Below are 115,343 nucleotides of genomic sequence, written 5' to 3' on the forward strand. Positions count from 1 at the left end.
CGGCGCCAGGTTCGCATGCGCACCGAGGCCTTGCATGCCGAAATTGCCCGCCGCGAGCAAACCGAAGCCTATCTCAAAATATCCAGCCGCATGGCGCGCGTTGGCAGCTGGGTGCTGAGCCTGCCGGAAAAAACCCTGTACTGGTCTGAAGAGGTGCTCGACATACACGAGTGTCCACCCGAGTTTGCCCCGACATTGGATAGCGCGCTGGCGTTTTATCCCGAAGAATGGCGCAGCCGGATTGTGCAGGCGCTGGAAGAATGCCTGCAAAAAGGCGACAGCTTTGATGAAGAGTTGCCCATTCTCACCTGCAAGGACAAGCTGCTGTGGATACGCATCATTGGCCAGGCCGTGTATGACCTGCATGGCAACATCACCCGCATCGAGGGCGCGATTCAGGACATCAGCGCCCAGAAGGTGGCAGAAAGCCGCATTCAGCATCTGGCGTTTTATGATTCCCTGACCAGCCTGCCCAATCGCCAGCTGTTCATAGACCGGCTGGAACATACCCTCGCCTATTCTGCACGTACCAGCAAATCCGGCGCCGTATTGTTCATTGACCTGGACAACTTCAAAACCCTGAACGACACCATGGGCCATGACCTGGGTGACATGCTGCTGCAACAGGTAGCCATGCGCATTGCCGGTTGCCTGCGCGAAAGCGATACCGTGGCGCGCTTTGGCGGTGACGAGTTTGTCGTGCTGCTGCATGAGCTCAGCGGCAATCATCAGGAAGCCGCCGCCCAGGCGCGTCTGGTCAGCGAAAAAATACTGATCAGCTTTGCCCACCCATTCCAGTTCAGCGGCTATGAGCATCACACCAGCGCCAGCATAGGGGTCACCCTGTTTGACCAGCAGCCGACCACGGTAGATGAAATCCTCAAGCGCGCTGATCTGGCGATGTACCAGTCCAAGGCGGCGGGGCGCAATGTCATCCGCTTTTTTGATCCGGAAATGCAGGCGCTGATTGCAGACCGCGTCGAGATGGAAGAAGACTTGCGCAATGGCCTGCGCAATGACGAGTTCTTCTTGTGCTATCAACCCCAGGTGGATAACCAGGGCCGCCTGCTGGGCGCTGAAGCGCTACTGCGCTGGCGCAACCCCAAGCGCGGCATGATCCCGCCCAGCACCTTTATTCCGCTGGCAGAAGATAGCGGGCTGATTGTGAGCGTGGGCAACTGGGTGATGTATGCCGCGTGCAAGCAGCTGGTACTGTGGGCACAACAACCGCTCACCTCCAGCCTGACCCTGGCGGTGAATGTCAGCGCCAAACAGCTGCGCCAGATGGATTTTGTCGACCAGATTGTGGAAGTGCTGAATGTCACCGGCGCCAACCCCAAACGCCTCAAGCTGGAACTGACTGAAAGCCTGATGGTGAACAATATTGAAGACGTGATCGCCAAGATGACCGAGCTTAAAAACATCGGCGTCGGCTTCTCGATTGACGACTTCGGCATTGGCTATTCATCGCTGTCCTACCTCAAGCTGCTGCCGCTGGATCAGCTGAAGATTGACCAGTCTTTTGTACGCGATGTGCTGACTGACCCCAACGATGCCGTAATTGCGCGCACGATTATTGCGCTGGGCAAGAGCCTGAATCTGCAGGTGATTGCGGAAGGCGTGGAAACGCTGAGCCAGCGCGAGTTTCTGGATAATTACGGCTGCGATGCCTATCAGGGGTATCTGTTCAGCAAGCCTGTTCCCGCCGATGAGTTTGAGCGGGATGTGGTGCAAACCTTCGAGCACTTTTAGCCAGCGCCTGCTTGCCCTAGGCCAATGCCCGGCACCAGCATTGCCGGGCTAACCTGATGCCTGTATCAGCTTGCCGCTACCGGCGCTTCTGCGCTGCGATCCGCAAAGCGCAACGAGATACGCAAGCCGCCTTCCGGCGTCGCATCCTGCATCTGAATCGTGGCCCCATGCACCTGGGCAATTTCCAGCACAATCGCCAAGCCCAGGCCACTGCCTGGCTGCTCGGTGCCTATCACCCGGTGAAAGCGTTCGAATACCTTTTCGCGCTCATCCTCCGGAATCCCCGGTCCATCGTCTTCCACGCTGAGCACAAAGCCCTGGTCATCGCGCGTCAGACTGACCGTGACCCGGCCGCCTTCATCGCTATAGCGGATGGCATTGTCCACCAGATTGGAGAGCATTTCTTCCAGGCTGGTCGCATCCCCCAGCACCCAGGCATGGGTCAGTTCGCTTTCAAAGCCCAGATCAATATTGCGAGGCAAGGCCAGTGATATCAGGTCGCCCGTCACATGCTGAGCCAGGGCGCGCAGATCCAGCACATGCATCTGGATGGCACGCATCACCTCGGGCTCGGCACGCGCCAGAATCAGCAACTGATTGACCATGTGCACCAGACGCTCGGTGCTCATGGCGATATTGGCCAGACTTTTTTGCAAAGCCTCCGGATTGGTTTCATATTGCGCGAGCTCCGTCTGCGCCATCACGCCTGCCAGCGGTGTGCGCAGCTGATGGGCGGCATCGGCAATAAAGCGGTTTTGCGATTCCAGCAAGCGTTGTACCTGTTGCATGAGCTGATTGATGGACTCAACCAGCATGCTGACTTCTTCTGGCACCTGCGTAAGCTGCACCGGACTGAGGTCGCGCGGGGTGCGCTGGGCGAGGGCCGCATGCAGATCCCAAAGCGGGCGCAAGCCGCGGCCAATGCCAAACCACATCAGCACCACGGCAACCAGTAACAGCAGCAATTGCGGGATCAGGATGCCCAGCAAAATCTGGCTGGCCAGGTGCTGGCGCCGGTTACGGGTTTCGGCGACCTGTATGCGTACGGACTCATCGCCCTGATCACCCGGAATCACCGCCGGCATCGAGACCACACGCACATCGTGCCCAGCCACATGCCCGCCAACAAAATACATGACTTTGCGCTGCCAGCTCTGCGGCGCCTGATACGCCAGCGCCTTGTCGCCGCCCAGAAAGCGTCCCTGCGGGTCATACACGCTGTAATACATCTCGTCATCCTGGCTGGAGAGCAGCATGCTGCGGACTTCCGGCTTCAGCTCCAGCTGGGCGTTATTCAGGCGATTCTGGGTAATAATCTGCGAAACATCATAGGCCGTGTCGTACAGCGCATGGTCGAACGCCTTGCGCAGGAAATGCAGCGAAATGCGATAAAGAATGGTGGAATCCACCGCAATCAATATCAGCAATGGCACCAACAACCATTTGAGCAGCTGACGACGTACCGAAAAGCGCGACTTCATGCCGACTGCTTTTCCAGGAGATAGCCCAGACCACGCACCGTGCGGATCAGGATGCCGTAGGGCTCCAGCTTTTTACGCAGGCGGTGGACATACACCTCGATGGCATTGTTGCCGACGTCGACATCCCAGTTGCACAGATTTTCCACCAGCGACTCCTTGCTCACCACGCGCCCGCTGCGCAAGATCAGCGCTTCCAGCACGCTCAACTCCCGCTGCGAAAACTCCACCAGCGCACCATTGACCGTCACTGTGCGGTCAGTGCTATCGAAACGCATGGGGCCAAAATCTATATACGACGTCACCACCTGATGACTGCGACGTATCTGCGCCCGCAACCGCGCTTCCAGCTCTGGCAGCTTGAAAGGCTTGGTCAGATAATCATCCGCACCCAGATCCAGTCCGTGTACCCGGTCATCCAGCCCCTCGCGCGCCGAGAGTATCACTACCGGCACCAGCTGTTTGCGCTGACGCAGGCGCCGCAACACCTCGAGGCCATCCATGCGCGGCAGACCCAGGTCCAACACCACCGCATCGTAGACTTGCTCATGCAGCGCCACATCCGCCTGCTGCCCGTCCTGCGTCCAGTCCACCGCATAGCCGGATTTGATCAGCGAGCGATGAATGGCATCACCGAGTACGGCGTCGTCTTCCACTAGCAAAACCCGCATGACGATCCCCTTGCCAAAATAAACCAAAAGCGTATTTCCGCCGACTTACAGTCGGCTTACATTAACCTATCTTAACACCCGGCCTTATGAACACAGCCTCAGCAGCGCGGCAAAAGCCTGCATTTCCTCGCATGTACAGCCTGCGCTAAACTGCCTGTTCTTTCATATCCATGCAATGAAAGGAGTATGTCTCATGACAACCGGTACCGTGAATTTGCATCGTGTATTTCGGGCGCCACCGCAGCGGGTATATCAAGCCTTTCTCAATGCAGACGCCCTGGCGAAGTGGCTGCCTCCTTACGGCTTCACTTGCAATGTTCATCATCTGGAAGCCAAAACCGGTGGCACATTTCGCATGTCCTTCACCAACTTCAGCTCGGGAGACCAACATGCCTTCAGTGGCGAATACCTGGAGCTGATTCCTGATGCAAAACTGCGCTACACCGACCGCTTTGATGATCCCAACCTGCCTGGCGTGCTGGAAGTCACCGTCACCCTGACCGAAGTCTCCTGTGGTACCGACATCGCCATCCAGCAAACGGGCATTCCCGCCGCGATCCCGGTCGAGAGTTGCTATCTGGGTTGGCAGCAATCGCTGGCGCAACTCTCCACGCTGGTAGAGCCTGATATTCCGGGATAGCCAGCAAGACCAACTCGCGGATAATACGCAATATTCCGTCCGGCATAAGGCCCTTTACATGAAGCACATACGATTATTTGTCATCAGCTTGTTACTTGCATCCTCACCCTTGTACGCACAGGCATCAGAAGCTTATATGGGCCAGTTCCTTTATCAATATGAAGGCGGCAATGTTTACCGGGTGACGGTGAACGATGCCAAGTTCATGTCATGGAAATGCATCGCTGGCTCGGAAAAAGGCGCGCATGGAATGGAAACACCTGAGCGCATCAAGGTGGATGAAAACATCTACTTTGCCACATGGCGCGAGAAGACAGGCATCAACGTCACTCAAGTCATCGACCTGAAAAATATGAAGGTGTACTCCACCATTATTGATGGCAAAGAACGTTATGTTCTCTCGGGCAAGATTGTTCGGGAAAAGTGATGTTGGCCCATACGGTGTGAGCGTCTGATAGACATGAAAAAAGCCCGTTGACATGACATGAATCAACGGGCTTTATGGTATTGGCGGATAATTGTATGAGACTTCAAATACACTAAAAAAAGAGCCGACATTTATCGACTCTTTTAATTAGTAGCTGTTCAAGCTACTTTAGAAAGAGTAACCAACCCCGATCTTGAACGTTGTATTTTCAGTTTTACTATTAGGCTCGTAGTAAAGATATCCAGGATCTGCAGCAACTTCATTGTAACCACTTTTCCCATATTTATAGTTGACATAATCAACCCCAACATTTGCGTGAATATGCTCTGTGATTGCATAATCTCCAGAGATTCCAACCCTATAAATATCCGACTTACCTAAAGAATCATTAAAGCCGTAGGAACCTTTAACATCAATTTTTGAATCAAAAGTACGACCCAACATTGCGTCAACACCTACTACAAATTTTTGAATTGGCGAGTATTGCGCAAGGACCCCAAGCCCCCACCATTTGTTTTTATAAGTCTCGCCGTCATTGACCCCACGCTCCCATTCATGTTGCCCTATTTCAGCATATGGGGTAAGCATGAAAGACTCGCCTAACTCAAAACCTTTGCCATAGCGAAAACTGTAATCCGTCAGTTTTGCTTTTGAGCTATCTTTCAGAGATCCATAACCTCCTCCACTGATGTACTGACCAACGTAATCGGTATGGCCTTTATTCCGGCTATACTCAACATGGAAGTAGTCATTAGTAAAGAGAACATCTTTCATTAAAGACAATGACAGGCTGAAACCGGGAACATGTCCACCTTCAGAATCCAGCTTCTCACCGCTTTCTTTTTCGAGATAATCAACATCAATAGTTGTAAGCTGCAAACCAACTTGATTGTTGACCGACTTGATATCCTGAGTGGCCGCATATGCGGGGATGACCAGTAAAGTCCCAACGACAGACAATAAAACATTCTTGATTTTCAAATTATTACTCCCAATGGTAGTGTATGAATATGTACCTGAAACTTGGCATCTCAAAGTTCATATTTACCAGAGTAAATAATCGTAAAAAAAAGGAATATCACCCTTAAGGGCATTGTTAACTTTATGCAACAGTGCGAAGTGAAAAATTAAAAATACTGTCTAAGCTGTCACTTAGTATGTGATTAGTTGTTTACTCAAAGAAATTTTCTCAACCTATCAAGAAAACGAATTGAACAGTTAAAATCCGACAAATGCGTAGAATGAAAAAAGCCCGTTGAACTGAATCAACGGGCTTTTTGGTATTGGCGGAGTGGACGGGGCTCGAACCCGCGACCCCCGGCGTGACAGGCCGGTATTCTAACCAACTGAACTACCACTCCATTCGTTAAGGATTTGGTGGGTGCTGACGGGGTCGAACCGCCGACATTCGCCTTGTAAGGGCGACGCTCTACCAACTGAGCTAAGCACCCGTTTCCTCACGAAGGCCCGCATATTACACAAGGCCGGGCCGTTTGCCAAGTACAACGTGCAAGCTTTATCTGGAAGCGCCATTGGGCAAGGTGGTGCGTGTTTGCACCAGGTCGCTGGTTTCGAACAAGGCGGCGGTCCAATCAATAAACGCGCGCACCTTGGATGAGAGGTGGCGGTTTTGCGGATAGAGCACATACAGGGGCAGGTTTTCCGATAAATGGGTGCCCAGCACGACTTGCAGTTCGCCACTGGCAATGTGCTCCTGCACCATGAAGGTCGCCGCCTGAAAAACGCCCAACCCGGCCAGACAGGCGGCCAGGCAGGCATCGCCATCGTTGAAGATCATTTTTCGATGGCTGGACACTTCATAGCGCTCGCCGTCGCGCTCAAAATCAAATTCGTACACCTTGCCGGTTTTGGATGAAAAATAATGGATGCCGGTGTGGCGCTCCAGATCGCGCGGCTGCAGGGGGATGCCATGCTTGCGCAGATAGCCCGGCGTAGCACAGGTAACAAAGCGCAATGAGGCAACGCGCCGCGCTACCAGCGATTGATCCAGCGGATCGCCACCGCGAATCACGCAATCCACCCCTTCTTCCAGCAGATCCACCGGGCGGTCATTGCAGCCCATTTCAAGGATGATGTCGGGGTATTTTTCCGTAAAGTCCGCCAGTGCCGGGATCAGGATGCGCCGCCCGATGGAGCCCGGCACATCTACCCGCAGCCGCCCGCTGGGTCGCGATGTGGCCTGCCGCAGGGCGGCCTCGGTTTCTTCCAGTTCATTCAATAGTGCCACGGCCCGCTCGTAATAGGCGGCGCCGTCCGTCGTCACACTCACATGCCGTGTGGTGCGGTTGAGCAATTTCACCCCCAGCCGGTTTTCAAGTGCCTGCACCTGGGCAGAAATCGTGGTTTTGGGGAGATTCAGCGACAAAGCCGCCTTGGTAAAACTCGCCAGCTCCACCACGCGGGTAAAGGCCTGCATTGCCTCAAACCTGTCCATTGCCATGTTCAAACCCCCTATTGTCCTGTTTTATTGCACAGTGATTCTGATTTTAGCCTATTTATCTGTATTTATGCTCAATATAAAGTGCGACTAACACTTTTGCAGTCTTCATTTTTAAAACTTCAAGGAGCTTCATCATGGCAAACAAACTGATCAACAAGGTGGCAGTAATTACAGGTGCATCCAAAGGCATAGGCGCTGGCATTGCCAAGCTCTATGCTGCAGAAGGCGCCGCTGTGGTTGTTAACTACGCCTCCAGCAAGGCTGGTGCCGAACAGGTGGTCGCAGACATCACCGCCGCAGGTGGCAAGGCGATTGCGGTGCAAGCCGATGTGGCCAAGCAGGCCGATATCCAGCGCCTGTTTGCTGAAGCGATCAAGGCTTACGGCAAGGTCGACATTCTGGTCAACAATGCCGGCGTTTACGAATTCTCCCCGCTGGAAGCCATCACCGAAGAACACTTCCACAAGCAGTTCAACCTGAATGTGCTGGGCCTCATCCTCACCACCCAGGAAGCCGTCAAGCACTTCCCCGAAGCAGGCGGCAGCATCATCAACATCAGCTCAGTGGTATCCAGCACCTTTGCACCGGCACAAGGGTCGGTTTACAGCGCCACCAAGGGCGCGGTGGATGCCGTGACGCGCTCGCTCTCCAAGGAACTGGGCCCTCGCAAGATCCGTGTCAATGCCATCAACCCTGGCATGGTGGAAACCGAAGGCCTGCATAGCGTGGGCTTTGCTGAAGGCGAATTCCGCAGCCATATCGAAAGCCAGACACCGCTGGGCCGTATTGGTCAGGTGCAGGATATCGCGCCTGCTGCCCTGTTCCTGGCATCCGACGATGCTGCCTGGATCACTGGCGAACCACTGTTTATCTCTGGCGGCTTGCGTTAAACCCGCCGGAAAGCCCCTATCGTCAACATTCAGGAACAGCCGCAAATGAAACCCGTACCCGATCATCAACCAAGCCAGCCGTGGAGCACCAGTTTTATCTCTGCGCATACCGACCGCCTGGTCGGTATCCAGGTCTTTGGCCATGGCAAGCATGAAATCGCTAAACCGGTGATCGTGTACTTTCACGGCGGGCTGTTCAACTGCGGTTCGGTGGAAGATGCCGCCGGACTCGCGCGCATGCTGGCCGACGACTGCGTTGTGGTGTGCGTGGATTATCCGCTGGCGCCGCAGCTGCATTTCCCCGATACCGTGGAAGTGGTATTTGATGCCACGCAATGGGTACACAAGCAGGCAAAAAAACTGGGCGCTGACCCCAAACAGTTGTTTGTCGCAGGGGATCAGGCCGGTGGCAATCTGGCAGCCGTGGTGGCCATGATGGCACGCGACCGTGGCCTTGGCCGCGGTAGCTACCTCAAGGGACAAATACTGATCAACCCCATGCTGGATCCGGGGCAGTCCACCCTATCCATGCGCGCCGCTGAAGACTGCCCTTGCCGCAAGGCCTGGGCCGATTACCTGCCGGTGGCGAGCGATGCCTTGCACCCGTATGCCGCGCCTTTGCATTCCAAACGCCTGGCCGAGCTGGCACCAGCCTTGATCCTGACTTCCGACAACGACCCCTTGCGCGATGAGGCCGAGCTTTATGCCTCGCGCCTTATCGCGGCAGGTGTCTCGGTCAGGGTGCGCCGCATGTCATGCAACAAAGAGAAAGACAGCCTCGCCAGCCCTCGCTGTCAGGGGTTTCACGAGGTAACGCAACTGCTGACTCAGTTTATTACCGAGATGGCATAGCCAGCGCACGCCAGCCAGGCGCCACCTCAAGTTTCACGAATTCACCATTTTTAAAAATAGGGAGTTACACATGAACGCAGCATCCCCCCGCTTTAACCGCAAACTGATATGGCTCGCCCTGGGCGTGGCGCTCATCGGCACGGCAGGCATAGTCTCGCACAACAGCCAGGCCGCCCGACCTGCAGCCACCGCTGCTGCCCCCGCCCCGGTGACAGTCGCCACTGTCATTGAAAAATCCGTCATCGAATGGGATGAATTCTCTGGCCGTGTAGAAGCCGTGGAATACGTGGAGATACGCCCGCGCGTGACTGGCACCATTGATGTCATTCACTTCCGCGATGGCCAACTGGTGAAAAAGGGCGATCTGCTGTTCACCATAGACCCACGTCCTTTTCAGGCTGAACTCGCCCGCGCCGAAGCCGACAAAGCCAGCGCTGAAGCCGCCCTTGAGCTGGCCCGTACCGAGCAGGAGCGTACCCGCCGCCTGATCGAAGACCGCGCCGTGGCTCAACGCGAGCTGGATGAACGCAACAACACCTATCTGGTGGCCAATGCGCGTCTGAAAGCGGCCGAAGCCGCCGTGATGACCGCCCGCCTCAATCTGCAGTACACCGCCATCACCGCGCCGGTGAGTGGTCGCGTATCGCGCGCTGAAATCACCGTGGGTAACCTGGTCGGCCCTACTGGCAACTCCCCTGCGTTGACCACGCTGGTGTCCGTATCGCCCATGTATGTGAATTTTGAAGTGGATGAGCAAACCTACGGCCGTTACCTGGCCCATGGCGCTGGCAACAATTCGCATAGCGATCGCATTCCCGTCGCCATTGGTCTCGCCAGCGAAACCGGCTATCCGCATCAAGGCCAGATCCGCTCGTTCGATAACCGCCTGGATACTGCCTCGGGCACCATCCGCGTGCGTGCCGTGCTGGATAACCAGGATGGCGCGCTGACACCCGGCATGTATGCCCGCGTGCGCACCGGCGGCGGTGGCGAGAAGCCCGCGCTGCTGATTGACGACAAAGCCATAGGCACCGATCAGGACAAGAAATTCGTGATGGTGGTGGATGCCGACAACAAGGCCAACTATCGCCCGATCAAGATCGGCCCCATGGTGGAAGGCATGCGCATCGTGCGTGAAGGCCTGAGCGCCGGTGAACGCATCATCGTCAACGGCTTGCAGCGCGTACGCCCGAATGATGTCGTGGCGCCCACACCTGTCGCCGAATCGCCTGCTGCGCCAGCGGCCAAGTCGGCCAGTCTCGTACCCGCGCCCACTAGCGCGGCTGCCAAGAAAATCCGCATCTGAGTCAGCGCCACTGACCAGTACAGGGAGAATGTAACGTGAATATATCCAGATTTTTCGTGGACAGGCCGATCTTTGCCGGCGTGCTGTCCGTTCTTATTTTTATCGGCGGCTTGATCTCCATGTTCAACCTGCCGATTTCGGAATACCCCGAAGTCGTGCCGCCATCCGTCATCGTCAAGGCGCAGTTCCCCGGAGCCAATCCGCAAACCATCGCGGAAACCGTGGCAGCGCCGATTGAAGAGCAGATCAACGGCGTGGAGGGCATGCTGTACATGGCATCGCAAGCCACCTCTGATGGCTTGATGACGCTGACCATCACCTTCAAGCTCGGCACCTCGCCCGACTTGGCACAGCAACTGGTGCAAAACCGCGTCAACCAGGCCTTGCCCCGCTTGCCGGAAGAAGTGCAACGGCTGGGTGTGACCACGGTGAAAAGCTCGCCGGACCTCACCATGGTCGTGCATTTGCTGTCGCCGAATGGTCGCTACGACATGACCTACCTGCGCAATTACGCCCTGCTGAACGTGAAAGACCGGCTGGCGCGTATTGAAGGCGTAGGCCAGGTGCAACTGTTTGGCGCTGGCGATTACTCCATGCGTATCTGGCTGGACCCGCGCAAGGTAGCCGAGCGCAAGCTCACCGCCAATGATGTGGTCACCGCCATCCGCCAGCAGAATGTGGACGTGGCTGCCGGTGTGATCGGCGCATCGCCGTCTCTGCCTGGCACCGATTACCAGATTTCGGTGAATGCGCGCGGCCGCCTCAATACCGAAGAAGAGTTTGAGAATATCGTCATCCGCACCTCGCCCGATGGCGTGGTCACGCGCCTGAGCGATGTGGCGCGCGTTGAGCTGGGCGCCAGTGAGTATGCCCTGCGCTCGCTGCTGGATAACAAATCCGCCGTCGCCATTCCGATCTTCCAGGCACCGGGTTCCAACGCCCTGCAGATTTCGGAAAACGTGCGCAAGACCATGGCCGAGCTGCAGGAAGACATGCCCGAAGGTCTGGAATACCACATCGTGTATGACCCCACGCAGTTCGTCCGCGCATCCATTCATGCCGTGACCGAAACGCTGTTGATCGCCGTGGGTCTGGTGGTGCTGGTGGTGATTATCTTCCTGCAAACCTGGCGCGCTTCCATCATCCCGCTGCTCGCGGTGCCGGTGTCGGTCATCGGTACCTTTGCCGTGATGATGGGCCTGGGCTTCTCCATCAATACGCTCAGCCTGTTCGGGTTGGTGCTGGCGATTGGTATCGTGGTGGATGATGCCATCGTGGTAGTGGAAAACGTGGAGCGCAATATCGAGCGCGGCCTCTCAGCCAAGGAAGCCACCTATCGCGCCATGCGCGAAGTATCCGGCCCGATTGTCGCCATTGCGCTCACCCTGTCAGCCGTGTTTGTACCACTGGCGTTTGTGAGCGGCCTGACTGGCCAGTTCTTCAAGCAGTTTGCGCTGACCATCGCCATCTCCACCGTGATTTCGGCGTTCAACTCGCTGACGCTGTCGCCTGCCTTGGCCTCCTTGCTGCTCAAGCGCCATGACGAAAAGAAAGATGCCTTCCAGCGCACGATTGACCGTCTGTTCGGCTGGTTCTTTGTGCGCTTCAACCGCGTGTTCCATCGTGGCTCGGAAAAATACGGCAATGGCGTCACCGGCGTGTTGCGCCACAAGAGCGTCATGCTGGTGCTGTATGGCGCGCTGATCGGCTCCACCATGCTGCTGATTCACCTGGTGCCTACCGGCTTTATTCCGGCACAGGACAAGCAATACCTGGTGAGCTTTGCGCAACTGCCGGATGCTGCCTCGCTGGATCGCACCGAAGACGTGATTCGCCAGATGAGCGAGATTGCGCTCAAGCATCCCGGCGTGGAATCGGCCGTGGCCTTCCCAGGCTTGTCGATCAACGGCTTCACCAACAGCCCCAACTCCGGCATTGTGTTTGCCACGCTGAAACCGTTTGATGAGCGCAAGGGCGCGGACCAGTCCGGCTTTGCCATTGCGCAGCAGCTGAACCAGCAATATGCCAGCATTCAGGGCGCGTTTATTGCCGTGTTCCCGCCACCTCCGGTACAAGGTCTGGGCACCATAGGCGGCTTCAAGTTCCAGATTCAGGATAGAGGTGCGCTGGGTAACGTAGCGCTCAACGATGCCCTGCAGGCCTTTATGGAAAAAGCCCGCAAGGCGCCTGAACTGGCCGGCATGTTCTCCAGCTTCCAGATCAATGTGCCGCAGCTGTATGCCGATGTAGACCGCACGCATGCGCAGCAGCTGGGCGTTTCCATCCCGGAAGTGTTCGACACGCTGCAGATTTACCTGGGCTCGCTGTACGTCAATGACTTCAACAAGTTTGGCCGTACCTATCAGGTGCGTGTGCAAGCAGATGCGCCTTTCCGGGCGCATGCGGAAGACATAGGCCTGCTCAAGACACGCAATGCGCAGGGCGACATGGTGCCACTGGCTTCGGTGCTGAAGATGACGCAAAGCTACGGCCCAGACCGCGCCATGCGTTACAACGGCTTCCCGTCGGCTGACGTCAATGGCGGTGCTGCGCCGGGCTACAGCACAGGCGAAGCACAGGCCGCGGTGGAACGCATTGCCGCTGAAACCCTGCCACGCGGCATCGGCTTTGAGTGGACCGAGCTGACCTATCAGGAAAAGATTGCCGGCAACACGCTGTTCGTGATCCTGCCGCTGTCCATCCTGCTGGTGTTCCTGGTGCTGTCTGCGCAGTATGAAAGCCTGACCTTGCCGCTGGCGGTGCTGCTGATTGTGCCCATGGGCCTGCTGTCCGCCATCTTTGGCGTGTGGCTGACCAATGGCGATAACAATATCTTCACCCAGGTAAGTCTGGTGGTGCTGGTCGGCCTTGCGTGCAAGAACGCCATCCTGATTGTGGAGTTTGCCCGTGAGCTGGAGCTGGAAGGCCGCAAGATTTATGCAGCCGCCATTGAAGCCGCCCGTCTGCGCTTGCGCCCTATCCTGATGACGTCGATTGCCTTTATTGCAGGCGTGGTGCCTCTGGTGGTATCGACTGGCGCGGGCTCCGAAATGCGCCATGCCATGGGGATAGCCGTGTTTGCCGGGATGATAGGTGTGACCGTATTCGGCCTCTTCCTCACCCCTGTGTTTTACGTACTGATTCGTACCATGGTGACCAAATGCCAGGACTTCGGCCATGCGCATCACGCTGCCGCACCTGCCATTGAACCAGCACCTGCCTTAGAGAAAGGAACCCAAGAATGAACAAGCACAGCCTGAAACTCAGCTTGCTGGCAACAGCGCTGGTGCTGGCCGGATGCTCCACCGCCAAGCCGCCGGAGCAGATCAACCTGCAACTGCCAAACCAGTATCGCGAAACCGCGCAGCTGGATGGTGCCTGGCAAGCAGGCAACCCGGCCGACCACATTGACCGTGGCGCCTGGTGGACGGTGTTTAACGATACCGAGCTGAATAACCTGATTGAAGCGGCTACCGAAAGCAGCCCGACACTGGCCATCGCGCTGGCGCGGGTAAAAGAAGCCCGCGCCAATGCTGGCGTGGTAGATGCTGACCGCAAGTTCCAGCTGAATGGCGGCGTGGGCCCCACCCGCCAGCGCGATCCGGATACATCGGCCAATACCGAGTGGCGCGCCCAGGTAAATGCCTCATATGAGGTGGACCTGATCGGCCGCCTGTCTGACCAGAGCCGCGCCGCCCGTCTGGATGCGCAAGGCCAGGAGGCCGCCTATCGCTCGGTATTGCTGGCGCTGCAGGCCGACATCGCCCAGCAATATTTCACGCTGCGCGCACTGGATTCGGAGCTGGAGATTCTGCGCAAGACCATAGATCTGCGTCAGGAAGAGCTGCGCATGGTGCAGCGGCGTTATGACCTCGGCGATATCGGCGAGCTTGACCTTGCCAAGGCCAAAACTGAGCTCGCCACCGTGCAGGCCGAGCAGGAATCGGTTGTACGCAACCGCGCCCAGCAAGACCACGCGCTCGCCATTCTGCTGGGCAAAACCCCGGCTGAATTCACCCTGGCCGCAGCGCCCTTGCAACTCAGCGTAGTGCAGGTGCCGGTTGGCCTGCCTTCACAATTGCTGGAGCGTCGCCCGGACATTGCCCAGGCGCAACGGGCACTCGCCGCCGCCAGTGCCCGCGTGGGTGCAGCCAAGGCCGCGTTCTTCCCACGGCTGGTGCTCACCGGCACCGGTGGTTACGAGTCGAACGAACTGCATGAGCTGTTCAAATGGTCCAGCCGCAGCTGGCTGCTCGGCCCGCTGGTCGGCACCGCGCTCACGCTGCCCATCCTCGATGGCGGCCGCAACAAAGCCAACCTGTCGCGCGCCGATGCCGTCTATGAACGCGAAGTCGCCAACTACCGGCAACAAGTGCTGGTCGGCTTTCAGGAAGTGGAAAACAACCTGAGCGGCCTGCGCACGCTGGACCGGCAGATCGACTACCAGCGCCAGGCCATCGCCTCCGCCAGCGTCGCCGAGCGCCTCGCCAACACCCGCTACAAAAATGGCTCTGCCAGCTACTTTGAGGTCATCGACGCGCAACGCACCAGCTTATCCGTGCAGCGCGCCGAAGTGCAAACCGCCGGGCTCAGAATGCTGACTTCGGTGGGCTTGATACGGGCACTGGGTGGGGGATGGTCGGAAACGACAGAAAAGCCCTCATGATGTAAAACGGACTGATGCAAAAACAAAGGTGCAAGAGACTCTCATCTCTTGCACCTTTGTTCTTTTCCAGACGACCTTATTTCAGTGGCAAATAGATGTCTGTTATCAACTCGGCTTCAGGCGTATCCGGCAACAGATTCACGTAATGAAAATAAAGCGGAAAATCACGCAGCTCCTCACCACTCTCCGGCAACCATTCCCGGTACAAGGGATAAATACTTTCCCCAATCCGCGTATGCGAGCCATGATGCCGGACTCTTGCACAACGTCCACCCGGAATAGACTTCACCACAATACCTTGCTCATTCACTGCGATATCGGTTTTGATTTCCCCGGCAATATCAAAGCGAAATGCTGAAGGCTCCGTCGTATCGGGGTTGTCATATGCAATACCAAATGTCCTGGAGCTGTTTTTAGGGGAAGACCCCGTCTGTTTGCGCCACGCAATGAAATCCCCAACAGAATGATTCAGTTTATCGGGTGCGCCGCGATGCTCCTTTACGGCAATCATCGTCGCTTCCACATTCACAATCTCGACCTGCATTATTTTATTTCCTTCTGGTAATCGGAACCCATACACCACATGCCAAGCCTCCCAATCAGGATTTTTCCTGAACGCGGACGGGGATTGCCCAAAAATATTTCCGAAGGCACGGGTAAACGATTCCGGAGTTTCAAACCCGGCATTCAAGGCGATGTCGATAACTTTCACTTTGGGATCGAAGGCGAGCTGATAAGACGCTTGTCGCAGACGAAGCAGCAAAATATACCGAGCAACCGTAATGCCGATGTAATCGGCAAATTGCCGGTGGAAATGGAATCTGGAAAACCCCGCGATATCGCATAAAGCATCCATGCTCAAAGATTGATCCAGGTGCTGCTCAATGTGATCAAGCACCTTTTGAAATCTCATTGCATACACTTCTGCCCTGCGTTGACTCATGTTGGCTCCGTTCTCCACAAACCGAACTATGCCTAAGATGTTGGGCGAAAACCTGACCGAAATTGCTAACTTGGATTTAATCGCGAGTTACAGAAGTCATGAGCATGTGCTCGCAGAAAGATTGATTGAAGGCAAATCAAGAACACCCTCAAAAAAATTGCCCTCAACGCCGGATAACGTTGAGGGCAATTTGATATGCAGCTTTCAAGAAGCTGAGTAGTACAAAGTTAGAACGGAATATCGTCATCAAAATCATCAAAGCCGGAACCACCCGCTGGCTTGGATGTAGCCGCAGCTGGGGCCGGACGGGCTTGGGCTGGGGCGGCGGATTGACGTGGCTGGTACGACGCAGACTGATCTTCGTCCATGACTTCGTAGGCATTGCCGCCGCCGCTGCGGGCGCCGAGCATCTGCATGCGGTCGGCAACCACTTCGGTGGTCTGGCGTTCGTTGCCTTCTTTATCTTGCCATTTGCGGGTTTGCAGGCGGCCTTCGATGTAGACGCTGGAGCCTTTTTTCAGGTACTCCCCGGCGATTTCGGCTTGCTTGCCAAACATGGAGATGCGATGCCACTCGGTGCGCTCCTGTTTCTGGCCGTTTTTATCTTTCCAGGTGTCGGTGGTGGCGATGCTGAAGGATGCCAGCGCGTCGCCGGATGGCATGTAGCGCATTTCGGGGTCACGCCCCAGATTGCCGACCAGAATAACTTTGTTCACAGATGCCATGGTTAATCCTCTATTAATCTCAAAACTTCAGCTTCATCGAATGCGTGTTGCAGATCGACCTTGAGCATGAGCATGCTTTCGTCCGGCAGCACTACCACTTCGCGCACGCCACTGACGGCGGCCAGGCGGGTGGAAAGCTGCTGCGCATCCGCTGAACTCATATCGCGTAAATGATACATTTTACTCTTAACTGCGGGCGGGCTTGTCATACTCAAGGCAAAAATTAACCAAAGGCCCATCAGCACACTACAGAAAATGAAGACTGCGGCAAAGCCATGGTAGTGCGATAAATAACCGCCCATCACACCGCCGAGGAACACCCCGAAAGATTGCGAGGTGTTGTAAACACCGATGGCTGTGCCTTTGGAGGCGGCAGGTGCAATCTTGGAAATGATCGATGGCAGCGTGGCTTCCAGCACATTGAAGGCAATGAAATAAAGCGCCAGTGAAGCGACGATGCCCCAGAAGTGGCTGATGGAGTTGGCCAGCATGAGCTGGGCAACCAGCATGAGGCCAATCGCAGAAACAAACACCTGCTTGAGCTTGGCGCGTTTCTCGCCATAAATAATGGCGGGTACCATGAGGATAAAGCCCACCAGCACCACCGGCAGATAAATCTGCCAATGGTCGTTTTCGCCCATGCCGCTGCTTTGCTTGATAGCAAAGGGGACGACGACAAACATGGCCATCTGCGCCGCATGCAGGGCAAAAATGCCGTAATTAAGGCGCAGGAGCTGGGTGTTCTTGAGCACATCGCGCAGCTTGGAGGTCGATGCTTCGGCATCGGAGTGAAAGCGGCTGACAATGGGGTCAGGCACCATGAATTTCACATCCAGAATCGCCAGGGCGGCAAGCGCACCGGTGAGCAGGAATATGCCTGGCACGCCTATCCATTGATTCAGCGCGGGCCCCAGCACCAGCGAGGCGGCAAATGTCACGCCTATGGTGCCGCCTATCATCGCCATAGCCTTGGTGCGGTGCTCTTCACGCGTGAGATCGGCCACCAGCGCCGTCACTGCGGCAGACACCGCCCCGGCGCCCTGAATGGCGCGGCCAATGATGACGGTAGTGAGGTCATGGGCAAAGCCTGCCACCAGACTGCCAATGACAAACAGAACAAGCCCGGCATAAATGACTTTTTTGCGGCCGAAGTGGTCAGAGGCCATGCCAAACGGCAGCTGGAAGATCGCTTGCGTCAAACCATAGGCGCCCAGTGCCAGACCGATCATCAGATGGCTATCGCCCCCGGGCAGGGTTTCGGCATAAATGGCAAAAATCGGCAGGATCAAAAACATGCCCAGCATGCGCAATCCATAGATGGATGCCAGGCTCATGCTGGCGCGCAACTCCTGGGCGGACATACGTTCATTAGATGACATGGAAATAGATTGGGTTGGGACCGAAAATTGCGTATATTAACAGGTTGCCTCCACTCAGCCCTAGATTCACTCGGGCTATTTTGGTTGCCGCCGAATATAAGCGCCTGGGGGCAGACCAGCCAGGCCGAATACATCAACAGCAATGGCCTGCACAAACATTAGTCCACAATTAGGGAAGCCTCTTCGGCTGCGGATTTTCACGGATTTGATTAGGTGATTGGATTTGCATGGAATACATACGGATACGCGGCGCTCGCACGCATAACCTGAAAAACGTTTCACTCGACCTGCCACGCAACAAGATGATCGTCATCACCGGGCTTTCCGGTTCCGGCAAATCCTCGCTGGCATTCGACACGCTGTATGCCGAAGGGCAACGCCGGTATGTGGAGTCACTTTCTGCCTACGCCCGCCAGTTTCTGGCCCGTATGGATAAACCGGATGTTGACCTGATTGAAGGCTTGTCACCCGCGATTTCGATTGAACAGAAATCCACTTCGCACAACCCGCGCTCCACCGTGGGCACGGTGACGGAAATTCATGATTACCTGCGGCTGCTGTATGCACGCGCGGGCGACCCGGAATGCCCGGATCATGGCATCAAGCTGGAAGCACAAACCGTCTCACAAATGGTGGATAGTGTGCTGGCCTTGCCGGAAGAAACCAAGCTGATGATTCTGGCGCCCGTGGTCAGCAACCGCAAGGGCGAACAGGTGGACCTGTTTGAAGAACTCAAGGCCCAGGGCTTTGTGCGCGTGCGGGTAGATGGCGAGACCTATGAGCTTGACGCCGTGCCCAAGCTGGCAAAAACCACCAAGCATAATGTGGATGTGGTGGTGGACCGCCTGAAGGTACGCGCCGATATGAAGCAGCGCATTGCCGAATCGTTTGAAACCGCGTTGCGGCTGGCAGAGGGCAAGGCGATTGCGGTGGAAATGGATACCGCCAAGGAACATCTGTTCTCGGCCAAATTCTCCTGCCCGGTGTGCGATTACTCGCTGGCCGAGCTGGAGCCACGCCTGTTCTCGTTCAACAACCCCATGGGTGCCTGCCCCAAGTGCGATGGTCTGGGCCAGATCAGCTTTTTTGATCCCAAGCGCGTAGTCGCCTTCCCGCATCTTTCGCTGGCGAGTGGTGCCATCAAGGGTTGGGACAGACGCAACCAGTTTTACTTCCAGTTGCTGTCGTCCCTGAGCCAGCACTATGGCTTTGACCTGGAAACCGCCTTTGAAGAGCTGCCAGCCCATGTGCAGCATATTTTGCTGCATGGTAGCGGCAAGGAAGAAATCAGCTTCAGATACCTGAACGAGCGCGGCAATTTCTATCAGAAAACCCATACCTTCGAAGGCATCCTGAATAATCTGCAACGTCGCTATCACGAGACCGATTCGGTGACCGTGCGCGAAGAGCTGGCGAAATACCTCAACTCGCAGGCTTGCCCGGAATGCGGCGGCACCCGCCTGCGCCGCGAGGCCCGCCATGTCAAAGTCGGCGGTCGCAACATTCACGAAGTCTGCGAAATCGCGCTCAAGCATGCGCTGGTGTTCTTTGACTCATTGGAGCTTACCGGCCAGAAACTGGCGATTGCCGACAAGATCGTCAAAGAGATCAGCAGCCGTCTCAAATTCCTGACCAACGTCGGGCTGGAGTACCTGTCGCTATCGCGCTCGGCAGAAACCTTGTCCGGTGGCGAGGCGCAACGTATTCGCCTGGCGTCGCAGATAGGCTCCGGCCTCACCGGCGTGATGTATGTATTGGATGAACCTTCCATCGGCCTGCATCAGCGTGATAATGACCGCCTGCTGGAAACGCTGATGCGCCTGCGCGACATCGGCAATAGCGTGATCGTGGTTGAGCATGATGAAGATGCGATCATGGCTGCGGATTATGTGGTCGATATCGGTCCGGGTGCGGGTGAGCATGGCGGCCATATTGTGGCGGCGGGCACTCCGAAAGAAATCCAGGACAATGCCAACTCGCTGACTGGCCAATACCTCAGCGGCAAAAAAGCCATCGCCATTCCCAAGAAGCGCCACCAGCCTGACCCGGAGCGCTGGCTCAAGCTGACCCATGCCACGGGCAACAACCTTAAAGACGTCGATCTGGCGATCCCAGTCGGCCTGCTGACCTGCGTCACTGGCGTCTCCGGCTCCGGCAAATCCACGCTGGTGAATGACACTCTGTATCGCGTGGTGGCCAAGCATCTGTATGGCAGCTCCACCGAGCCGGCTGAATTTGCCGAGATTGATGGGCTGGCATTTTTTGACAAGGTGGTCGATGTAGACCAAAGCCCGATTGGCCGTACACCACGCTCCAACCCGGCGACCTACACCGGCCTGTTTACGCCCATACGCGATCTGTTTGCCGGCGTACCGGAAAGCCGTGCGCGCGGGTATGGCCCGGGCCGTTATTCGTTCAACGTCAAAGGCGGCCGCTGCGAAGCCTGCCAGGGCGATGGCGTGCTGCGCGTGGAAATGCACTTCCTGCCGGATGTGTATGTGCCTTGTGATGTCTGCAAGGGCCAGCGCTATAACCGCGAAACCCTGGAAATCCAGTACAAGGGCAAGAACATCCACGAAGTGCTGGGCATGACGGTAGAGCAGGCACGCGCCTTCTTTGACGCCGTTCCCGTCGTGGCGCGCAAGTTGCAAACCCTGCTGGATGTGGGCCTAGGCTACATTACACTGGGGCAATCGGCCACCACACTTTCCGGCGGCGAAGCCCAGCGCGTCAAGCTGGCGCTAGAGTTATCCAAACGCGATACCGGCCGCACGCTGTACATTCTGGATGAGCCGACCACGGGGCTGCACTTTGCTGATATTCAGTTGCTGCTGGACGTGATTCATCGCCTGCGCGATGCGGGTAACACCATCGTCATTATCGAGCACAACCTGGATGTGATTAAAACCGCGGACTGGCTGATCGACATGGGCCCTGAAGGTGGCGATGGCGGCGGCATGGTCGTGGCAGAGGGCACGCCCGAGCATGTGGCGACCATTGCCAAGAGCTATACCGGTAAATACCTCAAGGATTACCTCTAGCCATCAACAAAAAAGCCCCATGCGGCTCGCGCTGCATGGGGCTTTTTATAAACAGTAACGTCAGGTCTTAAAGAAAGCTTTCTGCTTCCGGGATCAGCGGACGATAACTGTCGATGCGCTCTATCCATTCAATACGGTCCACGCCCAGCGCTTTTGCCACCTCAGGCTTCAGCGTTTCGGCAATGTGGGCTGACTCTTCCAGATTTTCCAGACCAAACGCGATGTGCGCTGCCATGAACACTACAGGCGCCAGATCGCACGCCATTTTATCCAGCGGGTCAGCGTAGTAGCGAATCACGCGCTGAATATCCTCAGGGAAATTCCAGCGACGTGCCAGCTCGGCACCAACCTGGCAATGATCCAGCCCCAGCGTGGCATTTTCCAGGGCCTTGCGCTCAATCACACTCAGGCCTTTGCACTCTTCATCAATCTCGGCTGCCTGGATAGGGAACACGATATGAATGAGCAATTGCCCGATGCTGTGCATGAGGGCTGCCAGATAGGCCGTCTCGGTGGGCTTTTTCAGCTCCTGACTGATTTTGCCGGCAACAGCTGCGGTCACCAGACTGTGACGCCAGAAGCGATTGATATCGAGCCCGGGCAAGGTGGTAAAGGTACCGGTTACCCCAGAGGCAATCACCAGTGTGCGCAGCTTGCTGACCCCAATCACCGAAATGGCATCAGGGATCGTCTTGATGGTGCGGCTGACACCGTAATAGGAAGAGTTGGCCATGCGCAGCACTTTGGCCGAGAGCACCTGATCGTGCGCAATTCGCGCGCCCAGCTGGCTGAGGTCCACGTCTTCATTGTCCAGCATCAGAATGACTTCCTGCACGACCTTGGGCAAGGTTGGCAGGTTGAGTATTGAATGGAAAAACTTGTCTACCACGTCCATCTTGAGATCACCCCCACTAATTGTTGTTGCCGGGATTGCTTCCGGTCTTCTGATTACGGCTGGCGCTCAAGGAACACTAACAGCATTCATCCGCGCCTGGATGATGCCCGTTTTTTTCAGCAAGCCGCGTGCATTTCGATGGCTGTCATAATAGCGCGGATTTGGCACCATGGCAGCGAGTTTGGCGGCTTGCGGTGCTGTCAGGCCCTTTGCATTAGTATGAAAGTAATACCTTGCAGCGGCTTCGGCACCAAATACGCCATTCCCCCACTCAATCACATTCAGGTAAATCTCATAAATACGCCGCTTGCTCATCATTTTTTCCAGCATGAGCGTGATCATGGCCTCTTCCAGTTTGCGCCAGGGTGTGCGGCGCGTCGACAGAAACAGATTTTTGGAAAGCTGCTGGCTGATGGTAGAGCCACCCGCCACGATACGGCCTTTTTTCAGGTTTTTCTCATAGGCTTTCTGGATACCATCCCAATCAAAGCCTTCATGCTCGACAAACCGGGAATCCTCGGCGGCGATCACTGCGCGTTTCAGATGTATGGATATCTGGCTGTAAGGCACCCACTGATGCCGCAGCTCTGCACCGGGTTTATCTTCCTGCAGCAATTCCAGGCGATCGCGCATGAAAGCACTGCTATCCGGATTGTGCTGCACCCACCAGCAGATATGCAGGAATATCCAGAGCTGATACAACACAATCAGCAGAAGCAAGGCCAAGAGGCCGCGCCATATCCATTGGCGCCATGTCATGATTTGAAATGTGCAATCACGGGGGCGGTATCAGGCCGCACCTGGCGCCACAGATAAAACGATTCGGCGGCCTGCTCAATCAGCATGCCGAGGCCATCCACCACATGCTCAGCGCCATGCGCGCGGGCAAAGGCCATGAAGGGGGTCTCCCGACCATACATCATGTCGTAAGCTAGGGATCCTGCCGCAAACATGCTGGGCGGCAAGGGTAACTGAGAGTCGGTCAATCCGGCAGAAGTGGCATTCACCACCACATCAAACGCCTGGCCCGGCAGATCTTCAAAGGCCAGCGCCTGTACCGAGACATACAGCAGCTCGCCCTGCGCTTCCACTTTGCGCACCATGGCAAGCGCCTTGTCCAGCGTACGATTGGCCACGACCAGCAGAGCAGGCTGCTGGGCCAGAATGGGATGCAACACGCCTTCGGCAGCACCGCCAGCCCCGATCAACAGCACGCGCTTGCCGTGCAAGGGAATCGCCAGATTATCCTGAATATCCCGTACCAGGCCAGCGCCATCGGTGTTATCGCCAATGATGTGCTCGCCCTGAAACATCAGGGTATTAACGGCACCGGCATCGTGGGCACGCTCGGTCAGCTGCGTTGCCAGGGCATATGCCTGCAGCTTGAACGGCACCGTAACGTTGGCGCCTTTATAGCCTTGCGCCCGCATGGCCTGCACGGTCTCAACGAACGCATCAAGGGGAGCCAGCACACGGCCGTACTCGAGCTGCTGCGAGGTTTGCTCGGCAAACATGTGGTGTATCAGCGGCGACTTGCTGTGCTCGACCGGGTTGCCGATCACGGCATAACGATCCATCATCACGACCCTGTCTGTATTTAGCTATTCGTCCAGGGCAGGCCAGCCGCTTTCCAGCCATTAATCTTGCCACGCTGACCCGTTTGCGGATCGGTAGCGCCTTCAAAACCTTCCAGTATGTTGTAAGCCTCGGTGTATCCCATGGAGTTAGCCAGCACTGCCGCATTGTGCGAACGGCCACCCGTGCGGCACAAAAACATCACCAGCGCTTCGCGATCCACCTGCTTGTCCAGATGCGCAGCAAAATCAGGGTTGGCGACCATGCCGGGATAAAATGCCCACTCAATGCTCAATGCCTGAGGAACGCGCCCCACTAGCTCAAGCTCTGCGCGGCTTCTTACATCCACCAGACAGGCGCCCGGAGCGGATGCCATCAGCTGCTGCGCTTCCTCTGGCGTCAGAGCGCCTGCATAAGGCAAATTGTTTACCTGAGCGCGCTGCTTGGCTTTTTGTAATATTTGATTGATAGTTTCCATGGTGCACTCGATTATTTTGTAGATTTACCCCGAAGTATAGCGAGAATTTTGCGACCTGAGCCAAAGGCACCAATTTGGTGCATTTGCCCCGATGATCGCCCGAATTCGGTGCCCCGCTTTTTTATTCTCTTTTCTAAGTGATTATGTGAAAATGAGAATCTCGGGGTTTCCGATGGCACGTTTCCTGCTAGATACATTCAGCAGTTTTTCTATCAAACCATGGGGTTTGATTACTTAATTTACGCTTTTACGTTTTAGGAGAATGAAATGGCGGTAGCCGACGTAATGAAAATGGTGAAGGAAAATGACATCAAGTTTGTTGATTTCCGTTTCACCGATACCAGAGGTAAAGAACAGCACGTAACTGTACCCATCTCAGCGTTCGATGAAAGCAAATTTACCGAAGGCCACGCATTCGACGGTTCATCTATCGCTGGCTGGAAAGGTATTCAAGCTTCCGACATGCAACTGATGCCTGATCCTGAGACTGCCAATATCGATCCATTCATGGACGAACCTACACTGATTCTGAGCTGTGACGTGGTAGATCCTACCGACGGCAAGGGCTACGACCGTTGCCCACGCAGCTTGGCAAAACGCGCTGAGGCTTACCTGAAGTCCAGCGGTCTGGGCGACACCGCCTACTTCGGTCCAGAACCCGAATTCTTCATTTTCGACTCCATCCAGTGGAATGCTGGCATGGAAGGCTGTTCCGTCAAGATCAACTCCGAAGAAGGTGCATGGGCATCTGGCGAGAAGTTCGAAAGCGGCAACACCGGTCACCGTCCTGGCGTAAAGGGCGGCTACTTCCCAGTACCTCCAGTCGATTCCTTCCAGGATCTGCGCTCAGCCATGGTCATCGCCCTTGAAAACATGGGCGTGCCTGTTGAAGTGCACCACCACGAAGTGGCAACGGCTGGTCAATGTGAAATCGGCACCAAGTTCAGCACCCTGGTACAACGTGCCGACTGGACCCAATTGCTGAAGTACGTTGTGCTGAACACCGCTCACGCTTACGGCAAAACCGCCACCTTCATGCCTAAGCCTATCGTTGGCGACAACGGTTCCGGCATGCACGTGCACCAATCCGTATGGAAAGATGGCAAGAACCTGTTCGCAGGCAACGGCTACGCTGGCCTGTCCGAGTTCGCCCTGTACTACATCGGCGGCATCATCAAGCACGCTCGCGCGCTGAATGCGATCACCAATCCAGGCACCAACTCCTACAAGCGTCTGGTTCCAGGCTTTGAAGCTCCAGTTAAGCTGGCTTACTCTGCCAAGAACCGTTCAGCTTCGATCCGTATTCCTTTCGTGCATTCCGACAAGGCTCGCCGCGTTGAAGCTCGCTTCCCTGATCCTACTGCCAACCCATACCTGGCATTCAGCGCCCTGCTGATGGCTGGTCTGGACGGCGTACAGAACAAGATTCACCCAGGTGAGCCAGCAACCAAGGATCTCTACCATCTGCCTCCTGAGGAAGATGCAGCGATCCCAACCGTTTGCTCCTCCCTGGAACAAGCACTGGAATATCTGGACAAGGATCGCGAGTTCCTCACCCGTGGTGGTGTGTTCTCCGATGACTGGATCGACAGCTACATCGCATTGAAGATGGAAGAAGTCACCAGAATGCGCATGACACCGCATCCTATCGAGTTCGCCATGTACTACAGCTGCTAATCACAGCATGTTAAAAAAGGCGGGGCAACCCGCCTTTTTTATTGCCTGCCACTCTTGCGCACCTGTTAACTGGCGCGCGTTGCCACCCGATGGCTTCTCATCTAAACTCAATGCATGAAATTTCTATTGCTGTGTTGCGGCTTGCTAGCTGGATTGACGGTGCAAGCGGCCGATATCTATAAATGCGTTGATGAGTCAGGCCAACCGACATTCACGGACGCCAAAACGCGGACCCTCTACAAGAATTGCCAGCTTTTCCTGAAAGGCGACAATGCCTTGCCCGTGCCCTCAGGCAAAAAAGAGCGGGCAAGAACGCCTACGCCTTCGGACTTTCCCAAGGTAGACAGGAGCACGCAAACCCGCCGGGATGATACCCGCCGGCAGATTTTGCAGGATGAACTCGCCACAGAGAAAAAAGCGCTGGAAGAAGCAAGACAAGCTTATAACGAAGGCAGCGCTAACCCCGAGGTGTATCGCACTGCCGATGGCAAGACCTTGAGAAACGTCACAAAATTTGAAGAAAAAATGCGCCGGCTGAAAGCCGATGTCGACACGCACGAAAACAATGTAAAGCTGCTGCAAAAAGAGCTCAATGGCATGAAATAAGCTGAATTTTCATGGTGTTGCGTGTTAAAGATGCAGATTCAACATCCTTAAGGTCAATCTTATGCAACGCTTTTTCACCGCTTTGACGCCATGCTCTGGCCTGGCTTTTGCTTAACCACTGCCATGGTACATATTATTCCTCCCACATTCGCTGGTCTCGAACATCTCGCCACTGCCGTCATCCTGCTGGATGATTCCCGCAAGGTCATATATGCCAATCCGGGGGCTGAAATCCTGTTTGCATTAAGCGCCAAACAGATTACCGGGCTGGATATTTTTCAGGTATTTCCTGAATGCGAAATCCTGCACTCGGCCGTGGAAAATGCGATCAGCAATCGCAGTCCATTTCGCGAACATGAGTTTCTCATCACCACCATGCGCCAAAGTTCAGTCGCCGTCACTTGCACGGTGACCCCGGTGGATGTGAATCCGGCCTGCCTGGTACTTGAGTTCCAGCAGATGGATCAGCAACTGCGCATTGCGCGCGAGGAACGCATGCTCATCCAGCAGCAAGCGAACGCTGAGTTGTTACGCAATCTCGCCCACGAGATCCGTAATCCGCTGGGCGGGCTGCGCGGGGCGGCACAATTGCTGGAGCATGAACTGCCACAGGTCAATTTGCGCGAATACACCCAGGTCATCATCAAAGAGGCGGATCGCCTGCAGTCACTGATGGATCGCTTGCTGGTGCCGCACCGCGTGCCCAAGTACGAACCCACGAATATTCATGAGGTGCTGGAACGCGTGCGCAGCCTGTTGCTGGCGGAGTCACCCAAAGCCATTATGGTCAAGCGCGATTACGACACCAGCCTGCCCGAGCTGATTGGCGATCGTGAGAAACTGATACAAGCCGTGCTCAATATCGCCCGCAATGCTGCACAGGCCATGCAGGGGACGGGGCAGATCACCCTACGCACCCGCGCCGAACGGCAGGTAACGCTAGCCAAGAAACGCTACCGGGTGGCGATACGCCTGCAGATTATCGACAACGGCCCTGGGATTCCTCCTGATATCCGCGACCGCATTTTTTACCCACTGGTCTCCGGCCGCGAAGGTGGCTCCGGCCTCGGGCTGACGCTGGCACAGACATTCATCACCCAGCATCACGGCATGATTGAATGCGAGAGCGAACCAGGCAAAACCTGTTTCACCATTCTGCTACCCATCGAAACGACCGCCATGAAAGGCTTTATTGCCAAGCAGTAAACTCACGTAGAACACATGAACGATTTTAAACACACAGGCAAGCTATGAAACCTATCTGGATTATTGACGACGACAAATCGATACGCTGGGTCTTTGAAAAAGCGCTGGCGCGCACCGACATGGATTTCAAGACCTTTGCCTCCGTGCCCGAGGCACTCAATGCGCTCACCCGGGAAGAACCACAAGTGATTGTCAGCGACATTCGCATGCCCAACGGTTCTGGCCTCGACTTCCTCGATGAGGTAAAAAAACGCCTGCCTGAGATTCCTGTCATCATCATGACGGCATACTCCGATCTCGAAAGTGCCGTTGCGGCATTTCAGGGTGGCGCTTTTGAATATCTGGCCAAGCCTTTTGATGTAGACCAGGCGATTGAGATCATCCGGCGCGCCGTTGAAGAAAGCATGCGTCAGGCCACGGAAGCCGTTACACCAGAAGCGACACCCGAAATCATTGGCCAGGCCCCTGCCATGCAGGAGGTATTCCGTGCCATTGGCCGCTTGAGCCGCTCGCATGCCACCGTACTCATTAATGGCGAATCAGGCACCGGCAAAGAGCTGGTTGCCAGCGCCCTGCATCGGCATAGTCCGCGCGCAGACAAACCCTTTATCGCGATCAACACGGCAGCCATCCCCAAGGATCTGCTGGAGTCCGAGCTGTTCGGCCATGAACGCGGCGCCTTCACCGGCGCGCAGGCAGCACGACGCGGCCGCTTTGAACAAGCCGATGGCGGCACCCTGTTTCTGGATGAAATTGGCGACATGCCTTCTGATCTGCAAACGCGCTTGCTGCGCGTGTTGTGCGATGGCCAGTTTTATCGCGTCGGCGGGCATCAACCCGTCAAGGTTAATGTGCGCATCATTGCCGCCACTCACCAGGATCTGGAGGAGCGCGTGAAGCTCGGCCTGTTCCGTGAAGACTTGTTCCACCGGCTGAATGTGATACGCCTGCGTCTGCCGCCCTTGCGCGAGCGTCGTGAGGATGTGCCTCTGCTGGTCAAGCACTTCCTGCAACAAAGCGCGCAAGAGCTCGGCGTAGAAGCCAAACAACCGTCTGCAAGTGCGCTACGTTACCTTGCCACCATGAGCTGGAGCGGCAATGTGCGGCAGCTTGAGAATGTCTGCCACTGGCTGACCGTGATGGCGCCAGGCCAGAATATTGATGTGGCAGATTTGCCGCCAGAATTGAAGGAGGATAGCAGCAAGCCAACTACCGCCACCTCCTGGCAAGAAGCGCTGGCAGCGGAAGTCATGGATGCGCTCAATCGCGGGGAGCAGGAAATTCTGGAAACACGCACCAAGGAATTCGAGAAAATCCTGATTAGCCGTGCGCTGAGCCATACCGGGGGCCGTCGCATCGAAGCAGCGACACAACTCGGTATGGGCCGCAACACCCTGACCCGCAAGATTCAGGAGTTAGGGATAGAGGAATAATAAAACGAAACGATAAGCATACGAGGACACCGGGCCAGTGATCAGTGCTGGCCCACCTCGGTAATCTTCACCACCACCTGCTTGGTAAAGAAACTCACGGCCAGATATTCGTAGCGCCAACCATAAGCAACGACCGCCTCCTGGAAAGCCTTGTATTCATCCTCGCGCCAATGCTCGTTACCGATGTATTCATCGAACACGATCACCGTGCCTGGAACAATACGCTCTGCCAGCGTGTCCAGCACAGTCTTGGTTGAGCTGTAGATATCACAGTCGATGTTGATGAGACGAACAGGGCCTTCGTGTTTTGCCACGAATAAAGGCAAGGTTTCATCAAACCACCCGGCGTGCAGTTTAACCATAGGCGGCACTTTGGGTATCACGCCCTTGGTCGAGTAACTGCCTCGAGATTCGGCATGCCAATCCTCAGGCAAACCCTGAAAGCTGTCAAAACCATGCGCTTCTTGCCCGACCAGCTGTACCAGCTGCCGGATGCTGTTGCCATGTCGCACCCCAAACTCCATTACCAGGCCCTTGATATTGGCTTGAGCAACGGCACGTTTGAACGTCGCAAGGTTGCTCCCCGTAATCAGCGGCTTCTCTGACAACGCACGGAAATAATGCCAGGCATCCAGACGCGCTTTCATCAGCGGGCTGGTAACATCCAGCATCTGTTCCATCCGCAGGCTTTGATTCGGCTTGCCTGCATACTCCAGCAGAATCGCCAGCATCAAGCGCGCCTCCTGATCATGTGGATTCAACGCCAACACGTTGCTTAAAGCCTCGCAGGCCGGCAGATAATCTCCCGACCGAATCAACAAAGCATGCAGGTTATACCAGGCATCCAGATAGCGGGCATCCAGCGCAATCGCCGCCTTATAGCACTGCTCAGCCTCTTTGAGCTTACCCTGCTCGTGCCAGGCCAAGCCTAAATTGCTATGGAATTGCGGATTTTTGCTATTGATCTTGATGGCTTTTTGAAAATGCTGTGTCGCCTTTTCCATATTGCCATCCTGCAGGGCGATCACCCCAAGCAAATGAATCGCATCTGGCTGTCGGGCATCAGCGGCGAGTATTTGCTGGCAAATAAGCTCTGCTTGTTTTTGATCGCCCGCGGCATGCAATTGATGTGCCGTACGCAATGCCTGTAATAGACTTACCGGAGCTTGTTGATTGAATGCCATATCTGTCTGTCACTTAGCGCTTGGTGATCATGAGACCACGCGACCAATCAAGTCGCGCAACCCCATGCTATTTCTGAATTAAAGCCAACTTAACGCACGCATTGGAACGTCAACTCACGTCGACCGCCCACTGCACTTTCATTCTTCTTGATCGTTTCATATTCGCCAGCGCAAGCCTTAAGGGCTTTTACGTGACAGGAATTCCAGTCCTCGACCGCACCACTGCATGAGGTGTAATACTCGCCATTGCCCTTGGGCACCACAGGCTGTTGCTCACCATGCATCAACTGTGCACATCCGGGTAAAGCCAATACAAACAAACCAATAAATACTAATTTCATTTTATCTTCCTAAATAAAAACGGCACCCGAAGGTGCCGTTTAAGCTTCAATTCAACTAAGAATAAATCTTAGAAGAACAGGATCGCGCCCAGAGACACGGTCTTAGCCTTGCCGTCTTGACCAGCGCTGTAACCGATGTTTTCCAGCTTGTTGTCGGTGTATTCAGCAACCAGATTCAGGCTCTTGGTCAGAGGGTGGTAAGCACCAACGATCCAAGACTTGTTCTCAAACTTAACGTTGGTAGCATCAGCTTCGGACTTGCTTACACCGTAAGACAGACCCAGCTTGGTGCCAACGCCTGGCAGAGCGTAAGTAGCTTGTACATAGCCACCCTTGTCGTCAGACTTCTGACCATTCAGGAACAGCAGACCGTTAGCTGCAGTGCTCAGGCTAGCAGCGGTAGAACCGGACAAGCCCTTACCATCGTAGTAGTAACCAACCAGGCCTACACCAGCCAGGTTAACCTTACCACCCAGATCCCAACCGCGGGAAGTGTAGTTGTCTACAGAACCAGTGTTTACGTCATGCTTCTGGCTGATCGCGCCCAACCAAACCTTACCAGCATAGTCGCCAGTCCATTCGTAGCTGACCTTACCTTCATAACCCATGTCGTTACGGATATCGCTGTTACTACCATTGGCACTGCCACTAGCATCAGCAGAGTTAGACCAAGGCTCACGAACGCCTACAGCGAAGCTGAAACCATTCCAGTTTGGAGAAATGTAGGAAATTTGACCAACCCAGTCAGCGTACATATAACCAGAACCAATACGGCCCAGAGTGGAAGAACCACCGCTACCAGCGCCAATACCAACGCCCAGCAGAGTCATGTCAGACAGGATAGCGTCAGAACCGAAGATGCCCAGATCACGACCAGCCTTGATAGTACCCCAGCTCTTGTCACCGAAAGTCAAGTAAGCTTGACGAATGTTCAGGCTGTTGTTACCACCAGCTGCGCCACCATTACCAGAATCAACACCGGTGAAGAATGTGAATTGGAATGCGATATCCAGATCGTTTTGACGAGTCTTACCACCGATACCCAGAGCGGAAGGCAGCAGACCGGTTTGCACGGTGTTAGCTACGTCTTCGGTACCTGCAGTCTTCAGGTCGCCAGAGAACTTGGTGTGAGTGTAGTAAGCGTTAACGTTACCACCGATGTCGATTGTCCAATCACCAGCAGGGATGGTGATTGCAGCGTTAGCAGCAGATGCGCCAAATGCCATTACAGCACCAGCTACTGCCAGGCCCAGTTTCTTGTTCATATAAATCTCCTAATGCGTTTTATATTAACTTTCGTACACTTTTTGCATGTGCATCGAAAGAGTTCGCGAACTCCCCTTGCGAGAAGGTAGATGCAGTATGCCAAAGTCGAAAGTTGCGCCGCAAGACAAATATACGATTTCGTTACAATTTATTAACAAATGTTGTTTTCATGCAACACGATGTAGCTTTGTGTAAATTTGCACTGAAAATAAGGGCTGAGTGTTGGAAGAAATTAATAATGTCATCAGCCCCTTAGGAGATTCTTCTAAGAGATTAAAAGAGATGGCGCGCACCATCGAGATGACAATGCAGAATTCAGCAAAGAACCCCAACCCCACTGGCATGAGGCCCTCAACCCGCTATTTAAAGCTCGCGTTCTGAGATCGAAAACATGCGCTGGTATTCACGCATGGCATATCGATCGGTCATGCCTGCTATATAGTCAGCCACCGCGCGGGGCTTGTCTTGTTCAGCACGTTGCTGAAACTCGTCAGGCATGATGGTGCTGTCCAGCATGAACTCGCGAAACAGCTCGGTAATGATGCGATGCGCCTTATTGCTCATGCGATTAACGCGGTAATGGCGGTAAAGCTTGGTGCGCAGAAACTTTTTGAGCTCGGCCTGCTGTTTGGCCATGCCTGCACTGAAACTGATCAGCGCTGGCGTTTGACGGACTTCTTCAATGGAAGAAGGTGCATGTTCGGCAATGTGACGGCTACTTTCACTGCACAAATCGACGATCTGGGTATTGATCATCCGACGTATGGTTTCATGGATCAGACGACGATCCGCCAGATTGGGGTATTTGTCTTTGACCTGTTGCAGGTGCTCGGCAAAAATGGCGACTTCAGCGAGCTGGTCTAGCGATATCAGGCCGGAGCGCAAGCCGTCATCCACATCGTGATTATTGTAGGCAATCTCATCTGCCAGATTCGCCACCTGCGCCTCGAGTGAAGGTTGCGTCTTGTTGATGAAGCGTTCGCCCACATCGCCCAGCTTTCTGGCGTTTTTCAGCGAGCAATGCTTGAGTATGCCTTCGCGCATTTCAAAGGTCAGGTTCAGGCCATCAAACTCGGCGTAGCGCTGCTCAAGGTGATCAACCACGCGCAGGGATTGCAGGTTATGTTCAAACCCACCGTAATCGCGCATGCATTCATTCAAGGCATCCTGCCCGGCATGGCCAAATGGCGTATGCCCCAGGTCGTGGGCCAGGGCAATCCCTTCGATCAGGTCTTCATGCAGGTTTAAATTACGCGCAATGGCCCGACCAATCTGCGCCACTTCCAGGCTGTGCGTCAGGCGGGTACGAAACAAATCGCCCTCGTGATTCACGAACACCTGAGTTTTATATTCCAGCCGACGAAAGGCGCTGGAGTGAATGATGCGATCGCGGTCGCGTTGAAACTGGTTGCGACCCTGCGGGTCTGGCTCGGCATGCCGCCGCCCCAGGCTGCGCTCGGGATGGGCTGCGTAGTTCGCCAGGCGGCTCATGCTGCCAACGCCAGCGTTGCTTGCAAGGCGGCTTTATCATAATCGCTGGTCACCAGAGATTTGCCTATGCCTTGCTGCAGGACAAAACGAATCTTGCCGTCTACCACCTTTTTATCCAGCCCCATCAGGTCCAAATAACGCTCCACACCCAGCGCTGGCGCTTCCACCGGCAATCCAGCCGCTACAAAAATAGCACGCATGCGGGCAATATCCGCATCGGACAACCAGCCCATGCGCCGCGACAAATCAGCCGCCAGCATGGTGCCAGCCGCCACTGCCTCACCATGCAACCATACGCCATAACCCATGGCATTCTCCACGGCATGCCCGAAGGTATGGCCAAGATTCAGCAGGGCACGCTCACCAGACTCACGCTCATCTTTGGCAACCACTTCGGCCTTGTTTTCGCATGAGCGATAGATCGCGTAACGCAAGGCATCTTCATCCAAGGCCACCAGCTCGGTCATATGGGCCTCTAGCCATTCAAAAAACGGCAAGTCGCGAATCAGGCCGTATTTGATAACCTCGGCAAGGCCCGCAGATAACTCACGCGCTGGCAGGGTATGCAAGGTGGCAATATCAGCGAGCACCAGCTGCGGCTGATAAAACGCGCCTATCATGTTTTTGCCCAGGGGATGGTTGATCCCGGTTTTGCCACCCACAGAGGAATCCACCTGCGATAACAAGGTAGTGGGAATCTGAATGAAAGGCACACCACGCAAATAGGTGGCCGCAGCATAGCCCGTCAGGTCGCCAATCACTCCGCCACCCAGCGCGATCAGCGTAGTGCTGCGCTCGCACCGGTGCTGCAGCAAGGCATCGTAGATCAGGTTCAGGGTATCGCTGTTTTTGTACTGCTCACCATCGGGCAGGATGATGGGGATAACAGCAACACCCGCGGCCTGCAATGTTTGCGACAGCTGATCCAGATACAGCGGCGCGACCGTGGTATTGGTCACAATAGCCACCTGCTTGCGCTTGAGATGCGGCAGGATCAAATCCGCCCGCGCCAGCAAATGACTGCCTATGTGGATAGGATAGGCGCGCTCGCCCAACTCAACCTGTAATGTCTGCATATTCCTTAACCAATCAATGATTCAATCTGGTGAACAATGGTGTTAACCGACTGGCCGCCTGTATCCACCACATGATGCGCCACTTCGCGATACAAAGGGTCGCGCTGCTCGAATAATTGCTCCAGTCGCTTGCGCGGGTCTGCCGTTTGCAGCAAGGGGCGATTTTTATCGTTGCGCGTCCGGATCCACAGCTCGTTCACATGCGCTCTAAGGTAAATGACGGTGCCATGCTGCTTAAGGTTCTTGCGATTTTCATCCAGCAGTACAGCGCCGCCGCCGGTGGCGACCACCACATCAGGCATGCGTACCAGCTCATCTATCATGGCGCTTTCACGGCGACGAAATCCCGCCTCGCCTTCCACTTCAAAAATGTAAGGAATGCTGACGCCAGTGCGGCGCTCAATCTCGTGGTCGCTATCGTAGAACGCTTTATGCAGATGCTTGGCCAGCACACGGCCCACGGTGGTTTTGCCTGCACCCATCAGCCCGACAAAAAAGATGTTCCCCGCCATAAAAAATGCCTGTTATTTTCATAACAGGCATTTTAAGGGATTACGTTCGGACTGTCAGATATTGTCTAGCGGATAGACAGATTGTCATCCATGATCTTGGGCGTGATGAAAATCAGCAGTTCGGTTTTGTCATTCTGCCTCACGCGGCGCTTGAACGCGTTACCCACAAAAGGTAAATCACCAAAGAAGGGCACCTTGTCCACGTCATTACGTTCGGTCTGCTCGTAAATGCCACCCAGCACGGCGGTTTCACCGTTAGATACCAGTACCTGGGTATCCACACTCTGCGTTTCAATCGATGGCACACCTGAGAAAATCTGGCCGACACGGTCTTTCTTGATGGTGAGATCCATGATGATCTTGTCATCCGGCGTGACTTGCGGGGTCACTTCCAGACTCAGCGTCGCATCCACAAACTGCACGCTGGTTGCACCACTGCTGCTGGCACGCAAATACGGAATCTTGGTACCTTGCTGGATCTGGGCTTTTTTCTGGTTGGCCGTGGTCACACGCGGACTGGACACCACCTTGCCACGCTTATCTGTTTCCAGTGCCGACAACTCAAGGTTGAGCAGCAAACCGGCTGGCAGCCGCAGCAGGGTAAAGGCCAGGTTGCCGTAAGCATTGGAAACCGGCAGATTGGACATCAGGTCGGGCTCACCATCGGAGCTGGTCGCCGTGCTGCCTGTGGTCGCGGTCTGGATGGTGCCGTTATGTGTACCTTGAGTGATGGTGCCATCGCTGGACACTTCAGTAATACGGTTACCCAAGGTGCCGCCAATCACGTTTCTGCCATCGGCACTTTGCTGGGTCATGCCAAAACGTGCCCCCAGGCTCTTGCCAAATTTTTCATCCGCAATCACCAGGCGCGACTCGATCATCACCTGCTTCACAGGAATATCGGTCTTGTTGATGATCTGCTGGATTTCTTCCAGATGCTTGGCGGTATCCTGCACAAACACGGTATTGGTTCTGGGGTCCAGCACGGCACTGCCACGCTTGGACAATATCTTCTGCTTTTCATCGGTGAGGATATTTTTCAGCGATTCGGCCTTCATGTATTTCAAGGTGAAGACTTCCGTACGCACGGGCTCCAGATCCTCAATCTGCTGGCTGGCTTCCAGACTCAGCTTCTCCTTGGCGGCCACTTCTTCCATCGGCGCCACCATGATCACATTGCCGGATTTACGCTGGGTAAGGCCCTTGCTGGACATGATGATATCCAGCGCCTGATCCCAAGGCACATCTTTCAAACGCAAAGTCAGATTGCCAGATACCGTATCGCTGGTGATGATGTTCAAGCCGGTGAAGTCGGCAATCACCTGCAGCACAGAGCGCACGTCAATATTCTGGAAATTCAGGGAAAGCTTTTCACCGGCATAGCCAGGCTTGCTGCCTTGCACCAGCTTGTTGGGATCTTCCACCACCGGACGTACATCAATAATGAATTTCTTGTCCGCCTGATAGGCAGACTGCTCCCAGTTGCCTTTGGGCTCAATCACCAGGCGGGTATTCTTGCCCTGCTGCATGGCATCGACATACAGCACAGGCGTATTGAAGTTGATGACGTTAAGCCGACGTTGCAAGGAAGCGGCAATATCGGTATTCACAAAATCCACCACGATGGTTTTGCCTTGCTGGCGGATATCAATCCCGGCGGCAGGATCAGACAAATCCACCATCACGCGGCCTTCGCCATTCTTGCCGCGCATGAAATCCACATTGGTCACACTATGCGATTTGTCGCCCGCCTTGGGCTCGGCAAAGCGGGTCACCGTGGTCTGGTTGGCAGCAACTTCGGTGGTTTGCAACAGAATAATCGTGGCATTGCCATCGGTACTGGTGCTATAGCCCACAGACTTGCTGAGATTCAGCACCATCCGGGTTCTGTCTTTTGCCTGTGCCAGGCTTACACTTTTCAGCACGCCCTGCTCGGCAGGCAAGCTGTTGCGCTGCAGGCCATTGCCCACACCGGGGAAATCCAGCGCGATACGGGATGGATTGGTCAGGGTAAAACCGGCAGGCACATTCGAAAGCGGCTGCGTAGTCTGAATACGTACGGCGACACGCCCACCGGGCATGGCGGAAAACTCGACCTTTTCAATTTTGTTGAGGAATGCGTTCTGCTCATCCGCAGCCGCTGCCGGTGAAACTAGCGTCAACATCACGAAGATGCCCGCCAGGCCGCTAAAAAATTTGCTGTATGTCATTTCACCACCCTATTCCTGCAATCCCATACTTGAAGTTCTTTCCGTCCAGTCGCCGCTGAGCTCGTCCTGTACGATTTCTTTTAATACCACTGCGTCATCATTTATATCGGTCACGATCCCGAAATTTTGACCCACGTAATTGCCTATTTTTACTTGCTGGATATTTTCATCCGGCGTTTTTATCAAGGCATACTTCAAATTGGCTTTGCTGAGCGACCCCACATACTTGAGGCTTTCCAGCGGATAACCCTCCAGCGGCTCACGTGCACGACTGAGATTGGGCTGCAAGCCTCTTCCGGATTGAGCCTTGCGTGCCTTGAATGGATCATGCAAGGTGCCATCCGCGTTGTACTCAAACGGGCTGTAAGGCTTCACTTCGGGGATAGGTTCGATCTTGACTTTCATGTCCTTGGCCGCGTTCTGCATGAACTGGTCAAGGTCATCGCCCTGATCACCGCCGCAGGCACTGAGCACCAATGCCAGACACATGGCGCAAAACACGTGCAGCGATGCCAGGGTGGAGGTTGGGGAATTATTCATCATGATTGGCCGCATCCTTATTTCTTGATCGCTTTGTCAGCGGCTTTTTTGGCGGCCACTTCATTGGCATCCAGATAGCGGTAGGTCTTGGCGACGGCTTCCATGACCAGCTTCGAATCCTTGCTATCCTTGTTGGCGCTGCTGATCGCAATGTCGTTCAAAGTCACGATGCGAGAAAGGCGAGATACATCCGCCGCAAACAGGCCAAGATCGTGGTAGTTACCTATCACCTTGATGGAAATGGGCATCTCGGCATAAAAATCCGCCACCACTTCCTGACCGGGTTTGAACAGCTCAAACTCCAGGCCACGCTCCAGGCCCACCTGGTTGATATCGGTGAGCAAGCCATCCATCTGGGATTTATCGGGCAACTGCTTCAGCAGTGCGCCAAATGTTCGCTCGATTTCCACCATCTGCTTTTTGTAAGCCTCCAGATTGATGGCCTGGCGCTTTTTGGTGACAAATACTTCGCGCAACTGGCCTTCCTTCGCTTTGGCCTGATCCAGTTCTTCCAGCGACGGGCTCCAGACAAACCAGTAACCAGCCGCCACAATCAGCAGCAACATCACGCCCAGCAATACCGCCTTCACCGGCAAAGGCAGGTTGCCAGCGGTCTTCAGATCAATCTGGTTGAAATCCTGTAAATTCATGAGATTTTGCCCTTGGGCTCATCAGCGCTGTCAGGCTGCCGGATCTTGATATTGACGTTCATGATGAAGTCGTTCTGCTTCATGCCATTCACGGTAGCGGATTTGATTTCGACCAGGCTGGGCGACTCCATGGCAGGCGAGCTGGAAAGGTTACGCACCAGGGCAGCCACACGCGCATTGGTATCCGCGATGCCTTCAATGGTAATGACGCTGCCTTGCTGCTTGATCGATTTAAGGAACATTCCTTCTGGCAGCTCACGTGACAATTCATCCAGCACCATTACGGTCTGGCTACGGTTGGTTTGCAGGTTTTCCACCACCTGCTTGCGCTCAAGCACCGCACTGATTTCGTTTTTCAGCTCCTTGATCTCGGCAATCTGCTGGTCAAGCTGCGTGTTCGCCTGTTCAAGCCGGGTATTGCGATTAACCTGGGAGTCAATATTGGCACCGATAAAGGTCTGCACCATAAACACAATGACGACGCCCAGAATCAACGTACCCACCAGCATGAGGTTGAATTCACGCTGACGCTCGGCGCGTTTGATCTGCCGGTGTGGCAGCAGGTTGATTCTGATCATGCATGCACCCCGCGCATCGCCAGCCCACAAGCAATCAGCATGGATGGCGCATCGGCCATTAATTGCTGCAGCTTGATCTTGGGGTTGATCGTCATGCCCGCAAACGGGTTGGCGATCATCGCATTTACCTGGGTGCGCTCCTGCACCAGGGCATCAATGCCGGGAATCGCCGCACACCCGCCCGCCAGAACGATATGGTCGACGCGGTTGTACTGGGTTGAACTCGTGAAGAATTGCAGGGCGCGCGCCACTTCAAGCGCCAGGGTCTGCATGAAGGGCTGCATGACTTCGGCCTCGTAGCTTTCTGGCAGGCCACCCTTGCGTTTGGAGATTTCGGCCTCTTCTGGCGTGAGGCCAAAGCGACGCTGGATTTCCTGGGTAAGCTGGCCGCCACCGAACGTCTGTTCGCGGATGTAAACCGATTGATTGTTGTGCAGCACATTGATGTGGGTCATCACCGCGCCAATATCCACAATCATCACGGTCTGCTCACGCCCCTGATTGGGCAATTGATTGGCGATCAGCGTGTAGGCCGCCTCGGTAGCGTAGGTTTCCACATCAACCACCAGCGCCTTGAGTCCAGCACCTTCCACCGCGGCAACGCGATCTTCGATTTTTTCCTTACGGGAAGCGGCAATCAGGACTTCAACTTCTTCTGGGCTGCTGGGAGCGGGGCCCAGCACTTGAAAATCGATATTGACTTCATCCAGCGAGAACGGGATGTATTGATTGGCTTCGCCCTCGACTTGCAGCTCCATCTCTTCTTCGCGCAAGCCGCCAGGCATGATGACTTTTTTACTGATAACAGCCGCAGCTGGCAACGCCAGTGCTGTGCGTTTTTCGCGGGAACCGAGCAGCTTCCAGGCGCGCTTGACGGCATCTGCCACCTGCTCAAGACCGGCAATGTTGCCATCGACGACAGCATCTTTGGCCAGCGAGGCGATAGCGTACCCCTCCAGGTGGTAACCACCCTTGCTTCCCGTCGACAGCTCGACCATTTTGACGGAGCTAGCGCTTATGTCCACCCCCACCAACGGCTGCGTCTTTTCTTTGAAAAAGTCGAATTTCAAAATGAAATTCCCTTTCTATATTGAGTAGTTACGCGCAACACTAATAATTTACATTAAATGCTAGCAACAAGTTTAAATAGTGTAAAGCGAATTATATTTTTCCATTTGGCCGATCAGACTCATATAATGTCCCCACATCGTTTACTGATTAAATCTCTCCATGCTTCCCAAAAAATGGTGGCAGTTTCTGATTCTGATTGCCCTGGTACTCGGATTGGTTTTCACTGCGCTCATCGGCCTCGCGGCCACCCTTATCTACCCGGAACTACCCTCGCTTGATGCACTGACGGACTACAAACCCAAGGTGCCATTACGGGTATATTCCGAGGACAATTACCTCATCGGTGAATTTGGTGAAGAGCGCCGCGCCTTCATCAAAATAGAGGATGTACCCGCCTCACTCAAACACGCCATTCTTGCCGCTGAAGATGAACGCTTTTACAAGCACGGCGGGGTAGACACCATGGGCATCCTGCGCGCCGCCATTGCCAACGTCACCTCCGGCAGCTTCAAGGAAGGCGCCAGCACCATTACCATGCAGGTCGCCCGCAACTTCTTTCTCTCCAGCGAAAAAACCGCTTCGCGCAAACTCAGTGAAGCCCTGCTGGCCATCAAGATTGAACACAACCTGACCAAGGATCAGATCCTTGAGCTTTATATCAACCAGATCTACCTGGGGCAGCGTTCGTATGGTTTTGCCGCAGCTTCACAAGTCTATTACGGCAAGCCTTTAAATAAATTGAGTGTGGCGGAAGCCGCCATGCTGGCCGGATTGCCAAAAGCACCTTCCCGCTACAACCCTTTTGCCAATCCAAAACGCGCCACAGCGCGCCAGCACTACGTTTTGCGGCGCATGCAGGAATTGCGCTACATCGATGAAAATACTTACAACAATGCTTTAAAAGAGCCGCAAAAATTCCGTCAGACCAAGCAAGTGCGCGACCTGTCTGCCGATTATGTGGCCGAAATCGCCCGGCAAATGATGTATCAGCGCTACAAGGATGACATCTACACCAGCGGCCTCAAGGTCTACACCACCATCCGCAAATCCAACCAGGAGGCCGCGAACAAGGCCGTGCTGCAAGGCATACTGGATTACGATAGCCGCCATGGCTATCGCGGCCCGGAAAAAGTGATTCATCCACCCGCACACGGCACCGAAGAGGAAGCCAACTGGGTGGACAAGGCCCTGGATGAGATAGAGGTATCAAATGGCCTGATCCCTGCCATGGTCATCAACCTGAGTCCCAAACTGGTGACCGTGCATTCGCAGAGCGGCGAAGATATCCAGATCACCGGCAACGGCCTGTCACTGGTGCAGAAAACACTGAATGAAAAAGACCCGACCAAGCGCAAGCTGCAACCGGGGGCCATTGTTCGCATCGTGAAGACCACGGATGGCTGGCAGATTACGCAACTGCCCCAAGTGCAGTCGGGCTTTATTGCGCTGGACCCTTCCAACGGGGCGGTACGTGCGCTGGTCGGCGGTTTTGATTTCAACCGCAACAAGTTCAACCACGTGACACAGGCCTGGCGCCAGCCGGGTTCCAGCTTCAAGCCATTCATCTATTCAGCCGCGCTGGAAAAAGGCTTCACTCCAGCCAGCATGATCGAGGATGAACCGCTCACGCTGTCGGCTGCCGAAACCGGCAGTGGCTCGGCATGGGAACCCAAAAACTTCGACAACACCTACGAAGGCCCGATGCGCATGCGTACCGCGCTGACCAAGTCCAAGAACATGGTCTCCATCCGCATTTTGCAAAGCATAGGCGTGCGTTACGCGCAGGATTACATTACCCGCTTTGGCTTCTCGCCCAAGGATCACCCTCCCTATCTGGCCATGGCGCTGGGTTCTGGCTCTGTAACCCCCTGGCAGATGGCAGGTGCGTATGCCGTGTTTGCCAATGGCGGCTACCGTGTACGCCCTTACATCATCAGCAAGATCGTGGACCCACGCGGCAAGGTAATCGAAGAAACCAAGTTTGATGAAGTTGGCAAAAATGCCGTGCGGGTGATTGATGGCCGCAACGCCTTCCTCATGACCTCCATGATGCAGGACGTGGCACGTATCGGCACCGCGGCCAAGGCCCGCCAGATTGGCCGTTATGACCTTGCGGGCAAGACCGGCACCACCAATAGCCAGGTCGATGCCTGGTTTGCAGGCTTTAACCCGAAACAAGTCGCCATCACCTGGATCGGTTATGACCAGCCACGCTCGCTTGGCAGCAATGAAACCGGCGGTCGCGCCGCATTGCCGATCTGGATAGACTACATGACCAGCGCCTTGCGCAATATGCCGGATGAGCCGTACTCTGTGCCTCAGGGCATCACATCGGTGAAGATCAACCCCCACACCGGCATGCGGGTGAGCGATGATGAAAGCGGCATATATGAATACTTCTATCAGGAATTCATGCCACCAGAAGCGGAAGACAATACCTTCAGTCCGATTCCAGGCTTCCCGACCAGCAAACCGCCAGAATCCACGGCGACGGATCCCACCCGGGCTGATCAGTTGTTCTAGCGTGACGGAAGTCTGGGGTTAGGGAAGATTCGTTGTTCTGGCGAGCGATTTACAGAGATTTTATAAAGCGTTAGCAATGCCCTCACGGGCGAGGTAGAGCAGGCATCATGGCAAAAGACAGTTCAGGCCGACAGCAGCATCTGAGACAGCTGATTGCACAGCAGGCGGCGCGCATGATGGCCGAAGAGGGCATCACCGACTTCAGCCATGCCAAGCGCAAGGCGGGCAAGCAGCTGGGGGCCACTGACATCAATTGCCTGCCGACCAATAGCGAGATTGAAGAAGAAATCCGGCTCTATCACGAGATTTACAACAGCGAAGATCAGCCGGAAAACCTGCGCCAGCTAAGGGCCGACGCCGTGATTGTGATGCGGCTGCTGGAACGCTTCAATCCACACTTGACCGGCCCGGTACTGGACGGCACCGCCGGCAAATTTGCGGAAACCCACATCCATCTCTTCGCCGACAGCCTCAAGGATGTCGAGATGTTCCTGCTGAATCAGCAGATTCCTTATGAAACCAACGAAAAATCCTACCGCGTCAGCGAAAGGCGCAGCAGTGACCGTAAAGGCGGGGACCGCAAGAAGGTCCCGGTATTTACACTGGAAGGGCCGCATGGCCTGATCCGGCTCAGCGTATTTGAAATAGACGACCTCCGCACCCCCACCCGCAGTCCGGCAAACGGACAGGCTTCCAGTCGTGTCAACCTGGATGGCCTTAAAGCGTTGATCGCCTTGTCCCGGTTAAATCCGGAACTTGAAATGTAGTGATTAAAGCGCGTTTTTGAAGAAATGCGCTAGCCACGCAACCAGCGCGCTACATCCATCGCAAAGTAAGTCAGGATTCCGTCAGCACCTGCACGCCTGAAAGCCAGCATGGCTTCCATGACGCAGGCCTGCTCATCGAGCCAGCCATTTTGCGAGGCCGCTTTCAGCATGGCATATTCGCCGCTGACCTGATAGGCATAGGTCGGCACCCCAAATTCATCTTTGACACGACGCACAATATCCAAATATGGCATACCGGGTTTCACCATCACCATATCCGCCCCTTGCTCTAGATCTAGCGCAACTTCAACCAATGCTTCATTTGAATTGGCAGGGTCCATCTGATAACTGTACTTGTTGCCCCGTCCCAGATTTGACGACGAGCCAACCGCATCCCGAAACGGCCCATAAAACGCTGATGCATACTTAGCCGAATAGGCCAGGATGCGGGTATGAATATGCCCGTGTTGCTCCAAGGCCTCACGAATGGCACCTATGCGGCCGTCCATCATGTCCGATGGTGCCACTACGTCAGCACCTGCTTCGGCATGGCATAGCGCCTGGCGGATCAACACTTCCACGGTTTCATCGTTCAGCACATAGCCACTGTCATCAATCAAGCCATCCTGACCATGCGTGGTGTAGGGGTCCAGCGCCACATCGGTGATGATGCCGAGTTCAGGGTGCGCCTGCTTGAGTGCACGCACGGCGCGCGGCACCAAACCTTGCGGGTTATAGGCTTCATTGGCATCCAGGCTCTTGCCTGCCTGATCCACCACCGGGAACAAGGCCAGTGCAGGAATTCCCAGACGCACGCATTCAGCCGCTGTTTGCAGCAGGTGATCTATGCTCTGCCGCACCACACCCGGCATGGAGGCTACTTCCTCCTGACGCTGCTCGCCATCCAGCACAAATACCGGATAAATCAGGTCATTTGTCGTGATGACGTTTTCGCGCATCAAGCGACGTGAAAAGGCATCACGGCGCATGCGGCGCGGACGGCTCATAAGGAATTGTTTGCTGGATGCGGACATGGGGTGATACTCCTCAGGCAAATACACGGGCGAGTTCGGCACCTGGCTCAGGCTGGCGCATGAACGCCTCGCCCACCAGGAAGGTATGCACCTCATGCTGACGCATCAGGGCTACATCTTCCGGCGTAAAAATACCGGATTCGGTGACGACGATTTTGCCCGCCGGAATGCGCGGCAATAATCCCAGCGTGGTATCCAGCGTCACTTCAAACGTGCGCAGATTGCGGTTATTGATCCCGAGCAAAGGCGTCTCCAGCTGCAGCGCCAAATCAAGCTCTTCCCCGTTATGCACTTCCACCAGCACCGCCATGTCCAGATCATGGGCAATGGTTTCCAGCTGGCGCATGCGTGGCAGATCCAGGGCGGCGGCGATCAGCAGTATGCAATCAGCGCCCATGGCCCGGGCTTCGTACACCTGATACGCCTCGATCATGAAATCCTTGCGCAACACAGGTAAGGCACACGCGGCCCGCGCCTGCTGCAAATATTCTGGCGAGCCCTGAAAGAAATCGCGATCGGTCAGCACGGAAAGACAGGCTGCACCGCCCTTTTCATAGCTTGCCGCAATCTGGGCAGGCTGGAAGTCTTCGCGAATTACCCCTTTGGAGGGGCTGGCCTTTTTGATTTCGGCAATCACCGCGGCCTGGCCTGCATTCATCTTCTGGCGAATAGCGCCCACAAAGTCACGCGGCGCTGGCATGGCCTGCGCGTCGCGCTGCACCATGACGAGCGGATGGGCGGCCATGGCGGCCTGCACTTCCGCCTGCTTCACGCGGAGGATTTTATTCAAGATATCGGACATGCTGGTTCCAATTGAAAAATACGCTAATGGATATTCGCTTGCTACTGGTACGTTTTGCCCTGGTATTCGAGCCAGCCTGGCGTATGGCGTTGCTGCGGGTCATGGTGCGTCCAGTGCACCACGCCACCCTTGGCATTCCAGACATATTCGCCATAAAACGCCAGCTCGTCGCCAACGCCCAGTGCGGGAATACGCGGGGCGAGGTCAATATTATGGGCAATCAGCACCGTGATGCCGTTTTCGAGGCGAACCAGTATGCGCTGATGCCGCGTACCGTCGTTGTCATCCTTGAGCACCTTCACCACGCGGCCACGCGCCTTGACCTGCACATGGCTGAGCCTGTGGTCAAACGCCTGCTGTATAACCGCATCGCCATCCTGCCAAGTCGCTGGCCGCGCCAGCTCGATGGGCTGGGGAGCTGGCGCCACTTCAGTCGCGGCAGAGGAAAAATGCCAAATGGTATACCCAGCGGCAATCGCCGCTGCCAGTATCAAACGCTTCATGCCGATGCAGCCAGGCTACGCAGGGCTTCCAGTTTCTGCATGGCAGCGCCGCTGTCGATCGCCTCGGCAGCACGCTGAATCCCCGCCTGCAAGGTAGCGGCCTGACCGGCCACATAAATCGCCGCACCCGCATTCAGCAGCACGATATCGCGCGCAGGGCCTTTTTCACCACGCAGGACAGCCTTGATCAACTCGGCAGATTCCGCCGCATTTTCTACGCGTATGCTATCCACATCATGCAAAGGCATCCCGAAATCACGAGGATTCAAGGTGTATTCCGTGACCACACCGTCTTTCAGTTCCGCCACATAGGTATCGCCAGAGAACGAAATTTCATCCATCTCATCGGCGCTGAATACCACCATAACATGCTCGCTGCCCAGTCGCTGCAGCGCATGCGCCAGCAAGGGCACCAGGTCTTTGTGGAATACACCCATCACCTGCCGTTTGGCCCCCGCCGGATTGGTCAGCGGCCCCAGCAGGTTGAACAACGTACGCACGCCGAGTTCACGCCGCACCGGCCCAGCATGCTTCATGGCGCTATGATGATTAGGCGCAAACATGAAGCCGATACCGACCTCATTCACGCAGCGGGCGACCTGCTCCGGCTGCAGGTTGATATTGACGCCCAGTGCCTCCAGCACATCAGCGCTGCCGGTCTTGGATGAAGCTGCCCGATTGCCGTGCTTGGCAATGCGAGCCTGCGCACCGGCGGCAACAAACGCCGAGCAGGTCGACACATTGAAGGCCTTGTTCACCGCCCCGCCCGTGCCACAGGTATCAATCAGATAGGCGTCATCCGCCACCACCACCTTGGTGGAAAGCTCGCGCATGACTTCGGCAGCCGCGGCAATTTCATCCACCGTTTCGCCCTTGACGCGCAAACCGATCAGCAGCCCGGCAATCTGCGCAGGCGTGAGCTCGCCGCCCATCACCTGCCGCATTATGGAGAGCATTTCACCATGGGTGAAATTCTGATGCTGGATCAGCTTTTGCAGCGCGGCCTTGACGGTCATGTCCATCAGTAGGCTTTCAGGAAATTATTCAGGAGATCGTGCCCGTGCTCGGTCAGGATGGATTCCGGATGAAACTGCACGCCTTCCACCGGCAGGGTTTTATGCCGCACGCCCATGATCTCGCCATCGTCGGTCCATGCCGTGATCTCCAGGCAATCCGGTATGGTTTCGCGCTCAATCACCAGCGAATGGTAACGCGTTGCCGTAAACGGATTGGGCAAACCGCTGAACACCCCGACATTGTTGTGGGATACCTGCGAGGTCTTGCCGTGCATCAGCTGCTTGGCGTGAATGATGCGTCCGCCAAACGCCTGCCCTATGCTCTGGTGGCCGAGACATACCCCCAGCAGGGGAATCTTGCCAGCAAACTCATGGATCAGCGGCACTGAAATACCTGCCTCATTGGGCGTACAGGGGCCGGGCGAAATCACAATGTGATCCGGCTTCAGTTCAGCCACCTTGGCCAGGTCAATTTCATCGTTGCGATAGACTTGCACATCCTGGCCCAGCTCACCCAGATATTGCACCAGGTTATAGGTGAACGAATCGTAGTTATCGATCATCAGCAGCATGATTATTCCTTCCCTTGAGCCAGTTGACCGGCATTGCTGTCCAGACCGGCGAGCACAATCTCGGCGGCGCGAATCACGGCTCTTGCCTTGTTCTGCGTTTCCATCCATTCGCTCTCGGGCACCGAGTCGGCCACAATACCGGCACCGGCCTGCACATAAAGCGTCTTGTCCTTGATCACGGCGGTCCGGATGGCAATCGCCAGGTCCATATCGCCATTGAAGCCAAGATAACCAACAGCACCCGCATAAATCCCGCGCTTGGAAGGCTCCAGTTCATCTATGATTTCCATGGCGCGCACCTTGGGCGCACCGCTCACCGTACCGGCAGGGAAAGTGGCTTTCAGCACATCAATCGCCTCCATGCCTGGCTTGAGCTTGCCTTCCACGTTGGACACGATATGCATCACATGCGAATAGCGCTCAATCACCATGCTGTCTGTGACCTTGACCGAACCCGTCACCGCGACGCGGCCCACATCGTTACGGCCGAGGTCCATCAGCTGCACATGCTCGGCACGCTCCTTGGGGTCAGCCAGCAGCTCTTCGGCCAGCGCAATGTCATGCTCGCGCGTCTTGCCGCGAGGACGGGTGCCGGCAATCGGGCGGGCAGTGACCATATCGTTTTCCAGCCGCACCAGAATTTCAGGTGAAGCACCGACCACATGGTGATCGCCCATGTCGTAATAAAACATGTAAGGCGATGGGTTCAGGCTGCGCAATGCGCGATAGAGCGACATGGGGGATGCAGCAAACGGTTGTGACAAGCGTTGCGCCAGCACCACCTGCATGATGTCGCCATCAAAAATATAGCGCTTGGCCTGGTCGACGGCCGCCTTGAAATTGGCTTCGCCAAACTCCGATACCGCTTCGCTCGGCGCCATCGCAGGCGCTTGAGGAATGGCGACGGGTTGACGCAGCTGCGTCAGCAATTGCTGCAGGCGCTGATGCGCTGCTTCATAGGCGTTATCGGTCGCGGGGTCCGCATACACGATGAAATAAAGCTTGCCTGACAGATTATCCACCACAGCCAGCTCTTCCGACACCATGAGCAGAATATCGGGCACGCCCAGCGCATCAGTTTTTGCATGCGCGTTGCGCGCGAGCCGCGGCTCGATGTAGCGCACGGTTTCATAGCCGAAATAACCGGCCAGGCCGCCGGTGAAGCGCGGCAAGCCCTGGTAAGGCGGTGTTTTGAAACGTGCCTGATACTGTTTGACGAAATCCAGCGGATTAATATCAGCGGCGGACTCAATCACGACATCGTCCTGCAACACCTTGATATCGCGATCATGCGCCACGATACGGGTACGGGCAGGCAAGCCTATGATGGAGTAGCGGCCAAATCGCTCACCGCCCTGCACAGATTCCAGCAGGTAGGAGAAAGGACGATTCGCCAGTTTGAGATAGAGAGAAAGCGGGGTATCGAGGTCGGCGAAGGTTTCGACGACCAGCGGAATGCGGTTATAACCCTGGTCCGCCAGGGCCTTGAACTCGTGCTTAGTGATGGTTTGTAACATAGTAATTCCCAAGTCTTGTATGTGCGTCAGGCGCAGGCATGCGCCCTCTAGATGCGTCCCGCAGGACGTTCGTCAGAGTTCAGCGCCACCATCGCCAGCTGAGCTGGCATTTAAAGTCCTGGAAATTCATCAATTTACCTTGGATCACACGTGTTGATCATACGTTAATAAAAAAGCCGCCTCTTGCAGGCTGTCAATCACCGCATCCGCCCCCAGCATATCGGCAGGCTGCCCGCGATTATACCCATACGAAACCGCAATCGCCGCACATCCCGCGGCACGCGCTGCGCCAACATCGGCAGAGGAGTCACCTATCATCACCATCTGCGCGGGGCTGACGCCAAACATTTCGGCCATATGCAGCAAGGGCAACGGGTCCGGCTTTTTGCGCGGCAGGCTGTCTCCTGACAGCACCAGCGGAAAATACGGCAACATACCCATCGCTTGGAGCAGTGGCAACGTAAAGCGTTCCGGTTTGTTGGTAATACAGGCCAGCTTGTAGCCGGCCTCATGCAACTGCTTTACCGCTTCCATCGCACCGGGGTAAGGCGCACTGCGCCGCGTCAACACCTCGGCATAGTGCTCAAAAAACAGGGCCTGTGCCTGCTCAAACGCCACGGCATCGGGTTCCGCTTCCATCTCCCCCGTCAGCAGACGCTTGACCAGCCGCGCCGCGCCATTGCCCACATAGGTCATGACCAGCGCTTCTGGCAGGGCTGGCCGCCCCAGGGCGAGCAGCATGCGATTCGCCGCATCAGCAAGATCCGGAGCGGTATGCAGAAGCGTACCATCCAGATCGAGCGCCACGGCGCGCACCGGGATCGGGAAATTCACCACGGGGATTCCGCAGGGCACTCCATGTGCCACCGCTTGCGCGATGGCAGCAGGATTACACCTTGGCCAGCTCGGCGCGCAGGTTGCCGATGATGGTGTCGTAACGGTTAGGATCGGTATCCTTGCCAGCACCGAACACGGCGGAACCAGCCACGAAGGTATCAGCACCAGCACGGGCGATCTCGGCGATATTGGCCGTATTCACACCACCGTCAATTTCCAGCCAGATTTCACGGCCAGTCTTTTCGGTGTAGGCATCAATGCGGGCACGGGCCTGACGCAGCTTGTCCAGCGTGCCAGGAATAAACTTCTGTCCACCAAAGCCAGGGTTAACCGACATCAGCAAAATCATGTCGACCTTGTCCATGACATAGTCGAGGTAGTCCAGCGGAGTAGCAGGGTTGAACACCAGGCCGGATTTGCAACCCAGCTCGCGCACCAGCGACAGGCTACGGTCAATGTGGTCGGAAGCTTCAGGGTGAAAGGTAATGATGTTGGCGCCAGCCTTTGCAAAGTCAGGGATGATGCGATCAACAGGCTTGACCATCAAATGCACGTCAATAATGGCATCGGTCACTGGGCGGATGGCCTCACAGACCAATGGACCAATGGTCAGGTTGGGAACGTAGTGGTTGTCCATTACGTCGAAGTGAACGATATCAGCACCGGAAGTGATGACATCGCTGATTTCCTGGCCCAGCTTGGCAAAGTTGGCGGAAAGAATACTTGGGGCAATTCTGAATGGTTTGGCCATGGCTACGAATCAATCAGTTGAAAAACCCGCATTTTACCCGGATTTGTCACGTCTAGACAGCCCTTTAGCCCCGCCAGAGGTCAACATTTCGCCCAACTGGCCGTTACTAGGGAAGATATCTATCTGACTGAAATTGTTGCTTATGCTGGCGCGATACTGGAAAATTACGAAATGCATCTATTCACCGTCGGTGTGAACCACACCACCGCCCCCATTGCGATCCGCGAGCACGTAGCCTTTCAGAGCGAAACCCTGGAAGAAGCCCTGCGCGATCTCAGCACGCATGGCGTGCGCGAGGCGGCCATCCTGTCCACCTGCAACCGGACAGAGCTTTACTGTAATACCGACGATCCGCAAAAAGCCCTGGACTGGCTGGCAAAATACCACCAGCTGCAAACCCACAATATCCAGCCTTACATGTATACCCTGCCCAGCGAAGATGCCGTAAAGCACGCCTTCCGCGTGGCCGCAGGGCTGGATTCCATGGTACTGGGCGAAGCGCAGATTCTGGGGCAGATGAAGCAGGCGGTAAAAATCGCCGAACACGCAGGCACCCTCGGCACCCTGCTGCACAAGCTGTTCCAGCGCACCTTTGCCGTCGCCAAGGAAGTCCGCACCACCACTGATATTGGCGCCAGCTCCATCTCCATGGCCGCCGCCTCGGTCAAGCTGGCACAGCGCATCTTTGGCAATCTGCACGGCCTGCATGTGCTGTTCATCGGCGCGGGCGAAATGATCGAGTTATGTGCGGAGCACTTTGCCACGCACAAGCCCGCCTCCATCACCGTTGCGAACCGCACCATGGAACGCGGCAGCGAACTGGCTGCCCGCATCGGTGGCCACGCCATGCTGCTGGGGGATATTCCGGACCGCCTGGCCGATTTTGATATTGTCGTCACCTCCACTGCCAGCCAGCTGCCGATTGTCGGCCTCGGCATGGTGGAGCGCGCCATCAAGACCCGCAAACACCGCCCCATGTTCATGGTGGACCTCGCCGTACCGCGCGACATTGAAGCCGAAGCAGCCGAGCTGGATGACGTCTTCCTCTACACCGTGGACGACCTGGCGCAAGTGGTGCAGGAGGGCCTGGTGAATCGTCAGGAAGCCGCCCGCGAGGCCGAGAAGATTATTGCCCTGCGCGTGGACAATTTCATGCACTGGCTGAAAACCCGCGATGCCGTCCCCACCATACGGGCGCTGCGTGATCAGGCCGAGCACTTCCGCCGCAGCGAGCTTGAAAAAGCGCAGAAACTGATCGCCCGCGGCGAAGACCCGATTGCTGCCCTGGAAGCGCTAAGCACCGCGCTCACCAACAAACTTCTGCATGGCCCCAGCCACGCACTGAATCAAGCCCATGGCGACAACCGCGAACAACTGGAAAGCCTGTTGCGCCAACTCTACCAGCTCCACCACGATTAAGAATCCGTAATGAAACCCTCCATGCTGAAAAAGCTCGCCACCCTGAGCGAGCGCCTTGATGAATTGAACCGCCTGCTATCCAGTGAAGACGCCACGTCGGATATGGACAACTACCGCAAGATTTCGCGCGAGCACGCCGAAATCACGCCCATCGTCGAGCAATACCGTGCTTACGAGCAGTGCGAGAACGACCTCAAGGAAGCCCATGCCATGCTGGCAGACCCTGAGATGAAAGCCTTTGCGCAGGAAGAAATCGAGGCAGGCAAAGCACGGCTGGAAGAGATTGCCATGGCCCTGCAGAAACTGCTGTTGCCCAAGGACCCCAACGACGAACGCAACATCTTCCTCGAAATCCGCGCCGGTACTGGCGGCGATGAGTCGGCGCTGTTTGCCGGTGACCTGTTCCGCATGTACTCGCGCTATGCCGAGCGCCAGCGCTGGAAAGTGGAGGTGGTATCCGCCAGTGAATCCGAAGTCGGCGGCTACAAGGAAATCATCGCCAAGATTGAAGGCTTCGGCGCTTACTCCAAACTCAAGTTCGAGTCGGGCGGCCACCGCGTGCAGCGCGTGCCGGAAACCGAAACCCAGGGCCGCATCCACACCTCGGCCTGCACCGTGGCGGTATTGCCTGAAGTGGACGAAGTCAGCGATGTCACGATCAACCCGGCCGATATTCGTATCGACACCTTCCGCGCCTCCGGCGCCGGTGGTCAGCACATCAACAAGACCGACTCCGCCGTGCGCATTACGCACTTTCCTACCGGCATCGTGGTGGAATGTCAGGATGGCCGCAGCCAGCACTCCAACAAGGCGCAGGCCATGCAAGTGCTGGCAGCCCGCATCAAGGCCAAGCAGGTCAACGAGCAGCAGAGCAAGATAGCCAGCGAACGCCGCAGCCTGATCGGTAGCGGGGATCGCTCCGAACGCATCCGCACCTACAATTACCCGCAAGGCCGCATCACCGACCACCGCATCAACCTCACGCTGTACAAGATCGATGCGATTACCGAAGGCGACATGGACGAGCTGATCAACGCCCTTGCCAATGAGCACCAGGCCGACCTGCTGGCCACGCTGGGCGAAGACAACTAGGCGACGTCCATGAAATCCGCCACCAGCCTGCGCAGCATCGCCCTGCTGGAAGCCGCCAAAGGCGCCCTGATCCTGCTCACCGCCCTTGCCGTGCTGACGCATCTGCATACCGACTGGCAGGCCGCTGCGGAGCAACTGGTGGCGCATTTCCATTTAAATCCCGCCCGACAAACCCCGCGCTTTTTATTGCAACTGGCCGCCGATGTGAGCCAGCCGCGCCTGCTGGCCATCACCGCCGGGGCACTCGCGTATGTGGGACTGCGCTGGGCAGAAGCCTATGGACTATGGTACGACCGGCCATGGGCCAAATGGCTGGGGCTGATCAGCGCGGGCGTCTACCTGCCGTTTGAAGTGGTGGAAATCCTGCGGCAACCATCGGTGCTGAGCTATGCCCTGCTTCTGATTAATCTCGGCATTGTCCTCATCCTCTGGCGTCACCTGAGCAAGTAAGTCATGTCCAACATTCAGCAAGCCCTGCGTGAAGCCCAGCAGCAACTCGGCTCCAGGCTGAATCTTGAAAGCCGCGAAGCCCGCAATGAAGCTCGCATGCTGATGAGTCAGGCATTAGGCAATGTGGAGCATGCCTGGCTGATCGCCCATGAGAGCGACGCCCTGCCCTCGGCTGTCGCATCCACATTTCACGATTTACTGCACAGGCGCCTGGCGGGCGAACCGGTCGCCTACATTCTCGGCAACCGTGAATTTTTTGGATTACGTCTCGCGGTATCGCCAGCCACACTGATTCCACGACCGGATACCGAAACGCTAGTGGAAGCCGCCCTGGCGCACATCCCCAGTGAAGAAACTCGTCAGGTGCTGGATCTCGGCACCGGCACTGGTGCCATCGCACTAGCCATAGCTGCGCACCGCCCGCAATCCAGGGTGATAGCGGTCGACGCCTCCGCGGCGGCCTTGCAGGTTGCCCGACACAATGCGGAAGCCCTGGGGTTGGCTACCCCGGAAGCCGGTGATCAGGACACGACAAAAGGGAATGTGGAATTCAGACTGGGCAGCTGGTTTACCCCGCTGGCAGGTTTGAAGTTTGATGTCATCGTCAGCAACCCACCCTACATCCGCAAGGACGACCCGCATTTGCAGCAGGGTGACCTTCGCCACGAACCCCTCAGCGCACTGGCTTCCGGAGTGGATGGGCTGGATGACATTCGCATCATCGTTCAGCACGCCCCGGCGCACCTCCAGCCATCAGGCTGGCTGCTGCTGGAGCATGGCTACGACCAGGCCGACGCCGTTGCCACGTTGATGCGAAATACTGGCTTTAGCGATGTTCAGCATGCGCACGACCTGGCAGGCATCGCCCGCGTGACGCTCGGGCAATGGACCGGCTAGATCATGCTGGCATAGCAATATACCGGCGACCAAAGCCACCAGCATTCAACAGTAAATAGGGATAGAGAAATTCAGATACCCACACACCGAAACACATCCGGCGTGCAGGAAAAAGAGATTTAGTGCAAGCGACGGCGATCACTGCCGCCAGGTGTCAGGCCCACACTGAAATCATTGGCCTGCAGGGCATGACCCTGACGCCGGAACAGCTGATCGACCAGCCCCAGTACCTCATCGATTTCACCCTGGCCAAAATGTCGCGCCAGCAGACCACCTACATCCGCCAGCATTTCGCGGCGCTGCGCATCCAGAATCGCGGCTGCGGTCGGGCCGACAAAAATCAGTTGCAGCTCATCGCGCCCATCTTCATGGTAGGTGCTGACCTCGACCGGCGATGCCTTTTCGCACAAAGGCCCCAGCGCTACCATGGCCGCTTCCAGTGCCTTGAAGAAAGTCTCTTCCACTTCCAGCGTGCAGCACATCTCCAGTGCCCAATTGCCCGCATTGTAGAAAAAGCCGGGCTGTTCAGGCTCCATGCTTTTCAACTCACTCAGGTGCGCCACTTCCATTTCCTGCAGCAGAGGACGGCAAGCATCCTCCACCTGGCGCGCGCTCACGCCCTCAACCAGCTCAAGATAGCCATGCACATGGACTTCGGTAGGCATGCCCACTCCTTCATTAAAATCAAGGGGATGATTATACCCGATCAGGCCGTGGCATCCGGATGCAGATAGCGATCCTTGAGCCGCATGTAGTGCTGGGCGGAATAACTGAAATGGGCGATTTCGGCCTCGGTGAGGGCACGTACTTTCATGGCGGGGCGGCCAATATACAAATAGCCGCTTTCCAGAATCTTACCCTCCGGCACCAGACTGCCCGCACCCAGCAATACATGCTTTTGCACCACGACTTTGTCCATGACAATACTGCCCATGCCGATCAGGCACTCATCTTCCAGCGTGCAGCCATGCAGGATCACGCTATGGCCGACGGTGACGTGGTTGCCGATAATGAGCGGGGCGCCGGGCGGATCCCAGCTCGATTGATGGCTGACATGCAGCATGCTGAGATCCTGGATATTAGTGCCATGGCCGATACGGATGACATTCACGTCACCGCGTATCACCACGCCCGGCCAGACGGAGGCGTCATCCCCCAGGCTGACCTGACCAATAATGGTGGCGGCATCATGCACAAACACGCGGGAACCGAACTCGGGAAAATGGCTCTGAAAAGCACTGATAGACATGTTGTTATCCAGATAGGGCATAGGGCTTTAGCCATAGTATAATCGCGAAATGTCAGAATCCTCCTCCATCGGCATTGTAGCCCCACAGATTGCGCACTTCACTGAACCGCTGCCCCTGAAAAGCGGCGAAGTCCTCCCGCAATACGACCTCGTTTATGAAACCTATGGCACGCTGAACGCCGACAAATCCAACGCGGTGATGATCTGTCACGCGTTGTCCGGCCACCACCATGTGGCAGGCAAATACGCCGAGACCGACAAACATGCCGGCTGGTGGGATAACTTGATCGGCCCCGGCAAGCCCCTGGATACCAACCGCTTTTTCGTCATCGGCCTCAACAATCTGGGCGGCTGTCATGGCAGCACCGGCCCATCGAGCATACATCCGCAAACCGGCAAGCCATGGGGCTCGGCATTCCCGCTACTCACGGTGGAAGACTGGGTCACCTCGCAAGCACGCCTGGCCGATTACCTCGGCATCAAGCAACTGGCCGCCATCGTCGGTGGCAGTCTGGGCGGCATGCAGGCCTTGCAGTGGACCATCAGCTACCCCGAACGCGTGCGTCATGCGCTGGTGATTGCCGCCGCGCCCAACCTCACTGCGCAGAATATTGCCTTCAATGAAGTGGCACGCCAGGCCATCATCACCGACCCCGAATTCCACGGCGGCGATTACTATGCGCACAAGGTCGTGCCGCGTCGCGGCCTGCGCATTGCCCGCATGCTGGGGCATATTACCTATCTGTCTGACGATGCCATGGGTGCCAAGTTTGGCCGCAAACTGCGCGAAGGCGAGATCAAGTACAGCTTTGACGTCGAGTTCGAGATGGAGTCCTACCTGCGCTATCAGGGCGATAAATTCGCCGGTGAGTTTGATGCCAACACCTATCTGCGCATGACGCGCGCGCTGGATTATTTTGATCCCGCCCTGGCGCACGATGGCGATCTCTCGCAGGCTTTGGCGCCGGCCCAGGCAGATTTTCTGGTGATTTCATTCACCAGTGACTGGCGCTTCTCGCCAGCACGCTCACGCGAGATCGTAAAAGCACTGCTGGATAACGAGCTGTCGGTGAGCTATGCCGAAGTGACTGCGGCGCACGGCCATGATGCGTTTTTGATGCAGGATGCCCACTACCACGCCATTCTGCGCAACTATCTCAAGAAAATTAAAGTCGGAGGCCCTGCATGAGCAACACCTCCATCAAGTTTGCCGATGCTGCAAAATCAAGACACGACTTTGCGCTGATCGCAAAATGGATTAAACCTGGTGCCAAGGTACTGGATCTGGGATGCGGCGACGGCACCCTGCTGGGCTATCTGCGCGACACCCTGCAGGTACGCGGTTATGGCGTTGAGAAAGATGACGCCAACTGGCTGGCCAGCATGAGCAATGGCGTCGATGTGATTCAGATGGACCTGGAAGCAGGCCTGTCCGGCTTTGAAGCCAAGTCATTTGATGTGGTGATCTTGTCGCAGACCTTGCAGGCGGTGCTCAATACCGAAGGCATCGTGCAGGAAATGCTGCGTGTGGGTCATGAGGCCATCGTCACTTTCCCCAATTTTGGTTACTGGCGTCATCGCTTTCAGCTGATTGCCGGGCAGATGCCGGTTTCCAAGAATCTGCCCTACCAGTGGTATGACACGCCTAACGTGCACCTGTGCACCATCAAGGATTTTGACGAGTTCTGCATCAACCACCATATTGAAGTGATGGAGCGGCTGGTGCTGACTGAGCAAGAGCCCATCCACATGATGCCCAATCTGCGTGGCAGCCTGGCCATGTACCACCTGAAGCCCGCAGAGTAAGCATCGCCTTTGATGCTTGCCCTGCGCGTGCTCAAAGCAGCACGCGATAAAGCCCGAACAAGCCAAACAGTATTACCGCCAACCCGCTCAGCTTTCTGAGCCAGCCCTGCTGCAACACTTTTTTCAGCTTCACCGCCGCCATACCCATCGCCAGCAAGGTGGGCAAGGTGCCCAAGCCAAACGCCAGCATCAGCAAGCCGCCCTGCAAGGCATTGCCTGCCGCCAACGCAGCCACCAGCACGCTATACACCAATCCACAGGGCAGCCAGCCCCACACTGCCCCCAGCAATATGGCCTGCCAGGGTGACTGCACCGGCAACAATCGTTTGGACAAGGGCTGCAATTGGCGCCATAGCACGCTGCCCAGCCGCTCAACATAGGTCACGCCATGCCAGACACCTGCCAGGTACAAGCCCAGCAACACCAGCATCACGCTGCTGAGTCCGTAGAGTATTTTCTGAATGGGAAGAATATGCCCCAGAAAAAAACTGCTGGCACCAAGTGCCCCCGCCAATACCCCGGCCAGGGTGTAACTCAAAATACGCCCGCCATTGTAGGCAAGCAGAAACGGCAGGCGTGGTCGCGCGCCCGGCAAGCTCATGCTAACGGCGCCGACAATGCCACCGCACATCCCGGCGCAATGGCCGCCACCCAGCAAGCCGACCATGAACACGCCAAATAAAGTGAATTCCAACATCCTGATATTGTGGCATGCGGCACCCGATTTCGGGTAATGTGTCGCCCATGAACGCACAACCCACCTGGCTTAAGGCGCTGCTCAATCGGCGCATGCTGATCTGCATTTTCACCGGCTTCAGCTCCGGACTCCCCTTATTCATACTGATCAGCCTGCTACCCGCATGGCTGCGTTCTGAAGGGGTCGATCTCAAGGCCATCGGCCTGTTTGCCTTGATCCAACTGCCCTTCACCTGGAAGTTCATCTGGGCTCCGCTGTTTGATCGCTATATTCCGCCCATGGGCAGGCGGCGTGGCTGGCTGCTGGTGACGCAAGTTGCCCTGCTGGTCAGCATCCCCCTGTTCGGCAAGCTGCATCCCGTGCTGGATATCTGGACCATCGCCTACCTGGCGGCCGTGGTGGCATTTTTCAGCGCCAGCCAGGATGTGGTGATTGATGCCTATCGCCGTGAAATCCTGCCTGATGCGGAGCTGGGCCTGGGCAATGTGATTCACGTGAATGCCTACAAGATTGCCGGCCTGATCCCCGGCTCACTGTCGCTGATTCTCGCCGACCACATGGCGTGGGATAGCGTGTTTCTGATTACCGCGCTTTTCATGCTGCCTGGCATGGTGATGACGCTGCTGGTCAAAGAACCCGAGCTGAAACCCGGACGGCCAAGAACACTCGCCGCTGCCGTCGTCGAGCCTTTCAATGAATTCATCCACCGCAATGGCTGGCGCTCCGCCCTGCTGATTCTGGCGTTTATCTTTTTGTACAAACTGGGCGACAGCATGGCGGTGGCGCTCGCTACGCCGTTTTATCTGGACATGGGATTCAGCAAGACGGAAATCGGCCTCATCGCTAAAAATGCCGGGCTGTGGCCGAGCGTGATAGGCGGCCTGCTGGGCGGCATCTGGATGGTGCGACTCGGCATACACCGCTCGCTGTGGCTGTTTGGCGCGGTACAAATGCTGGCGATTCTGGGCTTTGCCTGGCTGGCCGTCGTGGGGCACGATCTGCTGTGGCTGGGGGTTGTGATTGGCGTGGAAGCCTTTGGCGTAGGCCTGGGCACCGCCGCCTTTGTCGCCTATATCGCCCAGACCACCCACCCGCTCTACACCGCCACCCAGTTTGCGCTGTTCACCAGCCTGGCGGCCGTGCCGCGCACCTTTGCCAACGCCACTACCGGTTATCTGGTGGATATACTGGGCTGGGTGAATTTCTTCCTGCTATGTTTTGTGGCGGCGATTCCCGGCATGCTGTTGCTGCTGAAGATCGCGCCATGGCATGGCAAGCCGCTGGCCACGCCTTCTATCCGCGACCCCGAGTAAAAGCGTACTTAAAGCAGCTTAGCGCTGGTAATCAATGATCAGCGGCGCGTGGTCGCTAAAGCGCTCCAGCTTGTAGATGCTGGCTGCTATCGCCTTGGCAGCAAAATCCGGCGTCGCAATCTGGTAATCAATACGCCAACCCACATTCTTGGCCCAGGCCTGCCCGCGGTTGCTCCACCAGGTATAGCATTCGTCGGTGGTATCGGGATGCAGCACCCGGTAAACATCCACCCAGCCCACGCGATCAAACAGATCGGTCAGCCAGGCGCGTTCCTCTGGCAAAAAGCCTGAGTTCTTTTTGTTGCCTTTCCAGTTTTTGAGATCGGCCTCTTTGTGCGCGATATTCCAGTCGCCACAGATCACCACATCGCGACCGGCAGCACGCAAGGCTTCGAGATGCACCAGGAATCGCGTCATCACACTGAACTTGAAGGCCTGGCGCTCTTCGCCGCTGGAACCGGAGGGCAGATACAGCGACACCACGCTGAGATTGCCAAACTGCAACTCCAGATAGCGCCCTTCGGCATCAATATCCGCTATCCCCAGGCCCACAATCACCGCATCCGGCTGTACGCGGGTATAGATACCCACGCCACTGTAGCCTTTCTTTTCGGCGTAATGAAAATAGCCAAAGTACCCTTCGGGGTTCAGCATTTCCGGCGTCATGTCCGCCAGCTGCGCCTTCAGCTCCTGCATGCAGACGATGTCAGCATTCTGCTGTTGCAGCCATGGGTAGAACCCTTTATTGGCCGCGGACCGGATGCCATTCAGATTTGCAGATATAATTCGGTACAAGCTCAACCCCTTTTCCATACTCTCATGTCTGATCAAGCCCTCGATTTTACGCAACAATTCATCGCCTTTGCCATTGATAAGCAAGTATTGCGCTTTGGCGAATTCAAAACCAAGGCTGGCCGCCTCAGTCCCTACTTTTTCAATGCGGGTCTGTTCAACGATGGCGAAAGCCTGATGAAGCTCGGCGAATATTATGCCGCCGCCATTGTGCAGTCCGGCATCCCCTTCGACATGCTGTTTGGCCCCGCCTACAAGGGCATTACGCTGGCCGCCAGCATCTCGATTGCCCTGGCGCGCCGTGGCGTCAATGTACCGTATGCCTACAACCGCAAGGAAGCCAAAGACCATGGCGAAGGCGGCACCATCGTCGGCGCCCCGCTCAAGGGTCGCGTGCTGATTGTGGATGACGTGATCTCGGCTGGCACCTCGGTGCGGGAGTCCGTGGAAATGATACGTGCGGCAGGTGCCACGCCCGCAGCGGTTGCCATCGCCATTGACCGGCAAGAGCGTGGCCTGGGGAGCCTCTCTGCCGTGCAGGAAGTCGAGCAGCAATCCGGCATGCCCGTGATCAGCATCGCGAGCTTAAGCAGCCTGATTGATTACCTGAAACATGCGCCGGAGCTTGCCACATTCCAGCCCGCCATTGAGGCTTACCGTAACGAATACGGCGTCAGCTGCGCTTAAGCCGTTATTCCTGATACGCGGGGCATCATCGCATCATGGCCAGCATTGAAGGTTTCCCCGCCGTTGCCCAGGCGGATGCCCGCGTCCTGATACTGGGCTCCATGCCCGGCATTGCCTCGCTCACGCAGCAGCAGTATTACGGCCATCCGCACAATCTGTTCTGGCCCATCATGGGCGAGCTGGTCGGGGCTCACCCCCATCTGCCTTATGCAGAGCGTCTGGCCCAGCTATGCCGCCACAACATTGCGCTGTGGGATGTCATGCATCAATGCTTTCGGCCCGGCAGCCTGGATAGCGCCATTGATGAAGGCAGCATTGTCGCCAATGACTTCGCCGGTTTTTTTGCCACACATGCGCAGATCCGCCATGTGTTTTTCAATGGGCAAAAGGCGGCGCAGGCATTTCAGCGCCATGTCATCAAAGCAGAAAGATTAAGCAAGGAAGCACTGGCAAGCCTGAGGTTTAGCACCTTGCCATCCACCAGCCCGGCGAATGCCAGCATTCCGCAAACGACAAAACGGCAGCAATGGCAAAGCATCCTGCAGGCACTAGCAGACAGCGCGATGCAAAAATGAAAAAAGCCGGGACATCCCGGCTTTTTTCATGCGCGCAAACTATTGCCAGCTGATCAGGCACCCAGTTTTCGGCGCAGCACCTCATTTACCTGTGCTGGGTTGGCCTTGCCCTTGGAGGCTTTCATGGCCTGACCCACCAGCGCGTTGAAGGCTTTTTCCTTGCCAGCGCGGAACTCTTCCACCATGGCAGCGTTGGCAGCCAGCACTTCATCAATGATGGCTTCGATAGCGCCGCTATCCGTCACCTGCTTCAGGCCTTTTTTCTCGATGATGCTGTCGGCATCACCTTCGCCAGCCCACATTGCCTCGAATACTTCCTTGGCGATCTTGTTGGAGATGGTGTTGTCGGCAATGCGCTTGAGCAAACCAGCCAGTTGCAGCGGGCTCACCGGCGATGCGCTGATGTCCTGATCCTGCTCGTTGAGCTTGGCTGCGACACTGCCCATGACCCAGTTGGCGGCCATTTTAGGCTCGGCAACCTGCGCTACCACGGCCGTAAAGTAATCGGCAATGCCACGCGAGGATGTCAGGCCAGATGCGTCATACGCTGAGAGCGAATACTCACGTTCGAAGCGCGCCTTCATGTCGCCGGGCAGTTCCGGCATCACGGCCTTCACCTTGGCGATATCTTCCACCGTAATCTGCAAAGGCAGCAAATCAGGATCAGGGAAGTAACGATAGTCGTTGGCTTCTTCCTTGCTGCGCATGGCGCGGGTTTCGCCGGTGTCGGGGTTAAACAGCACAGTAGCTTGCTGGATGGTGCCGCCGTCTTCCAGCGTCTCGATCTGCCAGCGGGTTTCGTATTCAATCGCCTGCTGCATGAAGCGGAAGGAGTTGAGGTTCTTGATCTCGCGACGCGTGCCCAGCTTGTCGGAACCCTTGGGGCGTACCGAGACGTTCACGTCGCAACGGAAACTGCCTTCCTGCATGTTGCCGTCGCATATGCCTATCCACTGCACCAGCTCGTGCAACTTTTTGGCATAGGCCACGGCCTCAGCGGCAGAGCGCATGTCAGGTTCGGTAACGATTTCCAGCAACGGCGTACCGGCACGATTAAGGTCTATGCCGGACATGCCAGCCGACGCGCCGTGTACCGACTTGCCTGCATCTTCTTCCAAATGCGCGCGGGTAATGCGGATGGTCTTCTCCTGATCACCCACCTGCACGGTGAGCGAGCCCTTGCCTACCACCGGCAGCTCGTACTGGCTGATCTGGTAGCCCTTGGGCAAGTCAGGGTAAAAGTAATTCTTGCGGGCGAAGACCGAACGCGGCGCGATCTCGGCATTCACTGCGAGGCCAAACTTGATGGCGCATTGCACGGCTTCCTGGTTCAGCACGGGCAGCACGCCAGGCAGGGCGATATCCACCGCGCTGGCCTGGGTATTCGGCTCAGCACCAAAGGCAATGCTGCTGCCGGAAAAAATCTTGGATTTGGTTTGAAGCTGGGTATGTGTTTCCAGCCCGATAACAACTTCCCACTGCATGATTAAAGCCCCTCCGGCATACGGGTATGCCAATCCGTCACTTGCTGATAGGCATGGCCTACATTCAGCATGCGCGCCTCGTCAAAATAGTTACCGATCACCTGCAGACCGACTGGCAGCTGTTTACCATCCACACTGGCAAACCCGGCAGGAATACTCATGCCAGGCAGACCCGCCAGGTTGACGGCGATGGTGTAGAGGTCTTCGAGGTACATGGAAACCGGATCATTGGCTTTTTCACCGCTGCGGAATGCGGTACCAGGGGCGGTTGGCCCCATGATCACATCGCACTGGGTGAATGCCTTGGCAAAGTCCTCGGCAATCAGGCGGCGGATCTGCTGCGCCTTGAGGTAATAAGCATCGTAATAACCTGCCGACAGCACATAGGTGCCAATCAGGATGCGGCGTTTGACCTCGGCGCCAAAGCCTTCGGCGCGGCTCTTGCAATACATCTCCAGCAGATCGTCATACTCTGCAGCGCGGTGCCCGTAGCGCACGCCATCAAAGCGCGACAGGTTGCTGGAGGCTTCCGCCGGCGCCAGCACGTAGTACACCGGGATGGATAACTGGGTATTGGGCAGGCTGATCTCGACAATCTCGGCACCCAGCTTGCGATATTCGGCAATGGCCGATTCCACCACGGCAGCGACTTCACTGCTGAGGCCGTCGGCGAAAAACTCCTTGGGCAGGCCGACGCGCAAGCCTTGCAGCGGCTTGCCCAGCTCACGCTCGTAATCTTCCTTGTCGCGTTGCAGGCTGGTGGAGTCACGCTCATCAAAGCCGGTCATGACATTCATCATCAGCGCCATGTCCTCACAGGACTTGGCCATGGGGCCCGCCTGGTCCAGGCTGGAGGCAAAGGCGATCATGCCGTAGCGCGACACCAGGCCGTAGGTCGGCTTAAGGCCGGACAAACCGCACAGCGAGGCTGGCTGGCGAATGGAGCCGCCGGTATCGGTACCGGTAGCCGCCGCACACAGACGCGCTGCCACGGCAGCGGCACTGCCACCCGAGCTGCCGCCCGGTACGCGCGTGCGATCCCATGGGTTTTGCACCTTACCGTAGTAACTGGTTTCGTTGGAGGAGCCCATGGCGAACTCGTCCATATTGGTCTTGCCCAGGTTCACTGCGCCCGCCTCATCAAACAGCTTGATCACGGTGGCGTCGTAAGGGCCGATAAAGTTGTCCAGCATTTTGGAGCCGCAGGTGGTTTTCCAGCCATTGGCAACAAAAATGTCTTTCTGGGCAATGGGGATACCGGTGAGCGGCTGCGCAGTGCCAGCGGCGATGCGGGCATCGGCGGCTTTGGCCTGCGCGAGGCTGCGCTCAGCGTCTATCGTGATATAGGCATTGATCTCGGGGTTATGCTGATCAATGCGCTGCAGGAATGCCTGCGTCAGTTCGGTACTGGATATCTGCTTCGCCTGAAGCATGGCACCCAGCTGTTTGAGGCTGCTGTTTATCATGGAGTTGATTCGCGAACGTTAGGGTTATTCGATGACTTTGGGAACGAGGTACAGCCCGTTTTCAACGGCAGGCGCGATCGCCTGGAAAGCGGCGCGATGATCGGTTTCGGTGACCACATCGGGACGCAAGCGCTGCACCACATCCTGCGAATGCGACATCGGCACGATGCCGGTGGTATCCACCGCCTGCATCTGCTCGATCAGCCCAAGAATGCCGGATAATTTCTGCAAGGTGGCTTCGGCTTCCTGATCGCTCACCTCAATTCGCGCGAGATGCGCGATGCGCTTTACATCTGAACTGCTCAGTGACATGGGTTTATTCCAGAACGCTTGAAAAATTAAACCGCCTTGGCGGCCAGTGTGAACGGGGAGCAACAGTGCCCGCCAGCCCAAATTTAAAACTAGTCTTAAAATTCGCGACTATATCGGGTATTATAACTTGATTTTATGCACATCTTCAGCCGCGACTTGCCTCAGCCAAGTCGCGGCCGTTCGTTCAGGATACAGACAACCATGTTCGGTCTTTTAAATAGTTACTTCTCCAACGATCTTGCGATCGACCTCGGCACCGCCAACACCCTGATTTACGTCCGCGGCCGCGGCATCGTCCTCGACGAACCTTCCGTTGTAGCCATCCGCCAGGAAGGCGGCCCCGCAGGCAAGAAAACCATGCTGGCAGTTGGCCTGGAAGCCAAGCGCATGCTGGGTCGCGCCCCAGCCAACATCACCGCGATCCGCCCGATGAAAGACGGCGTGATTGCCGACTTCACCATTACCGAGCAAATGCTCAAGTATTTCATCCGCAAGATTCACGAATCCCGCCTGTTCAGCCCCAACCCGCGCATCATCATCTGTGTGCCGGTAGGCTCAACCCAGGTAGAGCGCCGCGCGATCCGCGAATCGGCGATTGGCGCTGGTGCCCGTCAGGTTTACCTGATTGAAGAACCAATGGCCGCAGCGATTGGCGCCGACATGCCGGTAGCAGAAGCCACCGGCTCCATGGTGGTTGATATCGGCGGCGGCACTACCGAAGTGGGCGTGATCTCGCTGGGTGGTATCGTTTACGCCAAATCCGAACGGGTAGGCGGTGACAAGTTTGACCAGGCCATCATCGATTACATCCGCCGCAACTACGGCATGCAAATTTCCGAGCCAACGGCCGAACTGATCAAGAAAAAAATCGGCTCCGCCTTCCCTGGTTCCGAAGTGCTGGAAATGGAAGTGACCGGCCGTAATCTGGCAGAAGGTCTGCCACGCAAGTTCACCATCTCCAGCAATGAAATCCTGGAAGCGCTGACCGAGCCATTGAACTCCATCGTGGGTGCGGTGAAATCAGCACTGGAACAAACCCCGCCTGAACTCGGCGCCGACATTGCCGAAAAAGGCATGGTACTGACCGGCGGTGGCGCCTTGCTGCGCGATCTGGATCGTCTGCTGGTGGAAGAAACCGGCTTGCCCGTGATCGTGGCAGAAGATCCATTGACCTGTGTTGCCCGCGGTAGCGGTCGTGCGCTGGAAGAAATGGACAAGCTCGGCAATGTGTTTGCCAGCGAGTAAGCAGATACACGCATCTGCATAACCGTAACAGGCCGGCAACGGCCTGTTTTAATTGATAAGCGTAGTTTGTTTGGCGCCCAGTCTGCTGGGCCCTTCACTACAGGATAGACTCAGGGCTGAACCTATCGATGCCGCGTCCGCTTGAACCTCAACACTCACCGGCCTTCTTTGTCCGCGGCCCCAGTCCGTTTGCCCGCCTCATTTTCTTCGCCGCCGTCTCGCTCACCCTGATGGCGACCGACTCGCGCCTGCATTATCTGGTCGAGGTGCGTCAGGGCTTCAGCGCCTTGATGCACCCTTTGCAGGTACTGGCCAATGCGCCATCCGACCTGATGCACGATGCCAATGAATACCTCACCACGCACAGCAGCCTGCTCAAGCAAAACGGCCGATTGACCGAACAGGCCCTGCTGCAAAGTGCTGAACTGCAACGCTTCCGCGCGCTGGAGCAGGAAAACGAGCACCTGCGCAACCTGCTGGGTGCAGCCCGCAATTCACCCCAAAATGCGCGCCTGGGCGAGATTTTGCATATTGGGCGTGACCCCTTCACCCACCGGGTGGTCATCAACCTCGGCAGTCGCCATGAGGTGGTAGCAGGACAAGCCGTGATTGATGGGGATGGTGTGATCGGACAGGTCACCCGCGTCTACCCGTTTACCAGCGAAGTCACGCTGATTACCGACCGCGAACTTTCGGTACCGATTCAAGTGGAGCGCAACAGCCTGCGCGCCATTGCCTTTGGTCATGGCCGCGACACCATGCTCGACCTGCCCTATCTGCCCGCCAACGTCGATATCCGCCGCGGCGACAGACTGGTCACTTCCGGAATTGATGGCGTTTATCCCATGGGGCTGGCGGTCGCTGAGGTAGTCACGGTCGAGCGCAACCCCAACTCACCTTTTGCCCATATCGTATGCAAGCCGCTGGCCGGCATCGAAAATCACAAACAGGTGCTGTTGCTGGATATGCCGAAACCCGAGCCCGTGGTCGTGCAGAAGAAAAATACAGCGCCTGCTGCAACCCCGCCCGCAAAAAAAGCGCCTGCCGTCAAAAATCCTACAGTACCCGAATAATCTGACATGCGCCCCAATCTCAGCACCATCTACCTGACTCTGCTCGCGGCCCTGCTGTGCCAGCTTCTGCCCTGGTCGGGCGTGGCATTGACCATACGACCCGACTTTGTGCTGCTGGTCCTGCTTTACTGGCTGTTGCGGGCGCCTCATCTATGCAACATTGGCACGGCCTGGTTCGCCGGACTGGTGATTGATCTGGCGACGGGTGGCCTGTTTGGTCAGGCCGCGCTGGCCTATGCCTTAACTGCGTTCTTTGCCTTGAGTTACCAGCGCCGCCTTACCCTGTTCAATATCTGGCAACAGGCGGCTTATGTATTTGCCCTGCTGGTGTTCAATCAGCTGACATTACTCATCCTCAAGATGTTTGCCGGTGGCGAGAGCCCGGGCTGGGGCTATTTTTACCCTTGTATCAGCGGCATCGTGCTATGGCTCGCGGTGATCTTGACCCGCCTTGGCATTCAAGGCCACACGGACCAGGACTAAGCCCGATTGAACTACCGCTCCGAGCTCCGCAACTACCAGCTGGAACAGCATAATTTCCGCCTGCGCCTGGCGTTTATGGCTGTGCTGGTGCTGGTCTGCTTTAGCATTCTGGGTAGCCGCTTCTTCTTCCTGCAGATGATGAAGTACGACTACTTCCAGACGCTGGCAGAAAACAACCGCATCTCGCTGGTACCTATCGTGCCTAATCGCGGGCTGATCCTGGATCGCAACGGCGTGATACTGGCGCATAACTTCTTTGCGTACACGCTGGAAATCACGCCATCCAAGGTCAAGAATGTTGAAGACACCATCAATGAAATCAGCGAATTCATTGAAGTCAGCGCAGCGGATCGCAAGCGCTTCAAGAAGCTGCGTACGCAGAGCCACAGTTTTGAAAGCGTGCCGATACGCACGCACCTGAACGAAGTTGAAGCGGCGCGCTTTGCCGTCAACCGTTACCGTTTCCCCGGGGTGGAGATACGCTCGCGCCTGTTCCGCCACTATCCAGAAAACAATCTGGGTGCCCATATGCTGGGCTACATTGGCCGTATTAATGATCGCGACCTCGCCTCCCTGTCTGAATCCAACGAGCTATCCAATTACAAAGGCTCGGATCACATCGGTAAAAGCGGCCTGGAGCAATATTACGAACGCCAGTTGCACGGCACGACGGGCTTCCAGCAAGTGGAAATTGATGCGGATGGCCACGCTGTGCGCGTATTGTCGAGCACCCCACCGGTGCCCGGCGACAACCTGATCCTGAGCATAGACAGCAAGCTGCAACGCATAGGCGAAGAAGCGTTTGGCGATCACCGCGGCGCCCTGGTCGCCATCAATCCCAAGAACGGCGAAGTGCTGGCATATGTCAGCCAACCCACCTTTGACCCCAATCTTTTTGTAGACGGCATCGACAGCGAAAGCTGGAAAGCGCTGAACGAGTCCATCGACAAGCCATTGATCAATCGCCCCATGCGCGGCATTTATCCCCCCGGCTCCACATTCAAGCCCTTTGTTGCACTGGCCGGATTGGAAGCAGGCAAACGCGAGCCCCCTTTCACCATCAGCGATCCCGGCTATTTCATGCTCCCTGGCAGTTCACATCGCTACCGCGACTGGAAACCCGGCGGCCATGGCCTGGTGGATGTGCAACGCGCGATTACCGTCTCCTGCGATACGTTTTTTTATGGCTTGGCGCTGGATATGGGTATAGACCGCCTGACCTCCTTTGTCAGCCACTTCGGCTTTGGCCGCAAGACTGACATTGATATGAAGGGCGAAATGAGCGGTCTCTTGCCTACGCCGGAATGGAAATGGAAGCGCTGGAAGCAACGCTGGTTCCCCGGCGAAACCGTGATCACCGGCATTGGGCAGGGCTACACGCTAGTCACGCCATTGCAGCTGGCCCAAGCCACTGCCATTCTGGCGAATAAAGGCGTCGCCATGCGGCCCCGTCTGGTGAGCAGCATTCAGGAGGCGCGCAACGGCGTCATCACGCCCAACCCGGCGGTGGTGGTGGATCGCGTTGCGCTGGATCCGCACCATGTGGAAATCGTGACTCAGGGCATGGTCAATGTGACCTTGCCTGGTGGTACAGCCGCGAGCGTGGGCGCAGGCAGCCCGTATGCCATTGCAGCCAAAACCGGCACAGCCCAGGTGATCGGCATCAAGCAGAATGAAAAATACAACGAGAGCAAGATCAACGAACGGCATCTGGACCATGCCTTGTTCATAGCCTATGCTCCCGCCGATGACCCGACGATTGCGGTAGCGGTGATCGTGGAAAATGGTCGCCACGGCGGCTCCACGGCCGGCCCGATAGCCCGCAAGATCATGGACTACTACCTGCTGGGCAAAGAACCGCCACCGCCGGTTCCCGCAGTTGATGCCGCGGCGGTCAATGCACCGGAACCCGCACACGAGGAAGAATTGCATGATTAATCGCTTCGGTTCCTACATCGTCAGGCATATCGACTCCTTCCTCATGGGCAGCCTGCTGTTCACCATGCTGGTAGGCCTGTTTGTGCTCTATAGCGCCTCTGGCCAGAATGTGGATCGCGTGCTGTCGCAGGCCGCCAACATGGGCGCCGCGCTGGCCATCATGTGGATCGCAGCCAATATTGCACCCCAGCATCTGGAACGGCTGGCCTTGCCGCTTTACATCCTGGGCATGGTATTGCTGGTCGGGGTGTTCTTCTTCGGCGAGATCAGCCACGGCGCCCGCCGCTGGCTGCATATCGGGGTCGCACGCATTCAGCCATCCGAGCTGATGAAAATCGCGGTGCCCATGCTGCTGGCCTGGTATTTTTCCAGACGCGACAACACCCTGCGTCTCAGCAACCATGCCATTGGTGCCCTGCTGCTGGCAATTCCAGTCGCATTCATCATGAAGCAGCCGGATCTTGGCACCTCACTGCTGATTGCCTCTTCCGGCTTTTATGTCTTGTTTCTGGCGGGTTTGAGCTGGCGCCTGCTGATCGGCCTGGCCGTGTTTGCCGGTGTCATGGCGCCCATCTTCTGGACCATGCTGCATGACTATCAACGCAAGCGTATTGAAATCCTGTTTGACCCGTATCAGGATCCACTGGGCGCGGGCTACCACACCATACAGGCGACCATTGCACTGGGCTCGGGCGGCATGGCGGGCAAGGGCTGGTTGCATGGCACGCAGTCTCAACTGGATTTTCTGCCGGAACGCACCACGGACTTCATCTTTGCCGTGTTCGGTGAAGAGTTTGGCCTGATGGGCAATCTGCTGCTATTGCTGTTGTTCACGCTAATCATTGGCCGTGGCATGGTGATCGCCGCCCAGGCACAAAACATGTTCTGCCGATTGCTGGCAGGCAGTATCACCCTCACCTTTTTTACCTATGTTTTCGTCAATATCGGCATGGTCAGCGGAATTTTACCGGTCGTTGGCGTTCCATTACCTTTGATCAGCTACGGCGGCACCTCGCTGGTGACCCTGTTGCTGGGTTTTGGTATTTTGATGAGCATACACACCCATAAAAAACTGGTGACTTCCTGATGAGACTACCTCGCTATCTGATTGCCCTGGCCATTCCCCTCTGGCTAAGCGCGTGCGGTGGCAGTACCACCGTCAAACCTGACAACACAACTCCGGGAGCCAGCACATCCGGCACCCCCACAACGCCAGCCCCCAAGCGCGGTGGCTACTATCTGGATGATGGCCCGGGGGACAATCCTCCGGCGGATATCGATGCGATTCCCGACGCCGTGCCACGGGCAGAAGCGCTCTTGCCACGCGCCAACCGGCCTTATATTGCGCTCGGTGTATCGTATAAACCCATGACCGAGTATCAGCCATACAAACAGCGCGGCATTGCTTCCTGGTATGGCCGACGCTATCACGGGCAGAAAACCTCCAGCGGGGAAATCTACGATATGTACGGCATGACGGGCGCGCATACCACCTTGCCGCTGCCCAGCTATGTACGGGTAACCAATCCCGAGAATGGCCGTTCCGTCATCGTGCGTATCAATGATCGCGGCCCGTTCCATAGTGACCGCCTGATTGACCTCTCCTATGCGGCGGCCTACAAGCTGCGTCTGAGCCAGAAAGGCAGCGGCCTGGTGGAAGTAGAAGCCATCGACACGCGTCCCGGCGCAAAACCATTACCCTCCGTAGTAACGCCCGCGCCGGCCACCCCCATGCCGCCACCGAGTGCTCCGGTCAGCGATACACCATTGCCACAACCGGCTACGGCCAATGCACTGCCACAAGTGGACAATACCGCCAGCATTGCCAGCGGCGATTACGTGCAGGTTGGCGCATTCAAATTACAATCCAATGCCGATGCATTGAGCAACAGAATCAGGGAGCAAGGCTTGGCCGGCAATGTCGCCACCCAGAGCTGGTATAATAATGGCACCTATCGCGTGCTGCTGGGTCCATATAGCAGCCGGGCAGAAGCTGACCGCGCTGCAGCCAACATCAAGCAGACGCTGGGCACGACCGCCATCGTTATCCGCAAGTAATTTTCAAAGTAGGAAGCCATGTCTTATATTTCACGCATTTTCACCCTGGTTGCCGCTGTTTGCAGTCTCACTGTGCAGGCCGCCGAGATTCCACCACCGCCCTCACTCGCGGTTAAGTCCTATGTTTTGCGCGACTTCAACAGCCAGTCCACCATCGCCCAGCAAGCCGGCGATGAACGCGTGGAGCCAGCGTCGCTGACCAAGCTGATGACGGCTTATCTCTCCTTCAAGGCCGTGAAAAATGGCCATCTGCAATTGACCCAGACACTGCCGATCAGCATCAAGGCCTGGAAGGTGGAAGGCTCCAAAATGTTTGTTGAGCCTAATCGCCCAGTCACCGTGGATGAGTTGCTGCATGGCATGATCATTCAGTCTGGCAATGATGCATCCATTGCGCTGGCAGAAGGTATTGCGATCACCGAAGAAGCCTTTGCTGACCTGATGAACAAGGAAGCAGCACGCCTGGGCATGAAAAATACCCATTTCATGAATGCCACGGGCCTGCCTGATCCGCAGCACTACACCACGGCGTATGACCTGTCGCTGCTGGCATCGGCGCTGATCCGCGACTTCCCGGAAGATTACAAGCGTCTGTATTCGCAAAAGCAGTACAGCTACAACAACATTACCCAGCCTAACCGCAACCGCCTGCTTTGGCTGGACCCATACGTTGACGGCATGAAAACCGGCCATACCAAGACCGCTGGCTACTGTCTGATTTCATCTGCCAAACGCGGCGAGACTCGCCTGATTTCCGTTGTGCTGGGCACGCCTTCTGATAGCGCCCGTGCGACTGAAAGCCAGAAACTGCTGAACTATGGCTTCCAGTTCTATGAATCCCACCTGGTATACAAGCGCGGCCAGCCGATCAATCAGCTCAAGGTCTGGAAAGGCCAGGATAATCTGGTGGCTGCCACGGTACCCACTGACCTGTCGATCACCCTGCCCAAGGGCGAATATGCCCGTGTCAAAGCCAAGGTGACCAGCCGCCAGCCTTTGATCGCGCCGATCAGCGCCGGGCAGGACGTCGGCACCATTGAGTTTTTCCTGGATGACAAGCTGATCGACAAGCGCACGCTGGTCGCTGCCAAGAACGTAGAAGTTGCCGGCCTGTTTGGTCGTCTGTGGGATACCATCAAACTCTGGTTTGCCTGAGTTCATGTCGCAGATCGTGTACCTGAACGGCGCCTTCATGCCGATAGAAGAAGCCCGCATTCCGGTACTCGATCGCGGCTTCATCTTCGGCGATGGCGTGTATGAACTGATCCCGGTTTACTCGCGCCACCCCTTCCGTTTGCAAGAGCACCTGCGCAGGCTGAGTAGCAGCCTCAGCAGTCTGCGCATACCCAATCTGCATGACAGCGCAGCCTGGAGCCGCCATGTGGAAGAGCTGGTCAAGCGCAATGAAGCAGAAGACCAGTCCATTTACATTCAGGTCACGCGCGGGCCTGCACCGCGCGACCATGCATTTCCTGCGCATGTGGAGCCTACCGTTTTCATGATGAGCAATCCGTTGATCACGCCGCCTGCCAGTCTGGTGGAAAGCGGCGCCGTTGCCATCAGCAGCCAGGATATCCGCTGGGATCATTGCGACATCAAAGCCATCTCATTGCTGCCCAATGTGTTGCTGCGCCAGATGGCCGTCGACGAAGGTGCGGTGGAAACCATTCTGTTCCGCGATGGCATGCTGACCGAAGGCGCTGCCAGCAATATTTTTGCCGTGGATAAAGGCGTGATACTGGCGCCGCCCAAAGACCAGCACATGCTGCCTGGCATTACCTACGATGTGATTCTGGAACTGGCCGAGAGCGAAGGTATCCCCGTTGATATTGGCTATTTCACTGAGGCGCGCATCCGTAGCGCCGATGAACTTTGGATGACCTCTTCGACCAAGGAAATCCTGCCGATTGTGCGGCTGGACAACACCCCCATTGCAAACGGCCTGCCCGGCCCCATATTCAAGCGCATGTATAAAGCGTATCAGCTTTATAAAAACCACATTATGCGTAGCGCGGAGACACCCCATGGCTGATCAAGACACTCTGATTGAATTCCCTTGCGACTTCCCCATCAAAGTCATGGGAGAAACGCATGAGACCTTTTCCGACACCGTCGTGGACGTTATCCGGGTGCATGCGCCCGAATTCGACGCTACCCGCGTCGAGATGCGCGCGAGTTCTGGTGGACGCTACATCAGCCTTACCTGCTATGTTTACGTCACCTCCAAACCACAGCTCGACGATATTTATCGCGCATTGACTTCACATCCTAGCGTCAAGGTTGTGCTCTAAGCATGCCCTTGCATATTCGCCGGCTCGGCCTGAGCGGGTATGAAGATACCTGGCATGCGATGCAGGAATTTACCGCTCGCCGCGACGCTGACACGCCCGACGAGTTGTGGCTTACCGAGCATGCACCGATCTACACGCAGGGGCTCAACCGTCGCGATGCAACGCCGCCCCTGCGCAATGACATTCCGCTGCTGCCGGTGGACCGTGGTGGCAAGATCACCTACCACGGCCCGGGACAAGTAGTGGTTTACCTGTTGCTGGACCTTGCGCGGCAAGGCTGGACCATACGCGATGTGGTCAATGCCATGGAACAAAGCATCGTCGACTTGCTGGCACAGCATGGCACCATCGCCTACGCCCGTGCCGATGCCCCCGGCGTTTACGTGGGCGATGCCAAGATCGCCTCACTGGGCCTGCGCCTCAAGCAGCAGCGCTGCTATCACGGCCTGGCATTGAATGTGGACATGGACCTGGCCCCCTTCAGCGCGATAGACCCTTGCGGCTATAAAGGCATGCCCGTTACGCAAACACGTGACCTGGGCCTGCCCCTCACCCCCGCGCAGGCAGGCGAGCGCCTACTGGAATTGCTGGCGGGCAAGCTGGGGTATACTGAAAACGAATTCTTGAGAACCGAAGCCCTATGAGCGATACCCTGGAAATCACCCCGCCCCCCGCCACGCCGCCGCGCAAGGTAGCGGGCGTCAAGGAAACCGGCGCAGCCAAAACAGCGCGTATTCCCATCAAGATTGTGCCGCAACCCGCCATGCGCAAGCCGGAATGGATACGCATGAAAGTGCCTGACAGTGCGCGCTTTCAGGAGATCAAGCAGATATTGCGCGAGAATAATCTGCACACGGTGTGCGAAGAGGCATCCTGCCCCAATATCGGCGAATGCTTCAGCGGCGGCACTGCCACCTTCATGATTCTGGGCGACATCTGCACGCGCCGCTGCCCGTTCTGCGATGTAGCACACGGCAAGCCACTTGCGCCAGATGTTAACGAGCCAGAAAACCTGGGGCGTACTATCGCGCAAATGCGTTTGCGCTATGTCGTCATCACCAGTGTAGACCGCGACGACCTTAAGGATGGCGGCGCGCAGCATTTTGTCGATTGCATAGAAGCGGTACGTCGCTACTCCCCTGCAATCCAGATCGAAATTCTGGTGCCGGATTTTCGCGGGCGCCTTGACCGTGCCATGGAGATTCTCACCCAGGCACCACCGGATGTGATGAATCACAACCTTGAAACCGTGCCACGGCTTTACAAACAGGCACGCCCAGGCTCGGACTATCAGAACTCACTCGACCTGCTCAAAGCCTTCGGCGAACAACATCCCAATGTCCCAACCAAGTCTGGCCTTATGCTGGGCCTGGGGGAAACCGACGAGGAAATCCTCGAGGTCATGCGCGACTTAAGAAAGCATGGCGTGACCATGCTGACACTAGGGCAATACCTGCAACCCAGCCCACACCACCTTCCCGTATTGCGCTTCGTCACCCCTCAACGCTTTGCGCAATTTGAGCAAGAAGCGCTGGCCATGGGCTTTACCCATGCGGCATGCGGCCCCATGGTGCGCTCCTCTTACCACGCAGACCAGCAGGCTCACGCAGCCGGCGTATAAGCATCGCTACGCCCTGCAAGTGCGGATGCTGCTGGGTTCCGCGTTAGCGCAGGCAGGTTGGCACCTGCCCAATGATTGAGAATGCGTAATGCATCGCCCATCAACGCCCCCCCCCTCTACATCCCCTGACCTATCCTCCCACAGCTCATCATTCAGGATCCTCCTGGTGAGCAGGGCAGTGAATCACTGCCTTCTCCTGTTGACTTTCCCCACCTGCTTATAAACCTGAATTTGCTGTTTACTTGCTTTTAAAAGTCGCATTCCGGCACGCTGAATTTTATTATTTGGCCCGTTATTAGACATAAGTTGCATAAATCATCGCCGCATAACATCAATATACTATTTTTAAATATCGTCATGAATTGGGTTATTTAACAAGTCACAGTACGCCCATATAATCGCATCCGAAAACACGGCTGAGTGCTCACTGTTCGAGGGTTTTTAGACTGTCACAATTCTGAAACCCAACTTTACTCATCGGGTTAATCAGTTAGTTAAAATCTCTCAAAAATGAAATGAGAATAAACTTACAACATGATGATTTTAATTAATTTAATTAGATTCAATGCACAAATGGCATTAATCAGAAAACGCAGGAAGAAGAAAAGCTGAAAATGAGGCGAAGGAATAAAAAATGGCTTTTTTTGCCAGTGAAAAAATTGACGGCGACTGTATGTATATTTTTTTGCTGAGGAGCGTTTTTTCAGCTGATGGGGAGTGGCTGTTTTCAGCCATCTTTCAGGAGGGGTAGTTTCTTGTTTTTTAGTGACCTACATCACTCACCAAAGGGAACCAGAATTTGTTTGATTTTCTGGATAAGTTCTTTCATTTGAAAATCATCCAGATGTGAATATCCAAGCAGCAAACCTGGCACTCTGCCGCTATCGCCGGCGTAGTGGATATGCTGGATCAGATGAATGCCCGCTTGCTCAGCTTTATCAATCAACTCCTGAACCGGGACAGGTGTTTTCAGGGTCAGCCAGAAAAACAGGCCAGCCTCTGGCATATGAAACGACACCAGATCATCCAGCTGCTCTGCCAGCAAATTTGCCGTATTGAGTCGGCGAAGATTGTAGATGCGCGAGGCACGACGCGCTGTACGATGAAACTCCCCGGTTTGGATAAGCTCGGTGATCGCGGATTGACTGACGGGATCATCCACTTGGCCCATCAACTGACGTTGGCGCGCACATTTATCAATAAACTGGGGAGTATTGGCAATATAGCCGACTTGCCTGTCAGCAGGCAGGATGCTGGGCAATGCGCCTATATAGATGATGCGCTTGCGCATATTGCCCGTCGCCACTGGCGCCATGGCGGGTCGATTGAAATAGAGTTGCTGGGAGTAATCCGCCGCGAGGATGTGAAAATTGAGTTCCTCAGCCAATCTGAGTAGGCGCTTGCGTCGCGAAACCGGCAGAGAGACTGTGGTGGGGTACTGCACCTGATGCGTCACGAAAATGGCCTTGACCGGATGGTGTCGGCACAGCATTTCGACATCGTCATCCCTTACACCGGCGCCATCCATATCGGCGAACAGAATACGCGCACCCAATGACTCGAAGACACTGAGTGCCTCGGATGGGCACCATCGCTCAAAAATGACGTAATCACCTGGCGAGATAAGTGCGCGCGCACTGATATAGATGCTCTGCTGCAAACCGCGTGTCAGGCAGAGATGCTCAATGCCAACATTGAATCCACACTCCTCATGCAACAGGGAGGCGACAGCCTCCCGGAAGATGGGCTGCCCTTTGTAATCGGGTGTATCCATCGTGGCAGTGCGCGCGACTTTTGCCATGGCCCGCTTGGAGGCCCGGATATATTTGTCATAGGGAATCACGCGTTTGTCTGGCAAGCCCTCACTCAACAGCAGCATGTACTTTTGCGTTGGTAAGGCGGTCATGGCCTGGCCATGGGATGAAAACGCCAGATCTTGCTCAGGCACTTCCAGCAGCTGGGTTTTGGCAGGGTATGGAAGCGCCTCGGAAACAAAGGTGCCGCGGCGATGCTGGGTGGTGAGCCAGCCTTGTGCAATCAGTTCATCGTAAGAAAGCACAATGGTTTTGCGATTGACGTTCAGCATGGCAGCCAGCTCGCGACTACCGGGCATGACCGTTCGGGGCGGCAGGCGGCCCTGGCGGATTTTTTCGATGATCTGCTCAGCAATCTGCAGATAAAGCGCGGTACCTGGCTCAAAGGGCCTGAAGTCTATATTCAGGTTCCAGGTGCGCCGCATTTCCGGGGCAACGAATGGCATCATGCGGGGCATGCCTTTTGCACCTTGAGATGATCAGGAATGATCAGATTTACAACATCCAGCATGGAACATTTCATTGTGAAGTCAGCTTCTGAATTGTCGCTCATTCGCCACGGTTATAAATGTAGCAATTTGTATATTAAATGTTACAATTTGTACTTGTCGTGACTGCTGCTTTTGCATGTAGTTCGGCATGTCAACCGCGCTCAGGCCCGCCTGACCGCCCTGCCAAGGCCGTCACTCTTCGTGGGATGCAGCATCCTGCCACCTATTCACCGCATCTGGCCCATGTGATTAATATCACACTGGACCATGTGGACCCCAAAAGTTATTTCATCTGGCTCACGCCATCCAATTTACGTTTCGTTACAGTCGTTCGCTTCAAACCTTAATTCTCGTTACATATTAAGGTTTGGTCAGAAAAAGGGGCTCAAGCCCATTTCCCCCAGCTATGGTGGCGCAAGACTTAAACAATGGAGATTTTAAAGATGAGCAAGATGAAATTGGCACTGGGCGCCGTGGTCGGTATGACCGTTGCCCTGCCCATGATGGCATTTGCTGCAGCCGATCAGGAAGCCGCAATGGCTAACCCTGCCAACTGGGCTGGCCCACGTGGTCAGTACAATGGCCAAGGCTACAGCACGCTGAACCAGATCAACAAATCCAACATCAAGAGCCTGAAATCCGCATGGACTTTCTCCACCGGTGTTAACCGTGGTCACGAAGGCTCCCCGCTGGTGATCAATGGTGTGATGTATGTGCACACTGCGTTCCCGAACAACGTTTACGCGCTGGACCTGAACGACAACCAGAAGATTCTCTGGGCTTACTTCCCCAAGCAAGACCCATCCGTACAAGCAGTGCTGTGCTGCGATAACGTCAGCCGCGGCCTGGGCTTTGGCGATGGCAAGATTTTCCTGCAACAGAATGACGGCATGCTGGTTGCCCTGGATGCCAAGACCGGCGCCAAGATCTGGGACGTAAAGAACACAGACCCCAAGCTGGGCGCCAGCAACACCAACGCACCTCACGTCTTCAAGGATAAAGTGCTGACCGGTTGCTCTGGTGGCGAATTCGGTGTGCGCTGCTTTCTGGCTGCTTACAACCTGAAAGATGGTTCGCTGGCCTGGAAAGCTTACTCCACAGGTCCTGACAGCGAAGTGCTGATCGGCGAAGACTTCAACAAGGCCAACCCGCACTACAACGCGCTGTCTGTTTACCAGGACGTGAATGGTGGTAACAAGGAAGGTGGCTCGTTCAAGGCACTGACCAAGGACCAGCTGAAGTACCCTGAAAAAGAACTGGGCACGCGCACCTGGCTGAAGCCACAAGCTACCAAGAATGGCTGGGAACACGGCGGCGGTTCCGTATGGGGCTGGTTCTCCTATGATCCAAAACTGAATTACGTGTACTACGGCACAGGCAACCCTTCCGTGTGGAACCCTGACGTACGTCCTGGTGACAACAAATGGTCCATGACGCTGTTCGCACGTGACTTGAATACCGGTATCGCCAAGTGGGGCTATCAAATGACCCCTCATGACGAGTGGGACTATGACGGCATCAACGAAATCGTGCTGTTCGACAAGGGCGACAAGAAGTACGCTTTCCACACTGACCGTAACGGCTTCAACTACACCCTGGACCGCACCAACGGCACCCTGCTGGTGGCTGAGAAGGCTCACCCCTTCATCAACTGGGCAACCAAGGTTGACCTGAAGTCTGGCGTGCCACAAAAAGATGCGCGCTACTCCACACACGAAGACTACAACGCCAAAGGCATCTGCCCAGCCGCGCTGGGTGTCAAGGACCAACAGCCTATGGCTTACTCGCCACGCACTGGTCTGATGTACATCCCACTGAACCACGTTTGCATGACTTACGAGCCAGTGGAATCCAAGTATGTGGCTGGTCAGCCATGGGTGGGTGCAAGCCTGACCATGTTTGCTGGTCCTGATGGCGTAATGGGCGGTTTCGAAGCCTGGGATCCATTGAAGGGCAAGGCCGTCTGGTACAACAAGGAGAAGTTCTCCTCATGGGGCGGCGTACTGGCAACAGCTTCTGACCTCGTGTTCTACGGCACTCTGGAGCGTGACTTCAAGGCAGTGGATGCACAAACCGGCAAGCTGCTGTGGAAGTTCCAAGTGGGCTCTGGCGTGATCGGCAATGCCTTCACCTACAGCAACAAGGGCAAGCAATACGTTGGCGTACTATCCGGTATCGGCGGTTGGGCTGGTGTTGCGATGAACCTGGGCCTGGATAACGACTCCGACGCACTGGGTGCAGCGGGTGGTTACAAGGAACTGACCAAGTACAACGCTGCTCCTGGCGGCGGTGCACTGAACGTGTTCAGCCTGTAATCCAGCGGCTGTTTCAATCGCCTGTTCACAGGCATTGATAAATAAAAACCCGCCTCACATTGAGGCGGGTTTTTTTATGCTTCGACCTGCAAAGCACGACTGCTTCAGTTGGGCTGTGTCAGCCATTCCGACACTGCGCGCTTTTCGTCGCACGAAAGTTTCACTTCAGCATTATCGGTAGAAGCCACCCAGTCCTTGGGGATGTAATGATGCTGGCCCTGTTCATCCTTGGTGAGTTTGATGAGATTGGTACCCTCAAGACCATCGACGGTACCCACTTTGGTGTTCTGGGCGGAAAGCACCGGCATGCCGGGCAAAATAGCGTGAGAAACTGACATATCAAAACCTCCATATCGTCTAAAAATCATCTGGTAAACAGTGCTGTTGCATGCGGACATGCAAACCATGCATTCACAATGACAGATCAGACGCATGCTCAGCAAGAGAGTGAGCTCCTATACTGCTGTAGGACTTTGTTAGCCCGTTTCGCCCGATTTAGATTTTCCTACAGCACAATAAGAAATACCTTGATGTTGCCGGTGGCGCTTAGCTTTCACGATACATCCTTGAACAGTCAATACATTCCATAACTCAAGACTTCAAGGAGAGCATCATGAAAACCAATATCCATGGAAAATACCTAGTCCTTGGCATCCTGCTCGCATGCCTGCAAACGCCATTGGCCTTTGCCGGAGGCACCAACAGTGGCTCGAATACCAACGCCACCCCGGGCGATAACAGCACTTCCACATCGACCCCGGCTGACGGCAGTGGCAGCCAGCGCAAGGGCACCCACCAGCCAGAAAAAACACAAACTCCCAAGCGTTCGGATGAGTTGAATTCAAACCGCGCCGGCACAGGAACAGGCAGCAGCTCGGGCTCGCATTAAGCAAGCACTTGCCGCCTGCGGGGTTTCTGGCAGGCGGCAGTCAACTATTCAGCCAATCTCATTTCAGGAGAATACGTATGGGTTTGTTCTACATAAGCGCGTGGGATAAATCCGCCCATCGTGACACCCCCATCTGGGAGCATTCGCTGTCTGCCAAGGATATTGATGAGGCATATCGCGTAGGCAAAGCGCAATTTCAAACCGAACGGCCGGAGCTGGACCTGCGTCAGTTCCGATTTGAGGCTACCTGGGGTTCTGTCGAAAAGTAACAGCGCAAAGGGGGTATATAGAACGCCTGATCAGGCGTCGATATATCCCCACTTTTGCAACAGCTCCAGCTCGCAATTCGCCAGGCGCAGACCTATATCGTTGCGGTAACGCACATTCGGCACAATCACCTTGCCCGCCAGCGCATAAGCACTGGCGTTGGCTTGTTGCACCGTCAAACCGGTGCCGGTCGCCACGCAGATGTAGCCGCTCACGCCACTGGTCACCAGATAGTCCCCTACCTTCTCCACTTCCGCCAGAAACACGCGCTGGCGCTCTGCATCGCTGATGTCTGGATGAAAAAGCACAGGCATGCCTTTGGCCAGCTGCTCGTAACCATAGGCATAGGGGAAAGGCGGCACGGTCAGCACCACGCCAGTCGCAAAGCCCGGTGCAGTCTCCAGGGTAGTGGAATCAATATCCAGCATGGTTTTGAATATGGTTGCCCAGGACTGGCGATGCAAAGCACTGCAGATAGCAAATCCGGGGTAACCAAAGCGGCTGGTGAATTCCAGCGGCCAGATATGCGCTTCATTCACGATCATGTTCAGATTGATATAGCCACAATAGCCGCTCTCGGCGAGTGCCTCTTCCAGATGCGCCAGGGTGCGCTTAAACAGCGACTGTCCACCCGTGTAAGTCACCACTGTGCCCATCTCGCCGGTCAATTCGCCGAGATCGCCGGGGAAGAAATGCTTGTGCTCCCAATCAAGACAGACCGGTGACAAAAAGCGGGCACCATTGAAATACGCGCCTATGCCCATTTCTATGCCCTGCACATGCTCCATCAGCATGAAGTCCACCGGCGAAGTCTCAGTAGCAGGTGAGTGCTGACGATAAAACTCCAGCAGGGCGATGACATCACTGCCATCATCCAGCGTTCCGACAAAATTGCGTGTGCGCTCGCTATCCGCGCCATTGCTTTTGTACACATAACGCGCAGGGTGGGTTTCGATAAACCGTATCGCCGCCTCCATATCGTAAAAGCGCTCGCAACGTGCTATCTCCAGCCCCATATCCTGCATGACCTGCTGCCCAAACAGCCTATCCCCTTCCAGGCGATCGCCGTAGGCGCTGCCGCCAATCACATTAAATCCATCGCGCCGCAATGCATCCTGCCACTCGCCTTTGGTCGCAGACTCAAACACGATGCAACCCTCCTGGCCTGCTTCGCGCACCCAGTCCAACTCATCGTGCCAGTCATCGGTAAACGACAAGAGGCCGCGATGTATGCCGCGATACGCTTCATCTTCCACCCATACCCGTACCTCGTGCCCTTCCTGCGCCAGACGGCTGTACATGGCAGCAAGGTCACAATATTCGCCTATCCCCAATATGTGCATGGCGGCTATGCCTCGCGCTTGAGATTAAGCACCACGGCCGCGATACGATCCGCGATGTCATAGGGTGGCAGGTCCAGCTCCTCGCCAAAAATATCGGGGTCAATTTCCTCGTAATGCCAGGAAAATCCAGACCGGTTTTGCAGACGCGCCTGCACGTCAGCAAGGAAAGGATCAGCCCCATCCACCATGGCTACTCCGGTATACAGCACCAGGGCACCACCCGGCGCCAGGCGCGCCATGGCGGCATCGACCATGCTTAGCGAAAGCTCGGCACCCAGCGCCCCTCCGCCATGGCGGTAACTGCGCTGAGCGGCATCGACCAGATATGGCGGATTGGCAATAATGAGATCAAACTCGCCCGCCACATCCTGCAATAAATCACTGTGCACCATCTGCACCCGCTCGCAGCCATTGGCTGCGGCATTCACCCGTGCCAGCGCCAGCGCATGCGGGTTGATATCCACACCGAACACCTCGGCATCCGGGAACAAACCGGCCAGCGCAATCGCGCCGACGCCGCTCCCTGTCCCGATGTCCACTGCTCGCCTGACCGTCGGCTGCCGGGTCTGCGCATACTGCTGCACAGCCCGGATAAAGCGGTAAGTGTCCGGACCAAAAAATACCGACGACGCCTCCAGCGTAGGATAGGCCGAATGCAGGAAGAGCTGGCCGTTCAGGGAAGCCACCCGCACCTTGCTACGCCAGCCCATTTCCACGGGCTGCAACACATCACCGGCTTCCATCAGGCCAAACAACGGCTCACCAGCAACGTCCGCATGAAAGGGCCGCCCCCAGCCCACGATGTCGCGTACCGTTTTAGCCCATGCCTGGGCATCTCGCTTGTAAATGCGCGAATGGCTCAAGGGAGTAATCGCCACATGCTGGTAATTCACGCCTCGTAGATAAACAAGCAAATCCCGCAACGCGGTGGCTTGGTCGGAAGACATGATCTGTTCGGGATTGACGGGCTCTGGCTGGTTCGCGGGTTCATCGGGGTTCAAAGCTGGCCTCTGGTTTCAATGGGGTGATCAAACAGCGTCCTGGCACCCTTCTGGAGCTTGAGGCGCCGACCTATTCATGACTCAGCTTAACAAAAGCCACTGGCACCGTCTGTAAGCCCCGTCTTACAGCAATCTCGGAGCCGGGCGGATAAGCAGATGAGGCGAGTCCGCCCATACTTTTCGCATTAAGGAGAAGGAACCAACATGCCCGGAGACCCAAGAATATTTGACGAGGAAGCTGTCACGCCGCCTGCGCCTGCCGAGGCTCCTCTCGCCATTAAAACGCTGTATTTCGACTTGCTTAATCCCGACCTGTCCGCAGAGCGCCATGTGGAATCTTCACACCAGGCAAATGCCTTTCTGACCCGGCAACTGGCGCACATAGATGCGTCGTCCATGGAGTCAGATCCCGAATTAATCGATGCCCTGCTGGCAGACTCGCCCCATGCCCTGCAGGCGTGGATACAGCGCAATGCACAGGCCACAGGTCGGGAGTATCAGGAATACCTGGAAGGCCGCAAACGCGGCGAGCCCCGGCGCTATTTTTCATGTAAATCGCATGCACTGAATTTTCTGTTGCAGGTGGCCCCCACCAAAATGGTGGACGGTGCCTGGCTTTATGGCCTCACACGGCAGTGGGATGATCCGCGCTATGCCTCCCTGATCAAGACCTATCTGGAAGAACTCGGCGAAGGACGCAGCGACAAGAACCATGTCGTGCTGTATCAGCAACTATTGCGCCGCTATGACCTCGATACCGAGTGGCATGCCCTGGATGACAGCCATTTTGTGCAAGGACTCACGCAGCTGGCGCTGGGCCATCATGCAGAAAGCTATCTGCCAGAAGTCATCGGCTTCAATCTGGCCTATGAGCAATTGCCGCTCCATCTTTTGATCACCACGCATGAGCTGGAAGAGCTCAATATCGACCCCTATTACTTCATGCTGCATGTCACGGTGGATAACGCCATGACAGGCCATGCCATGCGGGCCGCCTGGGCGGTATTTGAAGCCTTGCCCAGACGCCAGCAACGCCAGGCATTCATGATGCGCATATTGCGCGGCATGGCGCTTAACTCGGTGGGGCTGGCAACGCCTGCGCTGATCCAGCAGTTTGATGCCGAAACCGAGATCACTGCCGTGTTTCGCAAAAAAGCCTCGGTGGGGAAATTCATGCATGCAAGTCAGTGCAAACTCGGCGCTTACAGCATCAATGAATGGCTATCTGATCCGCAAAAAATCCCCCAGCTGCTGCATGCGTTGGTGGATGCTGGCTGGATGACGCGACACCAGGACCCTGCGCAATCACGCTTCTGGAAATTGATGGAAGGGGAACATGCCAGCATGTTCGGGGTATTCACTCCCTATGAAAAACAGCTGATGTATGACTGGATGGCCGGCGAGGTGCTGGAGACACTGCCACGCCAGGCCAGACTTGGCGAGCACTGGCGCAAGAGAAGCATGACGGAGAGCAGGCAACGACCGGCGGATACCTCCTATGCCACCTTGCAGTCGCTGATAGAGCCTGCCCTGCTGACCCAACCGAGCCGCCAGATGCACAACATGGCGAAATGGCTGGCTCCGGGGCAGCATCACACCTCTGCCGGGCTCGCCGCTACGCGGCTTTACATGCAGCAAACGGGGCTGAATTAAGCCATTAAACCAAAGTTCATTTGCATGTGCTTCTTGCAGATGGCCCAGTCCCGTTGTTCGACTCTCCCCGACTCAAGAAATCTTGTCTGATCGTGATGTATGGCAGGCCCCGTGCGCGAAATACCGCAATTGACTCATTCCTCGATTGCGGTTTTCTTACCATGGGCCAAGCCTGCACGCCCATAAAAACCGCCTCAAACTATCCTTACAGACGTTTCCAATTTTCTCCTACAGCCCTTCCCATCCCCAGCCTTTAGGCTACAAGTGCAAGCCCTGCGGCCCGAGTCAGGCAATGAATACCGCACTTAACTTGAGGTGATGCGACGCTCAAGTTGATGCATTCCACCTGACGCATCCGGCCGAATTACTCCAGCCCCTTCGTATGCAGTGTCCGCCATGTACCTCTGTCCGCAGAGCCATGGCAGGGGAAAAGGCGGCTTGCGAATGACCCCTCATTTTTTTCAACAGGATCTCAGCCTGGGAAAGCATTGAAGATGATGTTACCGGAAGACCTAGATCACACCCCCGACCCCTTGCAGCAGAGCAAGGAAGCGGCCGTACTGGAATATCGCTTTGCGATATTGCATCGCTCGCGCATTGCCATTGAAAACGTCACCCCCTGCGTGGATGGCGGGCGATTTGCCGTCAAGCGCCAGCAGCAGGAAGCCGTGGTAGTGAGTGCCGACGTATTCATGGATACCCATGACCTGTTGCGCGTGTGCCTGGCCTGGCATAGCGGAGAGGACGGACGGCCGCACTACATCGCCATGCAGAGTCTGGGAAATGATCGCTGGCAGGCGAGTTTTGTACCGCCAGACATTGGCTGCCACTATTTTTTCATTGAAGCCTGGCACGACGAATTTGGTACCTATGTATCCAATCTGCGCAAAAAAGCGCAAGCACGGCTGCAAGTGGAACTTGAAATTGAAGAAGGCCGCCTGCTCATTGCCAAATACCTCGCCCATTCGAATGGCGGCCCTGCCGATCACCGTAATGCGCTGAACGCCAAGGAGTTTCTTGCGCGGCTGGTGTGCGCCCTGGAATCGCCCGAAATCACTGCTGCTTGCGCCATGCAGGCTGAGTTGCAACAGGTGGATAGCAGCGGGCTCGATCTCTCCAGCTATTCGGGGCGCGATCAGGTCAAGCTCAGCCTGCTGCTGTCCGGCGATGTCGCCCACATGATGGAAACGCTGGACCCCAGAAACTTCATGGCGCGCAGCATCAAATTTCCCCTTATGGTGGAGCGCACTGCCGCCGCCTTTGCCAGCTGGTATGAGATGTTCCCGCGTTCACAAAGCGGGGATACCGAGCGTCATGGCACCCTGCAGGATGTCGTTGCCCGTCTGCCGGCCATCCGCGACATGGGCTTCGATGTGCTGTATTTCCCGCCCATACATCCCATCGGCCTCACCCATCGCAAAGGCCGCAACAATGCGCTGATCGCCCAGCCCAGCGATCCCGGAAGCCCGTATGCCATCGGTTCGCATGAAGGCGGGCATGAAGCCCTGCATCCGCAACTTGGCACCTGGGAAGACTGGGATCACCTGCTGGAACAGACGCGCCTGCACGGTATGGAAATCGCGCTGGATTTTGCCATCCAGTGCTCGCCTGACCACCCGTGGATATCGCAACACCCGGAATGGTTTGACTGGCGGCCGGATGGCTCGCTGCGCCATGCCGAAAATCCGCCCAAGAAATACGAAGACATTGTGAATGTGGCGTTTTATGCGCCAGAGGCGATTCCGCATTTGTGGCTGGCCTTGCGCAATATCTTGCTGCACTGGATTGCCAAGGGCGTGAAGATATTCCGCGTGGACAATCCACACACCAAGCCGCTGCCGTTCTGGGAATGGTTGCTGCGTACCGTGCGTGAACAGCACCCGGATGTGGTGTTTCTGTCCGAAGCCTTCACCACGCCAAAAATGATGTACCGGCTGGCGAAAACCGGCTTCAGCCAATCCTATACCTACTTCACCTGGCGCAATGACAAACAGGGATTGACCGATTACCTGCAGGAAATGGCGCAGGGCGAAATTGCCGATTTCTTCCGGCCCAATTTCTTTGTCAACACACCAGATATCAATCCAGTCTTCCTGCAGGAATCCGGCCGGCCAGGCTTTCTGATCCGCGCTGCCCTCGCCGCCACCCTGTCAGGCTTGTGGGGGATTTCGTCCGGCTTTGAACTATGCGAAGCCGATGCCGTACCCGACAGCGAGGAATTCAACCATTCCGAAAAGTATGAAATCCGCGCCTGGGACTGGCAGCGCCCGGGCAATATCGTGGCCGAGATCAGCCGACTCAACCAGATTCGCCGCGAAAACCCGCAACTGCAAACGCATCTGGGGGTTCGCTTTCACCCCAGCAGCAATGATCAGGTGCTGTTTTTCTCCAAGACCGGCCAGCGCGACATCACCCGCCCCAGCGCAACGGTAGTACTGGTCGCCATCAATCTGGATCCGCACGCCACCCAAAGCGCCACGCTGCAGATACCGCTTTACCTGCTGGGCCTGGTGGACGACGCCGATGTGGACGTGCTGGACCTGTGGGAAAACCAGCCCACTCGCTGGCAGGGAAAATTCCAGACCATCACCCTGGACCCTGCTGATCGCCCCTTTGCCATTTGGCGTCTGAACGCCGGGAACCGATAAATGCCTACCTCCAAACATACAGACAAGAAGACCACCGACAAGAAACGGACCGACCGCCGGAGCAGCGCACTGCAATTCACGCGCGACCCGCTTTGGTACAAGGATGCCGTGATTTACCAGGTGCACGTCAAATCCTTTTTTGACGGCAACAATGACGGCATAGGCGATTTTGCCGGCCTGATCCAGAAGCTGGATTACATCGTCAGCCTGGGCGTGAATACCCTGTGGCTGTTGCCCTTCTACCCGTCACCGCGCCGCGATGACGGCTACGATATTTCCGATTATCGCGGTGTGCATCCGGATTACGGCAACCTGTTTGACGTGAAGCGCTTCATCGCCGAAGCCCACAAGCACGGGCTGCGCGTCATCACCGAGCTCATCATCAACCATACCTCGGATCAGCACCCCTGGTTTCAGCGTGCGCGTCAAGCCAAGCCGGGCTCGGCTGCGCGCAACTTTTATGTGTGGTCCGATACCGATACCGCCTACAGCCAGACCCGTATCATTTTTACCGATACCGAAAAATCCAACTGGACCTGGGACCCGGTGGCCAATGCCTTTTACTGGCACCGCTTTTTCTCGCATCAGCCCGATCTCAATTACGACAATCCCCGCGTATTCAATACCGTCATGAGCATCATGGAGTTCTGGCTGGACCTGGGCGTGGATGGCCTGCGGCTGGATGCCGTGCCCTACCTGATTGAGCGCGAAGGCACCTCCAATGAAAACCTGCCGGAAACCCACCAGATCCTGAAAAAAATCCGGCAGTTCATAGACCAGCGCTACCCCGATCGCATGCTGCTGGCCGAAGCCAATATGTGGCCAGAAGATGTGCAGTATTACTTCGGCAATAACGATGAATGCCACATGGCATTTCACTTCCCGCTCATGCCGCGCATGTACCTGGCACTGGCACAGGAAGACCGTTTCCCCATTACCGATATCCTGCAGCAGACACCGGATATTCCGAGTGATTGCCAATGGGCGATTTTCCTGCGCAATCACGATGAGCTGACACTGGAAATGGTCACCGACAATGAGCGGGCCTATATGCTCAACTTTTACGCCGCGGATAACCGGGCACGACTCAATGTTGGCATAAGGCGCCGCCTCGCCCCGCTGTTGCAGCGTGATCGCCGCCGCCTGGAACTACTGAACAGCCTGCTGCTTTCCATGCCTGGCACCCCGGTGATCTATTACGGTGACGAAATTGGCATGGGCGACAACATCCATCTCGGGGATCGCGATGGTGTGCGCACCCCCATGCAATGGACACCGGATCGCAATGGCGGCTTTTCCCTTACCGACCCGGCGCGGCTGGTGCTGCCATTGAACATGGATACCCTTTACGGCTACCAGGCCGTGAATGTGGAAGCACAAAGCGCGGACCCGCATTCCCTGCTTAACTGGATGCGCCGCCTCTTGGCCGTGCGCAAGCAGTTCTATGCCTTTGGCCGCGGCAGTTTCCGGCTGTTATACCCGGCCAACCGCAAGATTCTCGCTTATCTGCGCGAGTACAAGCCGCAGGACATTCTGGAGCATGGCAGCCCCAATACTGCGTTTGACCCGACGGCGGATGCACGTGCGAATAGCGCCCCGCCACCGGAGAAAACCCAGGGAGAGGCCAAGCCGGGCGAGACACCCTCTGACCAGCCAGCCAGCATCAAGGCCCTGAGTGACGAGATTTTGCTGTGCGTGGCCAATGTCGGCAGTACCGCGCAGGCAGTGGAGCTCGACCTCTCGGAATATGCAGGCTATACGCCCACCGAGCTGATGGGGGGGGAGAAGTTTCCCGTGATCGGCCCCTCGCCATATGTGCTGACGCTGGCGCCCTACGACTTTTACTGGTTCCGTCTCAGCAACGAGCAAAGCCCGCTTGCCACGCCATCGCGTCTGAGTGCCGTGCCTTTCATCGCCCCCGAATACCGCACCCTGGTGCTCAACGCCGGCATACATGACCTCATGCAGCCCCGCTTGCAGCAACGCCTGGAAACCGAAATATTCCCGGCCTACCTCGCACGTCAGCGCTGGTTTGCCAGCCACGCCGACACCGGTAGTAAAAAAACCGCCGGTCAGGCCAAGGGGCCAATGACCGTGCATCTGCAATACCTCAGCCATTTGCCAAGGCCAGACAACAGCGCCGCGGATTTTCTGCTGGTAAGCGTTGCCGCCAGCAATAGCGATGCCTGGTTTTTTATGCCGCTGGGCATAGTGCCGGAAGAGATGTCCACCTCCACGGTGATCCAGCAACATGTGATCTGCCGGGTACGTCAGGGCGCCAAAGTTGGCTTGCTGGTCGATGCCTATTGCATGGATGAGTTTGCGCTTACCCTAGTGGAGCAGTTCCGGCATTCCGGCCAGTATCGTGAAGGCGCCCGCGAGCTGCGCTTTGAATCTACCGCCAGCTTTGACGCGCTGGATTTCAAGACCAGCGAGGGCAAACCCGGGCTCGATATCCGTCGCCCGCATGCCGAGCAATCCAACAGCTCGCTGATTATCAACGATCTTGCCATCGTCAAAATGGTGCGGCACTTCCAGCCCGGCACGCACCCCGAGCTGGAAATGGCCCAGCGGCTGGATGAACTGGGTTATCACAACACGCCTGCTTTGCTGGGGCATATGGCGTTTACCAATGCCGAGGGTGAAAGCTACACCCAGATTGTCATGCAGGCCTATGTGCACAATCAGGGCGATGCCTGGCAATGGACCATCGATCGCCTGGGTATGGCCATCCAGCAGCTGAATGCCGCGGATATCGCCGCGCAAGCCCTGGCACCGGAAGACACCAATGCCATGAAGGAGCTGCAGAATTTTGCCGCCATGCTTGGCAAACGGCTGGCCGAGCTGCACAACCTGCTTTCGCTGCCCACTGTGCACGAAGCCTTCAAGCCGCAGCAGATGGGCAAGGCCGACATTACCGCCCTCAAGCAGCGCATCGTTCAGCAATGGCGCGAGGCATTTGCCGGGCTGGCGCATTTCAAGGCGGACAATCTGGCTGATCCGCAATTGCTGCCCGACATGCTGGGACGTCAAAAAGAAGTGTTTGCCCGCGTGGAGGCGCTGATAGACCAGGCCCGCGGTCAAGCGCTGACACGCATTCATGGCGACTTTCACCTCGGTCAGGTTCTGGTGGTGGGCGAAGATGTGCTGATCATTGACTTTGAAGGTGAACCAGCCCGCCCGCTGCCCGAGCGGCGGCAGAAAGACAACCCCTTGCGCGATGTCGCCGGGTTGATCCGCTCGTTTTCCTATGTCGCGGCCTTTATCGAAAAAAGCGAACTCTACGCCAGCAGTGGTGGCAGCTTGCCCCGCCGGCAGATTCTGCAGCGCTACAAGGACATTTCCGAAACGGCCTTCCTGCAGAGCTATTTTGACCACGCCCTGCCTCACCCATTGAGTCAGCCAGAGCAGAGCCTGAATGCAGGGGCTTATGCCCATGCCTCGGATATGGCGCTGCTACAGCTCTACAAGCTGGAAAAAGTGGGCTATGAAATCGCCTACGAACTGATGCACAGGCCCTCCTGGACTGAGGTGCCACTGGAAGGCCTGAAGTCTTTGCTGCAAGAGTTGGCGCATGACAAACCTCACCATGATGAAAAGTAACCCCAAGGAAAACGTAATGCCCACCTCTGCCCACCCCTGGCTCGATCACGCATCTGACCAGCCCTCGCGCAATACTCTCCGCTATCGGCTTGCCGGTGGTGCCCAGCTGCTCAGCCTGGCCGAAACCGAGTTCCGCCTGTGGGCGCCCAATGCCCGCCAGGTCGACCTGATTCTCGACAAGGGCACCGTCATCCCCATGCAGCAGGAGGCCAACACAGGCTGGTTCAGCACCCAGGCCGAATGTGGTGCGGGCACGGAGTACCGTTATCGCGCCATCAACAAGGAAGGCAACGAACTGCTGGTGCCCGACCCATATTCGCGCAGGCAAACGGGCAGCGTACATGGCAGCAGCGTGGTGGTCGATCCACAAAGCTATCGCTGGCGCCATCTGCCATGGAAGGGCCGTCCATGGCATGAAACCGTGATTTATGAAGCCCATGCCGGCGTGATGGGCGGCTTTGTCGGGGTGCGTGCCAAACTGGCTGAACTGGCCGGCATGGGCTTTACGGCGATTGAGCTGATGCCGATTGCAAGTTTCCCCGGGGCACATAACTGGGGGTATGACGGCGTGCTGCAATTTGCCCCGCATGTGAGTTATGGCTCGCCGGATGAACTCAAGGCACTGGTGGATGAAGCCCACGCCCTGGGGCTGTCGATCTTCCTGGATGTCGTTTACAACCATTTCGGCCCCGATGGCAATTACCTGTGGCACTATGCGCCCGAATTTTTCAACCATGCCTACAAAACGCCCTGGGGCGATGCCATTGATTTTGCCGAGCCGCATGTCCAGCAGTTTTTTGTCGACAACATTTACTACTGGCTGGAAGAGTATCGCTTTGACGGCCTGCGCTTTGATGCCTGCCATGCCATCTGGAACAAAGCCTGGCTGGGCGATACCATCAAGCAGATACGCGAGCACTATCAGGGCAAACGCCATGTGCATCTGGTCGCAGAAAACGACGACAATGCGGCAAGCCTGTTGGGGGACCGCTTTGTCGCCCAATGGAATGACGATGGCCACCATGTTCTGCATGTACTGCTGACCGGCGAAACCGAAGGCTATTACTCGGACTACGCAGAGCATGCGGCGGAAAAACTGGCGCGCTGCCTGGCGGAAGGGTTTGTCTATCAGGGCGAAGTCTCGCAACATCGGCAAGGGGAAGTGCGGGGCGAAAACAGTCAGCATTTGCCACTGAGCTCCTTCGTGCTGTTTCTGCAAAACCATGACCAGATCGGCAACCGTCCCTTTGGCGAACGCCTGACCACGCTGGTCCCCGAACCGGCCTTGCGGGCGGCCATGGGATTGGTGCTGCTAAGCCCGCAGATTCCGCTGCTGTTCATGGGCGAAGAGTTCGGTGCGACCCAGCCCTTTCTGTATTTTACGGATCATGAAAATCCCGAGCTGGCAGCGGCAGTATGGGAAGGGCGGCGCCGTGAATTCTCCACCTTCGAGAAATTTACCAAAGCGAGCTTTGCGGAAAAAATCCCCAACCCGAATGACATCGAAAGTTTTAACGCCTCCATTCCCCGGCCGGTAGGCAGTCACGACCCGGACATCAATCGCGCGTCGGAATGGCAAGCGTGGATACGGCAGCTGCTGAGCCTCCGCCACCAGCATATCGTCCCTTATCTGGAACACACCCGGACCTTGTCGGCCTATGCCATCGGCCCGGCAGCGGTAAAAGCACGCTGGCGTCTGGGCAATGGGGCCACGCTGGAAATCCTGCTGAATCTGGGCGATAGCCCCGTGCATTTCGGCGAGCAGTGGCCCGAAGACAAACTGGCGCAAACCCTGCTCAATGTGGGCAACCGCCATGAAGCATTAATGCAGGGCACTCTGGGTGCTTATAGCTGCCTGGTATTGCTGGAAGGCCCGCTGGGCGCGGATAACGAAGCCAGTCCAGTCGCCGGAGAATCGCGACCATGACACCCCAGCATCCGCTATCGACCCTGCGCCTGCAGTTTCACAAAGGCTTTACCTTTGCCGATGCCCTGGAACATGTGGGGTATTTTTCCTCATTGGGTGTCAGCCATATTTATGCGTCGCCGATTTTCACGGCGCGACCCAATTCCAGCCATGGCTACGACATTGTGGACCCGACGCAGATCAACCCCGAGCTGGGCGGGCGCAAAGGCCTGGCCCGGCTGGTCGAAGCATTGCGCCATGCCCACATGGGGCTGATTGTGGACATTGTGCCCAATCACATGGGAGTGGGCGGTGCCGATAACCCGTGGTGGCAGCATGTTTTTGAGTGGGGGCGCCATAGCCCGTATGCCATGTGGTTTGATATCGACTGGCATTCGCCCGACCCTTATCTGCACAACAAGATTCTCGCGCCTTTTTTAGGTGATGCTTATGGCGTGGTGATCGACCAGGGAGATATCCATCTGGAGTATGACCGCCAGACCCAACGCATACAGGCGCGCTATTTTGACAATGCCTTTCCCATTGCGCTGGCTGACTATGCGGAAATTTTGCAAGGGGCCGATCACCCGGGTGTTGCGGGGCTGCTCGCGCAGTTTAGACGCATAGACTACCGCCTGCCCTTTCTGGACATACAGTCACAGGTCAACCAGGTGCTGGCCGCGCTGGCGACCCTCAGCCTGCATCCAGAAGTCGAGGAGGCCATCAATACGGCCCTGGCCAGCTACTCGGACCAGGGCATAGAAAAACTGCATCCCTTGCTGGAAAAACAGCACTACCGCCTTACCTGGTGGCGCAATGCCTCGGACCAGATCAACTGGCGCCGCTTTTTTGAAGTGAGCGAGCTGGCGGGGGTACGGGTAGAACTGGATGAAGTGTTTGAAGCCACGCATTCGCTGCTGTTTGAGCTGTACGCGCAGGGCCTGATTGATGGGGTGCGACTGGACCATATTGATGGGCTGGCCCAACCGCAGGATTATTGCCGCAAGCTGCGGGCGCGACTGGAAGGCCTTATGCCTAACCGGCCCCCGCATCTGCGTACGCCGGTCTACATGATAGCCGAAAAAATCCTGGCGCCCGGCGAATGGCTGCGCGAGGGATGGGGGCTGGACGGTACCACCGGCTATGAGTTCATGGATCAGGTATCGGCGTTGCTGCATGACCCGCAAGGGGTTCAGCCATTGAACGCCCTGTGGCATCAGTTAAGCCAGAATGAAAAATCCTTTCATCAGCATGTGGAGCAGGCGCGTCGCCAGTTGCTATCCGAAAATCTGGTGAGCGAATTCGAGGCAGCAGTACATGCCCTGCATGCCATCGCCCGCGCTGACCTGCATACGCGCGATTATTCGCTGGCCTCGATCCGGCGCGTGTTTACCGAGATACTGGTGCACTTTCCGGTGTATCGCAGCTATGTCACGGTAGATGGCATGGATGCCCAGGATCAGGAGCTGTTTGAAAGCACGGCCATCAAGGCCAGACGCACATTGGGCCATGTCGACAAGCCACTGGTGGACATCATTTTCAGCTGGTTGCGTGGGGATCTGATCCATGACGCGCCGTCGCCGGAAATATCCGACCTGTCGCAGCGAGCGATTACCCGCTTCCAGCAACTGATGCCGCCTTTATGCGCCAAGTCCATGGAAGATACGGCGTTTTACCGCTTCGGCCGGCTGGTATCCCGCAATGAAGTGGGTAGCGACCCCGATATGTTCACGCTGGATATGGCCGCCTTTCATGATGCCTGCCAACGGCGGCTGGCGATGTATCCGGCCAATTTGCTCGCCACGGCAACCCATGATCACAAGCGTGGCGAAGATGTGCGTGCTCGCATTGCGGTCATCAGCCAGGTACCCATGCGATGGGAGCAGCAGGTAAAGCGGTGGATAGAAATGAACCAGCGCTTTCACACCCGCGTATTCCCCCAGGAAATGAAATTCGTGGCGTATGACGCTCCGCGCGTCACGCATGAATACATGCTGTACCAGATGCTGGTAGGCGCATGGCCGTTTGATTTGCAGGTGAACGATGCCGCAGGCTTGAAGGCATATGGCGAGCGCATGGAAGCCTGGTTTATCAAAAGCATACGTGAGGCAAAATGGATGTCGAGCTGGGTGCAGGCCAATGAGCCCTATGAGGAAGCATGCGCTGACTTTTTGCGCCACCTGCTTGATCCGGTGGAGAGCAGTGAATTTTTGCATTCACTGGTTCAATTCACGGAGCTGATTACGCCCGCCGGGGCGATCAATAGCCTGGCGCAGACGGTATTGCGCATGACGGTACCCGGCATCCCCGACTTGTACCAGGGCACCGAATTATGGGATCTGAGCCTGGTTGATCCGGATAACCGTCGCCCGGTCGATTACGCCTTGCGCGCCCAGACCTTGCATGCAACCACGCATCATGCGACTTCTGACCATGCGCCGACCAACCCGGTCTTGCTCGCCAACTGGCGTCAGGGCGGAATCAAGCAAGCCATCATCCACCGGCTGCTTGGCCTACGCAAACAGCATGCTGCGCTGTTTGAAGCTGGCGATTACCAGGCGCTGTATGCGCAAGGCATGCATGCCGACAAGGTGGTGGCATTTCAGCGCCAGCATGATGAGCAATGCCTGCTGGTGGTGGTACCGCGCTTTTGCCATGCCCTGCTCGCCGACCATGGCAGCCTGACTCTGGCCAACTGGCACGACACCCGGCTCGAAAAGGGCTTGCGCGTGCCCGGGCGTTATCGCGACATCCTGACGGGCAAGCTGCACCTGGCGGAGGACAACACCCTGCCCCTGGCAGAGCTGTTTGCCACTTTACCGCTGGCCGTTCTGCTGCTGGAAGCTGAATAACTGGCCAGGCAGTTCATCGCGCGACGCATCAACATTGCCTGCCTGGCGCCGCGCTGGCTTGCAGTAAGGGCTTATTCGCGTCATAAAAATCCTTAACCGGTGGCTGGCAGACATCAGCTAGCCCTTTAGGGCAATGCCGCCGTTTAAAAATCCTATGCATCATCGTCTTGCGTAGGCCAGTCACGTTGACTCGCCTCTCAATTGACGGAGACGATGCATGCCCTTCCTGAGAACTCTGCCTCCCCTTGTCACTCACCTGCGCCTGCCTTTATGGATGGCAGGTCTCGGCAGTCATGCCCTCCCTGACAGGAGACCGTGACGATGTGGGAACAGCTGAAGGTGGCACTGGCAACCCTGAAAGCCGCTCCAGTCGGCTGGGTGGATGGCATTAATGAGGGCAGCGAGCAGACAGTGCAGTGGCTGTGGGAAGTCTTGCAGGGAGATTTCGGCGAGACTGATCAATCGAACGCCCAGCTCGCAACCGGTACCATCATCTCCATGGTGCCGCTCATTGATCAGGTATGCGATGTGCGCGACCTGATCGCCAACTGCAAACAGATCAATAAAGACCCCAATAACGGCTGGCACTGGTTTGCCCTCTGCCTCACGCTTTTGGGTCTCTTCCCCACCCTGGGTTCGCTGCTCAAGGGCTGCCTCAAAATCCTGTTTGGCTATGCGAGGCATGGCGTTCCCAAAGCCATGCGAGCCAATGCGCATGTGTGGGATGCACTATCTCCCTTTGTAGAGCGCAGCATTCAACGGCTGAATGTGCACATGAGCAGCGGCATCGTCAGAAAAACGCTCAAAACCATGCGCATCACCAACCCCTATGGCTGGCTGGCAACCCAGGTGAGGGCGCTCTCCAAAACCATCACCGCAAACGAATTGCTGACGGCATTCGACAACCTGCATCAGACATTGAACGAACTGCTGGATTACGTCAGCCGCTATGGCAATACCACCACCCAGCACAAGGTCGTGCAACTGCAGCGCGAGATCAAGGCCGTACGCGAGCGCGCCAATGGCATCATGGGACGCATTGTGAGGCCCTTGCAGGAATGGCTGGAGAAACTGGCCAAGCGGCTGGATGAGGAACAGGCACGGGCGCTGAAAACCGCCGCCCCTGCAGCCCAGGGTCCCCGGCTCATGCACATGGAAAAAGAAGCCATGGACAAGGCCAAGCCGGTCTGGGTGGACAAGGGCCTGGTGCGCCCCCAATACCCGGGGTTGGATGAAATGCCGGCGAATGCCGACGAGATGATACAGAAGGGGTACCCGCGCAATATCCAGTACGAGTTTGCCAATTTTCACGGCAATGTGATGCCAGCCAAATATCCTCCGGGCACGGTGCTGTACCGGATTGTAGATCCGACAGAAAAATCATTTGCCAGCGGTCAGTGGTGGACCAGCAAAGCCGAGTTCGACGCCATCACCAGCAAAGACGAATGGCGGCGTAAGTTTGGCGTGTGGCGCATCTGGAAAAGTAATGGCGAGTTCATGACATACCAGGTGCCGGAAGGCACCACGCTCAAAGGCTGGCAAGGTATCAGTGCCTCGCAGGAGATGTACGGCACTGGCTATACCCTGAAAGGCGGAGGCCTGCAGATACTGCTCGATCCTTATGATCTCAAGAGTGAACACTTGCAAAAGCGGTGGCCCACACACTGGGGTTACAACCCTTACAACCCAGGCAACCCCAGGCTCATCGGCGTGCCTGTCTTGCAACACAAATGGCCCACCACGTCGGACAAGGACTCCAAATGAGCAGCATGGACCTCAAAACGCCTTTGATCCCGCAGGAAATCTGGCTGCAAGAGCAATACAGCAGTCCGCGCTATTTCGCCAGGATGCTGAACGCCTGGGAATGCATGGTAGATGTAGCCGAACTCGCTTATGACGACTACATGCGGCATATCCCTTCCAACTATCGCCAGCGCGAACCGGGTACACAGGTGGATATCGTATGGGGTAACCGGGTCTTACCCAATCTCATCCGCACATTGCTGCACATGCGTGAAATCCACCATCGCATCAGCAAAGGCGATCCAGGTGTGTGGGCACCTGCAGCGATTCAGAGCGATATCCGCGGTGCCAGCGATTACTGGCATGGCTGGATGGAAGAGCCTGCACTGGTTGCCCGCCTCGGCTTCAACCCCTTGCAGGAGTTTTATCGGCAACAGGGCATTGCCCAAAAATACGCGGCCAATATCGGGCCTACGTTTCGTTATGGCTGGAAACGCGGCGACCTGTTGGGCGACCTGAAAGAAAACCTGCGGGGTTGGGATATCACACTTCCCAAGGAGTGGCCCACCTACCAGCTTAATCCGCTTTACCAGTGTGCCACCGGAGAGGACGTGCCGAAGTCCGGGATTTATCTGCCGGATGTCGCATACAGTTGTGCCCAGTTCATCCCGGCGTTGCCAGACGCGCCCGAAGCCAGCATGGCCAATATAGGCCGCACTCCAGATGGTATTCGTTATAACCATCTCGAACCTGCGGTATGGACGCTGGTAGAGCGCGTGGCCGATACCGGCGGTGGTCTGGTGGATACCCGCCTCGTCACGGCAGCCCAGCAAGACGCAGCGGGCGATGAACCCTGGCTTTCCGCATTATCCGGCGAGGCTTGCCCACGTGAGGGCGTCTGGCTGTGCCCGCGTATCAACATGCGGGAAGTACGCCTGCGCCTGGGCGAGCCCATGCCGGGAGCGGGGGAAGCAGGCTTGTCAGGCAGCCTGATCTGGTACTGGAAATCCGGGCTTTGAGCAGCCGATGTTAACCATGTCTTACGGGCACAATGGCAGGTATAGGATTTAGTCCAAACTCGATACAGGCGTCTAGGCCTACATAAAATCTGACGCACAGAGCAGCCACTCTCCGATGCCTCGTCTCCCTGTCCCCATTTAAGGTGAATGCTGACTTCCACCCTTTCTGGAGACCATCATGCATTCATACCTCGTGGCAGGCGCGCCTGCTTCCCGCTTTCAACGTCCTCCGCGCTGGCAATTCCCTTCTGATCATTTGCTGAAGGAATTCGGCATTTGCCCGGCTGATGCCGATGCCCGCAATGACGACGATAATCTGGAAAATGAAAACGTATCCGGAGGGCAGGCTTTCCCGGACGCTGGAAAACGTCCGCGTGAAAAACAACCTGAAACGCCGCCGCCACAGGATCCTGATGTACTGGATCAACCTAATCCGCCCACTGCGGACCCTGATTATCGGCAACATCCACCAGAAACCGTGACACCCGATCCGCACAAGGCGTATCCGCCAACTGACCCGGCCCCCACCGAGCCGCAACCGGAGATCATTGATGAAAAACCGGATACCCGAGCCAAGGATATTCCCGAGGTAGCACCTCCACCGGGTGGTTTTGTGATCCGCGAAAACGCCAAGTAAATAGCAGGCCGAGTCAAGTAAACAAAGGACCCACTTCTGCCCGCCTGGAGAATCCGAGAGACAGACAATAAAAACAGGAGCCCAAAGGCTCCTGTTTTTATTTGCGTCGCACCTAGTGCTTGGGCATGGCTTGCTGAACCGCCGCCTTCAGCTTCTTGATATCAATGCCCCCTTCGGCATTGACCACTTCCGCCATGAGTTGACCACGGCGCTTGCTTACTTCGACTTCCAGCTCTTCCAGATCAACCTTGGCCTTTTTGACCTTGGGAAACATTTCTGTTTCTTCCTCTTCCACGTGATGGTCAATGTACTCGCTAAGCACGGTCATCTTGGCGTCATACATGGGGTCAGAAGGATTCATGGACTGAATCTGGCCGATCAGGCTTTTGGCGGTGCTGTGCTCTACCACCGCCTCATTCAGCAGATCGTCGTCATGAATCGCCGCACGCGCAGCCGGATAGAAAATTTCCTCTTCCACACGGGCGTGCACGGTAAGCTCCAGACAGATCTGGTTGGCTACCAGGGTTTTGCCTTCGATGTCTTCTTTCTCGGCCAGCTTGGAATATTGCTTGAACAGCTTTTTCACATTCTTGTGATCATCAACCAGTTGCTCGATCACGTCTTTCTTCTGCGCCGTGCGGCGGGTGGTGGATTTCACGGTCGCATCTGCTTGGCGTGGTAACGTCATTTTCATCTCCTCAAGGTGGGTTTTTAATGCCCCCTCAGAGTGTCACCAGCGGTCAGTCTCAACCAGCAGATAAAGCTGATTGCCATGTAGGAAATACTGTAGAGATCGATGTGGGGGACCGTCGGATCGCATCGGCATAGTGCAGATCTTCATGCGCACCAAGCAGCATTACGCTCGGACGCCTTCACTATCTCCGATCTGCCAGAGCGCCTCGCGTCAGAAACAGGATCCCTGGCAGGATTATGAACGCCTGCGGCAACACATCACCACGGCCATGCTGGAGATGTTTACCTGACGAGAGCGCTAGTCGTTTATAAAAGAAAAAGGGGCAGTGTTGCCCCCTTTTTTTCACGTTGGTCAGCGCAGACTAACCACGATTGGGGCGTATCCGCTCCCACAAATAACGCAGGCTGAATTTATCGCGCGGGCGTGGCTTGTAGTTGGTCTTGTGCACCTCAATGTCTTCGTAAATGCGCTTGGACGCCGTGTAGTAATAAAGCGCCATGGATTTACGGGTAATGCCGTCCGGGGTATTGAGCGGTTCAGGGTGCCCGTGATTGCTATCTTCGTCGGTATTGAACACCACACAGCGATTGAAAATGGGCGCGACTTTTTTCAGGCACTTGGTCATTTTCGTGTCCCACAATTCCAGGTCGCCACCGTACTCCGGCTGCCAATCCTTGTTGAGATAAATGATCATGTTGAGCCTGCGCTCCAGATGCATGGACTTGTTGATACGAAAATCCGAATGCACGCCGAGCAGCCCACCGCGACTGGTTTCATGGAAACCGCCACCGTTGAAATAGGGGTCAGGAATCAGGCCATCTATGCCTGTCATTTTTTGCAGGAACAGCAACACCGGTGCCGAGTTTACAAAGGCAAACACCTCACGCAGCTCGCGGTTGCAGGCATTCGGACTGATCTGACGCTTATGCAGGCCACGGTAACCACGCTCATAGACTTTCTCATTGCTGGTCTGCTCGCGCGGAAACTGGTCGAGGATAGACTGAGCCAGGGCTTCCGGTAAAAAATTATCGATGACGATATGCGGAAATGGCTCACCTGACTGGTACTGGCTGGCCAGTGTTTCCCCGCAGGCGATGGCTTGTGACTCTTCCAGATAGGGCCCATCCTGTGTATCAATCGGAAGGGTCAGGCTGACTGTTTGCATCAATGCTCCTTGCGTCTTTCGTAGTGCAGGCACACACCATGATGTGCGATAGACGGGTTATTAAGCGGGCTTACGCCCTGTCGATAAAGCTAAGCCCCTCACATGCGCAAGGGGCAGAACCGTTATCCATCGGATATACGGCCATTACATCTGCAAAAACCGTAGCGCCAGCAACTGCTTGCTGACACAACAGCTAACGAAATTATCCCACCAAACCCTCTCACCTTAGAACAGAAATTACAGCTTCCGGCGTTAAAAATGTCTGGCGAGAGGGGCAAGGATCAAGCCCCTTTGCACTCCAGGCCAGGGTTCAGCATTTTAAGCTGCTCAATGGCGGCGGCAATGGCGCCATCCGCGCCGCCGGGAGCCTGCACTTCATCGGGCACCAGCGCCGGGGCATCGTCCGACAGGGGGGCCACCTTGGCCACACCATAGCCACTGGGGGCTTCATTTGGCAGGGCTGCCCGACCGCTGATCTGGTAACTGCGGTAAATGGAGGGAATGCCTTCTTCATCCAGCGTGTCGCTAGTGAAAAAAATGCGTATGGATACGGCGGGCAATGAATTTTCGGCTGTCATGTCATACCTCCATAAAATGAATAATGATCGCTGCGCCTGCGCTGCAAGCTGAATAAAACATCATACTACTGATTGAACAAGGGGCGTTTTACTCGCACGCGCGGGCTCTGGTCTCCAGCAGATAAGCGGTGGCGTCTCGCCTTAGCTGTGAGTCCTGCCTGGCGCTTGCGTTCCCTGCAGGTAAAGGCAAAGGCAGCAAGCCCTGCATTTGCAGGCTGCTCATGGCATGGCAAATGAGGTTAGAATGCCTGTCCAGTCGTTTAACCGTTGGTTTTTTGGAGGGTGAACATGAGTGATCTTTATGGCGCGCAGCACCGCGTGTTGCAGCAGCAGTTTGATACCGTCAGCATGGCAGACCGGGTAAGCGAGTTTATTGTCGTTCCCGAGATCAGCGATGAGCACCGTGGCTTCATCGAGAGCCGCGACATGTTTTTCCTCTCCACCATTGATCACAGAGGCTTCCCCACCTGCTCTTACAAAGGCGGCAGCACTGGCTTTGTGAAGGTGCTGGACAGCAAGACCCTGGCCTTCCCCAGTCTGGACGGCAATGGCATGTACCTTTCCATGGGCAACATGACCCTCAACCCGAAAATCGGCATGCTGTTTATTGATTTTGAGCACCCGCACCGCGTGCGCGTGCATGGCACGGCGCAAATTGTGCCCAATGACCCTTTGCTGCAGGAATATAAAGAGGCGGAGCTGGTAGTGCGCGTGACGATAGAAGAGATATTCATCAACTGTCCGCGCTACATCCATCCTCATCAGCGCGTTGCCACCTCGCGCTATGTACCGCAGCCGCATTGCCCGACGCCATTGCCACAATGGAAGCGGATTGACGGCCTGCAGGATGCCTTACCAGCGCGCGACAAGGATGTAGCGGAATCGCTGGGCGGCACGATCAGTTTCGAAGAGTATGCCGAGCTGGTGATGAAAGGCGAAGGTTAAGCGCCCATCTCGCCCACCTATGCGCAACGGCGGCAGGTGGGCGTTATAATGCCAGCTGGCATATCAGGCGCGTCAGGTGCCAGAAATAACAGGGATAACAATGGCAAGTTGTGAATTATGTGCAGTGCCAGGGGGCGAGTTGCAATGGCAGGATGAATTCTGCCGGGTGGTACGGGTAGAAGACCAGGATTACCCGGGCTTTTGCCGGGTGATACTTAACCGTCATGTGAAAGAAATGACGGATCTTGCCAGCGAAGATCAGCTGCGCCTGATGCAAGTGGTGCTCAAGGTGGAACAAGCGGTGCGCAAGATCATGCGACCAGACAAGATCAATCTCGCCAGCCTGGGCAATATGACGCCGCATGTGCACTGGCACGTTATCCCGCGCTATAAACGTGACCGGCACTTCCCTGCTGCGATATGGGCGCCTGCCCGCCGCGAGACCATGGGCCATCCGCTGGATGCCGCCACGGCCAACGCACTGAAACAGGAAATCCAGCAGATTCTTGGCTAGCCAGTTGCAGGGCCTGCCACCTGAAACAGGCTAGCCCTGCAATATCAGCCGCTCAACCGGCTTGCCATTGATGAGATGCGACTCGATGATTTCATCAATGTCTTCGTTGTCGACAAAACCGTACCAGACCGCTTCCGGGTAAATCACCATCAGCGGGCCCTCGCTGCAGCGATCCAGGCAGCCAGCACGATTGATACGGACATTGCCCTTGCCGCTCAGCTTGAGCTTCTTGATACGCGATTTCATGTAGTCAAAGGCAGCCTCGGCGCCGTGATTGGCGCAGCAATCTGAGCCATCCTCGCGCTTGTTAAGGCAGAAAAACACGTGATGCTGAAAATAGGGTGTCATGGCGTTCATTTTCATGAGGCTAGGTTATGAAGGCATGGCCGCATAAGGCGGCTACTCCGTGGTCAGACTGTCCTGACGGGTAAAGTTCCAGGTGCGGGTCACGCTCAGGATATCGGTATCGGCGCGCACATTTTCCGGGAACGGGGCAAACGGCGCCGCCAGTTCTACAATCCGACGCGCACCATCATCCAGTTCCTTGTAGCCTGAGCTCTGATTGATTTCGATCTTGTCCAGGCTGCCATCGGCGCGGATGGAAACGGTCATGGTCAGCTTGCCATACAGTTTTTTATCCTTGGCGGCTTCGGGATAATTGAGGCTACCGACCTTCTCAACCTTCTGCCGCCAGTTATCCACGTAAGCGGCAAAGCGGTATTCCTGAGCACGGGCACCGATAAACTTGCGCTTGGGGCGCTTCTGATACTCATCCTGCTGCTTGGCAATCTGCGCTTCCAGTCTCGCCATATCCAGACTGCTGGCCAGCAAATCAGCGGCCTTGAGCGACTTGCTGCTGGCCGACTGCTCGCCGGTTTCCGGCTTGACTGCGGCGGCTTCCTGCGCGGGGTGGGTCTCCACCTTGTTGGTCGATTGCAGCTGATGCATCAGTTCTTGCACCTGCTTCTCCAGTTCAGCCACTTTTTGCTGTCGACGCTCCGCTTCAGAGGTAGTAGAAGACGCTTGCATGGCACTCTGGCGTGACTGCGCTTCCGGTTTGGGAGTGGTTTGCTTGGGTGGCTGGTCAGGCGGTGGCAATGCCGATTTCATGCGACGATCCGCATCAGTATTACCGCCGCGATTCAGGTTGGCCTGGGCCAGTGCATCGGCTTTCTCTGGCTTGCTTTCGGTTTTGGTGTTGACCAGCACAACATCCATGGACGACATTTTGTCCTTCAATACCTGCAAGTCAGGCGCCTTGAAATCCAGGCTGGCAATGATCGCGATATGCAGCACGGCCGACACCAGCAAGGTGACGCCCAGCGCATCAAGGCGGCTCAACATGCGCAGATTCAAGCGGCCAGCCTTTCCAGCAGTTTTTGATGGATACCGCCAAAGCCGCCATTGCTCATGACCAGAATATGATCACCGCTGCGTGCTTCGCGGGCGATGGCTTCCACCAGCTTCGTCATGTCGGTTTCCACCAGGGCAATCTCGCCCATGTCGTGCAGGGCTTCGGCCGCGTCCCAGCCGAGGTTGGCCCCATAACAGTAGACACGGTCGGCTGACTTGAGACTGGCGGGCAAGGCGGCTTTCATGACGCCCAGCTTCATGGTGTTGGAGCGTGGCTCCAGCACCGCCAGAATACGCGAGGCCCCGACCTTGGCGCGCAAACCTTCCAGCGTGGTGGTAATCGCAGTCGGGTGATGCGCGAAGTCATCGTAGACCGTAATCCCCTTCACCTCGCCGCGCACTTCCATGCGGCGTTTCACATTCTGGAATTCGGCAAGCGCCGCAATACCGACCTCAACGGGCACGCCCACATGGCGCGCAGCCGCCAGCGCGGCCAATGCATTCATGCGGTTATGCTCGCCCAGCAGGCTCCATTGCACGCGGCCCAATACCTGCTCGCCTTGTATCACATCAAAACTGCCCTCGGCATCGGCGGCGCCAGCATGCCAGCCATGCGCATCGCCAAAGGTTTCCACCGGGGTCCAGCAGCCACGAGCGATCACACGCTGCAGGCTTTCTTCCCGTCCATTGGCTACCACCAGGCCCTGCTGCGGCACGGTGCGCACCAGATGGTGAAACTGGGTTTCAATGGCGGCCAGGTCAGCAAAAATATCGGCATGGTCAAACTCGAGATTGTTGAGCACGGCCGTGCGTGGGCGATAGTGGACAAACTTGGAGCGCTTGTCGAAAAACGCCGTGTCGTATTCATCGGCCTCAATCACGAAAAAGGGCGAGCGCCCCTGAGGCTCCTGCCGCGGGGCACCGGGCAAGCGGGCAGAGATATCAAAATTCTGCGGCACGCCGCCAATCAGAAAACCAGGCGCCAGCCCGGCGTATTCCAGAATCCAGGCCAGCATGGAACTGGTGGTGGTTTTGCCATGCGTGCCGGCGACTGCCAGCACCCATTTATCGCGCAATACATTCTCGGCCAGCCACTGCGGACCCGAGACATAGGGCAAGCCACGATTGAGGATTTCTTCCATCAATGGGTTGCCGCGGGAGACCACATTGCCAATGACGTAAATATCAGGATTGAGCGCGGTTTGCTCTGGGGAGAAACCTTCGGTCAGGTCTATGCCCTGCGCCTCCAGTTGTGTGCTCATCGGCGGGTAGACATTGGCATCGCAACCGGTCACGCGATGGCCTGCGGCTTTGGCCAGCACTGCAATGCCGCCCATGAATGTTCCGCAAATGCCGAGGATGTGAATATGCATGATGTGTTCTTAACGAATGATGACGGGAAAGGGAATGTATCCGAGTTGTAAAAACTATTGCTTAATGATCCCGTTAGCTTTTAAAGTATTTAAAAAATAGTGTCCTGTACCATTTTATGCATAATGATAAGCGATAGCAGGACTAAAAGGCAGTCAGTATCACTTGAATATGGGGAGCACCGTTGATGAGTAGCGCAGTAATCGAGCCATTAGGCTCAGGAGGGGCCGATGTCTTTCTCGGACGCCAGCCCATATTGACTGCGAACCGAAAAATCATAGCCTACGAGCTGCTGTTCCGATCGGAAGCCAGCCTCTCGGCAGACGTGGTGGATGACGTGCTTGCCACCTCTACCGTCATCGTCAACATGCTGAGTGAATTCGGCCTTGAGCTGGTGCTTGGTAATGAAGATGCCTTTCTGAATGTCTCCGCCAGCCTGCTGATGAGCGAGACGCTGGAGTTGTTGCCACCAGACCGCGTGATCCTCGAAATCCTGGAAGATGTTCCCATCAATGCGCAAATCGTGGAACGTTGCGCCGCCCTGAAAGAAATGGGCTTTCGTATCGCACTGGATGACTTTCTCTACCGCCCGGAATACGACCATATCCTGCCCTTGGTCGATATTGTGAAAGTCGACCTTACCATCACCCCGCTCAAGCACATGGCACCATCGCTGACCGTGTTGCGCAAGCATAATCACATTCAACTCCTCGCGGAAAAAGTCCAGAACGAAGAAGAATTTGAAGCTTTCAAGAAGCTTGGCTTTGAGCTGTTTCAGGGCTATTTCTTTGCACAGCCGGTGATCCTGCAGGGCAAAAAACCACAGCCTAACCAGATGACACTGATGCGCATCATGGGCATGCTCATCAGTGACGCAAACCTGCAAGCGCTGGAAGAACCTTTCAAGCAAAGCCCCGACCTCTCGGTCAGCCTGCTGCGGCTGGTCAACTCGGTCGGTATCAGCGGTGGTCGTCAGCAGGAAATCGGCTCCATACGCCAGGCCATTGCCGTGCTGGGCCAGCGCCAGCTGCTGCGCTGGGTGCAGCTTTTACTGTATGTTTCACCCGAAGCTGGCACCGCCAGCAACCTGATGCAGCAAGTTGCCAGCCGCGCCCGCCTGATGGAGCTGATTGCACTCAAGCTGCAATCACCCGAGCCGCGCTTCAGTGATCAGGCCTTCATGGTCGGCATGCTGTCGCTGGTCGATGCCGTATTGCAAGTACCCATCGAGAAAATCCTGAATGAAATCGGCCTGATGGAGCACCTTAAACAGGCCATCCTGGCGCACGAAGGCCCGCTCGGCCAGTTATTGCAACTGGCGCAGGAAATAGAACGCACCGACTTTGAAGCCGTGCGTGCCGATCTTCATGCATTGGGCATCAGCGTCGGTGACTTTACCGCCATCCAGTTGCAAGCCATGCAATGGGCCGCCGAGCTTAACAAACAGGCTGCGTGATTGGATGATGTAAGTCTTGCGCTAAGGCGTCACAAAAAAGCCGGCAATCTGCCGGCTTTTTCTTTTCGATGGTGCTAATTGGCTAAATACAAAATCAGAACTTGAGCCGCAAACTCAGCAGCGCACTACGTGGCGCTCCTGGGGTGTTGTACAAATCAGCGCCGCCATGGGCAGAAATGTAATACTCCTTATCTAACAAGTTGTTCAATGTCAGGCGCAAGTCGTAGCGTTTGGTCTCATAAAAAGCGCTGGCGTCAAAGCGGGTATAGCCGGGCAATTTCACGACATTGCTGGCCGATGCATACTGATCGCCCACTAACACCACGCCCCCGGCCAGGCCAAAACCATTGCCAAATCGGTGCGATACCCAAAGGTTGGCACTATGCCGCGGCGTGAGGCTGGCGCGATTGCCTTCAAGTGCCACTCGCGCAGGTTCACCGACGATATTGACGGCCATGGTCGAAGGCGAGTCCGTAATCTTGGCATCCATATAGGCATAACCAGCATTGACGTCCCAGCCTTCCGCCAGACGTCCCATGGCGGATAACTCCAGTCCATCGGTACGCTGCTCGCCGACCGGTATCAGTCGATTATTGTTGGCAGGATCTGCGCTCTTGATGTTGGTGCGCTCAAGCCGGAACAGGGAAACCATGGTCGACAGATTGCCATTCAGCCAGTCCAGCTTGGCGCCCACCTCATAATTGGTGGTTTCTTCTGGTGCCAGCTGGGCGGCATTGTTGTTGAACGCCAGATTGAAGGTTTCCTGCGATGGCTGGAACGACTTGGTATAAGAGCCATACAAGCTGACATCATCCGCCGGCTGATAAACCAGCCCAGCCCGCGGGCTCCACTCTTTGTCCACGCGATCAAGCTTGGCCGAGCTCAGATTGTCTTTTGTTTCCTGATTAAAGCGATCATAGCGGGCCCCTACCAGCGCTTTCCAGCGCTCGGACAACGTGACCAGATCCTGCATGTAAAACGCCGCCGTCGTGCTGGTGCCAGTAGAGTTAGAAGGCGCGAGGCCTACACGGGCGGAAGGCGTCAGCACCGGGTTGTACAGGCTCACCGAGGCAGGATTCTGATAGTTTCCAGACAGGGCATCTTTCTTCTGTTCGCCAAACTCCATGCCAAACAGCAAGGCATGCTCAAGGCCAAATGCGCGCGTTTTGATACTGAGATCGGTCTGATTGAAATAGCCATCTTCTTCACGCTGCACTGTGCTGTAGCGCCGGTTAGCTATCGGGTTGCTGATGGTACCGGTAATGCTGCTAACCACGGTGTTGTTGCGGTCAAGATCATAGTGATATATGCGGAAAGCATTGCGCAGTTTCACATCCTCACTGAATTTGTGCTCCAGCACAAAAGAGCCCGCGCTGACGCGGCTTTGCACATAGTCATCGCGCCGCGCATTGGCCGATCCATAATACGTATCTATATTGACCTTGACCGGACGACCATTGATGGCAGGCACGCCAAAGTCATTCAGCCGTCGATCATCCAGATATTCCGCCTGCAACAAAAGACGTGTTTTTTCGGAAATATCAAACTGGATGGAGGGCGCAATAAATTCACGATCAGTAAAGGATTGATCGCGGAAACCATCGCTCTTCTGGCGAGCACCAGTGATACGCAAAGCCACATTATCCCCTAGCGGCTGGTTGATATCTGCTTCGTATCGCTGGAAATCATAGCTGCCAATGGTCGTAGTGAGATTAATCATCGGCTTGTCAAACGGCTTCTTGGTTATACGATTGATCAGGCCCCCAGATGAGCCGCGGCCATACAGCACCGCTGCCGGGCCTTTCAAGACCTCAATCTGCTCCACATTGGCAAGATCACGGAAGTAAAGCGCATCATCACGGATGCCATCCACGAACTGATCGGCAATCGCGCTGAATCCACGAATATTTACCTGATCGCGCTGACCGTCACCATTGCTGAAGCCAATGCCGGGCACATTGCGCAGTGCATCCTGCAGCGATATGGCCCCCTGATCTTCCATCAAAGCCTTGGGGATCACGTTCACCGTCTGCGGAATATCACGCAAAGGCACATCGATTTTTGCTGCTGTGGTGCTGACAACAGCCTGATAAGGAGAAGACACTTCTTTTTGCGCCTTTACCTTCACTTCATCCAGTTCGCTGGGGCTGTCTTCGGGATTTGGCGTGGCGCCGAATGAAGCTGTGGAAATACTGCTGAATACAAACATTAATGCTAAATGCAATTTGGAATGGCGATACATGGCCCCCTGAGCCTTTCTGGTTTTTTAGTAACTGATGAGATGAATCGCATTGGGCAGAAGAGATCTGCTGGGTGGGGACCGCTGAACTACGTCGGTGGGTGGTGACTTGCCTATCCAATGATGTTAATTATTGTAAATGACAATTGTTCTCAATTGCAACATAAGTATTTTTATGCTGGCGTCTGATCAGCAACCAGAGCTGACAGGCATGTAAAGCATGTATCAAAGAGCAAGATATTGAAGGACGATGGCAGGGAACAATGCAAAACGAAAGCAAGGCAGGAAGAGAGAGAACAAGGCCGCTGAGAAAGGAAAAACAACAAAGGAAGATAGAAAAAAGCAGCTGTAACCAGCTAGAAATAAGGCATCACCATATGGAGAGTATTGCGCTCCCCACATGGTGGCATCCAGTCGTTGCTATAAATTGGGCGCGAGCCAGCGCTCCAGATACTCCTCCGAGAGCCCGCGTCTTGTCGCCATGTCCTTGAGCTGATCCTGGCCTATCTTGTCCACGCTGAAATACTTGGCATCAGCATGCGCCAGATAAAATCCGGATACGGCAGCGGCAGGCATCATGGCCAGCGACTCGGTCAGCGTCATGCCAATTTCATCGCACTGCATGACCTGGAACATATCGGGTTTGACCGTATGATCCGGGCAGGCCGGGTAGCCTGGCGCCGGACGAATGCCGCGGTATTGCTCCTTGATCAGCGCGTCATTATCCAGCTGCTCGTCCGCGGCGTACCCCCAGAGGTCGGTACGCACACGGGCATGCAGGTATTCGGCAAAGGCTTCCGCCAATCGATCAGCCAGCGACTTCAGCATGATGCTGCTGTAATCGTCATGGTCGTTCTCGAAGCGTTCCAGGTATTTGTCGATGCCCAACCCACCTGTCACCGCAAACATGCCGATGTAATCGGCCACGCCGGATGCCTTGGGCGCAATGTAATCGGCCAGACACTGATTGGGACGTGCCACGCCATCAATCACCGGCTTGGCGGTCTGCTGGCGCATGCCATACCAGGTAAAGGCCACCTGACTGCGGGTATCGTCGGTGTAGATTTCAATATCGTCATCATTGACGGTATTGGCAGGCAATAGCGCCACAATGCCGTTAGCAGTCAGCCAGCGGCCTTCAATGATCTTTTTCAGCATGGCCTGCCCCTCTGCCAGCAGCTTGGTGGCAGCTTCGCCGACCACGCTATCGGTCAGGATGGCAGGGTAAAAGCCGGCTAGATCCCATGTCTGGAAAAACGGACCCCAGTCGATGTATTCCGCGATAGTGGCCAGATCAATATTCTTGAACACCCGGCGACCAATAAATTTGGGTTTCACCGGAGCATTCGCACCATCAAACCTGGCTTTGACCTTGTTGGCCCGCGCCTCGGCCAGGGTCAACATCGTCGGGCCTTTTTTATTGGCATGCTGGGTACGCGCGCGGTCATAATCCGCGGCAACTTCATTGATGTAGCTCTCACGCTGCTCAGGCGTCAGCAGCGACTGCATCACAGATACCGAGCGCGAGGCATCCGGCACATAGATCACTGGCCCATCATAATTGGGCGCGATCTTGACCGCAGTGTGTGCACGGGATGTCGTCGCGCCACCAATCAACAACGGTATCTTCAGCATGCGGAAGTGCGGGTCGCGCTGCATTTCCTTGGCGACATAGGCCATTTCTTCCAGCGACGGCGTGATCAGGCCAGACAAGCCGATGATGTCGGCGTTTTCAACCTTGGCGGTAGCCAGAATTTCCGAGCACGGCACCATCACGCCCATGTTCACCACCTCGAAGTTGTTGCACTGCAACACCACCGACACAATATTCTTGCCTATATCGTGCACATCGCCTTTTACTGTCGCGATCACCACCTTGCCCTTGGGCTTGGCGGCCACGCCGGTGCGCTTTTCTTCCGCGGCTTTTTCTTCCTCAATGAAGGGAATCAGGTGGGCCACGGCCTGCTTCATCACGCGCGCAGATTTCACGACCTGCGGCAGGAACATCTTGCCCTGACCAAACAGATCACCCACCACATTCATGCCGTCCATCAGCGGGCCTTCGATCACATTGATCGGGCGGCCCCCGGCGGCCATCACTTGTTGGCGTGCTTCTTCGGTGTCTTCCACAATAAATTCGGTAATGCCATGCACCATGGCATGTTCCAGCCGCTTGCCCACCGATACCGGCTGCTCGGGCGTGCCGCGCCACTCCAGCGTGGGCGCCTCTTTCTTGCCACCCGCCGTCAGGGTGGCCGCAAACTCGATCATGCGCTCAGTGGCATCTTCACGGCGGTTCAGCACCACATCTTCCACACGCTCGCGCAGCTCGGCAGGCAGATCATCGTACACACCGACCATGCCGGCATTGACGATACCCATGGTCATACCCGCCTTGATGGCGTGATACAGGAACACGGTGTGGATGGCTTCGCGTGCCGAGTCATTGCCGCGGAAGCTGAAGCTCACATTGGAAACACCGCCGGAAATCTTGGCATAAGGCAGGTTTTCCTTGATCCAGCGCGTGGCATTGATGAAATCCACGGCGTAGTTGTTGTGCTCCTCAATACCGGTGGCAACAGCAAAGATATTGGGGTCGAAGATAATGTCTTCGGGTGGGAAAGACGCCTCTTTTACGAGCAAATCATAAGCGCGTTTGCAGATCTCGATCTTGCGCTCATAGGTATCCGCCTGGCCTTTTTCATCAAAGGCCATAACGATGACTGCAGCGCCATAGCGACGGCACAGGCGCGCCTGCCGCAGAAACTCGGCTTCGCCTTCCTTCATGGAGATGGAATTGACGATGGACTTGCCTTGCACACACTTCAAGCCCGCCTCGATCACTTCCCACTTGGAAGAGTCGATCATGATGGGCACACGTGCAATGTCAGGCTCGGAGGCAACCAGATTCAGGAAGTGCGTCATCGCCTTCACGGCGTCCAGCATGCCTTCATCCATGTTGATATCGATGACCTGCGCACCGTTTTCTACCTGCTGACGCGCCACCTGCAGGGCATCCTCATATTGCTCGTTCAGGATCATGCGGGCAAAGGCTTTGGAACCGGTGACATTGGTACGCTCACCCACATTCACAAACAGGGAGCTGTCATCAATGATAAAAGGCTCAAGACCAGCCAGTAACGTAGCATGGCGAGGCGCCGGCACCTGGCGTGGGGCGATGTTTTTCACCGTCTCGGCAATGGCCTGGATATGCGCAGGTGTGGTGCCGCAGCAGCCGCCTGCCACATTCACAAAACCGCTCTCGGCAAATTCTTTCAGCAGGCTGGAGGTATCCTGCGGCTCCTCGTCAAAGCCGGTGTCCGACATCGGGTTAGGCAAACCGGCATTGGGGTAGATGCAAACAAAGGTATCGGCGATCTTGGACAACTCTTCGGCATAAGGCCGCATCAGCGCTGCACCCAAGGCACAGTTAAGGCCTATGGTCAGTGGTCGGGCATGGCGCACGGAATGCCAGAATGCAGGCACCGTCTGGCCTGAGAGTATGCGGCCGGAGGCATCTGTTACCGTGCCGGAAATCATGATGGGCAGGCGCTTGCCGCTTTGCTCAAAGTAGGCATCAATCGCAAACAGCGCGGCCTTGCAATTCAGCGTATCAAAAATGGTTTCCACCAGCAGGATATCGGCACCGCCTTCCACCAGCGCAATGGTCTGCTCCAGATACGCCTTTACCAGCTGATCGAAGGTGATATTGCGGGCAGCCGGGTCGTTAACGTCGGGGGAAATGGACGCGGTTTTTGGCGTAGGGCCGAGCGCGCCTGCCACAAAGCGCGGCTTGTCCGGCGTGCTGTATTTGTCGCAAGCGGCGCGTGCCAGCTTGGCGGCTTCCACGTTCATCTCAAACGCAAGGTGCGCCATATGGTAATCCTCCTGCGCAACCGTGGTCGCGCCGAAGGTATTGGTCTCGATAATATCGGCACCTGCCGCCAGATATTGCTCGTGGATTTCCTGGATGATGTGCGGCTGAGTCAATGTCAGCAGCTCATTATTGCCTTTGACGAACAGTTCGCGCGCCTCGCCTTCTGCAGGCGCAGCATGCGGCTGACCACACCCACAGCCATCACCATTGGGGCAAAATGCCAAGCCTGGCTTGAAATCGGCAAACCGGCCCTGCGGGCCACCGCGATAATCTTCCTCTGTCAGCTTGTAGCGCTGAATCATGGTCCCCATGGCGCCATCCAGAATCAGGATGCGCTCTGCCAGCAGCTCGCGCAGGCGAACCTCAGTGGCAGAGATGGGAATGGCAGTGGATAACGTAGACGGCTGGTTCATGGGGCGCTCATATAGTGATGGCTAGTCTGGCATGACAGCCATGCGCAGACCTTGCGGTCAGCAGGTGTTAAGACAAAGGCGTCATTATAAAACAGGCACTGCTTTCAGGCACAGGCGATTGTTTATTCGCAGCTTTCCCTGGCTCATGGATGGCAACGAGGGTCATAGGACTGCAATTGCGATAACGGGTTCAGATCAAGGCATTTTGAGACATCATTTGCCTGTCACTGCCTGACACTAGTTCTGGTTCAAACCACCGACGTGCCCAGCAAGCTGCCTATCCAGTAGGTCATGGCACCTGCAGCGCTGCCAATCAACAGCATGCGCAGGCCACCCTGCCAGGCATTTCGCCCGGTAAACAGGGATAAGGCAGCGCCTATGCCAAACAAGGCCAGCGCCGTCAGGGCAATCGCCCCCATCAGCGCATGGGCACCGCCGCCCAGTAGATAAGGCAACAGTGGTACCACCCCGCCAAAAGTAAACGCCAGGAAGGAGGACAGGGCCGCCGTCCACGGCGAGCCCAGCTCATCGGGGTTCAAACCCAGCTCTTCCCGCGCCAGGGCATCCAGGCCTTTTTCCGGGTCGGCCACCATGCGCTCGGCCAAGGCCCGCGCTTCGGCTTCATTCAAGCCTCGGGCCTGATAAATCAGCTGCAGCTCACGTGCCTCTTGTTCGGGGTATTGCGCCAGCTCATCGCGTTCCAGCCCGATCTGATACTCAAACATTTCACGCTGCGAACGCATGGAAATATACTCGCCCGCTGCCATGGAAAATGCCCCGGCCAGCAAACCAGCCACGCCGGTCATGAGGATGGTCGACACATTGGCCGCCGCTCCGGCGACGCCCATCACCAGGCATGCAATCGAAACCAGACCATCATTCACCCCAAACACGGCAGCGCGCAGGCCGCCGCTGGTACCGGCATTACGATGACCAAGCTCGACGTCATTAATGGAAAGCGGCGTCGGATGTTCATTCTGCTGCCGCGGCTGACGGTAAACGGATAGGCCGCGTATCTTGATGGCAGCCAGCAAGGGCTTCAATCGCCGGCCTCCAAGGCTACGCAGCAACAGCAGCACCACACGAGTGCGTAAATCGGGCTGATAGGTCTGGGGCATAGCCGAACCGTTGGCTATGCCTTGTTTATGCCATATGCCGGCTTGAGACTCCGCCTCGGCGGCCAGCTGTTTGAACAGTTCGCGATGCGCCTCGACGGGCTCCTGCACTGACATTTGTCTGTAAATGCAGGCGGATCGCATTTCTTCAA

Annotated in this window: 100 protein-coding genes and 2 tRNA genes (2 of these 102 cut by a window edge); 50 read left to right on the forward strand and 52 right to left on the reverse strand. The window is 56.1% G+C overall.

The annotated features are described in order from the left end of the window. Positions 1-1,752, forward strand: the 3' portion of a protein-coding gene (locus MPQ_RS11805) for an EAL domain-containing protein (protein WP_013443181.1). It extends 1,020 nt beyond the left edge of the window; only the last 1,752 of its 2,772 coding nucleotides appear in the window; the start codon falls outside the window, past its left edge; it ends in the stop codon at positions 1,750-1,752. A gap of 65 nt (positions 1,753-1,817) precedes the next feature. On the opposite strand, the gene MPQ_RS11810 is transcribed toward MPQ_RS11805, so the two are convergent. Both MPQ_RS11810 and MPQ_RS11815 read right to left on the reverse strand, forming a co-directional pair. Next, positions 1,818-3,233 (reverse strand): sensor histidine kinase, encoded by a 1,416-nt coding sequence (locus MPQ_RS11810; protein WP_013443182.1) that lies wholly within the window; start codon positions 3,231-3,233, stop codon positions 1,818-1,820. After that, complete coding sequence (locus MPQ_RS11815; protein WP_013443183.1) at positions 3,230-3,901, reverse strand: response regulator transcription factor; 672 nt, start codon at positions 3,899-3,901, stop codon at positions 3,230-3,232. The genes MPQ_RS11810 and MPQ_RS11815 overlap by 4 nt, the downstream gene beginning before the upstream one ends. A gap of 193 nt (positions 3,902-4,094) precedes the next feature. On the opposite strand from MPQ_RS11815, the gene MPQ_RS11820 reads away from it, so the two are divergent. Both MPQ_RS11820 and MPQ_RS11825 read left to right on the forward strand, forming a co-directional pair. Next, positions 4,095-4,541 (forward strand): SRPBCC family protein, encoded by a 447-nt coding sequence (locus MPQ_RS11820; RefSeq protein ID WP_013443184.1) that lies wholly within the window; start codon positions 4,095-4,097, stop codon positions 4,539-4,541. Between the two features lie 58 nt (positions 4,542-4,599). Then, positions 4,600-4,968, forward strand: coding sequence for a MoaF C-terminal domain-containing protein (locus MPQ_RS11825; protein ID WP_041362394.1), 369 nt, complete (start codon positions 4,600-4,602; stop codon positions 4,966-4,968). A gap of 168 nt (positions 4,969-5,136) precedes the next feature. On the opposite strand, the gene MPQ_RS11830 is transcribed toward MPQ_RS11825, so the two are convergent. The 4 genes from MPQ_RS11830 to MPQ_RS11845 form a co-directional block, all read right to left on the reverse strand. Further along, entirely contained in the window at positions 5,137-5,949 is an 813-nt protein-coding gene (locus MPQ_RS11830) for an outer membrane beta-barrel protein (protein ID WP_013443186.1), read from the reverse strand. 303 nt (positions 5,950-6,252) lie between these two features. After that, positions 6,253-6,329 (reverse strand) — tRNA-Asp (locus MPQ_RS11835). A gap of 14 nt (positions 6,330-6,343) precedes the next feature. Next, positions 6,344-6,419, reverse strand: a tRNA-Val gene (locus MPQ_RS11840). A 65-nt stretch (positions 6,420-6,484) separates the two neighbouring features. Next, on the reverse strand, positions 6,485-7,429 hold the full coding sequence (locus tag MPQ_RS11845; protein WP_013443187.1) for a LysR family transcriptional regulator: 945 nt from the start codon (positions 7,427-7,429) through the stop codon (positions 6,485-6,487). A gap of 134 nt (positions 7,430-7,563) precedes the next feature. Here MPQ_RS11845 and MPQ_RS11850 point away from each other — a divergent pair, with 134 nt between their 5' ends. From MPQ_RS11850 to MPQ_RS11870, 5 genes are all read left to right on the forward strand, one after another. Continuing rightward, positions 7,564-8,319: an SDR family NAD(P)-dependent oxidoreductase gene (locus MPQ_RS11850; RefSeq protein ID WP_013443188.1), complete on the forward strand. Its 756-nt coding sequence runs from the start codon at positions 7,564-7,566 to the stop codon at positions 8,317-8,319. 45 nt (positions 8,320-8,364) lie between these two features. Continuing rightward, a complete protein-coding gene (locus tag MPQ_RS11855) occupies positions 8,365-9,171 on the forward strand; it encodes an alpha/beta hydrolase (RefSeq protein WP_013443189.1) in 807 nt (268 codons plus the stop codon). Between the two features lie 70 nt (positions 9,172-9,241). Then, the gene (locus MPQ_RS11860) at positions 9,242-10,477 is read left to right on the forward strand and encodes an efflux RND transporter periplasmic adaptor subunit (protein ID WP_013443190.1); all 1,236 of its coding nucleotides are present in this window, start codon (positions 9,242-9,244) and stop codon (positions 10,475-10,477) included. 35 nt (positions 10,478-10,512) lie between these two features. After that, positions 10,513-13,722 (forward strand): efflux RND transporter permease subunit, encoded by a 3,210-nt coding sequence (locus MPQ_RS11865; RefSeq protein WP_013443191.1) that lies wholly within the window; start codon positions 10,513-10,515, stop codon positions 13,720-13,722. Next, positions 13,719-15,143, forward strand: a complete 1,425-nt coding sequence (locus MPQ_RS11870) for an efflux transporter outer membrane subunit (RefSeq protein WP_013443192.1) — start codon at positions 13,719-13,721, stop codon at positions 15,141-15,143. The genes MPQ_RS11865 and MPQ_RS11870 overlap by 4 nt, the downstream gene beginning before the upstream one ends. A 76-nt stretch (positions 15,144-15,219) precedes the next feature. On the opposite strand, the gene MPQ_RS11875 is transcribed toward MPQ_RS11870, so the two are convergent. From MPQ_RS11875 to MPQ_RS11890, 3 genes are all read right to left on the reverse strand, one after another. Continuing rightward, complete coding sequence (locus tag MPQ_RS11875) at positions 15,220-16,086, reverse strand: GyrI-like domain-containing protein (RefSeq protein ID WP_041362398.1); 867 nt, start codon at positions 16,084-16,086, stop codon at positions 15,220-15,222. Positions 16,087-16,313: 227 nt separating this feature from the next. Then, positions 16,314-16,811 carry a single-stranded DNA-binding protein gene (locus MPQ_RS11885; protein WP_013443195.1) on the reverse strand — a complete coding sequence of 166 codons (498 nt, stop codon included), beginning with the start codon at positions 16,809-16,811 and terminating at the stop codon, positions 16,314-16,316. 2 nt (positions 16,812-16,813) lie between these two features. After that, positions 16,814-18,190 carry an MFS transporter gene (locus tag MPQ_RS11890; RefSeq protein WP_015830983.1) on the reverse strand — a complete coding sequence of 459 codons (1,377 nt, stop codon included), beginning with the start codon at positions 18,188-18,190 and terminating at the stop codon, positions 16,814-16,816. A gap of 227 nt (positions 18,191-18,417) precedes the next feature. Here MPQ_RS11890 and uvrA point away from each other — a divergent pair, with 227 nt between their 5' ends. Beyond that, positions 18,418-21,231 (forward strand): excinuclease ABC subunit UvrA, encoded by a 2,814-nt coding sequence (uvrA, locus tag MPQ_RS11895; protein ID WP_013443197.1) that lies wholly within the window; start codon positions 18,418-18,420, stop codon positions 21,229-21,231. A gap of 67 nt (positions 21,232-21,298) precedes the next feature. On the opposite strand, the gene MPQ_RS11900 is transcribed toward uvrA, so the two are convergent. From MPQ_RS11900 to MPQ_RS11915, 4 genes are all read right to left on the reverse strand, one after another. Further along, complete coding sequence (locus MPQ_RS11900) at positions 21,299-22,126, reverse strand: HDOD domain-containing protein (RefSeq protein WP_013443198.1); 828 nt, start codon at positions 22,124-22,126, stop codon at positions 21,299-21,301. Positions 22,127-22,192: 66 nt separating this feature from the next. Continuing rightward, positions 22,193-22,885, reverse strand: coding sequence for a monofunctional biosynthetic peptidoglycan transglycosylase (gene mtgA / locus MPQ_RS11905; RefSeq protein WP_013443199.1), 693 nt, complete (start codon positions 22,883-22,885; stop codon positions 22,193-22,195). Then, positions 22,882-23,706: a shikimate dehydrogenase gene (aroE, locus tag MPQ_RS11910; protein WP_013443200.1), complete on the reverse strand. Its 825-nt coding sequence runs from the start codon at positions 23,704-23,706 to the stop codon at positions 22,882-22,884. Before aroE ends, mtgA begins: the two co-directional genes overlap by 4 nt. Before the next feature lie 17 nt (positions 23,707-23,723). Then, positions 23,724-24,179, reverse strand: coding sequence for a rhodanese-like domain-containing protein (locus MPQ_RS11915; protein WP_013443201.1), 456 nt, complete (start codon positions 24,177-24,179; stop codon positions 23,724-23,726). Positions 24,180-24,446: 267 nt separating this feature from the next. Here MPQ_RS11915 and glnA point away from each other — a divergent pair, with 267 nt between their 5' ends. From glnA to ntrC, 4 genes are all read left to right on the forward strand, one after another. Further along, positions 24,447-25,856, forward strand: a complete 1,410-nt coding sequence (gene glnA / locus MPQ_RS11920) for a type I glutamate--ammonia ligase (protein WP_013443202.1) — start codon at positions 24,447-24,449, stop codon at positions 25,854-25,856. 114 nt (positions 25,857-25,970) lie between these two features. Beyond that, the gene (locus MPQ_RS11925) at positions 25,971-26,462 is read left to right on the forward strand and encodes a DUF4124 domain-containing protein (protein WP_015830989.1); all 492 of its coding nucleotides are present in this window, start codon (positions 25,971-25,973) and stop codon (positions 26,460-26,462) included. A 123-nt stretch (positions 26,463-26,585) separates the two neighbouring features. Then, positions 26,586-27,668: a nitrogen regulation protein NR(II) gene (gene glnL, locus MPQ_RS11930; RefSeq protein ID WP_013443204.1), complete on the forward strand. Its 1,083-nt coding sequence runs from the start codon at positions 26,586-26,588 to the stop codon at positions 27,666-27,668. A gap of 44 nt (positions 27,669-27,712) precedes the next feature. Beyond that, positions 27,713-29,101: a nitrogen regulation protein NR(I) gene (gene ntrC / locus MPQ_RS11935; RefSeq protein ID WP_013443205.1), complete on the forward strand. Its 1,389-nt coding sequence runs from the start codon at positions 27,713-27,715 to the stop codon at positions 29,099-29,101. Positions 29,102-29,142: 41 nt separating this feature from the next. Here the strand turns inward: ntrC and MPQ_RS11940 are convergent, their stop codons facing one another. The 11 genes from MPQ_RS11940 to MPQ_RS11990 all read right to left on the reverse strand — a co-directional run bounded on the left by MPQ_RS11940 (position 29,143) and on the right by MPQ_RS11990 (position 40,019). Beyond that, positions 29,143-30,285 carry a class I SAM-dependent methyltransferase gene (locus MPQ_RS11940; RefSeq protein ID WP_013443206.1) on the reverse strand — a complete coding sequence of 381 codons (1,143 nt, stop codon included), beginning with the start codon at positions 30,283-30,285 and terminating at the stop codon, positions 29,143-29,145. 89 nt (positions 30,286-30,374) lie between these two features. After that, positions 30,375-30,626 (reverse strand): hypothetical protein, encoded by a 252-nt coding sequence (locus MPQ_RS11945; protein ID WP_013443207.1) that lies wholly within the window; start codon positions 30,624-30,626, stop codon positions 30,375-30,377. A gap of 68 nt (positions 30,627-30,694) precedes the next feature. Continuing rightward, positions 30,695-31,891, reverse strand: a complete 1,197-nt coding sequence (locus MPQ_RS11950) for a porin (protein WP_041362402.1) — start codon at positions 31,889-31,891, stop codon at positions 30,695-30,697. Between the two features lie 364 nt (positions 31,892-32,255). Then, on the reverse strand, positions 32,256-33,383 hold the full coding sequence (locus tag MPQ_RS11955) for a deoxyguanosinetriphosphate triphosphohydrolase (protein WP_013443210.1): 1,128 nt from the start codon (positions 33,381-33,383) through the stop codon (positions 32,256-32,258). Next, positions 33,380-34,459 (reverse strand): 3-dehydroquinate synthase, encoded by a 1,080-nt coding sequence (gene aroB, locus MPQ_RS11960; RefSeq protein WP_013443211.1) that lies wholly within the window; start codon positions 34,457-34,459, stop codon positions 33,380-33,382. Before aroB ends, MPQ_RS11955 begins: the two co-directional genes overlap by 4 nt. Positions 34,460-34,464: 5 nt before the next feature. Further along, positions 34,465-34,971 (reverse strand): shikimate kinase, encoded by a 507-nt coding sequence (locus MPQ_RS11965; protein ID WP_013443212.1) that lies wholly within the window; start codon positions 34,969-34,971, stop codon positions 34,465-34,467. Between the two features lie 65 nt (positions 34,972-35,036). Beyond that, positions 35,037-37,181, reverse strand: coding sequence for a type IV pilus secretin family protein (pilQ, locus tag MPQ_RS11970; protein WP_013443213.1), 2,145 nt, complete (start codon positions 37,179-37,181; stop codon positions 35,037-35,039). A gap of 9 nt (positions 37,182-37,190) precedes the next feature. After that, positions 37,191-37,724 carry a pilus assembly protein PilP gene (locus tag MPQ_RS11975; RefSeq protein ID WP_013443214.1) on the reverse strand — a complete coding sequence of 178 codons (534 nt, stop codon included), beginning with the start codon at positions 37,722-37,724 and terminating at the stop codon, positions 37,191-37,193. Positions 37,725-37,738: 14 nt separating this feature from the next. Further along, entirely contained in the window at positions 37,739-38,371 is a 633-nt protein-coding gene (locus MPQ_RS11980) for a type 4a pilus biogenesis protein PilO (protein WP_013443215.1), read from the reverse strand. After that, on the reverse strand, positions 38,368-38,949 hold the full coding sequence (locus tag MPQ_RS11985; protein ID WP_013443216.1) for a PilN domain-containing protein: 582 nt from the start codon (positions 38,947-38,949) through the stop codon (positions 38,368-38,370). Before MPQ_RS11985 ends, MPQ_RS11980 begins: the two co-directional genes overlap by 4 nt. Next, the gene (locus MPQ_RS11990; RefSeq protein WP_015830997.1) at positions 38,946-40,019 is read right to left on the reverse strand and encodes a pilus assembly protein PilM; all 1,074 of its coding nucleotides are present in this window, start codon (positions 40,017-40,019) and stop codon (positions 38,946-38,948) included. The genes MPQ_RS11985 and MPQ_RS11990 overlap by 4 nt, the downstream gene beginning before the upstream one ends. Before the next feature lie 160 nt (positions 40,020-40,179). On the opposite strand from MPQ_RS11990, the gene MPQ_RS11995 reads away from it, so the two are divergent. Both MPQ_RS11995 and MPQ_RS12000 read left to right on the forward strand, forming a co-directional pair. Continuing rightward, entirely contained in the window at positions 40,180-42,543 is a 2,364-nt protein-coding gene (locus MPQ_RS11995; protein WP_013443218.1) for a penicillin-binding protein 1A, read from the forward strand. Between the two features lie 107 nt (positions 42,544-42,650). Continuing rightward, positions 42,651-43,310, forward strand: coding sequence for a hypothetical protein (locus tag MPQ_RS12000; RefSeq protein ID WP_013443219.1), 660 nt, complete (start codon positions 42,651-42,653; stop codon positions 43,308-43,310). A 29-nt stretch (positions 43,311-43,339) separates the two neighbouring features. On the opposite strand, the gene hemB is transcribed toward MPQ_RS12000, so the two are convergent. From hemB to rpe, 8 genes are all read right to left on the reverse strand, one after another. After that, entirely contained in the window at positions 43,340-44,344 is a 1,005-nt protein-coding gene (gene hemB, locus MPQ_RS12005) for a porphobilinogen synthase (protein WP_041362404.1), read from the reverse strand. A 13-nt stretch (positions 44,345-44,357) separates the two neighbouring features. Continuing rightward, positions 44,358-45,146, reverse strand: coding sequence for an indole-3-glycerol phosphate synthase TrpC (gene trpC / locus MPQ_RS12010; protein ID WP_013443221.1), 789 nt, complete (start codon positions 45,144-45,146; stop codon positions 44,358-44,360). Positions 45,147-45,187: 41 nt separating this feature from the next. Further along, positions 45,188-45,649: a DUF3465 domain-containing protein gene (locus tag MPQ_RS12015; RefSeq protein ID WP_013443222.1), complete on the reverse strand. Its 462-nt coding sequence runs from the start codon at positions 45,647-45,649 to the stop codon at positions 45,188-45,190. After that, positions 45,646-46,671, reverse strand: coding sequence for an anthranilate phosphoribosyltransferase (trpD, locus tag MPQ_RS12020; protein WP_013443223.1), 1,026 nt, complete (start codon positions 46,669-46,671; stop codon positions 45,646-45,648). Before trpD ends, MPQ_RS12015 begins: the two co-directional genes overlap by 4 nt. Next, entirely contained in the window at positions 46,671-47,237 is a 567-nt protein-coding gene (pabA, locus tag MPQ_RS12025) for an aminodeoxychorismate/anthranilate synthase component II (RefSeq protein ID WP_013443224.1), read from the reverse strand. Before pabA ends, trpD begins: the two co-directional genes overlap by 1 nt. Before the next feature lie 2 nt (positions 47,238-47,239). Further along, on the reverse strand, positions 47,240-48,754 hold the full coding sequence (trpE, locus tag MPQ_RS12030; protein ID WP_013443225.1) for an anthranilate synthase component I: 1,515 nt from the start codon (positions 48,752-48,754) through the stop codon (positions 47,240-47,242). A gap of 144 nt (positions 48,755-48,898) precedes the next feature. Beyond that, positions 48,899-49,591, reverse strand: coding sequence for a phosphoglycolate phosphatase (locus MPQ_RS12035; RefSeq protein ID WP_013443226.1), 693 nt, complete (start codon positions 49,589-49,591; stop codon positions 48,899-48,901). 52 nt (positions 49,592-49,643) lie between these two features. After that, complete coding sequence (rpe, locus tag MPQ_RS12040; RefSeq protein ID WP_013443227.1) at positions 49,644-50,342, reverse strand: ribulose-phosphate 3-epimerase; 699 nt, start codon at positions 50,340-50,342, stop codon at positions 49,644-49,646. A gap of 171 nt (positions 50,343-50,513) precedes the next feature. Here rpe and hemA point away from each other — a divergent pair, with 171 nt between their 5' ends. The 4 genes from hemA to prmC are packed head-to-tail and all read left to right on the forward strand — an operon-like array spanning position 50,514 to position 54,200. Further along, entirely contained in the window at positions 50,514-51,761 is a 1,248-nt protein-coding gene (hemA, locus tag MPQ_RS12045) for a glutamyl-tRNA reductase (protein ID WP_013443228.1), read from the forward strand. 9 nt (positions 51,762-51,770) lie between these two features. Next, the gene (gene prfA, locus MPQ_RS12050; RefSeq protein ID WP_041362408.1) at positions 51,771-52,853 is read left to right on the forward strand and encodes a peptide chain release factor 1; all 1,083 of its coding nucleotides are present in this window, start codon (positions 51,771-51,773) and stop codon (positions 52,851-52,853) included. A gap of 9 nt (positions 52,854-52,862) precedes the next feature. Beyond that, positions 52,863-53,303: a DUF2127 domain-containing protein gene (locus MPQ_RS12055; RefSeq protein ID WP_013443230.1), complete on the forward strand. Its 441-nt coding sequence runs from the start codon at positions 52,863-52,865 to the stop codon at positions 53,301-53,303. A 3-nt stretch (positions 53,304-53,306) separates the two neighbouring features. Further along, on the forward strand, positions 53,307-54,200 hold the full coding sequence (gene prmC, locus MPQ_RS12060) for a peptide chain release factor N(5)-glutamine methyltransferase (RefSeq protein WP_013443231.1): 894 nt from the start codon (positions 53,307-53,309) through the stop codon (positions 54,198-54,200). A 119-nt stretch (positions 54,201-54,319) separates the two neighbouring features. Here prmC and MPQ_RS12065 read toward each other — a convergent pair whose 3' ends face one another. Together MPQ_RS12065 and MPQ_RS12070 are read right to left on the reverse strand one after the other, a co-directional pair. Further along, positions 54,320-54,865: a DUF6806 family protein gene (locus MPQ_RS12065; protein ID WP_013443232.1), complete on the reverse strand. Its 546-nt coding sequence runs from the start codon at positions 54,863-54,865 to the stop codon at positions 54,320-54,322. Positions 54,866-54,906: 41 nt separating this feature from the next. Further along, complete coding sequence (locus MPQ_RS12070; protein ID WP_013443233.1) at positions 54,907-55,470, reverse strand: gamma carbonic anhydrase family protein; 564 nt, start codon at positions 55,468-55,470, stop codon at positions 54,907-54,909. Between the two features lie 28 nt (positions 55,471-55,498). On the opposite strand from MPQ_RS12070, the gene MPQ_RS12075 reads away from it, so the two are divergent. Together MPQ_RS12075 and metW are read left to right on the forward strand one after the other, a co-directional pair. Next, positions 55,499-56,638, forward strand: coding sequence for a homoserine O-acetyltransferase (locus MPQ_RS12075; RefSeq protein WP_013443234.1), 1,140 nt, complete (start codon positions 55,499-55,501; stop codon positions 56,636-56,638). Beyond that, complete coding sequence (gene metW, locus MPQ_RS12080) at positions 56,635-57,255, forward strand: methionine biosynthesis protein MetW (protein WP_013443235.1); 621 nt, start codon at positions 56,635-56,637, stop codon at positions 57,253-57,255. Before MPQ_RS12075 ends, metW begins: the two co-directional genes overlap by 4 nt. A gap of 31 nt (positions 57,256-57,286) precedes the next feature. Here metW and MPQ_RS12085 read toward each other — a convergent pair whose 3' ends face one another. Then, a complete protein-coding gene (locus tag MPQ_RS12085; protein WP_041362410.1) occupies positions 57,287-57,952 on the reverse strand; it encodes a sulfite exporter TauE/SafE family protein in 666 nt (221 codons plus the stop codon). 47 nt (positions 57,953-57,999) lie between these two features. Here MPQ_RS12085 and MPQ_RS12090 point away from each other — a divergent pair, with 47 nt between their 5' ends. After that, positions 58,000-59,265: an AmpG family muropeptide MFS transporter gene (locus MPQ_RS12090; RefSeq protein ID WP_013443238.1), complete on the forward strand. Its 1,266-nt coding sequence runs from the start codon at positions 58,000-58,002 to the stop codon at positions 59,263-59,265. 18 nt (positions 59,266-59,283) lie between these two features. Here MPQ_RS12090 and MPQ_RS12095 read toward each other — a convergent pair whose 3' ends face one another. Beyond that, the gene (locus MPQ_RS12095; RefSeq protein ID WP_041362411.1) at positions 59,284-60,078 is read right to left on the reverse strand and encodes an exodeoxyribonuclease III; all 795 of its coding nucleotides are present in this window, start codon (positions 60,076-60,078) and stop codon (positions 59,284-59,286) included. A gap of 6 nt (positions 60,079-60,084) precedes the next feature. Between MPQ_RS12095 and pyrE the strand changes: the two genes are divergently transcribed. Both pyrE and MPQ_RS12105 read left to right on the forward strand, forming a co-directional pair. After that, complete coding sequence (gene pyrE / locus MPQ_RS12100; protein WP_013443240.1) at positions 60,085-60,744, forward strand: orotate phosphoribosyltransferase; 660 nt, start codon at positions 60,085-60,087, stop codon at positions 60,742-60,744. A 35-nt stretch (positions 60,745-60,779) separates the two neighbouring features. Beyond that, the gene (locus MPQ_RS12105) at positions 60,780-61,319 is read left to right on the forward strand and encodes a DNA-deoxyinosine glycosylase (protein ID WP_013443241.1); all 540 of its coding nucleotides are present in this window, start codon (positions 60,780-60,782) and stop codon (positions 61,317-61,319) included. A 53-nt stretch (positions 61,320-61,372) separates the two neighbouring features. On the opposite strand, the gene gatB is transcribed toward MPQ_RS12105, so the two are convergent. The 3 genes from gatB to gatC are packed head-to-tail and all read right to left on the reverse strand — an operon-like array spanning position 61,373 to position 64,581. Then, on the reverse strand, positions 61,373-62,803 hold the full coding sequence (gatB, locus tag MPQ_RS12110; protein ID WP_013443242.1) for an Asp-tRNA(Asn)/Glu-tRNA(Gln) amidotransferase subunit GatB: 1,431 nt from the start codon (positions 62,801-62,803) through the stop codon (positions 61,373-61,375). 2 nt (positions 62,804-62,805) lie between these two features. Further along, positions 62,806-64,269: an Asp-tRNA(Asn)/Glu-tRNA(Gln) amidotransferase subunit GatA gene (gene gatA / locus MPQ_RS12115; RefSeq protein ID WP_013443243.1), complete on the reverse strand. Its 1,464-nt coding sequence runs from the start codon at positions 64,267-64,269 to the stop codon at positions 62,806-62,808. A gap of 24 nt (positions 64,270-64,293) precedes the next feature. Next, on the reverse strand, positions 64,294-64,581 hold the full coding sequence (gene gatC / locus MPQ_RS12120; protein WP_013443244.1) for an Asp-tRNA(Asn)/Glu-tRNA(Gln) amidotransferase subunit GatC: 288 nt from the start codon (positions 64,579-64,581) through the stop codon (positions 64,294-64,296). Positions 64,582-64,782: 201 nt separating this feature from the next. On the opposite strand from gatC, the gene MPQ_RS12125 reads away from it, so the two are divergent. From MPQ_RS12125 to lipA, 11 genes are all read left to right on the forward strand, one after another. After that, positions 64,783-65,826, forward strand: coding sequence for a rod shape-determining protein (locus MPQ_RS12125; RefSeq protein WP_013443245.1), 1,044 nt, complete (start codon positions 64,783-64,785; stop codon positions 65,824-65,826). A 128-nt stretch (positions 65,827-65,954) separates the two neighbouring features. Further along, positions 65,955-66,899: a rod shape-determining protein MreC gene (mreC, locus tag MPQ_RS12130; protein WP_013443246.1), complete on the forward strand. Its 945-nt coding sequence runs from the start codon at positions 65,955-65,957 to the stop codon at positions 66,897-66,899. Between the two features lie 6 nt (positions 66,900-66,905). After that, complete coding sequence (mreD, locus tag MPQ_RS12135; protein WP_013443247.1) at positions 66,906-67,382, forward strand: rod shape-determining protein MreD; 477 nt, start codon at positions 66,906-66,908, stop codon at positions 67,380-67,382. Between the two features lie 6 nt (positions 67,383-67,388). Further along, entirely contained in the window at positions 67,389-69,320 is a 1,932-nt protein-coding gene (gene mrdA / locus MPQ_RS12140; RefSeq protein ID WP_013443248.1) for a penicillin-binding protein 2, read from the forward strand. After that, entirely contained in the window at positions 69,313-70,407 is a 1,095-nt protein-coding gene (gene rodA / locus MPQ_RS12145; RefSeq protein WP_013443249.1) for a rod shape-determining protein RodA, read from the forward strand. The genes mrdA and rodA overlap by 8 nt, the downstream gene beginning before the upstream one ends. Next, positions 70,407-71,378, forward strand: coding sequence for a septal ring lytic transglycosylase RlpA family protein (locus MPQ_RS12150; RefSeq protein WP_013443250.1), 972 nt, complete (start codon positions 70,407-70,409; stop codon positions 71,376-71,378). Before rodA ends, MPQ_RS12150 begins: the two co-directional genes overlap by 1 nt. Positions 71,379-71,396: 18 nt before the next feature. Further along, positions 71,397-72,533, forward strand: a complete 1,137-nt coding sequence (locus MPQ_RS12155) for a D-alanyl-D-alanine carboxypeptidase family protein (protein WP_013443251.1) — start codon at positions 71,397-71,399, stop codon at positions 72,531-72,533. Positions 72,534-72,537: 4 nt separating this feature from the next. Beyond that, positions 72,538-73,410 (forward strand): D-amino acid aminotransferase, encoded by an 873-nt coding sequence (locus tag MPQ_RS12160; protein ID WP_013443252.1) that lies wholly within the window; start codon positions 72,538-72,540, stop codon positions 73,408-73,410. Continuing rightward, positions 73,403-73,669 (forward strand): YbeD family protein, encoded by a 267-nt coding sequence (locus tag MPQ_RS12165; protein ID WP_013443253.1) that lies wholly within the window; start codon positions 73,403-73,405, stop codon positions 73,667-73,669. The genes MPQ_RS12160 and MPQ_RS12165 overlap by 8 nt, the downstream gene beginning before the upstream one ends. Before the next feature lie 2 nt (positions 73,670-73,671). Next, positions 73,672-74,313 carry a lipoyl(octanoyl) transferase LipB gene (gene lipB / locus MPQ_RS12170; protein ID WP_013443254.1) on the forward strand — a complete coding sequence of 214 codons (642 nt, stop codon included), beginning with the start codon at positions 73,672-73,674 and terminating at the stop codon, positions 74,311-74,313. Then, positions 74,310-75,290: a lipoyl synthase gene (gene lipA / locus MPQ_RS12175; RefSeq protein WP_013443255.1), complete on the forward strand. Its 981-nt coding sequence runs from the start codon at positions 74,310-74,312 to the stop codon at positions 75,288-75,290. Before lipB ends, lipA begins: the two co-directional genes overlap by 4 nt. Positions 75,291-76,065: 775 nt before the next feature. Here the strand turns inward: lipA and MPQ_RS12180 are convergent. Further along, on the reverse strand, positions 76,066-77,553 hold the full coding sequence (locus tag MPQ_RS12180) for a PLP-dependent aminotransferase family protein (protein ID WP_013443258.1): 1,488 nt from the start codon (positions 77,551-77,553) through the stop codon (positions 76,066-76,068). Between the two features lie 485 nt (positions 77,554-78,038). On the opposite strand from MPQ_RS12180, the gene MPQ_RS12185 reads away from it, so the two are divergent. After that, positions 78,039-79,910 carry a methanol/ethanol family PQQ-dependent dehydrogenase gene (locus MPQ_RS12185; RefSeq protein WP_013443260.1) on the forward strand — a complete coding sequence of 624 codons (1,872 nt, stop codon included), beginning with the start codon at positions 78,039-78,041 and terminating at the stop codon, positions 79,908-79,910. Positions 79,911-80,014: 104 nt separating this feature from the next. On the opposite strand, the gene MPQ_RS12190 is transcribed toward MPQ_RS12185, so the two are convergent. Then, positions 80,015-80,248, reverse strand: coding sequence for a DUF2171 domain-containing protein (locus MPQ_RS12190; protein ID WP_013443261.1), 234 nt, complete (start codon positions 80,246-80,248; stop codon positions 80,015-80,017). A 275-nt stretch (positions 80,249-80,523) separates the two neighbouring features. Between MPQ_RS12190 and MPQ_RS12195 the strand changes: the two genes are divergently transcribed. Together MPQ_RS12195 and MPQ_RS12200 are read left to right on the forward strand one after the other, a co-directional pair. Next, a complete protein-coding gene (locus MPQ_RS12195; protein ID WP_013443262.1) occupies positions 80,524-80,799 on the forward strand; it encodes a hypothetical protein in 276 nt (91 codons plus the stop codon). Between the two features lie 77 nt (positions 80,800-80,876). Then, positions 80,877-81,068, forward strand: a complete 192-nt coding sequence (locus tag MPQ_RS12200; protein WP_013443263.1) for a hypothetical protein — start codon at positions 80,877-80,879, stop codon at positions 81,066-81,068. 30 nt (positions 81,069-81,098) lie between these two features. Here the strand turns inward: MPQ_RS12200 and MPQ_RS12205 are convergent, their stop codons facing one another. Together MPQ_RS12205 and MPQ_RS12210 are read right to left on the reverse strand one after the other, a co-directional pair. Next, positions 81,099-82,409 (reverse strand): phosphoribosylamine--glycine ligase, encoded by a 1,311-nt coding sequence (locus MPQ_RS12205; RefSeq protein WP_013443264.1) that lies wholly within the window; start codon positions 82,407-82,409, stop codon positions 81,099-81,101. A 5-nt stretch (positions 82,410-82,414) separates the two neighbouring features. Beyond that, positions 82,415-83,410 carry a class I SAM-dependent methyltransferase gene (locus MPQ_RS12210; protein WP_013443265.1) on the reverse strand — a complete coding sequence of 332 codons (996 nt, stop codon included), beginning with the start codon at positions 83,408-83,410 and terminating at the stop codon, positions 82,415-82,417. A 204-nt stretch (positions 83,411-83,614) separates the two neighbouring features. Between MPQ_RS12210 and MPQ_RS12215 the strand changes: the two genes are divergently transcribed. The 8 genes from MPQ_RS12215 (at position 83,615) to MPQ_RS12250 (ending at position 99,471) form a co-directional block, all read left to right on the forward strand. Next, a complete protein-coding gene (locus MPQ_RS12215) occupies positions 83,615-85,063 on the forward strand; it encodes an iron-containing redox enzyme family protein (RefSeq protein ID WP_013443266.1) in 1,449 nt (482 codons plus the stop codon). A 494-nt stretch (positions 85,064-85,557) separates the two neighbouring features. Next, complete coding sequence (locus MPQ_RS12220) at positions 85,558-87,711, forward strand: alpha-1,4-glucan--maltose-1-phosphate maltosyltransferase (protein ID WP_041362413.1); 2,154 nt, start codon at positions 85,558-85,560, stop codon at positions 87,709-87,711. Continuing rightward, positions 87,712-91,314: a maltose alpha-D-glucosyltransferase gene (gene treS, locus MPQ_RS13585; protein ID WP_013443268.1), complete on the forward strand. Its 3,603-nt coding sequence runs from the start codon at positions 87,712-87,714 to the stop codon at positions 91,312-91,314. It abuts the gene before it with no gap. After that, positions 91,286-93,241 (forward strand): malto-oligosyltrehalose trehalohydrolase, encoded by a 1,956-nt coding sequence (treZ, locus tag MPQ_RS12230; protein WP_148225296.1) that lies wholly within the window; start codon positions 91,286-91,288, stop codon positions 93,239-93,241. The genes treS and treZ overlap by 29 nt, the downstream gene beginning before the upstream one ends. Next, positions 93,238-96,072, forward strand: a complete 2,835-nt coding sequence (treY, locus tag MPQ_RS12235; RefSeq protein WP_013443270.1) for a malto-oligosyltrehalose synthase — start codon at positions 93,238-93,240, stop codon at positions 96,070-96,072. The genes treZ and treY overlap by 4 nt, the downstream gene beginning before the upstream one ends. A gap of 321 nt (positions 96,073-96,393) precedes the next feature. Next, positions 96,394-97,836, forward strand: coding sequence for a hypothetical protein (locus tag MPQ_RS12240; protein WP_013443272.1), 1,443 nt, complete (start codon positions 96,394-96,396; stop codon positions 97,834-97,836). Beyond that, positions 97,833-98,834, forward strand: a complete 1,002-nt coding sequence (locus MPQ_RS12245; RefSeq protein ID WP_013443273.1) for a hypothetical protein — start codon at positions 97,833-97,835, stop codon at positions 98,832-98,834. Before MPQ_RS12240 ends, MPQ_RS12245 begins: the two co-directional genes overlap by 4 nt. A gap of 178 nt (positions 98,835-99,012) precedes the next feature. Then, on the forward strand, positions 99,013-99,471 hold the full coding sequence (locus MPQ_RS12250; protein ID WP_013443274.1) for a hypothetical protein: 459 nt from the start codon (positions 99,013-99,015) through the stop codon (positions 99,469-99,471). Between the two features lie 112 nt (positions 99,472-99,583). Here the strand turns inward: MPQ_RS12250 and MPQ_RS12255 are convergent, their stop codons facing one another. After that, on the reverse strand, positions 99,584-100,159 hold the full coding sequence (locus MPQ_RS12255) for a hemerythrin domain-containing protein (RefSeq protein WP_013443275.1): 576 nt from the start codon (positions 100,157-100,159) through the stop codon (positions 99,584-99,586). 151 nt (positions 100,160-100,310) lie between these two features. Here MPQ_RS12255 and MPQ_RS13960 point away from each other — a divergent pair, with 151 nt between their 5' ends. Beyond that, positions 100,311-100,454 carry a hypothetical protein gene (locus MPQ_RS13960; protein WP_168088819.1) on the forward strand — a complete coding sequence of 48 codons (144 nt, stop codon included), beginning with the start codon at positions 100,311-100,313 and terminating at the stop codon, positions 100,452-100,454. A 72-nt stretch (positions 100,455-100,526) separates the two neighbouring features. Here the strand turns inward: MPQ_RS13960 and MPQ_RS12260 are convergent, their stop codons facing one another. Both MPQ_RS12260 and MPQ_RS12265 read right to left on the reverse strand, forming a co-directional pair. Next, complete coding sequence (locus MPQ_RS12260) at positions 100,527-101,330, reverse strand: 2OG-Fe(II) oxygenase (protein ID WP_013443277.1); 804 nt, start codon at positions 101,328-101,330, stop codon at positions 100,527-100,529. A 281-nt stretch (positions 101,331-101,611) separates the two neighbouring features. After that, positions 101,612-101,908, reverse strand: a complete 297-nt coding sequence (locus MPQ_RS12265; RefSeq protein WP_013443278.1) for a hypothetical protein — start codon at positions 101,906-101,908, stop codon at positions 101,612-101,614. A 288-nt stretch (positions 101,909-102,196) separates the two neighbouring features. Between MPQ_RS12265 and MPQ_RS12270 the strand changes: the two genes are divergently transcribed. Then, entirely contained in the window at positions 102,197-102,853 is a 657-nt protein-coding gene (locus MPQ_RS12270) for a pyridoxamine 5'-phosphate oxidase family protein (RefSeq protein WP_013443279.1), read from the forward strand. A 100-nt stretch (positions 102,854-102,953) separates the two neighbouring features. After that, complete coding sequence (locus tag MPQ_RS12275) at positions 102,954-103,367, forward strand: HIT family protein (RefSeq protein ID WP_041362415.1); 414 nt, start codon at positions 102,954-102,956, stop codon at positions 103,365-103,367. Positions 103,368-103,397: 30 nt separating this feature from the next. Here MPQ_RS12275 and MPQ_RS12280 read toward each other — a convergent pair whose 3' ends face one another. The 3 genes from MPQ_RS12280 to mpl are packed head-to-tail and all read right to left on the reverse strand — an operon-like array spanning position 103,398 to position 106,093. Beyond that, positions 103,398-103,715 (reverse strand): ferredoxin, encoded by a 318-nt coding sequence (locus tag MPQ_RS12280; RefSeq protein ID WP_013443281.1) that lies wholly within the window; start codon positions 103,713-103,715, stop codon positions 103,398-103,400. A gap of 51 nt (positions 103,716-103,766) precedes the next feature. Next, complete coding sequence (locus MPQ_RS12285; protein ID WP_015831058.1) at positions 103,767-104,711, reverse strand: energy transducer TonB; 945 nt, start codon at positions 104,709-104,711, stop codon at positions 103,767-103,769. Positions 104,712-104,719: 8 nt separating this feature from the next. Continuing rightward, positions 104,720-106,093: a UDP-N-acetylmuramate:L-alanyl-gamma-D-glutamyl-meso-diaminopimelate ligase gene (gene mpl / locus MPQ_RS12290; RefSeq protein ID WP_013443283.1), complete on the reverse strand. Its 1,374-nt coding sequence runs from the start codon at positions 106,091-106,093 to the stop codon at positions 104,720-104,722. A gap of 185 nt (positions 106,094-106,278) precedes the next feature. Here mpl and MPQ_RS12295 point away from each other — a divergent pair, with 185 nt between their 5' ends. Next, a complete protein-coding gene (locus tag MPQ_RS12295; protein WP_013443284.1) occupies positions 106,279-107,547 on the forward strand; it encodes an EAL and HDOD domain-containing protein in 1,269 nt (422 codons plus the stop codon). 94 nt (positions 107,548-107,641) lie between these two features. Here MPQ_RS12295 and MPQ_RS12300 read toward each other — a convergent pair whose 3' ends face one another. The 3 genes from MPQ_RS12300 to MPQ_RS12310 form a co-directional block, all read right to left on the reverse strand. Beyond that, positions 107,642-109,756 (reverse strand): TonB-dependent siderophore receptor, encoded by a 2,115-nt coding sequence (locus tag MPQ_RS12300; RefSeq protein ID WP_041362417.1) that lies wholly within the window; start codon positions 109,754-109,756, stop codon positions 107,642-107,644. Positions 109,757-110,206: 450 nt separating this feature from the next. Further along, a complete protein-coding gene (metH, locus tag MPQ_RS12305; RefSeq protein WP_013443286.1) occupies positions 110,207-114,076 on the reverse strand; it encodes a methionine synthase in 3,870 nt (1,289 codons plus the stop codon). Between the two features lie 248 nt (positions 114,077-114,324). Continuing rightward, a protein-coding gene (locus MPQ_RS12310) for a VIT1/CCC1 transporter family protein (RefSeq protein ID WP_013443287.1) crosses the window boundary here: on the reverse strand, positions 114,325-115,343 show its 3' portion. 25 nt of this gene lie beyond the right edge of the window; 1,019 of the gene's 1,044 nt are visible here — the last part of the coding sequence; its start codon lies off the right edge, out of view — the gene reads right to left on this strand; the stop codon is at positions 114,325-114,327.

Source organism: Methylovorus sp. MP688 (assembly GCF_000183115.1).
In the GTDB taxonomy this organism is placed as follows: domain Bacteria; phylum Pseudomonadota; class Gammaproteobacteria; order Burkholderiales; family Methylophilaceae; genus Methylovorus; species Methylovorus glucosotrophus.

Excerpts from the sequence above, each read along its gene's own strand:
- MPQ_RS11810 (WP_013443182.1), bottom strand. The coding sequence starts at position 3,233 with ATGAAGTCGCGCTTTTCGGTACGTCGTCAGCTGCTCAAATGGTTGTTG.
- MPQ_RS11815 (WP_013443183.1), bottom strand. The coding sequence starts at position 3,901 with ATGCGGGTTTTGCTAGTGGAAGACGACGCCGTACTCGGTGATGCCATT.
- MPQ_RS11820 (WP_013443184.1), top strand. The coding sequence starts at position 4,095 with ATGACAACCGGTACCGTGAATTTGCATCGTGTATTTCGGGCGCCACCG.
- MPQ_RS11825 (WP_041362394.1), top strand. The coding sequence starts at position 4,600 with ATGAAGCACATACGATTATTTGTCATCAGCTTGTTACTTGCATCCTCA.
- MPQ_RS11845 (WP_013443187.1), bottom strand. The coding sequence starts at position 7,429 with ATGGCAATGGACAGGTTTGAGGCAATGCAGGCCTTTACCCGCGTGGTG.
- MPQ_RS11850 (WP_013443188.1), top strand. The coding sequence starts at position 7,564 with ATGGCAAACAAACTGATCAACAAGGTGGCAGTAATTACAGGTGCATCC.
- MPQ_RS11855 (WP_013443189.1), top strand. The coding sequence starts at position 8,365 with ATGAAACCCGTACCCGATCATCAACCAAGCCAGCCGTGGAGCACCAGT.
- MPQ_RS11860 (WP_013443190.1), top strand. The coding sequence starts at position 9,242 with ATGAACGCAGCATCCCCCCGCTTTAACCGCAAACTGATATGGCTCGCC.
- MPQ_RS11870 (WP_013443192.1), top strand. The coding sequence starts at position 13,719 with ATGAACAAGCACAGCCTGAAACTCAGCTTGCTGGCAACAGCGCTGGTG.
- MPQ_RS11875 (WP_041362398.1), bottom strand. The coding sequence starts at position 16,086 with ATGAGTCAACGCAGGGCAGAAGTGTATGCAATGAGATTTCAAAAGGTG.
- MPQ_RS11885 (WP_013443195.1), bottom strand. The coding sequence starts at position 16,811 with ATGGCATCTGTGAACAAAGTTATTCTGGTCGGCAATCTGGGGCGTGAC.
- MPQ_RS11890 (WP_015830983.1), bottom strand. The coding sequence starts at position 18,190 with ATGTCATCTAATGAACGTATGTCCGCCCAGGAGTTGCGCGCCAGCATG.
- uvrA (WP_013443197.1), top strand. The coding sequence starts at position 18,418 with ATGGAATACATACGGATACGCGGCGCTCGCACGCATAACCTGAAAAAC.
- MPQ_RS11900 (WP_013443198.1), bottom strand. The coding sequence starts at position 22,126 with ATGGACGTGGTAGACAAGTTTTTCCATTCAATACTCAACCTGCCAACC.
- mtgA (WP_013443199.1), bottom strand. The coding sequence starts at position 22,885 with ATGACATGGCGCCAATGGATATGGCGCGGCCTCTTGGCCTTGCTTCTG.
- aroE (WP_013443200.1), bottom strand. The coding sequence starts at position 23,706 with ATGATGGATCGTTATGCCGTGATCGGCAACCCGGTCGAGCACAGCAAG.
- MPQ_RS11915 (WP_013443201.1), bottom strand. The coding sequence starts at position 24,179 with ATGGAAACTATCAATCAAATATTACAAAAAGCCAAGCAGCGCGCTCAG.
- glnA (WP_013443202.1), top strand. The coding sequence starts at position 24,447 with ATGGCGGTAGCCGACGTAATGAAAATGGTGAAGGAAAATGACATCAAG.
- MPQ_RS11925 (WP_015830989.1), top strand. The coding sequence starts at position 25,971 with ATGAAATTTCTATTGCTGTGTTGCGGCTTGCTAGCTGGATTGACGGTG.
- glnL (WP_013443204.1), top strand. The coding sequence starts at position 26,586 with ATGGTACATATTATTCCTCCCACATTCGCTGGTCTCGAACATCTCGCC.
- ntrC (WP_013443205.1), top strand. The coding sequence starts at position 27,713 with ATGAAACCTATCTGGATTATTGACGACGACAAATCGATACGCTGGGTC.
- MPQ_RS11940 (WP_013443206.1), bottom strand. The coding sequence starts at position 30,285 with ATGGCATTCAATCAACAAGCTCCGGTAAGTCTATTACAGGCATTGCGT.
- MPQ_RS11945 (WP_013443207.1), bottom strand. The coding sequence starts at position 30,626 with ATGAAATTAGTATTTATTGGTTTGTTTGTATTGGCTTTACCCGGATGT.
- MPQ_RS11950 (WP_041362402.1), bottom strand. The coding sequence starts at position 31,891 with ATGAACAAGAAACTGGGCCTGGCAGTAGCTGGTGCTGTAATGGCATTT.
- MPQ_RS11955 (WP_013443210.1), bottom strand. The coding sequence starts at position 33,383 with ATGAGCCGCCTGGCGAACTACGCAGCCCATCCCGAGCGCAGCCTGGGG.
- aroB (WP_013443211.1), bottom strand. The coding sequence starts at position 34,459 with ATGCAGACATTACAGGTTGAGTTGGGCGAGCGCGCCTATCCTATCCAC.
- MPQ_RS11965 (WP_013443212.1), bottom strand. The coding sequence starts at position 34,971 with ATGGCGGGGAACATCTTTTTTGTCGGGCTGATGGGTGCAGGCAAAACC.
- pilQ (WP_013443213.1), bottom strand. The coding sequence starts at position 37,181 with ATGACATACAGCAAATTTTTTAGCGGCCTGGCGGGCATCTTCGTGATG.
- MPQ_RS11975 (WP_013443214.1), bottom strand. The coding sequence starts at position 37,724 with ATGATGAATAATTCCCCAACCTCCACCCTGGCATCGCTGCACGTGTTT.
- MPQ_RS11980 (WP_013443215.1), bottom strand. The coding sequence starts at position 38,371 with ATGAATTTACAGGATTTCAACCAGATTGATCTGAAGACCGCTGGCAAC.
- MPQ_RS11985 (WP_013443216.1), bottom strand. The coding sequence starts at position 38,949 with ATGATCAGAATCAACCTGCTGCCACACCGGCAGATCAAACGCGCCGAG.
- MPQ_RS11995 (WP_013443218.1), top strand. The coding sequence starts at position 40,180 with ATGCTTCCCAAAAAATGGTGGCAGTTTCTGATTCTGATTGCCCTGGTA.
- MPQ_RS12000 (WP_013443219.1), top strand. The coding sequence starts at position 42,651 with ATGGCAAAAGACAGTTCAGGCCGACAGCAGCATCTGAGACAGCTGATT.
- hemB (WP_041362404.1), bottom strand. The coding sequence starts at position 44,344 with ATGTCCGCATCCAGCAAACAATTCCTTATGAGCCGTCCGCGCCGCATG.
- trpC (WP_013443221.1), bottom strand. The coding sequence starts at position 45,146 with ATGTCCGATATCTTGAATAAAATCCTCCGCGTGAAGCAGGCGGAAGTG.
- MPQ_RS12015 (WP_013443222.1), bottom strand. The coding sequence starts at position 45,649 with ATGAAGCGTTTGATACTGGCAGCGGCGATTGCCGCTGGGTATACCATT.
- trpD (WP_013443223.1), bottom strand. The coding sequence starts at position 46,671 with ATGGACATGACCGTCAAGGCCGCGCTGCAAAAGCTGATCCAGCATCAG.
- pabA (WP_013443224.1), bottom strand. The coding sequence starts at position 47,237 with ATGCTGCTGATGATCGATAACTACGATTCGTTCACCTATAACCTGGTG.
- trpE (WP_013443225.1), bottom strand. The coding sequence starts at position 48,754 with ATGTTACAAACCATCACTAAGCACGAGTTCAAGGCCCTGGCGGACCAG.
- rpe (WP_013443227.1), bottom strand. The coding sequence starts at position 50,342 with ATGGCCAAACCATTCAGAATTGCCCCAAGTATTCTTTCCGCCAACTTT.
- hemA (WP_013443228.1), top strand. The coding sequence starts at position 50,514 with ATGCATCTATTCACCGTCGGTGTGAACCACACCACCGCCCCCATTGCG.
- prfA (WP_041362408.1), top strand. The coding sequence starts at position 51,771 with ATGAAACCCTCCATGCTGAAAAAGCTCGCCACCCTGAGCGAGCGCCTT.
- MPQ_RS12055 (WP_013443230.1), top strand. The coding sequence starts at position 52,863 with ATGAAATCCGCCACCAGCCTGCGCAGCATCGCCCTGCTGGAAGCCGCC.
- prmC (WP_013443231.1), top strand. The coding sequence starts at position 53,307 with ATGTCCAACATTCAGCAAGCCCTGCGTGAAGCCCAGCAGCAACTCGGC.
- MPQ_RS12065 (WP_013443232.1), bottom strand. The coding sequence starts at position 54,865 with ATGCCTACCGAAGTCCATGTGCATGGCTATCTTGAGCTGGTTGAGGGC.
- MPQ_RS12070 (WP_013443233.1), bottom strand. The coding sequence starts at position 55,470 with ATGCCCTATCTGGATAACAACATGTCTATCAGTGCTTTTCAGAGCCAT.
- MPQ_RS12075 (WP_013443234.1), top strand. The coding sequence starts at position 55,499 with ATGTCAGAATCCTCCTCCATCGGCATTGTAGCCCCACAGATTGCGCAC.
- metW (WP_013443235.1), top strand. The coding sequence starts at position 56,635 with ATGAGCAACACCTCCATCAAGTTTGCCGATGCTGCAAAATCAAGACAC.
- MPQ_RS12085 (WP_041362410.1), bottom strand. The coding sequence starts at position 57,952 with ATGTTGGAATTCACTTTATTTGGCGTGTTCATGGTCGGCTTGCTGGGT.
- MPQ_RS12090 (WP_013443238.1), top strand. The coding sequence starts at position 58,000 with ATGAACGCACAACCCACCTGGCTTAAGGCGCTGCTCAATCGGCGCATG.
- MPQ_RS12095 (WP_041362411.1), bottom strand. The coding sequence starts at position 60,078 with ATGGAAAAGGGGTTGAGCTTGTACCGAATTATATCTGCAAATCTGAAT.
- pyrE (WP_013443240.1), top strand. The coding sequence starts at position 60,085 with ATGTCTGATCAAGCCCTCGATTTTACGCAACAATTCATCGCCTTTGCC.
- MPQ_RS12105 (WP_013443241.1), top strand. The coding sequence starts at position 60,780 with ATGGCCAGCATTGAAGGTTTCCCCGCCGTTGCCCAGGCGGATGCCCGC.
- gatB (WP_013443242.1), bottom strand. The coding sequence starts at position 62,803 with ATGCAGTGGGAAGTTGTTATCGGGCTGGAAACACATACCCAGCTTCAA.
- gatA (WP_013443243.1), bottom strand. The coding sequence starts at position 64,269 with ATGATAAACAGCAGCCTCAAACAGCTGGGTGCCATGCTTCAGGCGAAG.
- gatC (WP_013443244.1), bottom strand. The coding sequence starts at position 64,581 with ATGTCACTGAGCAGTTCAGATGTAAAGCGCATCGCGCATCTCGCGCGA.
- MPQ_RS12125 (WP_013443245.1), top strand. The coding sequence starts at position 64,783 with ATGTTCGGTCTTTTAAATAGTTACTTCTCCAACGATCTTGCGATCGAC.
- mreC (WP_013443246.1), top strand. The coding sequence starts at position 65,955 with ATGCCGCGTCCGCTTGAACCTCAACACTCACCGGCCTTCTTTGTCCGC.
- mreD (WP_013443247.1), top strand. The coding sequence starts at position 66,906 with ATGCGCCCCAATCTCAGCACCATCTACCTGACTCTGCTCGCGGCCCTG.
- rodA (WP_013443249.1), top strand. The coding sequence starts at position 69,313 with ATGATTAATCGCTTCGGTTCCTACATCGTCAGGCATATCGACTCCTTC.
- MPQ_RS12150 (WP_013443250.1), top strand. The coding sequence starts at position 70,407 with ATGAGACTACCTCGCTATCTGATTGCCCTGGCCATTCCCCTCTGGCTA.
- MPQ_RS12155 (WP_013443251.1), top strand. The coding sequence starts at position 71,397 with ATGTCTTATATTTCACGCATTTTCACCCTGGTTGCCGCTGTTTGCAGT.
- MPQ_RS12160 (WP_013443252.1), top strand. The coding sequence starts at position 72,538 with ATGTCGCAGATCGTGTACCTGAACGGCGCCTTCATGCCGATAGAAGAA.
- MPQ_RS12165 (WP_013443253.1), top strand. The coding sequence starts at position 73,403 with ATGGCTGATCAAGACACTCTGATTGAATTCCCTTGCGACTTCCCCATC.
- lipB (WP_013443254.1), top strand. The coding sequence starts at position 73,672 with ATGCCCTTGCATATTCGCCGGCTCGGCCTGAGCGGGTATGAAGATACC.
- lipA (WP_013443255.1), top strand. The coding sequence starts at position 74,310 with ATGAGCGATACCCTGGAAATCACCCCGCCCCCCGCCACGCCGCCGCGC.
- MPQ_RS12180 (WP_013443258.1), bottom strand. The coding sequence starts at position 77,553 with ATGATGCCATTCGTTGCCCCGGAAATGCGGCGCACCTGGAACCTGAAT.
- MPQ_RS12185 (WP_013443260.1), top strand. The coding sequence starts at position 78,039 with ATGAGCAAGATGAAATTGGCACTGGGCGCCGTGGTCGGTATGACCGTT.
- MPQ_RS12190 (WP_013443261.1), bottom strand. The coding sequence starts at position 80,248 with ATGTCAGTTTCTCACGCTATTTTGCCCGGCATGCCGGTGCTTTCCGCC.
- MPQ_RS12195 (WP_013443262.1), top strand. The coding sequence starts at position 80,524 with ATGAAAACCAATATCCATGGAAAATACCTAGTCCTTGGCATCCTGCTC.
- MPQ_RS12200 (WP_013443263.1), top strand. The coding sequence starts at position 80,877 with ATGGGTTTGTTCTACATAAGCGCGTGGGATAAATCCGCCCATCGTGAC.
- MPQ_RS12205 (WP_013443264.1), bottom strand. The coding sequence starts at position 82,409 with ATGCACATATTGGGGATAGGCGAATATTGTGACCTTGCTGCCATGTAC.
- MPQ_RS12215 (WP_013443266.1), top strand. The coding sequence starts at position 83,615 with ATGCCCGGAGACCCAAGAATATTTGACGAGGAAGCTGTCACGCCGCCT.
- MPQ_RS12220 (WP_041362413.1), top strand. The coding sequence starts at position 85,558 with ATGATGTTACCGGAAGACCTAGATCACACCCCCGACCCCTTGCAGCAG.
- treS (WP_013443268.1), top strand. The coding sequence starts at position 87,712 with ATGCCTACCTCCAAACATACAGACAAGAAGACCACCGACAAGAAACGG.
- treZ (WP_148225296.1), top strand. The coding sequence starts at position 91,286 with ATGACAAACCTCACCATGATGAAAAGTAACCCCAAGGAAAACGTAATG.
- treY (WP_013443270.1), top strand. The coding sequence starts at position 93,238 with ATGACACCCCAGCATCCGCTATCGACCCTGCGCCTGCAGTTTCACAAA.
- MPQ_RS12240 (WP_013443272.1), top strand. The coding sequence starts at position 96,394 with ATGTGGGAACAGCTGAAGGTGGCACTGGCAACCCTGAAAGCCGCTCCA.
- MPQ_RS12245 (WP_013443273.1), top strand. The coding sequence starts at position 97,833 with ATGAGCAGCATGGACCTCAAAACGCCTTTGATCCCGCAGGAAATCTGG.
- MPQ_RS12250 (WP_013443274.1), top strand. The coding sequence starts at position 99,013 with ATGCATTCATACCTCGTGGCAGGCGCGCCTGCTTCCCGCTTTCAACGT.
- MPQ_RS12255 (WP_013443275.1), bottom strand. The coding sequence starts at position 100,159 with ATGACGTTACCACGCCAAGCAGATGCGACCGTGAAATCCACCACCCGC.
- MPQ_RS13960 (WP_168088819.1), top strand. The coding sequence starts at position 100,311 with ATGCGCACCAAGCAGCATTACGCTCGGACGCCTTCACTATCTCCGATC.
- MPQ_RS12260 (WP_013443277.1), bottom strand. The coding sequence starts at position 101,330 with ATGCAAACAGTCAGCCTGACCCTTCCGATTGATACACAGGATGGGCCC.
- MPQ_RS12265 (WP_013443278.1), bottom strand. The coding sequence starts at position 101,908 with ATGACAGCCGAAAATTCATTGCCCGCCGTATCCATACGCATTTTTTTC.
- MPQ_RS12270 (WP_013443279.1), top strand. The coding sequence starts at position 102,197 with ATGAGTGATCTTTATGGCGCGCAGCACCGCGTGTTGCAGCAGCAGTTT.
- MPQ_RS12275 (WP_041362415.1), top strand. The coding sequence starts at position 102,954 with ATGGCAAGTTGTGAATTATGTGCAGTGCCAGGGGGCGAGTTGCAATGG.
- MPQ_RS12280 (WP_013443281.1), bottom strand. The coding sequence starts at position 103,715 with ATGACACCCTATTTTCAGCATCACGTGTTTTTCTGCCTTAACAAGCGC.
- MPQ_RS12285 (WP_015831058.1), bottom strand. The coding sequence starts at position 104,711 with ATGTTGAGCCGCCTTGATGCGCTGGGCGTCACCTTGCTGGTGTCGGCC.
- mpl (WP_013443283.1), bottom strand. The coding sequence starts at position 106,093 with ATGCATATTCACATCCTCGGCATTTGCGGAACATTCATGGGCGGCATT.
- MPQ_RS12295 (WP_013443284.1), top strand. The coding sequence starts at position 106,279 with ATGAGTAGCGCAGTAATCGAGCCATTAGGCTCAGGAGGGGCCGATGTC.
- MPQ_RS12300 (WP_041362417.1), bottom strand. The coding sequence starts at position 109,756 with ATGTTTGTATTCAGCAGTATTTCCACAGCTTCATTCGGCGCCACGCCA.
- metH (WP_013443286.1), bottom strand. The coding sequence starts at position 114,076 with ATGAACCAGCCGTCTACGTTATCCACTGCCATTCCCATCTCTGCCACT.